Origin of the sequence: Kitasatospora sp. NPDC101157 (genome assembly GCF_044768255.1) — a bacterium.
In the GTDB taxonomy this organism is placed as follows: domain Bacteria; phylum Actinomycetota; class Actinomycetes; order Streptomycetales; family Streptomycetaceae; genus Kitasatospora.
Genome location: NZ_JBIWPL010000001.1, coordinates 315,649 through 429,912, shown reverse-complemented (window position 1 = coordinate 429,912; position 114,264 = coordinate 315,649). Strand labels below are relative to the sequence as shown.

96 protein-coding genes and 5 pseudogenes (2 of these 101 cut by a window edge) are annotated in these 114,264 nt (G+C 72.7%); 38 read left to right on the top strand and 63 right to left on the bottom strand.

Features of this window, described 5'->3' with window-relative positions; translation table 11 throughout:
- A protein-coding gene (locus ACIRVF_RS01940; protein ID WP_070043274.1) for a DUF3117 domain-containing protein crosses the window boundary here: on the bottom strand, positions 1-31 show its 5' portion. The gene continues 137 nt to the left of window position 1, outside the view; only the first 31 of its 168 coding nucleotides appear in the window; its start codon is at positions 29-31; the stop codon falls past the left edge of the window.
- Between the two features lie 296 nt (positions 32-327).
- Between ACIRVF_RS01940 and ACIRVF_RS01935 the strand changes: the two genes are divergently transcribed.
- Positions 328-1,128, top strand: a complete 801-nt coding sequence (locus tag ACIRVF_RS01935; protein WP_402812314.1) for an enoyl-CoA hydratase-related protein — start codon at positions 328-330, stop codon at positions 1,126-1,128.
- A gap of 23 nt (positions 1,129-1,151) precedes the next feature.
- On the opposite strand, the gene ACIRVF_RS01930 is transcribed toward ACIRVF_RS01935, so the two are convergent.
- A complete protein-coding gene (locus ACIRVF_RS01930; RefSeq protein ID WP_402812957.1) occupies positions 1,152-1,736 on the bottom strand; it encodes a DNA-3-methyladenine glycosylase I in 585 nt (194 codons plus the stop codon).
- A gap of 8 nt (positions 1,737-1,744) precedes the next feature.
- Positions 1,745-2,173 carry a DivIVA domain-containing protein gene (locus ACIRVF_RS01925; protein ID WP_402812311.1) on the bottom strand — a complete coding sequence of 143 codons (429 nt, stop codon included), beginning with the start codon at positions 2,171-2,173 and terminating at the stop codon, positions 1,745-1,747.
- Between the two features lie 180 nt (positions 2,174-2,353).
- Between ACIRVF_RS01925 and folP the strand changes: the two genes are divergently transcribed.
- Positions 2,354-3,166, top strand: coding sequence for a dihydropteroate synthase (gene folP, locus ACIRVF_RS01920; protein WP_402812955.1), 813 nt, complete (start codon positions 2,354-2,356; stop codon positions 3,164-3,166).
- Positions 3,167-3,209: 43 nt separating this feature from the next.
- Here folP and ACIRVF_RS01915 read toward each other — a convergent pair whose 3' ends face one another.
- Positions 3,210-4,019, bottom strand: a complete 810-nt coding sequence (locus ACIRVF_RS01915; protein WP_402812308.1) for a TIGR00730 family Rossman fold protein — start codon at positions 4,017-4,019, stop codon at positions 3,210-3,212.
- A gap of 112 nt (positions 4,020-4,131) precedes the next feature.
- Positions 4,132-5,208, bottom strand: coding sequence for a succinyl-diaminopimelate desuccinylase (gene dapE, locus ACIRVF_RS01910; RefSeq protein ID WP_402812305.1), 1,077 nt, complete (start codon positions 5,206-5,208; stop codon positions 4,132-4,134).
- A gap of 145 nt (positions 5,209-5,353) precedes the next feature.
- Between dapE and ACIRVF_RS01905 the strand changes: the two genes are divergently transcribed.
- Together ACIRVF_RS01905 and ACIRVF_RS01900 are read left to right on the top strand one after the other, a co-directional pair.
- On the top strand, positions 5,354-6,421 hold the full coding sequence (locus ACIRVF_RS01905; protein WP_402812302.1) for a hypothetical protein: 1,068 nt from the start codon (positions 5,354-5,356) through the stop codon (positions 6,419-6,421).
- Positions 6,422-6,730: 309 nt separating this feature from the next.
- Positions 6,731-7,537 (top strand): hypothetical protein, encoded by an 807-nt coding sequence (locus ACIRVF_RS01900; protein ID WP_402812299.1) that lies wholly within the window; start codon positions 6,731-6,733, stop codon positions 7,535-7,537.
- A gap of 57 nt (positions 7,538-7,594) precedes the next feature.
- Here the strand turns inward: ACIRVF_RS01900 and dapC are convergent, their stop codons facing one another.
- Together dapC and fdxA are read right to left on the bottom strand one after the other, a co-directional pair.
- The gene (dapC, locus tag ACIRVF_RS01895; protein WP_402812297.1) at positions 7,595-8,743 is read right to left on the bottom strand and encodes a succinyldiaminopimelate transaminase; all 1,149 of its coding nucleotides are present in this window, start codon (positions 8,741-8,743) and stop codon (positions 7,595-7,597) included.
- A gap of 20 nt (positions 8,744-8,763) precedes the next feature.
- Positions 8,764-9,090, bottom strand: coding sequence for a ferredoxin (gene fdxA / locus ACIRVF_RS01890; RefSeq protein ID WP_030287402.1), 327 nt, complete (start codon positions 9,088-9,090; stop codon positions 8,764-8,766).
- Positions 9,091-9,223: 133 nt separating this feature from the next.
- On the opposite strand from fdxA, the gene ACIRVF_RS01885 reads away from it, so the two are divergent.
- Positions 9,224-10,234, top strand: coding sequence for a GNAT family N-acetyltransferase (locus ACIRVF_RS01885; protein WP_402812294.1), 1,011 nt, complete (start codon positions 9,224-9,226; stop codon positions 10,232-10,234).
- A gap of 31 nt (positions 10,235-10,265) precedes the next feature.
- The gene (locus tag ACIRVF_RS01880) at positions 10,266-11,174 is read left to right on the top strand and encodes a SirB1 family protein (RefSeq protein WP_402812291.1); all 909 of its coding nucleotides are present in this window, start codon (positions 10,266-10,268) and stop codon (positions 11,172-11,174) included.
- Positions 11,175-11,238: 64 nt separating this feature from the next.
- Here ACIRVF_RS01880 and ACIRVF_RS01875 read toward each other — a convergent pair whose 3' ends face one another.
- The 5 genes from ACIRVF_RS01875 to ACIRVF_RS01855 all read right to left on the bottom strand — a co-directional run bounded on the left by ACIRVF_RS01875 (position 11,239) and on the right by ACIRVF_RS01855 (position 17,280).
- A complete protein-coding gene (locus ACIRVF_RS01875; RefSeq protein WP_380412212.1) occupies positions 11,239-11,868 on the bottom strand; it encodes a response regulator in 630 nt (209 codons plus the stop codon).
- A 121-nt stretch (positions 11,869-11,989) separates the two neighbouring features.
- Entirely contained in the window at positions 11,990-13,249 is a 1,260-nt protein-coding gene (locus ACIRVF_RS01870; RefSeq protein WP_402812288.1) for a sensor histidine kinase, read from the bottom strand.
- A gap of 8 nt (positions 13,250-13,257) precedes the next feature.
- Positions 13,258-13,980 carry an ABC transporter permease gene (locus tag ACIRVF_RS01865; protein WP_402812286.1) on the bottom strand — a complete coding sequence of 241 codons (723 nt, stop codon included), beginning with the start codon at positions 13,978-13,980 and terminating at the stop codon, positions 13,258-13,260.
- Positions 13,977-14,939 carry an ABC transporter ATP-binding protein gene (locus ACIRVF_RS01860; protein ID WP_402812283.1) on the bottom strand — a complete coding sequence of 321 codons (963 nt, stop codon included), beginning with the start codon at positions 14,937-14,939 and terminating at the stop codon, positions 13,977-13,979. The genes ACIRVF_RS01865 and ACIRVF_RS01860 overlap by 4 nt, the downstream gene beginning before the upstream one ends.
- A 187-nt stretch (positions 14,940-15,126) precedes the next feature.
- Positions 15,127-17,280: a prolyl oligopeptidase family serine peptidase gene (locus ACIRVF_RS01855; protein WP_402812281.1), complete on the bottom strand. Its 2,154-nt coding sequence runs from the start codon at positions 17,278-17,280 to the stop codon at positions 15,127-15,129.
- A gap of 311 nt (positions 17,281-17,591) precedes the next feature.
- Here ACIRVF_RS01855 and ACIRVF_RS01850 point away from each other — a divergent pair, with 311 nt between their 5' ends.
- From ACIRVF_RS01850 to ACIRVF_RS01830, 5 genes are all read left to right on the top strand, one after another.
- Positions 17,592-17,786: a DUF2304 family protein gene (locus ACIRVF_RS01850; protein ID WP_402812278.1), complete on the top strand. Its 195-nt coding sequence runs from the start codon at positions 17,592-17,594 to the stop codon at positions 17,784-17,786.
- 31 nt (positions 17,787-17,817) lie between these two features.
- A complete protein-coding gene (mshB, locus tag ACIRVF_RS01845; protein ID WP_402812275.1) occupies positions 17,818-18,729 on the top strand; it encodes an N-acetyl-1-D-myo-inositol-2-amino-2-deoxy-alpha-D-glucopyranoside deacetylase in 912 nt (303 codons plus the stop codon).
- Complete coding sequence (locus ACIRVF_RS01840; RefSeq protein WP_402812273.1) at positions 18,726-19,184, top strand: DUF6113 family protein; 459 nt, start codon at positions 18,726-18,728, stop codon at positions 19,182-19,184. Before mshB ends, ACIRVF_RS01840 begins: the two co-directional genes overlap by 4 nt.
- Positions 19,185-19,423: 239 nt before the next feature.
- A complete protein-coding gene (locus tag ACIRVF_RS01835; protein WP_402812271.1) occupies positions 19,424-21,847 on the top strand; it encodes a peptidoglycan binding domain-containing protein in 2,424 nt (807 codons plus the stop codon).
- A 135-nt stretch (positions 21,848-21,982) separates the two neighbouring features.
- Entirely contained in the window at positions 21,983-23,704 is a 1,722-nt protein-coding gene (locus tag ACIRVF_RS01830; RefSeq protein WP_402812269.1) for an ABC transporter family substrate-binding protein, read from the top strand.
- 36 nt (positions 23,705-23,740) lie between these two features.
- Here the strand turns inward: ACIRVF_RS01830 and ACIRVF_RS01825 are convergent, their stop codons facing one another.
- From ACIRVF_RS01825 to ACIRVF_RS01735, 19 genes are all read right to left on the bottom strand, one after another.
- Positions 23,741-24,790, bottom strand: a complete 1,050-nt coding sequence (locus ACIRVF_RS01825; protein WP_402812266.1) for an ABC transporter ATP-binding protein — start codon at positions 24,788-24,790, stop codon at positions 23,741-23,743.
- 153 nt (positions 24,791-24,943) lie between these two features.
- On the bottom strand, positions 24,944-26,023 hold the full coding sequence (locus tag ACIRVF_RS01820) for an ABC transporter ATP-binding protein (protein WP_402812953.1): 1,080 nt from the start codon (positions 26,021-26,023) through the stop codon (positions 24,944-24,946).
- A 13-nt stretch (positions 26,024-26,036) separates the two neighbouring features.
- Complete coding sequence (locus ACIRVF_RS01815; protein WP_402812263.1) at positions 26,037-27,089, bottom strand: ABC transporter ATP-binding protein; 1,053 nt, start codon at positions 27,087-27,089, stop codon at positions 26,037-26,039.
- 16 nt (positions 27,090-27,105) lie between these two features.
- Positions 27,106-28,020: an ABC transporter permease gene (locus tag ACIRVF_RS01810; protein ID WP_402812950.1), complete on the bottom strand. Its 915-nt coding sequence runs from the start codon at positions 28,018-28,020 to the stop codon at positions 27,106-27,108.
- A 76-nt stretch (positions 28,021-28,096) separates the two neighbouring features.
- Positions 28,097-29,023 carry an ABC transporter permease gene (locus ACIRVF_RS01805; RefSeq protein ID WP_402812262.1) on the bottom strand — a complete coding sequence of 309 codons (927 nt, stop codon included), beginning with the start codon at positions 29,021-29,023 and terminating at the stop codon, positions 28,097-28,099.
- 133 nt (positions 29,024-29,156) lie between these two features.
- Positions 29,157-30,782: an ABC transporter substrate-binding protein gene (locus ACIRVF_RS01800; RefSeq protein ID WP_402812259.1), complete on the bottom strand. Its 1,626-nt coding sequence runs from the start codon at positions 30,780-30,782 to the stop codon at positions 29,157-29,159.
- 189 nt (positions 30,783-30,971) lie between these two features.
- The gene (locus ACIRVF_RS01795; RefSeq protein WP_402812257.1) at positions 30,972-31,988 is read right to left on the bottom strand and encodes an ABC transporter ATP-binding protein; all 1,017 of its coding nucleotides are present in this window, start codon (positions 31,986-31,988) and stop codon (positions 30,972-30,974) included.
- Positions 31,981-33,033: an ABC transporter ATP-binding protein gene (locus ACIRVF_RS01790; protein WP_402812255.1), complete on the bottom strand. Its 1,053-nt coding sequence runs from the start codon at positions 33,031-33,033 to the stop codon at positions 31,981-31,983. Before ACIRVF_RS01790 ends, ACIRVF_RS01795 begins: the two co-directional genes overlap by 8 nt.
- A gap of 19 nt (positions 33,034-33,052) precedes the next feature.
- Positions 33,053-33,988: an ABC transporter permease gene (locus ACIRVF_RS01785; protein ID WP_402812253.1), complete on the bottom strand. Its 936-nt coding sequence runs from the start codon at positions 33,986-33,988 to the stop codon at positions 33,053-33,055.
- Positions 33,981-34,907, bottom strand: a complete 927-nt coding sequence (locus ACIRVF_RS01780) for an ABC transporter permease (protein ID WP_360421304.1) — start codon at positions 34,905-34,907, stop codon at positions 33,981-33,983. The genes ACIRVF_RS01785 and ACIRVF_RS01780 overlap by 8 nt, the downstream gene beginning before the upstream one ends.
- 141 nt (positions 34,908-35,048) lie before the next feature.
- Positions 35,049-36,692 (bottom strand): ABC transporter substrate-binding protein, encoded by a 1,644-nt coding sequence (locus tag ACIRVF_RS01775; protein ID WP_402812250.1) that lies wholly within the window; start codon positions 36,690-36,692, stop codon positions 35,049-35,051.
- Between the two features lie 431 nt (positions 36,693-37,123).
- On the bottom strand, positions 37,124-39,028 hold the full coding sequence (gene typA / locus ACIRVF_RS01770; RefSeq protein ID WP_402812247.1) for a translational GTPase TypA: 1,905 nt from the start codon (positions 39,026-39,028) through the stop codon (positions 37,124-37,126).
- A gap of 307 nt (positions 39,029-39,335) precedes the next feature.
- A complete protein-coding gene (locus tag ACIRVF_RS01765) occupies positions 39,336-41,162 on the bottom strand; it encodes an ABC transporter family substrate-binding protein (RefSeq protein WP_402812244.1) in 1,827 nt (608 codons plus the stop codon).
- A gap of 93 nt (positions 41,163-41,255) precedes the next feature.
- Positions 41,256-43,871 (bottom strand): SpoIIE family protein phosphatase, encoded by a 2,616-nt coding sequence (locus ACIRVF_RS01760; RefSeq protein WP_402812242.1) that lies wholly within the window; start codon positions 43,869-43,871, stop codon positions 41,256-41,258.
- 232 nt (positions 43,872-44,103) lie between these two features.
- Positions 44,104-46,845, bottom strand: a complete 2,742-nt coding sequence (locus tag ACIRVF_RS01755; protein ID WP_402812240.1) for a SpoIIE family protein phosphatase — start codon at positions 46,843-46,845, stop codon at positions 44,104-44,106.
- 138 nt (positions 46,846-46,983) lie between these two features.
- The gene (locus ACIRVF_RS01750; RefSeq protein ID WP_402812237.1) at positions 46,984-47,430 is read right to left on the bottom strand and encodes an NUDIX domain-containing protein; all 447 of its coding nucleotides are present in this window, start codon (positions 47,428-47,430) and stop codon (positions 46,984-46,986) included.
- A gap of 9 nt (positions 47,431-47,439) precedes the next feature.
- Positions 47,440-47,604: an SPOR domain-containing protein gene (locus ACIRVF_RS01745; RefSeq protein WP_402812235.1), complete on the bottom strand. Its 165-nt coding sequence runs from the start codon at positions 47,602-47,604 to the stop codon at positions 47,440-47,442.
- Between the two features lie 177 nt (positions 47,605-47,781).
- Entirely contained in the window at positions 47,782-49,233 is a 1,452-nt protein-coding gene (locus tag ACIRVF_RS01740) for a DUF4190 domain-containing protein (RefSeq protein ID WP_402812232.1), read from the bottom strand.
- 176 nt (positions 49,234-49,409) lie between these two features.
- Positions 49,410-50,228 (bottom strand): methyltransferase domain-containing protein, encoded by an 819-nt coding sequence (locus tag ACIRVF_RS01735; protein WP_402812230.1) that lies wholly within the window; start codon positions 50,226-50,228, stop codon positions 49,410-49,412.
- A gap of 189 nt (positions 50,229-50,417) precedes the next feature.
- Between ACIRVF_RS01735 and ACIRVF_RS01730 the strand changes: the two are divergent.
- Both ACIRVF_RS01730 and ACIRVF_RS01725 read left to right on the top strand, forming a co-directional pair.
- A pseudogene (locus ACIRVF_RS01730) lies at positions 50,418-51,580 on the top strand (dihydrofolate reductase family protein).
- A 76-nt stretch (positions 51,581-51,656) separates the two neighbouring features.
- A complete protein-coding gene (locus ACIRVF_RS01725) occupies positions 51,657-52,322 on the top strand; it encodes an HAD-IA family hydrolase (RefSeq protein WP_402812227.1) in 666 nt (221 codons plus the stop codon).
- Positions 52,323-52,390: 68 nt separating this feature from the next.
- On the opposite strand, the gene ychF is transcribed toward ACIRVF_RS01725, so the two are convergent.
- Entirely contained in the window at positions 52,391-53,464 is a 1,074-nt protein-coding gene (gene ychF, locus ACIRVF_RS01720; RefSeq protein ID WP_402812224.1) for a redox-regulated ATPase YchF, read from the bottom strand.
- Positions 53,465-53,548: 84 nt separating this feature from the next.
- A complete protein-coding gene (locus ACIRVF_RS01715; protein ID WP_402812221.1) occupies positions 53,549-53,962 on the bottom strand; it encodes a VOC family protein in 414 nt (137 codons plus the stop codon).
- A 139-nt stretch (positions 53,963-54,101) separates the two neighbouring features.
- Here ACIRVF_RS01715 and ACIRVF_RS01710 point away from each other — a divergent pair, with 139 nt between their 5' ends.
- Positions 54,102-54,695, top strand: a complete 594-nt coding sequence (locus ACIRVF_RS01710; RefSeq protein WP_402812219.1) for a DUF6542 domain-containing protein — start codon at positions 54,102-54,104, stop codon at positions 54,693-54,695.
- A gap of 42 nt (positions 54,696-54,737) precedes the next feature.
- Here ACIRVF_RS01710 and ppgK read toward each other — a convergent pair whose 3' ends face one another.
- On the bottom strand, positions 54,738-55,484 hold the full coding sequence (gene ppgK, locus ACIRVF_RS01705) for a polyphosphate--glucose phosphotransferase (RefSeq protein WP_402812216.1): 747 nt from the start codon (positions 55,482-55,484) through the stop codon (positions 54,738-54,740).
- A gap of 149 nt (positions 55,485-55,633) precedes the next feature.
- On the bottom strand, positions 55,634-56,608 hold the full coding sequence (locus ACIRVF_RS01700) for a 4-hydroxy-3-methylbut-2-enyl diphosphate reductase (RefSeq protein WP_402812214.1): 975 nt from the start codon (positions 56,606-56,608) through the stop codon (positions 55,634-55,636).
- Between the two features lie 109 nt (positions 56,609-56,717).
- Between ACIRVF_RS01700 and ACIRVF_RS01695 the strand changes: the two genes are divergently transcribed.
- On the top strand, positions 56,718-58,076 hold the full coding sequence (locus tag ACIRVF_RS01695) for an APC family permease (protein ID WP_402812211.1): 1,359 nt from the start codon (positions 56,718-56,720) through the stop codon (positions 58,074-58,076).
- 84 nt (positions 58,077-58,160) lie between these two features.
- A complete protein-coding gene (gene xseA / locus ACIRVF_RS01690; protein ID WP_402812208.1) occupies positions 58,161-59,372 on the top strand; it encodes an exodeoxyribonuclease VII large subunit in 1,212 nt (403 codons plus the stop codon).
- A 25-nt stretch (positions 59,373-59,397) separates the two neighbouring features.
- Here xseA and ACIRVF_RS01685 read toward each other — a convergent pair whose 3' ends face one another.
- Positions 59,398-59,886: a GNAT family N-acetyltransferase gene (locus tag ACIRVF_RS01685; protein WP_402812205.1), complete on the bottom strand. Its 489-nt coding sequence runs from the start codon at positions 59,884-59,886 to the stop codon at positions 59,398-59,400.
- Positions 59,887-59,981: 95 nt separating this feature from the next.
- Here ACIRVF_RS01685 and ACIRVF_RS01680 point away from each other — a divergent pair, with 95 nt between their 5' ends.
- Both ACIRVF_RS01680 and ACIRVF_RS01675 read left to right on the top strand, forming a co-directional pair.
- Positions 59,982-60,239, top strand: a complete 258-nt coding sequence (locus ACIRVF_RS01680) for an exodeoxyribonuclease VII small subunit (RefSeq protein ID WP_402812203.1) — start codon at positions 59,982-59,984, stop codon at positions 60,237-60,239.
- A gap of 111 nt (positions 60,240-60,350) precedes the next feature.
- Positions 60,351-60,953: a malonic semialdehyde reductase gene (locus ACIRVF_RS01675; RefSeq protein ID WP_402812200.1), complete on the top strand. Its 603-nt coding sequence runs from the start codon at positions 60,351-60,353 to the stop codon at positions 60,951-60,953.
- Positions 60,954-61,032: 79 nt separating this feature from the next.
- Here the strand turns inward: ACIRVF_RS01675 and ACIRVF_RS01670 are convergent, their stop codons facing one another.
- Complete coding sequence (locus ACIRVF_RS01670) at positions 61,033-61,569, bottom strand: DUF4245 domain-containing protein (RefSeq protein WP_402812197.1); 537 nt, start codon at positions 61,567-61,569, stop codon at positions 61,033-61,035.
- A 215-nt stretch (positions 61,570-61,784) separates the two neighbouring features.
- Here ACIRVF_RS01670 and glpX point away from each other — a divergent pair, with 215 nt between their 5' ends.
- Positions 61,785-62,825 (top strand): class II fructose-bisphosphatase, encoded by a 1,041-nt coding sequence (gene glpX / locus ACIRVF_RS01665; protein ID WP_030286673.1) that lies wholly within the window; start codon positions 61,785-61,787, stop codon positions 62,823-62,825.
- 117 nt (positions 62,826-62,942) lie between these two features.
- Here the strand turns inward: glpX and ACIRVF_RS01660 are convergent, their stop codons facing one another.
- Positions 62,943-63,320: a WhiB family transcriptional regulator gene (locus ACIRVF_RS01660; protein ID WP_402812947.1), complete on the bottom strand. Its 378-nt coding sequence runs from the start codon at positions 63,318-63,320 to the stop codon at positions 62,943-62,945.
- Between the two features lie 314 nt (positions 63,321-63,634).
- Positions 63,635-64,405, bottom strand: coding sequence for a DUF1707 domain-containing protein (locus tag ACIRVF_RS01655; protein ID WP_402812195.1), 771 nt, complete (start codon positions 64,403-64,405; stop codon positions 63,635-63,637).
- Positions 64,406-64,623: 218 nt separating this feature from the next.
- On the opposite strand from ACIRVF_RS01655, the gene ACIRVF_RS01650 reads away from it, so the two are divergent.
- The 3 genes and pseudogenes from ACIRVF_RS01650 to ACIRVF_RS01640 form a co-directional block, all read left to right on the top strand.
- Positions 64,624-66,291 carry a fumarate hydratase gene (locus ACIRVF_RS01650; RefSeq protein WP_033347644.1) on the top strand — a complete coding sequence of 556 codons (1,668 nt, stop codon included), beginning with the start codon at positions 64,624-64,626 and terminating at the stop codon, positions 66,289-66,291.
- 127 nt (positions 66,292-66,418) lie between these two features.
- Positions 66,419-66,520, top strand: a pseudogene (locus tag ACIRVF_RS01645) (type II toxin-antitoxin system prevent-host-death family antitoxin); the annotation flags it as partial.
- A pseudogene (locus tag ACIRVF_RS01640) lies at positions 66,498-66,635 on the top strand (Txe/YoeB family addiction module toxin); the annotation flags it as partial. The pseudogenes ACIRVF_RS01645 and ACIRVF_RS01640, both read left to right, overlap by 23 nt.
- 27 nt (positions 66,636-66,662) lie before the next feature.
- Here ACIRVF_RS01640 and ACIRVF_RS01635 read toward each other — a convergent pair.
- On the bottom strand, positions 66,663-67,421 hold the full coding sequence (locus ACIRVF_RS01635; protein WP_402812192.1) for a GntR family transcriptional regulator: 759 nt from the start codon (positions 67,419-67,421) through the stop codon (positions 66,663-66,665).
- 136 nt (positions 67,422-67,557) lie between these two features.
- On the opposite strand from ACIRVF_RS01635, the gene ACIRVF_RS01630 reads away from it, so the two are divergent.
- Positions 67,558-67,776, top strand: a complete 219-nt coding sequence (locus tag ACIRVF_RS01630) for a hypothetical protein (RefSeq protein ID WP_402812190.1) — start codon at positions 67,558-67,560, stop codon at positions 67,774-67,776.
- Positions 67,777-68,264: 488 nt separating this feature from the next.
- Here the strand turns inward: ACIRVF_RS01630 and ACIRVF_RS01625 are convergent, their stop codons facing one another.
- Positions 68,265-68,549, bottom strand: a complete 285-nt coding sequence (locus ACIRVF_RS01625; RefSeq protein ID WP_402812187.1) for a hypothetical protein — start codon at positions 68,547-68,549, stop codon at positions 68,265-68,267.
- 214 nt (positions 68,550-68,763) lie between these two features.
- Here ACIRVF_RS01625 and ACIRVF_RS01620 point away from each other — a divergent pair, with 214 nt between their 5' ends.
- From ACIRVF_RS01620 to ACIRVF_RS01610, 3 genes are all read left to right on the top strand, one after another.
- Positions 68,764-71,727 (top strand): AfsR/SARP family transcriptional regulator, encoded by a 2,964-nt coding sequence (locus ACIRVF_RS01620; RefSeq protein ID WP_402812185.1) that lies wholly within the window; start codon positions 68,764-68,766, stop codon positions 71,725-71,727.
- Positions 71,728-72,209: 482 nt separating this feature from the next.
- Complete coding sequence (locus ACIRVF_RS01615; RefSeq protein ID WP_402812182.1) at positions 72,210-72,974, top strand: class I SAM-dependent methyltransferase; 765 nt, start codon at positions 72,210-72,212, stop codon at positions 72,972-72,974.
- Between the two features lie 110 nt (positions 72,975-73,084).
- Entirely contained in the window at positions 73,085-74,959 is a 1,875-nt protein-coding gene (locus ACIRVF_RS01610; protein ID WP_402812179.1) for a SpoIIE family protein phosphatase, read from the top strand.
- A gap of 64 nt (positions 74,960-75,023) precedes the next feature.
- On the opposite strand, the gene ACIRVF_RS01605 is transcribed toward ACIRVF_RS01610, so the two are convergent.
- Positions 75,024-77,213, bottom strand: a complete 2,190-nt coding sequence (locus tag ACIRVF_RS01605; RefSeq protein WP_402812176.1) for an MMPL family transporter — start codon at positions 77,211-77,213, stop codon at positions 75,024-75,026.
- Between the two features lie 142 nt (positions 77,214-77,355).
- Here ACIRVF_RS01605 and ACIRVF_RS01600 point away from each other — a divergent pair, with 142 nt between their 5' ends.
- The gene (locus ACIRVF_RS01600) at positions 77,356-77,982 is read left to right on the top strand and encodes a TetR/AcrR family transcriptional regulator (protein ID WP_402812174.1); all 627 of its coding nucleotides are present in this window, start codon (positions 77,356-77,358) and stop codon (positions 77,980-77,982) included.
- 64 nt (positions 77,983-78,046) lie between these two features.
- On the opposite strand, the gene ACIRVF_RS01595 is transcribed toward ACIRVF_RS01600, so the two are convergent.
- Entirely contained in the window at positions 78,047-79,018 is a 972-nt protein-coding gene (locus ACIRVF_RS01595) for a LysR substrate-binding domain-containing protein (protein ID WP_402812172.1), read from the bottom strand.
- A 195-nt stretch (positions 79,019-79,213) separates the two neighbouring features.
- Here ACIRVF_RS01595 and ACIRVF_RS01590 point away from each other — a divergent pair, with 195 nt between their 5' ends.
- From ACIRVF_RS01590 to ACIRVF_RS01575, 4 genes are all read left to right on the top strand, one after another.
- On the top strand, positions 79,214-79,765 hold the full coding sequence (locus ACIRVF_RS01590; protein WP_402812169.1) for a peroxiredoxin: 552 nt from the start codon (positions 79,214-79,216) through the stop codon (positions 79,763-79,765).
- A 3-nt stretch (positions 79,766-79,768) separates the two neighbouring features.
- A complete protein-coding gene (locus ACIRVF_RS01585; RefSeq protein WP_402812166.1) occupies positions 79,769-80,311 on the top strand; it encodes an alkyl hydroperoxide reductase in 543 nt (180 codons plus the stop codon).
- A 139-nt stretch (positions 80,312-80,450) separates the two neighbouring features.
- Positions 80,451-80,804: a hypothetical protein gene (locus ACIRVF_RS01580; RefSeq protein WP_402812164.1), complete on the top strand. Its 354-nt coding sequence runs from the start codon at positions 80,451-80,453 to the stop codon at positions 80,802-80,804.
- Positions 80,805-80,816: 12 nt separating this feature from the next.
- Positions 80,817-82,424: an alpha/beta hydrolase gene (locus ACIRVF_RS01575; RefSeq protein WP_402812161.1), complete on the top strand. Its 1,608-nt coding sequence runs from the start codon at positions 80,817-80,819 to the stop codon at positions 82,422-82,424.
- A gap of 81 nt (positions 82,425-82,505) precedes the next feature.
- On the opposite strand, the gene ACIRVF_RS01570 is transcribed toward ACIRVF_RS01575, so the two are convergent.
- The 4 genes from ACIRVF_RS01570 to ACIRVF_RS01555 form a co-directional block, all read right to left on the bottom strand.
- Complete coding sequence (locus ACIRVF_RS01570; protein WP_402812158.1) at positions 82,506-84,050, bottom strand: AI-2E family transporter; 1,545 nt, start codon at positions 84,048-84,050, stop codon at positions 82,506-82,508.
- A 511-nt stretch (positions 84,051-84,561) separates the two neighbouring features.
- A complete protein-coding gene (locus tag ACIRVF_RS01565; RefSeq protein ID WP_402812155.1) occupies positions 84,562-85,302 on the bottom strand; it encodes a transglycosylase SLT domain-containing protein in 741 nt (246 codons plus the stop codon).
- A gap of 451 nt (positions 85,303-85,753) precedes the next feature.
- Positions 85,754-87,088 carry a PhoH family protein gene (locus ACIRVF_RS01560; protein ID WP_402812152.1) on the bottom strand — a complete coding sequence of 445 codons (1,335 nt, stop codon included), beginning with the start codon at positions 87,086-87,088 and terminating at the stop codon, positions 85,754-85,756.
- A gap of 279 nt (positions 87,089-87,367) precedes the next feature.
- On the bottom strand, positions 87,368-88,162 hold the full coding sequence (locus tag ACIRVF_RS01555; protein ID WP_402812150.1) for an isoprenyl transferase: 795 nt from the start codon (positions 88,160-88,162) through the stop codon (positions 87,368-87,370).
- 371 nt (positions 88,163-88,533) lie between these two features.
- On the opposite strand from ACIRVF_RS01555, the gene ACIRVF_RS01550 reads away from it, so the two are divergent.
- Positions 88,534-90,117 carry a chitinase gene (locus ACIRVF_RS01550; RefSeq protein ID WP_402812147.1) on the top strand — a complete coding sequence of 528 codons (1,584 nt, stop codon included), beginning with the start codon at positions 88,534-88,536 and terminating at the stop codon, positions 90,115-90,117.
- 116 nt (positions 90,118-90,233) lie between these two features.
- On the opposite strand, the gene ACIRVF_RS01545 is transcribed toward ACIRVF_RS01550, so the two are convergent.
- Positions 90,234-90,950 (bottom strand): prepilin peptidase, encoded by a 717-nt coding sequence (locus ACIRVF_RS01545; protein WP_402812145.1) that lies wholly within the window; start codon positions 90,948-90,950, stop codon positions 90,234-90,236.
- A 257-nt stretch (positions 90,951-91,207) separates the two neighbouring features.
- Between ACIRVF_RS01545 and ACIRVF_RS01540 the strand changes: the two genes are divergently transcribed.
- Positions 91,208-92,422, top strand: a complete 1,215-nt coding sequence (locus ACIRVF_RS01540) for a pyridoxal phosphate-dependent aminotransferase (RefSeq protein ID WP_402812143.1) — start codon at positions 91,208-91,210, stop codon at positions 92,420-92,422.
- A 183-nt stretch (positions 92,423-92,605) separates the two neighbouring features.
- Here the strand turns inward: ACIRVF_RS01540 and ACIRVF_RS01535 are convergent, their stop codons facing one another.
- Entirely contained in the window at positions 92,606-94,432 is a 1,827-nt protein-coding gene (locus ACIRVF_RS01535; protein WP_402812140.1) for a phosphoenolpyruvate carboxykinase (GTP), read from the bottom strand.
- Between the two features lie 285 nt (positions 94,433-94,717).
- On the opposite strand from ACIRVF_RS01535, the gene ACIRVF_RS01530 reads away from it, so the two are divergent.
- A complete protein-coding gene (locus ACIRVF_RS01530) occupies positions 94,718-95,410 on the top strand; it encodes a hemolysin III family protein (RefSeq protein ID WP_402812137.1) in 693 nt (230 codons plus the stop codon).
- Here the strand turns inward: ACIRVF_RS01530 and ACIRVF_RS01525 are convergent.
- Positions 95,381-95,962 (bottom strand): hypothetical protein, encoded by a 582-nt coding sequence (locus tag ACIRVF_RS01525; RefSeq protein WP_402812135.1) that lies wholly within the window; start codon positions 95,960-95,962, stop codon positions 95,381-95,383. The two genes, ACIRVF_RS01530 and ACIRVF_RS01525, sit on opposite strands and share 30 nt — an antisense overlap.
- A 309-nt stretch (positions 95,963-96,271) precedes the next feature.
- Here ACIRVF_RS01525 and ACIRVF_RS01520 point away from each other — a divergent pair, with 309 nt between their 5' ends.
- Together ACIRVF_RS01520 and ACIRVF_RS01515 are read left to right on the top strand one after the other, a co-directional pair.
- Positions 96,272-97,858, top strand: coding sequence for an MFS transporter (locus ACIRVF_RS01520; RefSeq protein ID WP_402812132.1), 1,587 nt, complete (start codon positions 96,272-96,274; stop codon positions 97,856-97,858).
- A gap of 8 nt (positions 97,859-97,866) precedes the next feature.
- Positions 97,867-98,538, top strand: coding sequence for a TetR family transcriptional regulator (locus ACIRVF_RS01515; protein ID WP_402812130.1), 672 nt, complete (start codon positions 97,867-97,869; stop codon positions 98,536-98,538).
- Between the two features lie 142 nt (positions 98,539-98,680).
- Here the strand turns inward: ACIRVF_RS01515 and ACIRVF_RS01510 are convergent, their stop codons facing one another.
- The gene (locus tag ACIRVF_RS01510; protein WP_402812128.1) at positions 98,681-99,646 is read right to left on the bottom strand and encodes a hypothetical protein; all 966 of its coding nucleotides are present in this window, start codon (positions 99,644-99,646) and stop codon (positions 98,681-98,683) included.
- Between the two features lie 8 nt (positions 99,647-99,654).
- On the bottom strand, positions 99,655-100,341 hold the full coding sequence (locus tag ACIRVF_RS01505) for a papain-like cysteine protease family protein (RefSeq protein WP_402812126.1): 687 nt from the start codon (positions 100,339-100,341) through the stop codon (positions 99,655-99,657).
- Positions 100,342-100,607: 266 nt separating this feature from the next.
- On the opposite strand from ACIRVF_RS01505, the gene ACIRVF_RS01500 reads away from it, so the two are divergent.
- Positions 100,608-101,534, top strand: coding sequence for a hypothetical protein (locus ACIRVF_RS01500; RefSeq protein WP_402812944.1), 927 nt, complete (start codon positions 100,608-100,610; stop codon positions 101,532-101,534).
- Positions 101,535-101,543: 9 nt separating this feature from the next.
- Here the strand turns inward: ACIRVF_RS01500 and ACIRVF_RS01495 are convergent, their stop codons facing one another.
- Entirely contained in the window at positions 101,544-102,161 is a 618-nt protein-coding gene (locus ACIRVF_RS01495) for a hypothetical protein (protein ID WP_402812124.1), read from the bottom strand.
- Entirely contained in the window at positions 102,158-103,828 is a 1,671-nt protein-coding gene (locus ACIRVF_RS01490) for an alpha/beta hydrolase (protein ID WP_402812122.1), read from the bottom strand. Before ACIRVF_RS01490 ends, ACIRVF_RS01495 begins: the two co-directional genes overlap by 4 nt.
- Before the next feature lie 124 nt (positions 103,829-103,952).
- Between ACIRVF_RS01490 and ACIRVF_RS01485 the strand changes: the two genes are divergently transcribed.
- Complete coding sequence (locus tag ACIRVF_RS01485; RefSeq protein WP_402812119.1) at positions 103,953-104,279, top strand: hypothetical protein; 327 nt, start codon at positions 103,953-103,955, stop codon at positions 104,277-104,279.
- Between the two features lie 20 nt (positions 104,280-104,299).
- On the opposite strand, the gene ACIRVF_RS01480 is transcribed toward ACIRVF_RS01485, so the two are convergent.
- The 9 genes and pseudogenes from ACIRVF_RS01480 to ACIRVF_RS01440 form a co-directional block, all read right to left on the bottom strand.
- Complete coding sequence (locus tag ACIRVF_RS01480; RefSeq protein ID WP_402812116.1) at positions 104,300-105,172, bottom strand: GNAT family N-acetyltransferase; 873 nt, start codon at positions 105,170-105,172, stop codon at positions 104,300-104,302.
- 39 nt (positions 105,173-105,211) lie between these two features.
- Positions 105,212-107,277 (bottom strand): annotated as a pseudogene (locus ACIRVF_RS01475) (thioredoxin domain-containing protein).
- A 65-nt stretch (positions 107,278-107,342) separates the two neighbouring features.
- Positions 107,343-107,636: pseudogene (locus tag ACIRVF_RS01470) on the bottom strand (response regulator transcription factor); the annotation flags it as partial.
- A gap of 304 nt (positions 107,637-107,940) precedes the next feature.
- Positions 107,941-108,741: an ABC transporter ATP-binding protein gene (locus ACIRVF_RS01465; RefSeq protein WP_402812115.1), complete on the bottom strand. Its 801-nt coding sequence runs from the start codon at positions 108,739-108,741 to the stop codon at positions 107,941-107,943.
- A 33-nt stretch (positions 108,742-108,774) separates the two neighbouring features.
- Positions 108,775-110,748, bottom strand: a complete 1,974-nt coding sequence (locus ACIRVF_RS01460; RefSeq protein WP_402812112.1) for a prolyl oligopeptidase family serine peptidase — start codon at positions 110,746-110,748, stop codon at positions 108,775-108,777.
- Positions 110,749-110,752: 4 nt separating this feature from the next.
- Positions 110,753-112,024 carry an MFS transporter gene (locus ACIRVF_RS01455; protein WP_402812942.1) on the bottom strand — a complete coding sequence of 424 codons (1,272 nt, stop codon included), beginning with the start codon at positions 112,022-112,024 and terminating at the stop codon, positions 110,753-110,755.
- Positions 112,021-113,973, bottom strand: a complete 1,953-nt coding sequence (locus ACIRVF_RS01450; RefSeq protein WP_402812109.1) for an FtsX-like permease family protein — start codon at positions 113,971-113,973, stop codon at positions 112,021-112,023. Before ACIRVF_RS01450 ends, ACIRVF_RS01455 begins: the two co-directional genes overlap by 4 nt.
- A 102-nt stretch (positions 113,974-114,075) precedes the next feature.
- Positions 114,076-114,162: a class III lanthipeptide gene (locus ACIRVF_RS01445; protein ID WP_402812940.1), complete on the bottom strand. Its 87-nt coding sequence runs from the start codon at positions 114,160-114,162 to the stop codon at positions 114,076-114,078.
- 55 nt (positions 114,163-114,217) lie between these two features.
- A protein-coding gene (locus ACIRVF_RS01440) for a class III lanthipeptide (protein ID WP_402812937.1) crosses the window boundary here: on the bottom strand, positions 114,218-114,264 show its 3' portion. Its footprint extends 40 nt past the window's final position; the window shows 47 of its 87 coding nt (coding positions 41-87); its start codon lies off the right edge, out of view; the stop codon is at positions 114,218-114,220.

Sequence of the window (114,264 nt, the reverse complement as noted above, 5' to 3'; positions counted from 1 at the left end):
CGTCACCCGTCCGCGGCTTCATGGCCGCCATGCTCGTTCCCCTTCCTGCAACCGCTCAGCTACGCACCGGCAGTCCGTCCACCGCCGGTATCGAACGCATTGATCGGAAGCCATTATCCCGCATGGCACGGCCTGATGACCAACATCACTCTCGGTGCAACCACGGCCGGACCGGCTGCAACCACCGCAATTGGCGTCATAAGTCCCGGCGTGGCGGCGGTCCCGGTACGGCCGGAAGGTGCGATACCTCACACTCCCCACGCCGCCCCGCACTCCGGCATCCTGGCACCACCACCCACGCGACGATCACCGAGGGAGCCCTCGCCCATGTCGGATTCCGTGCTGTACGAGCTGGACGGCGGCCTGGCCGTCATCACCATCAACCGACCGGAGGCGATGAACGCCCTCGACGTCGCCACCAAGGTGGCGCTGCGCGACACCGTGATCGAGGCGGCTGGGGACCCGGCGGTGCGCGCGGTGCTGCTGACCGGGGCGGGCGAGCGGGCCTTCTGCGTCGGGCAGGACCTCAACGAGCACCTGGCCCTGCTGAAGCGCTTCGAGGAGACCGGCGAGGGCGCGCTGCGCACGGTCGCCGAGCACTACAACCCGCTGACCCGCGCGCTGGCCGGGATGCGCAAGCCGACCGTCGCCGCCGTCGGCGGGGTGGCGGCCGGGGCGGGCGCCTCGCTCGCCTTCGCCTGCGACTTCCGGATCCTCTCCGACCGGGCCGGCTTCAACACCGCCTTCACCGGGATCGGCCTGACCGCCGACTCCGGCGCGTCCTGGACGCTGCCCCGGCTGGTCGGGCACGCCAAGGCCACCGAGCTGCTGATGCTGCCCCGGACGGTCAAGGCCGCCGAGGCGATGGAGCTGGGCCTGGCCACCAAGGTCGTGCCGGCCGACGAACTCGCCGCCACCGCACGGGTCTTCGCCCGCGAGCTGGCCGAGGGCCCGACGGTGGCCTACGGCGCGGTCAAGGAGTCGCTGGCGTACGGCGCTTCGCACTCGCTGGACGAACTTCTCGACAAGGAGGACGAGTTGCAGACCCTGGCCGGGGAGAGCGAGGACCACCGGATCGCGGTGCGCGCCTTCATCGCCAAGGAGAAGCCGAAGTACGTCGGGCGCTGACGCCGCCCGGCGCCCGGCGGCTCCTAGCGCTTCCCGCCGCCGGTGCGGACGTGGCAGTCCGCCAGGTGGTCGTCGACCAGGCCGCAGGCCTGCATCAGGGCGTACGCGGTGGTCGGGCCGACGAAACGGAAGCCCTCCTTCTTCAGCGCCTTCGCGAGCGCCGTCGACTCGGGGGTGACGGCCGGCACCTCGCCCAGCGTGCGGGGTGCCGGACGGCCCGGGTCGGCGGCGAACCGCCAGATCAGCGCGTCCAGTCCGCCGTCCAGGTCGCGGGCGGCCCTGGCGTTGGCGATCGCCGCCTCGATCTTGGCCCGGTTGCGGATGATGCCGGTGTCGGCGAGCAGCCGCTCCTTGTCGGCCTCGCCGAACTCGGCGACCTTGCCGATCTCGAAGCCGGCGAACGCGGCCCGGAAGCCCTCCCGGCGGCGCAGGATGGTCAGCCAGGACAGGCCGGACTGGAAGGCCTCCAGGCAGACCCGCTCGAACAGGGCGTCGTCGCCGTGCACCGGGCGGCCCCACTCGGTGTCGTGGTAGACCCGGTAGTCGTCGGTGGAGTCGCCCCAGCCGCAGCGGCGCAGGCCGTCCGCGCCGAGCACGGCGCCTCCCACGGTCCCGGTCACCGGTCCTCCACCGGCTTCGCGTCCTCGGGGGCCTGCTCCTTGCCGAGCACCACGGTCGGCTTGACCACCTCGGCGAAGGACTCCAGGCCGGGCAGCGGTTCGGCGGCCGGGTCGGGGGCGGTGGTGGCCTCGACCGCGCCGCGCAGGTGGGCGGCGGCCTCCAGCTCGGCGATCCGCGAGTCGCGGTAGGCGAGTTCGGCGCCGAGGCGGTCCAGGACGTCGTCCACCTCGTCCATCCGGTAGCCGCGCACGGCCATCGGCAGGCGCAGGTCGTCGACGTCCGCCTTGTTCAGCGGGCGGTCCTGCGGCAGCCGCGCGGCGATGCGGTCCGGCACCGCCTCCGGCATCGAGCCGCCCCCGCCGAGCGCCACCAGCGCGGCGCCGCCGACCACCACGGCCATGGCGACCACGATCACCCAGAACACGAGCTGTCCTCCCGAACTCCCGGTCGGCCTCCTCCGAGGTGCCAGGGAACCGGGCCGATCATGACAGCATGGTCCCTGGTGAGGCCGGGGGCCATCATCGCACCCGTAGGAGCTGTGGAGGAGACATCGGTGGCACTGCGCCTGGGACCGCGGGAATTCGGTGACGACGAGCTGGTGATCATGGCGATCGTGAACCGGACTCCGGACTCGTTCTTCGACAGGGGCGCGACCTTCGCCGACGAGGCCGCGTTCGCCGCCGCCGACCGCGCGATGGCCGAGGGCGCGGCGATCCTGGACATCGGCGGGGTGAAGGCCGGCCCGGGCGACGAGGTCACGGTCGAGGAGGAGCTGCGGCGCACCGTGCCCTTCGTGGCCGAGCTGCGCAAGCGCCACCCCGGGGCGGTGATCAGCGTGGACACCTGGCGGCACGAGGTCGGCGAGGCGGTCTGCGAGGTGGGCGCGGACCTGCTGAACGACGCCTGGGGCGGGGTGGACCCGAAGCTCGCCGAGGTGGCCGCCCGCCACGACGTCGGGCTGGTCTGCACCCACGCGGGCGGCGCCGAGCCGCGCACCCGGCCGCACCGGGCCGGGTACGAGGACGTGATGGCGGACATCCTGCGGGTCACCGTGGGGCTCGCCGAGCGGGCCGTGGAGCTGGGCGTCCGCCGGGACGCGGTGATCATCGACCCGGGGCACGACTTCGGCAAGAACACCCGGCACTCGTTGGAGGCCACCCGGCGGCTGCCGGAGATGACCGCGACCGGCTTCCCGGTGCTGGTCTCGCTCTCCAACAAGGACTTCGTCGGCGAGACCCTGGACCGTCCGGTGGACGAGCGGCTGCTCGGCACCCTGGCCACCACCGCGGTCTCGGCCTGGCTGGGCGCCCGGGTCTACCGGGTGCACCAGGTCGAGGAGACCCGCCAGGTGCTGGACATGGTCGCCTCGATCCGGGGCACCCGCCCGCCGGCGGTCGCCCGCCGGGGACTGGCGTAGCGCGCCTCCCGACGGCGCTCGGCCCGCCGCCGGGGCGCCCGCGCTAGATCCCGTTCACGGGCCGGCGGGCTTCGGCGAGGATCTTCAGGACCTCGTCGACCTCGTCGGTGATGTGGAACAGTTCCAGGTCCTTCGCGGCCGCTTTGCCCTGCGCGACGAGGGTGTTCTTCAGCCACTCGTAGAGGCCGCCCCAGTAGGCGCTGCCGTAGAGGATCACCGGGAAGCGGGTGACCTTCTTCGTCTGCACCAGGGTGAGCGCCTCGAACAGCTCGTCCAGCGTGCCGAGTCCGCCGGGCAGGACGACGAAGCCCTGCGCGTACTTGACGAACATCGTCTTGCGGACGAAGAAGTAACGGAAGTTCAGCCCGAGGTCGACGAACTCGTTGAGGCCCTGTTCGAAGGGCAGCTCAATGCCGAGTCCGACACTGAGGCCGCCGGCCTCCGAGGCACCCCGGTTGGCGGCCTCCATCGCGCCCGGGCCGCCGCCGGTGATCACCGCGTAGCCGGCCTCGGCGAGGGCCCGGCCGATGGCGGTCCCGGCCTCGTACTCGGGGGAGCCGGCCGGGGTCCGGGCCGAGCCGAAGACGCTGATCGCGGGCGGGAGTTCGGCGAGGGCGCCGAAGCCCTCGACGAACTCGGAGGTGATCCGCAGCACCCGCCAGGGATCGGTGTGCAGCCAGTCGGTGGGGCCCGTGGTGTCCAGCAGGCGCTGGTCCGTGGTGCTGGTTCCGACCTGGTCCCGGCGCACCAGCACCGGGCCCTTCTGCTTCTCGGGCCAGGCCTTCTTCTTCCGCGGCACGCCGACCTGCTCGGGGCCGTGTCCGTAGTGCTTGTCGTCTCCTGTGCCTGTCATGACGAAACCCTACGCCCGCCCTCCCCCGTTTTCAGGCAACGGGGGAAGGTCGGTTGGGCAACCGGAAGGTGGAGTTCGACCGTCGGTTCGACCGGCCCCGAACGCCTTCGATTCAGCTGGTCAGCCAGGCGCGCAGCCGGTCCTCGGTCTCGGCGATGGCGGTCAGCGAGCAGTGCTCGTCCCGCTTGTGGGCGAAGTTCGGGTCACCGGGGCCGTAGTTGACCGCCGGGATGCCGAGGGCGCTGAACCGGGCGACGTCGGTCCAGCCGAACTTGGCGCGGGCCCGGCCGCCGGTGGCCGCCAGGAAGGCCTTGGCGGCGGGCTGGGAGAGGCCGGGGAGGGCGCCGGGGGCGAAGTCGGTGACGGTCAGCTCGAAGCCGTCGAAGACCTCGCGGACGTGCTTCTCCGCGTCGGCCTCGCTGCGGTCGGGCGCGTAGCGGAAGTTGACGGTGATCACGCACTCGTCCGGGATCACGTTGCCGGCCACGCCGCCGTCGATCCGCACCGCGTTGAGGCCCTCGCGGTACTCCAGGCCGTCGATCTCCACCCGGCGGGGCTCGTACGCCGCGAGCCGGGTGAGCACCTCGGCGGCGCGGTGGATGGCGTTGTCGCCGAGCCAGCTGCGGGCCGCGTGGGCGCGCACGCCGGTGAGTCGGATCTGCGCCCGCAGGGTGCCCTGGCAGCCGCCCTCGACCATGGCATCGCTGGGCTCCATCAGCACCGCGAAGTCGGCGGCCAGCCACTCCGGGCGGTCCTTGGCGAGGTGGCCGAGGCCGTTGCGGTGGGCCTCGACCTCCTCGCAGTCGTAGAAGACGTAGGTCAGGTCGCGGTTGGGCTCGGTCAGGGTGGCGGCGAGCCGCAGCGCGACGGCCACGCCGGACTTCATGTCCGAGGTGCCGCAGCCGTAGAGCAGGTCACCCTCGACGTACGACGGCAGGTTGTCGGCGATCGGTACGGTGTCCAGGTGCCCGGCCAGTACGACGCGCTCGGCGCGGCCCAGGTTCGTCCGGGCCACCACGTTGTTGCCGTAGCGGTCCACGGTCAGGTGCGGGTAGCCGCGCAGGGCGGCCTCGACGGCGTCGGCGAGCGCCTGCTCGTCGCCGCTCACCGAGGGGAAGTCGACGAGGCGGGCGGTCAGCGCGCCACCGTCGAGGGTCAGGTCCAGGGGCGTCGGGTTCGGGCTGCTCATGGCGTCAGCCTAGCCGTGCGGCCGTGTGCCCTGTGTGGTCGCGCTGTGACGGGGAACGCCCCCGGTTCGGCAACCGGAGTGCGCCGTACACCCGTCCGAGTGGGTACGGTGTCGGATCAAGACGGCGGGCGCGAGAGGGGCGAGGGTGGCCAGGAGAAGGCGCGGCGAGGAGCTGGGCGAGGAGCAGGGCGACGAAGCGGCGCCCCGCCGCCGCGGTCCGGTGCGCGCGCTGCTGCTCGTACTGGTCGGACTGCTCGGCCTGGCGATGGTCGCGGGTCTGGCCGTGGTCGGGATCTGGTGGTTCGGGTTCCGGCAGGGCGCCTCGGAGGAGTGCACGGTGAAGACCGCGGCGGGCAGCGGCACGCTGGAGCTGCCGCAGGCAGCCAACGCGGCCACGATCGCCGCGGTGGCGCGCTCGCGCGGGCTGCCGGACCGGGCGACCGCGATCTCGCTGGCGACCGCGATGCAGGAGTCCAAGCTGCGCAACCTCGCGGGCGGCGACCGGGACTCGATCGGCCTGTTCCAGCAGCGGCCCTCGATGGGCTGGGGCACTCCGGAGCAGATCGCGGACCCGGTGTACGCGACCAACAAGTTCCTGGACGGCCTGCTCAAGGTCCCGGGCTACACCCGGATGCCGCTGACCGACGCGGCCCAGGCCGTGCAGAAGAGCGGCTACCCGCAGGCGTACGCCAAGCACGAGACCAAGGCGACGCTGCTCACCTCGGCGCTGGCCGGCCGTGAGCCCGCCTCGTTCAGCTGCGTGGTGCACGACTACGCCAAGCCGGACCCGGCGGACTCGCCGTCGCCGACGGCGGGCGCCTCGGCGACCCCGGTCGCGCTGCCGGACCGCACCCAGGTGCTGTCGGACCGGGTGCGCCGGGAGTTCGGCCGGACCGTCACCCCCGCCACCGGCTACACCTCGACGATCAAGGGCGCCGAGAACGCCGTCGCGCTGACCCCGGACCCGGCCACCGCCGCGCTGACCTCCTCGGCGGACTCCGGGTCCGATGCCGGGGCGAGCGCCGAGCGGACCAGCGGCTGGGAGGTGGCCCACTGGGCGGTCGCCCAGGCGCAGCAGCTGGGCATCGCGACGGTCGCCTACGACGGGAAGATCTGGCGCAAGTCCGAGTCCGAGGACGGCTGGCAGACCCAGACCTCGGGCACGTCGACCAAGCTCGTCCAGGTCACCCTGGCGCCGTCCGGGAAGGGCTGACGCACAGTCGTTCGGGTTGCCGCCGGACGGGTGATTCCGGTCAACCCCGGTGGACCGACCGCCCGTTCCGGCGAACCCGGGTGGCGAACCGTCACTCCCCTTGTGCCGGGCCGGTTCGACGGTGCCCGGCGGGGCCCGGTGAGCACCCTCGCTGCGGTCGTACGATCCGATGATCGGTCGGACGCTTTCCCGCCCAGGCCGAAACCTTCCGGCTCCTCAAGCGGTAACAACATCGTCCGCCAGGTCCCGTCCGCGCTCGGATCGTCCACCCGGCGGACGGGACGGACCCAGACCCCTTCGAGGAGCCCCATGTCTCACCCCCTCACGCGCCGGATCGCCCAGGCCGCGCTCGTCGTGGCGGCCGGAGCGACCCCGCTGGTCGCGGCCGGCTCCGCGTCCGCCCTGGGCGGGGACGCCCTGCTTCCCAAGAGCGACCTCGCGGCGCCGCTGGGCCAGCTGACCAACACCGACACCGGTTCCACCCTGCAGCACACCACCCACCAGCTCGGCCAGGCGGCCGGCACCACCGGCGCGGCGACCGTCGCCGCGGGCGTGCCGGCCTCCGCCGACGCCGCGGGCAACATCGTCGCCCACCAGCTCCCCGAGGCGAACGAGAAGGCCAGCTCGCTGACCGCGCCGGTCGACCAGACCGCCGCCACCACCGGCCAGCTCTCCGCCGTCACCCCGAAGGTCGCCTCGACCCTGGCCGGCAAGCTCGGCGAGGCCGTCACCGGGAGGGGCATGGGCACCCGCAGCGCCACCGCCGGCACCGGCCCGGTCGCCGGGCTCCCCCAGACCGGCGCCCTCACCCAGGCCCTGCCCGGCGGCGACCGGCTCTCCAGCGCCGTCCCCGGCACCAACGCCGTCACCGACGCGCTGCCGACCAGCGCGGTGCAGCGCGCCCTGCCGCTCGGCCCGGTCGAGCACACGCTGCCCGGCGGCCTGCCCGCCACCGACGTGCTGGGCCTCGCGGAGCACGGCTCGGCCAACCGGCTCGGCGGCGCCGACCTCGGCCCGAACAACCCGCTGGCCGGCCTGACCGGCGCCCTCGGCCCGGTCGGCGGCCTGCTGAACGGCGTCAACGGCGGCAACCTCGGCGGCGGCCTGCCGCTGTAACCCTCCGGGTACGTCGAAGGGGCCGGCCCCTCGGGCACCGGCCCCTTCGACGCGTCGTCAGCGCGCCGCGGTCAACCGCTCCACGGCCGCGGCGACCCGCTCGTCGGTCGCGGTGAACGCGACCCGCACGAAGCGGTCGCCGGACGGCCCGTAGAAGTCACCGGGCGCCACCAGGATGCCCAGCGAGGCCAGTTCGGCCACGGTCTCCCAGCACGGGCGGTCCTGGGTCGCCCACAGGTACAGGCTCGCCTCGGAGTGCTCGATCCGGAAGCCGTACGCCTCCAGCGCCGCCCGCAGTGCCGAGCGCCGGGCCGCGTACCGCTCCCGCTGCTCGGCCACGTGGGCGTCGTCGGTCAGCGCCGCGATCGTCGCCGCCTGGACCGGCGCCGGCACGATCATGCCGCCGTGCTTGCGCAGCCCCAGCAGCTCCGCCACCACGACCGGGTCGCCCGCCACGAAGGAGGCGCGGTAGCCGGCCAGGTTGGAGCGCTTGGAGAGCGAGTGGACGGCCAGCAGGCCCTCGTGGTCGCCCCCGCAGACGTCCGGGTGCAGCACGGAGACCGGCTCGGCCTCCCAGCCCAGCTCGAAGTAGCACTCGTCGCTGACCAGCAGCACCCGGTGCTCCCGGGCCCATGCGACGGCGCGGCGCAGCTCGTCCGCGCCGAGCACCCGGCCGGTCGGGTTGGACGGCGAGTTCACCCAGAGCAGGCGCACCCGGGAGCCGTCCAGCTCGTCCACCGAGTCGTACTCGACCGGCTCGGCGCCGCACAGCCGTGCGCCCACCTCGTAGGTCGGGTAGGCCAGCCGGGGGTAGGCGACCTGGTCGCCGGGGCCGAGGCCGAGCTGGGTGGGCAGCGAGGCCACCAGCTCCTTGGAACCGACGGTCGGCAGGACGGCCCGGGGGCCGATCTCGGCACCGCAGCGGCGGTGCAGCCAGCCGGCGATCGCCTCGCGCAGCTCCAGCGGGCCCCAGACGGTCGGGTAGCCGGGGGTGTCGGTGTGGGCGGCCAGCGCCTTCTGGATCACCTCGGGGACCGGGTCGACGGGGGTGCCGACGGAGAAGTCGCAGAGGCCACCGGGGTGGGCGACGGCGGTGGCCTTGCAGGGCTCCAGCTTGTCCCAAGGGAAGACGGGCAGCCGGTCGGAAACGCGGCGCGCCGCCCCCGGGTGACCCGGGAACGGCGCGCGCGTGCTGTTCGTGCTCACAGCTCAGTAGCCACCGATCGTCAGTGGTCGGCGTTCTGCGGCGGCAGGGCCGCGATGAACGGGTGGTCCCGCTCGATCAGGCCGAGCTTCGAGGCGCCACCGGGCGAACCCAGGTCGTCGAAGAACTCGACGTTCGCCTTGTAGTAGTCCTTCCACTCCTCCGGAGTGTCGTCCTCGTAGAAGATCGCCTCGACCGGGCAGACCGGCTCGCAAGCGCCACAGTCGACACACTCATCCGGGTGGATGTAGAGGGAACGCTGGCCCTCGTAGATGCAGTCAACCGGGCACTCTTCGATGCACGCCTTGTCCTTCACGTCGACACAAGGCTGCGCGATGACGTAGGTCACGCTGTCGTTCCTCCTCGGAAGGGCCTGGCGGCCCGTTCTGTTCTGCTCGCGTGCGCGGTGAGCGCGGCGTCGTCGATGCCCGCCCCTAGTATCGCGGGTCGGGGACCGCAAATGCACAGGAGGTGGCCGGATCATGAGCCGAGACCCGCTGGAGAGCCGTCCAGAAGTCCGGATAGATCGCTCTGACGTGGGGCTTCGCGTGTCGGTACGGCGCCTCTCCGAGTTCGTGGACGACCGGCCGGTGTTCCGCGATGTGATCGGCGTTCTCACATCGTGGGACGACGAGGGCCTGGTGGTCGAGCCGCGCTCGGGCGGGCCGGTCGCCTTCCCGGAGAAGCTGCTGGTCGCGGGCAAGGTCGTGCCGCCGTTCCCGGCCCGGCGGGCGCCGCTGCCCGCCGCCACTCCGGTCGAGTTGCAGCGGATCGCCGCGCTGGGCTGGCCGGCCGTCGAGCAGGAGCCGCTCGGCGAGTGGACGTTGCGCGCCTCGGCCGGATTCACCCGGCGGGCCAACTCCGCCCAGGCGCTCGGCGACCCGGGACTGCCGCTGCCTCAGGCCCTGGCCGCCCTGCGGGCCTGGTACGCCGCGCGCGGACTGCCCGCCTACGTCGAGGTGATCACCCCCGGCTCGCCCGCGGACCTGCGCGCCGAACTCGACCGGCTGGGCGCCGGCTACGCACCCACCCTGGTGCTGACCGCGCCGCTGGCCGCGGCCGCCCGGGCCGGCGCCGGGCACGAGCGGGTCCGGCTCTCCCGGACGGCGGACGCCGACTGGATGTCGCTGTACCGCCGGGTGGGCACCGACCCGGCCGTGGAGCAGGCCGCCCGGCAGGTCCTGCACGGCGGCCCCTCGGTCTGGTTCGCCGCCGTCCCCGGCGCCGAGGGGCAGCCCCCGCTGGCGATCGGACGCTGCGTCGTGGACGGCCCGTGGGCCTGCTTCGGCGCGATCGAGGTCCAGCCGTACGCCCGGCGGGCCGGACTGGCGACGGCGGTCATGGCGGTGCTCGCCGCCCGCGCGGCGGAGGAGGGGGCGAGCGGCGCGTACCTGCAGGTCGAGGCGGAGAACGACGCTGCGATCGCGCTCTATGACGGACTCGGCTTCACGACCAGTCACACTTACCACTACGCGCTCCTCCCCCAGGAGTAGCCGCCCGACCGTTCCGCCCTGGTATGTCCGCTTGTCCGTCCGTCGTACGAAGGCCGCCGCCGTCACCGTGACCGAGCAGAGCAGAGACCGCTTCCGGACCGCCGCCCGCGCCGAGCAGCCCGACCCGGTGCTGCTCTGCCTGCTCGCCGCCGCCGAGCACGACCCCGTTCTCGACCCGGGCGATCCGGGCGAGCCGCCCGGCGTGGACGCCCTGCTGGCCGCCTGCTCGGCCGCCTTCGACCGGCACGCGACGGCCGTCCGGGTCGCCGTCGCCGAACGCTCGCCCTCCGGGCCGGAGGAGACCGCCGCCCTGCTCGCCGCCGTGCTCGGCGGGCGGGAGCGGTTCCACGGGCGCCAGTCCGACTACCGGCGGCTGGAGTCCTCGCTGCTGCCCGACGTGCTGCGGCGTCGGCGCGGACTGCCGATCACGCTCTCGCTGGTGTGGATGGAGGTCGGGCGGCGCGCCGGACTCACCGTCCACGGCATCGCGCTGCCCGGCCACTTCGTCGTCGCGGTCGGCGGCCCGGCCGGCGGCGAGGAGTACGTCCTCGCCGACCCCTTCCACGGCGGACGGCTGCTCGACCCGGCCGACGTCGAGCACCTGGTCGCCGCCGCCGGGCAGGACTTCACCCCCGCCCTGCTCACCCCGGCCCAGCCGCTGGACATCGTGCTGCGGGTGCTCGGCAACATCCGGGTCTGGGCCGCCGACCGGCCCGAGCACGCCCGCACCCAGCTGTGGGCCACCGAACTCGCCCTGCTGCTCCCGCGCCACCCGGCCCAGCTCCGGCTGGAACGGGCCGAACTCCTGGTGCGGATGGGCGACTTCCTCCGCGGCTCGGCGGAGATGGACTCCTACGCCCAGATCCTGGACGCCTTCGACCCGGACACCGCCGCCAAGGTCCGCCAGGAGGCCCGGGCGGCCCGCCACCGGCTCAACTGAGGGCCTGGGGACCCGAGGAGCCGCCAGGACCTGTCCGGCGGATCTTGCCGGGCACGGGCAGGTCCTAGAGCCAGCCCTTCTCGCGGGCGATCCGGACCGCCTCGGTGCGGTTGCGCGCCTCGGTCTTCTGGATCGCCATCGAGAGGTAGTTGCGGACCGTCCCCTCGGACAGGTGCAGCCGCCTGGCGATGTCCGCGTTCACCGCGCCGTCCGCGGCCGCGCCCAGCACGTCCCGCTCGCGCGCGGTCAGCGGGTTGGCGCCCTCGGCCAGCGCGGCAGCCGCCAGCGCCGGGTCGATCACCCGCTCCCCGCGCAGCACCCGGCGGATCGCCTCGGCCAGTTCGGACGCGGGCGCGTCCTTCACCAGGAAGGCGTCCGCCCCGGACTCCATCGCCCGGCGCAGGTAGCCGGGGCGCCCGAAGGTCGTCGCGATGACCACCCTCGTCCCGGGGGCTTGCCGGTGCAGCTCGGCGGCCGCCTCGATGCCCGTCATGCCCGGCATCTCGATGTCCAGCACGGCGACCTGCACGTCGTTCGCCAGCACCGCCGCCACCACCTCGTCCCCGCGGCCCACCTGCGCGACGACGTCGATGTCCCCCTCCAGCCCGAGCAGCGCCGCCAGCGCCTCCCGGACCATCCCCTGGTCCTCGGCGAGCAGCACGCGGATCGAGGGGCCGTTCTCTGCGTTACCCATGGCGACGACCTTAGAGGTGAGCGGACCTGACCCTCCGCCAGGGGCAGGAGCCGCCGCTCCGCCTCGGACGGCGGTCGAGCGGTCGAGTCGAGCGGTCGAGTCGAGCGGTCGAGCGGTCGGGTCAGGAGACGACCTTGGGTGGCTCGGCGGGCACCTGAGCCGTTCGCAGCGGGACGGAGGCCCGGAGGCGGAAGCCCTTGCCGCGTTCGCCCGGGCCGGTCTCCAGGCGGCCGCCGACCAGGGCGAGGCGCTCCTCCAGGCCCGAGAGGCCGTTGCCCGGCTGGGACTTGCCCGGTCCGCGCCCGTTGTCGGTGATCTCCAGGACGGCGTAGCGCTCGCCGCTGCCCTCCCAGGTCTCGTCCGCCGTCACCGTGCAGACGGTGGCGCCCTCGCCGTGCCGGACGATGTTGGTGACGGCCTCGCGCAGCGCCCAGGCCAGCGCGCCCGCCTCCTCGTTGGCCAGCGACGGCCAGGCGTCCACCAGCTCCGGCCCGGCCTCCAGCCGGACCTGCGCGGCGGACAGGGCGGTCCGGGCGGCGGCGAGCTCGACCGGCAGGGTGGGGCGGCGGAAGCCGGTCACGGCCTCCCGCACGTCGATCAGCGACTGCCGGGCGACCTGCTCGATGTCGGCGACCTGGGCCCGCGCCGCCTCGTCCTTGCCGGCGTCCATGAACCGCCCGGCCAGCTCGCTCTTCAGGGTGATCAGCGAGAGCGAGTGCCCGAGCAGGTCGTGCAGGTCGCGGGCGAGCCGCAGCCGCTCCTCGGAGGCGGCCAGGTGGGCCACCGCGGCCCGCGCCTCGCGCAGTTCCTTCATGGTGGCCACCAGCCGCTGCAGGCCGGTCATCGCGACGCCGGAGAGGAAGGCGCTGAGCGCGAAGGTGGAGATGTTGTCGTTCCCGGCGTGGATCAGCAGCCCGGTCGCGGCGGTCAGCGCGGCCATACCGATCAGCGCGCGCAGTGCGATCTTCGGCGGGGTGATGACCGCGAGGCACACCGAGGCGTAGATGAACATGGTCAGGAACGCGGGGCCGAGCTCGAACGAGGAGGCCACGGCGAGCACGATCATCGTCCCGACGACCACCTGGCAGGCCCGCGGCCTCATCCCCGCCTGCGAGCGGAAGATCACCAGCAGGACGTACGAGACCACGAAGACCGCCAGGCAGGCCCAGCCGAGCACCTGGCCGGTCGGGCTGTGGCCGCCGTTGACCAGGTCACCCGCCGGGTAGGCCAGGTAGGTCATCCACAGCAGCATCCAGGCGACCTTGACCAGCAGCTGCCGCCGGGTCTCCACCGGACCGCCCGGGACGTTCATGAACGACGCGCGCGCCGCACCCGCCTCCGGCTGCTCGTCGGACGGGTGGGTCTGGCGCGCGTCACTCATACGGATCATCATGCCTGTCGGGTGTCGCGCCGGTACAGCGCCGCGGCGGCGGTGGCGAACACCGCGAAGAAGGCGGCCAGACCGGCGACCGCGACCAGGTCCAGGGAGTGCCCGGGCTGGGTGAAGGTGGCCAGCTTGTTGTACAGGAACACCGGGTTGAACCGGGCGAACTTCTCCAGCGACCCGCTCACCGGGAACCAGGTGCCGCCGAGCAGCGCCATCGCCATGTAGGTGATCATCACGATCGGCTGCACCGCGTCCGGCGCCGCCGCGTAGCCGAGCGCCACCCCGAGCGCGGCGAAGACGAAGCTGCCCAGCCACAGCGCGGCCGCCAGCCCGATCCACTGCGGCACGCTCAGCGAGACGCCCTGGGTGGCACCGACCACGAAGACCACCAGGATCGCCGGCAGCGTGGTCACCGCCGTCGACGCGATCTTGCCGACGGTGTACGCCCGGCCGGGCAGCGCGGTCAGCCGCAGCTGCCGCACCCAGCCGCTCTTGCGCTCCAGCGAGATCCGCTGGGCGCTGCCGGAGAGCACCGCGCCGACCGCGCCGAAGGTGGCCATCGAGACCATGAAGTACGTCTTCACGGGCAGTCCGCCGGCCTGGTTGCCGGAGCCGTAGGCGTTGATGAAGAAGACGTACATCAGCGCCGGGTAGACGACGGTGAAGAACAGGTAGCGCCGGTTGCGGAGGGTCCGCAGGATCTCCAGCTTGATCAGGGTGGTCATCGCGCGCTCTCCTCCGCCAGGTCCTGCTTGTCCAGCTCGCCGGTGATGGTCAGGAAGGCCTGCTCCAGTCCGACCCCGGTGACCTCCAGGCCGCGCGGGTAGAGGCCCGCCCGGTAGATCCCGGCCACGCCCGCGTCGGCGTCGGCGGTCCTGATCCGCACCGTCCGCACGCCCGGGACGCGGGCGGTGACGTCCAGCGACTGCACGCCGGGCAGGGCGCGCAGCACGGCCTCGTCGAACCGGGTGGCGCCCGGGGAGAGGTCGGCGTCGTGGATCTCGAAGGCGATCCGGCGGGCCCCGGCCCGCGCCTTGATCTCCGCGGAGCTGCCGTCGGCGATCAGCCGGCCCCGGTGCAGCACCAGGACGCGGTCGGCGATCGAGTCGGCCTCCTCCAGGTAGTGGGTGGCGAACAGGACCGTGCGGCCGGCGTCGGCCTGGGCGCGCATGCTCGCCCAGAACCCCTGCCGGACGCTGACGTCCATGCCGGTGGTGGGCTCGTCCAGCACGATCAGGTCGCTGTCGCCGGCGATCGCCAGGGCGAAGCGGACCCGCTGCTCCTGGCCGCCGGACAGCTTGTCCACCCGGCGTTCGGCGATCTCGGTGATCCCGGCGTCGGTCAGCACCCCCGTGACCGACCGACCGCGCGGGTGCACCTTGCAGGCGAGCTCGACCAGCTCGCGGACCTTCACGTCGGTCATCAGCCCGCCGCTCTGCAGCATCGCGCCGACCCGCCCGTCCGCGATCGCCGCCCGCGGGGTGCCGCCGAACAGCGTGACGCTGCCCCGGTCGGGCTCGCGCAGGCCGAGCAGCAGGTCCAGGCTGGTGGACTTCCCGGCGCCGTTCGGGCCGAGCAGGGCGACGGTCTCGCCCGGCCGCAGCACCAGGTCCAGGCCGTCCACGGCGCGCACCCGCCCGTAGCTCTTGCCGACGCCGCGGAAGGCGGCCACCTCGGAAGCCATCGCCCGGCTCCTCTCCTCTGACGGTTGTCGCGTGCGGTCCCGTCCGCACCACCTCAGAGTCCCGCGCGGGCCGCGGCCGGCGGCAGTGTCGGCCGTCGTGCCTTCGGTATGACGGATGTCATGCCGGCGGCCGGCACCCCCGCCCGTGGGGGGGTACCGGCCGCCGGGCGCGCCGGGCAGGAGGCTCCTACAGGCCCAGCGAGCGCTTCACGAAGTCGACCTGGAGCAGCAGCAGGTTCTCCGCGACCTCCTCCTGCGGGGTCATGTGGGTGACGCCGGACAGCGGCAGCACGGTGTGCGGGCGCCCGGCGGCCAGCAGGGCGGAGGAGAGCCGCAGCGTGTGGGCGGCCACCACGTTGTCGTCCGCGAGGCCGTGGATGATCATCAGCGGGCGCTCCAGCCCGGGCGCGTAGCCGGTCAGCGAGTTGGCCTCGTACACCTCGGGCCGCTCGGCCGGGTGGCCCAGGTAGCGCTCGGTGTAGTGGGTGTCGTACAGCTCCCACTCGGTCACCGGTGCCCCGGCCACCGCCGCGTGGAACACGTCGGGGCGGCGCAGCACGGCGAGTGCGGCGAGGTAGCCGCCGTACGACCAGCCGCGGATGGCGACCCGGTCGAGGTCCAGGGGGAACTCCTCGGCGAGCGCCCGCAGCGCCTCCACCTGGTCGTCCAGGGTGGCCCCGGCGAAGTCGAAGGCGATGGACTTCTCCCAGGCCGGCCCGCGCCCGGGGGTGCCGCGCCCGTCGGCGACGACCACCGCGAAGCCCTGGTCGGCGAACCACTGCGAGTTGAGGTGCGGGTTGTGCGCCTGGACGACGCGCTGGCCGTGCGGGCCGCCGTACGGGTCCATCAGGACGGGCAGCAGGCCGTCTCGCTCGCGGTCGTAGCCGGTGGGCAGGAAGACCGCGGAGGGGATACGGCGCTCGCCCGCGAAGCGGAAGACCGGGCGGGCGGTGATGACCGGGGTGTCGGCGTACGAGGCGATGGTGGCGACGTCGTCGACCACCACGCCCTCCGGCAGGTCGCGGGCGACCTGCACCAGGGTGCCGGGCAGGTCGGGCTCGGCGGTGGCCCGGACGGTGATGCCGCCGGCGTGCACCGCGCTGGTGACGGAGGTGAACGGACGGCCGTTGGCGGACTCCCAGGCCAGCTGCTTGCCGTCGTGGCTGATCCGGCCGACGGCGATCCAGCCGGGCTCGGGGTCGGTCTCCCCGGCGCCGCCGGAGGCACTGAAGAACACCTCCCGCTCGGTGACCGCGACGACCGAGCGCACGTGCAGGTCGGCTCCGGTGACGGCCCGGTCGCCGACCACCAGGGCGCGCACCCCTCCCTCGTCGGAGATCCGCACCAGCTTGCCGTCCGGGGTCCAGGCCGGCACGCCGGGGAAGGCCTCCAGCCAGGCCTCGTCGCGCTCCTCGAACAGCACCTCGGTGCCGCCGGTGGCCGTGTCCAGGCCGAGCACCTGCTGGGCCCGCTGGTCGCGGGACTGGACCAGCAGCAGCGGCACGCCACCCTTGGACCAGTGCACCCGGGCCAGGTACGGGAAGGCCTCGTGGTCCCAGGAGACCTCGGTGCGCCCGCCGTTCAGGTCGATCAGCCAGAGGCCGACCTCGGCGTTGGCGGTGCCGGCGGCCGGGTAGGCGACCTCGGCGGGCTCGCGGTCCGGGTTGGCCGGGTCGGCGATCCACCAGCGGCGCACCGGGCTGTCGTCGGCGCGCTCGACCAGCAGCCGCTCTCCGTCCGGGGACCACCAGAAGCCGCGGTCGCGGTCGATCTCCTCCTGGGCGATGAACTCGGCCTGCCCCCAGGTGACACCGGGGCCGTCCGGCTCGGCGAGCGCCCGGTCGTCGGTGCCGTCGGTACGGGTCAGCCGCAGTTCGCCGGCGGTGTTGGCGTAGGCGACGCGGGTGCCGTCCGGGGAGAGCCGCGGGTCCAGCAGCGGGCCCCGGGCGGGGAGTTCGCGGGCGTCGCCGGTGAGCAGGTCGGCGGTGAACAGCCGGCCGGACAGCGCGAAGGCGGCCAGCCGGCCCTCCGCGTCGAGGGCGTAGCCGACGATGCCGGCCGAGCCCTCCCGGCTGCGCTCGCGGCGGGCCCTCTCGGCCGGGGAGAGGTCCTCCTCGCCGCCGCCGAGCAGGACGGCCGGGTCGGCGGCGATCCGCTCCTCGCCGGTGGCGGTGTCGAGGGTCCAGAGCAGGTTGGCCCGGTCGCCGCCGGAGCGCGAGCGGAGGAAGACGACCCGCGAGCCGTCCGGTGCGACGGAGAAGGAGCGGGGGGCGCCGACCGTGTAGCGCAGGGTCCGCGCGTACTGCCGGGGGAAGGTGTCCGCAGGGGTGTGGGAGGTCATGGCACCAGACCCTACGACGGTGGACTCCGACTGCCGGGTGACTGACGATCACTCGTTCGGAGCATCGTCTCCAGGTACACCCCAAAGGGCCCCATACCGCCTCCGACCGGCCCGTGCGCCCCTCCGGGGCCCCGGGACCCCGGCACGCGGGGACTCACTGAATGTAATGCTCCCCTTACCCATCGGGTAAGACTGGTCGAGCGAGTGATCGTCGGCCCCGTCCCGGGCCCCGGTCACCCGACCCCGGTTCCCGTTCGCTCCCACCGCCGCTCACCCCAAGGGGCGGCGCCCGAGAAGGGGTATGAGCCGACATGGCCATGAACATCTCCGCAGCCGTGCTGATGCTCGTCATCGTGGTGGTGATGATCCGCCGCTCCGGCCTCAAGCTCTCGCACGCCATCGTCAGCGCACTGCTGGGCTTCTACCTGGCCTCCAGCTCGATCGCCCCGTCGATCAGCCAGGTCACCAGCAACCTCGCCGGGATGATCAACGGCCTGAAGCTCTGACGCCCCGGCCGCGGTCGTTAGGCTTCCTCCCATGACCGCGACTACCGGCCGCCGCCTCCTCCTGGTGCACGCCCACCCCGACGACGAGTCGATCGGCAACGGCGCCACCATGGCCCGGTACGCCGCCGAGGGTGCCCTGGTCACGCTGGTGACCTGCACCCTCGGCGAGGGCGGCGAGGTGATCCCGCCCGAGCTGGCCCACCTGACGGCCGATCGGGACGACACCCTCGGCGCGCACCGGATCGGCGAGCTGACCGAGGCGATGCGCGCCCTCGGCGTCACCGACTTCCGCTTCCTCGGCGGCCCCGGGCGCTACCGCGACTCCGGGATGATGGGCGTGCCCGACAACGACGCCCCCGGCTGCTTCTGGCGGGCCGACGTGGACGAGGCGGCGGACCACCTGGTCGCGGTGGTCCGCGAGGTGCGGCCGCAGGTGCTGGTCACGTACGACGAGAACGGCGGCTACGGGCACCCGGACCACATCCAGGCGCACCGGGTCGCGATGCGCGCGTACGAGCTGGCCGCCGACCCGGCGCACCGTCCGGAGCTGGGCGCCCCCTGGCGGATCGCCAAGGTGTACTGGAACCGGATGCCGCGTTCGGTGCTCGACGCCGGGCTGGCCGCGACCGCCGCCGCGGCGGCCTTCCCGGGCACCGCCCAACCCGCCGACGTGCCGGGGGTGGTGGCCGACGAGGTGGTCACCACCGTGGTGGACGGCACCGCCCACGCCGGGCGCAAGGCCGCCGCGATGGCCGCGCACGCCACCCAGATCACCGTGGACGGCTCCTCCTTCGCGCTGTCCAACCACCTCGGCCAGCCGCTGTTCGCCACCGAGTACTACCAGCTGGTGCACGGCCAGGCCGGACCGGAGCGCCCCGAACGCGACCTGTTCGCGGGCCTCGACACCACCGACCCGACTCCCAGCGAGGGGAACGCCCGATGACCGCGCCCGCCGCCAAGCCGAAGCGCCGTTCGATCGCGGTGACCGCCCTCGGCACCCGCGAGCAGCGCCTGGCCGAGCCCCAACCCCCGCGCGCCGCCCGGATCGCGGCGTATGTCCTGTTCTTCCTGCTGGGCATCGTGGTGTCCGTCTGCGGATCCTTTGTGCAGGCCCTGTGGCCGCCCGTGGGAGTTCTGCTGGCGCTCGCCGCCACCGCCGCGACCTTCTACGCGGGCCTGCGGGTCACCGGCACCCGGCTGGGCGCCGCGCTGCCCGCGGCCGGCTGGTTCCTGGCGATGCTGCTGCTGATGGTGCCCCGGCCGGAGGGCGACAACGTGCTGTGGTCCAACGCCACCTCGCTGGCCTGGCTGTTCCTCGGCTCGATCCTGGGGGTGATCTGCGCCACCCTGCCCACCCGCACCAGCTGGTTCCCCGGGGTGCCCAACCCCCCTCGCTGACCCCGGTGGGCAGCCGCGTACGGTAGCGCACACAACGCGCAGTCAGGACCACTCCGCCGTACTCTCATACCGGAGGAACCGGACGTATCAGGATCTGTCCGAAGCCGTTCACCGCTCAGTTCTTCCCAGTATGGTGGTCCCGCAGTACGTCGTACCCGACCGCCGTTTGCCCCAGGCCCGGCGACCACGAACCGCGGTCGCGCCGCACGGCCCGCCCGCGAACCCGGAGCAGAGCAGCATTGAGCAGCCGCGAATCTGACAACGCCAACCCGACGCCCCGGCGCACGGGTCCGGACGCCTACCCGTCGGGCACGCCGCCCTACGGCACCCCGGGCCTCCCCGGCGGCGACCGGGCCGGCGCCGACGCCGGGTCGGGCGGCGAGGACGACGGTCCGAAGACCGAGACCACCCTGACCACCCGGGTCCGGATCAACATCCCCGGCTCGCGCCCGATCCCGCCGGTCGTCGTCCGCAGCACCGTCAAGAACGAGACTGCCAGGACCGACCAGGGCCCGGCCGAGCAGGCGCCCGCCGAGCCGGGCGGCTCCCGGCACCGCTCCGCGGCCGCCTCGCCCGTCCTCGGCGTGATGGAGGGCGGCCGCTCGGCCACCCCGCCGGACCTGCCGCCGGAGTGGCAGATCCCGCCGATCCCGCCGGCCACCTCGGAGTCCGAGTCCACCGGTGCCTGGTTCCGGCCGCGGCAGAAGAAGGCCCCGGCCGCCGAGCCCGCCCCGGCCGCGGTGCCGGCCGGCGCCCCGAGCGCGCCGGAGGCCGCGGCCGTGCCCGGCAGCGCCGCCGAGGCCCGTCCGCAGGCCGCCCCGAACGGCGCCCGCCCGGCAGCGGCCGGCGGCGCGGCCCGCCCCAACGGCCGTCCGGTGCCCGCCCAGGGCAAGGCGCCCAATCCGGGCGGCGCGCCCTCCCCGGGTTCGCCGTACGGCGCCGGGAACCCGGGCGAGGAGCCCGGGGTGTACGAGGCCGCCGACCCGTTCGCACCGGCTGCGGACCCGTTCGCGCCGGCTGCCGACCCGTTCGCCTCGGCCGGCCCCGGCACCGGTGCCCGCGGTCCGCGCGGCAACCGCCCGCAGCGGCAGGCGCCGCAGCAGGGCGCGCCCCGTACCAACGGCGCCCGCCCGAACGGCGCCCGCCCGAACGGCCCGCAGCAGGGCGGGCTCCCGGCCGACTCCCAGGCCGGGTCGAACCCGGAGGACACCTCGGTGGACGGCTTCGCGCCGATCCGCGAGAACACCCCGCCGCCGGCCGCCATACCCGGCGCGCCCCGCAACGGCGCCCCCCTCGGCACCGACGACCGTCCGCAGCCGGGCCTGTTCGCCTCGGCCCCGACCGGTGCCGACCCGTTCGCCACCCAGCGCCCGGGCCCCCAGCGCCCGGCCGCCGCCGGTCAGGACCCCTTCGCCACCCCGGCGGCCCCCGGCGGGCTCTTCCCGGGCGCGCCCCAGCCCGCCCCGCAGCCGGGCCCGCAGCCCGTCGCCGGCGGGCCCCGGCAGGCCGGCCGTGACCCCGAGGCCACCGAGGTCACCCCGCTGCCGACGCCTCCCGGCCCCGGCTCCCAGCCAGCTCCCGGCGCCCCGGGTGCCCCGGGCGTCCCCGGCGGTCCCGCCGCCCAGTCCGTCCCCGGGCCCGTTCCCGCGCCCGGCCCGGCCCCCGCGAAGGCGAAGACCGAGCCCGCCGCCCCGGCCAAGGCCAAGCGCGGCGGCGCCAAGAAGCTCGTCAAGCTGGGCGTCTACGCCTTCGGCGGCGTGCTGTTCCTCGGCGCCGCCGCGTACGGCACCGGCCTGATGCTCAACCAGTCGGACGTCCCCAAGGGCACCGTGGTGCTCGGCACGGACATCGGCGGCAACAGCCGCGACCAGGCGATCCACGCCCTGGACGCGTCGGTCGGCAAGGCCGGGCAGCAGCCGCTGAAGCTGAAGATCGGTGACCAGACGGTCGACCTCGACCCGACGGTCGCCGGGCTGACCTTCGACACCACGGCCACCGTGGACGGCCTCGCCGCGCACGACTACAACCCGGTCGCCGTGATCAAGTCGATCCAGGGCGGCACCAAGGCCGTCGCCCCGGAGGTCCGGGTCGACCGCGCCAAGCTCAAGGCCGCGCTGGACTCCCTGGCGGCCGGCTCGGGCCAGGGCCTCCAGGAGGGCTACGTCAAGTTCGCCGACAACGGCGACCCGGTCGTCGTCCCCGGCAAGGCCGGCCAGGCGGTCGACTCCAACGCCGCCCTGGACGTGGTCGAGCAGGCCTACCGGGACCGCGCCGCGGGCAAGCCCGACCAGCCGATCGCGCTCGCCGTCACGGCCGCCCAGCCGAAGGTCTCCACCCAGGCCCTGCAGGCCGCCGCGGACAGCCTCGGCAAGCAGGTGACCAGCGGGAAGATCCACATCGTGGCCGGCGCCAAGTCCTGGGACTTCGGCCCGAAGACCGCCGCCAAGGCGCTCACGCTGGCCCCGGACGCCTCCGGCAAGATCGCGCCCAAGTGGGACCTCGACGTGCTGGGCTCCCAGCTGAACGGCCTGTTCGACAAGGTGAAGGTCAAGAAGAACGGCCAGGCCTCGACGATCACCACGCAGGACGTCGCGGACGCCGTCGGCTCGCTCTTCGACAAGACCGGCGACAAGGACCGCACCTACAAGTTCACCGTGGCCTGACGAACCGGGCGCGAACGAGGGGGCGGGCCCCGCACCGAACGGATGCGGCGGTCCCGCCCCCTCGACAACTCCCCCTCCCGGTCAGCAAGATGTGACGCCACACCATCCGCCACAGTCACCCCGGGAGCCACGCCGATGGGCCGCCGCCTCCAGCACCACCGGACGGCGCTGCTCGCCGGTCTCACCGTCCTGACGCTCTCCCTCGCGCTCTGCTCCTGCGCCTCCGGTCAGGACGGCGCCGCCTCGGACGCGCTGCCGAGCGCCGCCGCCGGGGTGCCCAAGCTCACCTCGGTCGACATCAACGCCCACGACCGCGGCCAGCTGCGCCAGGGCGGCACCCTGAACCTGGCGATCGCCCAGTTCTCCCACCAGTGGTCGCCGATCCACACCGACGGCACCGAGTCCTCCACCGTCGCGGTCAGCAAGCCGCTGCTGCCCACCTTCTTCCGCTCGGACGCGGCCGGCACCCAGACCGTCAACCCGGCCTACCTCCAGGAGGCCCACGCCGAGGTCAGGGACGGCCACCAGGTGGTCACCTGGACGCTCAACCCGAAGGCCCACTGGTCCGACGGCACCCCGATCACCTGGCGCGACATCGAGGCCAACTGGCGTGCCCTGAACGGCAAGGACCCGGCCTACCGGCCGTCCAGCACCTCCGGTTTCGAGCAGGTCACCTCGGTCGAGCGCGGCAAGGACGACTTCCAGGCCGTGATGACCTTCGACCGGCCGTTCTCCGAGTGGCAGTCGATGTTCAACGGCGCCGCCAACGCCCCGCTGCTGCCCGCGAGCAAGGTCTCCACCCCGGACCTGTTCAACACCGCCTACCTGGACGCGATCCCGCTCACCGCGGGCCCGTTCAAGGTCGAGCGGCTGGACCCGGCCGCGCAGACCGTCACCCTGGTCGCCGACCCGACCTGGTGGGGCGACAAGCCGATGCTGGACCGGATCGTCTTCCGCGCCATGCTGCCGGACCAGATGGGCGCCGCCTTCGCCAAGGGCCGGATCGACCTCTTCAACAACGGCCCCGACCTGGCCGGCTACCAGGTCATCAAGAGCACCAAGGGCGCGGCCGTCCGCCGGGCCGGCGGGCCGGACTTCCGGCAGCTCACCCTGAACGCCCGCAGCCCGCTGCTCAACGACGCGACCGTCCGCCAGGCCGTGTTCCAGGCGATCGACCGGGACGCCCTGATCCGCGCCGACCTCAACGGCCTGGACTGGCCCGCCGTCCCCCTCAACAACCACCTGCTGGTCGCCAACCAGAACGGCTACCGCGACAACTCCCTCGGCCTGTCCCGCTTCGACCCGGCCGAGGCCGCCCGCAAGCTGGACTCGGCCGGCTGGAAGCTCGACGGCGACGTGCGGAAGAAGGACGGCCGGGAGCTGAACCTGCGGATGGTCGTCCCAGCGGGCGTCGCCGTGGCCCAGGGCGAGACGGCCTCCGTCTCCAAGATGCTCAAGGACGTCGGCGTCAAGGTCACCCCGGTGACGGCCGCCCCCAACGAGTTCTTCGACAGGTACGTCAACCACAACGACTTCGACATCGCCGTCTACGCCCTGCTCGGCACCCCGTTCCCGGCCAGCGGCAGCCGCGCCTCGTACGCCCAGAACAGCGCCACCAACCGCGCCGGCGCGGGCAGCGCGGCGGTGGACGCCGCACTCGACCGGGCGGGCGCCGCGCCGGACGCCGGCTCCGCCTCCGAGGCGATCAACCAGGCCGACGCCGAACTCTGGAAGCTGGCCGGCGTGCTGCCGCTCTACCAGCGCCCGCAGCTGTACGGCGCGCGCGCCGACCTCGCCAACATCGGCGCCCAGGGCCTGTCCGACATCGTCTGGGAGAACGTGGGCTTCACCAAGTAGGCGCCCGGGCACGGCCGCTGGGCGGGTCCGACACGCCTAGCCGTGCAGGGTCTCCCGCCAGTAGTGGCAGGCGCTGCGGCGGCCCGGCAGTTCGGCGCCCTCCTCGTCCGCCACCGGTACCAGCGGCGGGAGTTCGGTCCGGCAGACGTCCTGCGCCCGGTCGCAGCGGGGGTTGAACGCGCACCCCCCGGGGATGCGCAGCAGGTTGGGCGGCAGGCCCTTGATGGCGTGCAGGTCCTGGCCCTTCTGGTCCAGCCGTGGGATGGAGTCCAGCAGACCGCGGGTGTACGGGTGGGCCGGGCGCGCGTAGAGCTCGTGCACCGGGGCGGTCTCGACGATCCGGCCCGCGTACATCACCGCGATCTTGTCCGCGACGTCGGCGACCACACCGAGGTCGTGGGTGATCAGGATGAGCCCCATGTTGAACTCGGCCTGGAGCTCGGCCAGCAGGTCCATCACCTGGGCCTGGACGGTCACGTCCAGCGCGGTGGTCGGCTCGTCCGCGATGATCAGGTCCGGCTCCAGGGCCAGCGCCATGGCGATCATGATGCGCTGGCGCATCCCCCCGGAGAACTGGTGCGGGAAGTCGCCGACGCGCTGCCTGGCCGCCGGGATGCGCACCCGCTCCATCAGCTCCACGGCCCGCTGCCTGGCCTCCGCCCGGGAGAGACCGTGGTGGACCCGGAACATCTCGCCGAGCTGGTAGCCCACGCTGAGCACCGGGTTGAGCGCGGACAGCGCGTCCTGGAAGATCATCGCGATCCTCCGGCCGCGGACCGTCCGCCGCAGCTTGGGGCTCATGGTCAGCAGGTCCTCGCCGCGGAACAGGATCCGTCCGGCGGTGATCTTCCCGGGCGGCGTGTCCAGGATGCCCATGACCGCCTGCGCGGTCACCGACTTCCCGGAGCCGGACTCGCCCAGCACCGCCAGCGTCTCCCCCGCCGCCACCGAGTAGCTCACTCCGTTGACGGCCTTGGCGACGCCGTCCTGGGTGTGGAACTCGATGTGCAGGTCCTCGACCTCCAGCAGCGGGGTCCCGGGCACCAGGTTCTCCCGACCGCCGCCGGTCACCTCCACCATGTCCATCCGGGCAGCCCTCCTCGGCACAGCGGCGAGCATCGACAGGCGCAGTGCAACTATCAAGGAACTGCGTGCACTTGGGGAGTGCGCGGGAGATCTCGGTTCCATCACGGCGAAGGGCGCGCCCCGCGGGGCGCGCCCTGGCCACGGCAGCGACCGCTACGACGGGCCGCCGGCGCCCTGCCCGTCACCCCGCTCGGCCGCGAAGTGACAGGCGGAGTCGTGGAACGCCGGCCCGCTCAGCCAGCTCGGCGAGGCCAGCAGGGGCACCTCCACCGCGCACCGCTCCTGCGCCTTCCAGCAGCGGGTGCGGAACCGGCACCCGGAGGGCGGGTTGGCCGGCGAGGGCACGTCCCCGGTGAGCACGATCCGGTCCCGCGACTCGCGCGCCGTCGGGTCCGGCACCGGCACCGCGGACAGCAGCGCCTGGGTGTACGGGTGGGTCGCGTGGTCGTAGATCTGCTCGTCGGAGCCGATCTCGACCACCTTGCCCAGGTACATCACCCCCACCCGGTCGGAGATGTGCCGGACGATGGAGAGGTCGTGGGCGATGAACATGTACGACAGGTTGAACTCGCCCTGCAGCTGCTCCAGCAGGTTGATCACCTGAGCCTGCACCGACACGTCCAGCGCCGAGACCGGCTCGTCGCAGATGATGATCTCCGGTTTGAGCGCCAACCCGCGGGCGATGCCGATGCGCTGGCGCTGGCCGCCGGAGAACTGGTGCGGGTACCGGTTGATGTACTCCGGGTTGAGCCCGACCACGTCCAGCAGGTCCTGGACGGCCTTGCGGCGGTCACCCCTGGGCGCCACCTCGGGGTGGATCTCGAAGGGCTCCCCGATGATGTCGCCCACCGTCATCCGCGGGTTCAGCGAGGTGTACGGGTCCTGGAACACCATCTGGATGTTGCGGCGGACGGCCTTGAGCGCGCCCCCGGACAGCCGGGAGATCTCCTCCCCCTTGTAGCGGACGGACCCCCCGGTCGCCGGTTCCAGGCTCATCAGCACCTTGGCCAGCGTGGACTTCCCGCAGCCGGACTCGCCGACGATGCCCAGCGTCTCGCCCTGCATCAGGTCGAAGCTGACCCCGTCCACCGCCTTGACCGCGCCGACCTGCTTCTTGAACAGCACGCCCCGGGTCAGCGGGAAGTGCTTGACCAGGTCCCGGACCTCCAGGATCGGCTCGCCGCGCGGCACCTCCTGGTCGAACGCGGCCTCCTCCGGTCCCGCCGCGCCCATCGCGCCGGCCCCGTCAGCGGTCATGGAGGGTCTCCTTCCAGAAGAAGCAGGCGCTGCCGCGCCCCTCCAACGGCGTGCCGTCGTCCTCGGTGACCTGGAACAGCTCCGGCACCTCGGTCCGGCAGACGTCCCGCGCCCGGGGGCAGCGCGGGTTGAAGGCGCAGCCCGGGGGGATGCGCAGCAGGTTGGGCGGCAAGCCCTTGATGGCGTAGAGCTCCTGGCCCTTCTGGTCCAGCCGCGGGATGGAGTCCAGCAGACCGCGGGTGTACGGGTGGGCCGGGCGCGCGTAGAGCTCGTGCACCGGGGCGGTCTCGACGATCCGGCCCGCGTACATCACCGCGATCTTGTCCGCGACGTCGGCGACCACACCGAGGTCGTGGGTGATCAGGATGAGCCCCATGTTGAACTCGGCCTGGAGCTCGGCCAGCAGGTCCATCACCTGGGCCTGGACGGTCACGTCCAGCGCGGTGGTCGGCTCGTCCGCGATGATCAGGTCAGGCTCCATGGCCAGCGCCATGGCGATCATGATGCGCTGGCGCATCCCCCCGGAGAACTGGTGCGGGAAGTCGTTCACCCGCTCCTTGGCCGCCGGGATGCGCACCCGCTCCATCAGCTCCACGGCCCGCTGCCTGGCCTCCGCCCGGGAGAGACCCTGGTGGACCCGGAACATCTCGCCGAGCTGGAATCCGACGCTGAGCACCGGGTTGAGCGCGGACAGCGCGTCCTGGAAGATCATCGCGATCCTCCGGCCGCGGATCCTCCGCCGCTCGTCCTTGCCCATCTTCAGCATGTCCCGGCCGCGGAAGCGGATCTCCCCCTGCGGGATCCGGGCCGGCGGCATGTCCAGGATGCCCATGACCGCCTGCGCGGTCACCGACTTGCCGGAGCCGGACTCGCCCAGCACCGCCAGGGTCTCGCCCGCTCGGACGCTGTAGTTGACCCCGTTGACGGCCCTGGCCACGCCGTCCCGGGTGACGAACTCGACGTGCAGGTCCCGTACGTCGAGCAGCGGCCCCTGGTACGGCGTCCCCGCCTCGCGCCCGGCCCTGTCCACAGCGGTGTTCACGTTGCGCTCCCCTCGCTCAGCGAAGCTTCGGGTCGAGGGCGTCGCGCACCGCGTCGCCCAGCATGATGAAGGCCAGTACGGTGACGGAGAGCGCCGCGGCCGGGAAGAACAGCACGTACGGCGCCGTCCGGATCACCTTCTGGGCCGAGGAGATGTCGATGCCCCAGGAGATGGTCGGGTCCTGCAGACCGATGCCGAGGAAGCTCAGCGTCGCCTCGGTGGCGATGTAGCCGCCGAGGGCGATGGTGGCCACGACGATCACCGGGGCGATCGCGTTCGGCAGGATGTGCCGGAACATCAGCCGTCCCGTCCCGGAGCCGAGGGCCCGGCCGGCCACCACGTAGTCGGACTGCTTGACGGTCAGCACCGCGCCGCGCATGACGCGGGCGATCTGGGTCCAGCCGAGGACGGCCAGGGCCAGCACCACGGTCCACACCGTGCGGACGGTGAAGGCGTTCAGCAGCACCAGGGCGCCGAGCAGCAGCGGGATGCCGAAGAAGATGTCCACGATCCGGGAGATCACCGCGTCGACGGCCCCGCCGTAGTACCCGGCGACCATGCCGGTCAGCCCGCCGAGCACGGTGACCGCGGCGGTCACGAAGATGCCCACGGTGATCGAGGCCCGGGCGCCGTAGACGACCCGGGCGTAGATGGACCGGCCCTGGGCGTCGTAGCCGAACCAGCCCGCGCCGAAGAAGTCCGTCCAGTCCGGCCGCTTGAGGTAGTCGTGCACCAGGTCGGCCTTGCGCGGGTTGGCATCGGTGAACGCCCAGGGGAAGACCGCCATCACCACCAGCAGCACGATCAGCACCGCCGACAGCAGGAAGATCGGCCGCCGGCGCAGGTCCCGCCAGGCGTCGCCCCAGAGACTGCGGGCCTCCTCCCGCTTCTCCACGTCGCGTTCGAGCAAGGTCTCCTGCTCGACCGCCATGCCCTGCTCCCCGGCGTAGTCCAGGCGCGAGACACCGGGCTTCGGGTGCGGTTCGTACGAGTCCTCGTCGTGGATGTCAGGCATAGCGGATCCTCGGGTCCAGGACCGCGTAGAGCAGGTCGACGAGCAGGCTGGCGACCAGGTAGATGATCACCAGGACGGTCACGATGCCGACCACGGTCGGGCCTTCCTTCTGGTTGATCGCCCGGTACAGGACGTTGCCGATGCCCTGCACGTTGAAGATGCCCTCGGTGACGATCGCCCCGCCCATCAGTGCGCCGAGGTCGGTGCCGAGGAAGGTGACCACGGGGATGAGCGAGTTGCGCAGCAGGTGACGGGAGGTGACCGTCCGCCGGGGAAGCCCCTTGGCGGTCGCGGTACGGATGTAGTCGGCCCGCAGGTTCTCGCCGATGGAGGTCCGGGTGAGCCGCGCGACGTACGCGAGTGAGAGCGAACCCAGGACGACCGCCGGAAGGATCAGCTGCGAGAGGTCGTAGCTGTCCTGCACCGTCGGCGTGACCCAGCCGAGGTTGGTGGCGAACACGGTCTGCGCGATGTAGGCCAGCACGAAGACCGGGATCGAGATCACCACCAGGGTGAGGACCAGCACCAGGGTGTCCGACATGCTGCCGCGCTTGAGTCCGGAGAGCACCCCGAGCGCCAGGCCCAGCACCATCTCGAACACGAAGGCCAGCAGCGCGAGCCGGATGGTGACCGGGAAGGCGTCGGCCATGATGTCCGAGACCGGCCGGCCGGTGAAGCTGGTGCCGAAGTCGCCCTGGAACAGGTTCCCCATGTAGTGCAGGTACTGCTTCCAGAGCGGCTGGTCCAGGAAGTACTGGTGCTTGATGCTGGCCACCACCGCGGGGTCGGCCGCCTTGTCGCCGAACAGCGCCGTCACCGGGTCGCCCGGCAGCGTGTAGACCATCACGAAGATCAGCAGCGTGGTGCCGAAGAACACCGGGATCATCTGCAGCACCCGCCGCAGCACGTAACTACCCATCCGAGCCTCCTTCCAGGGCGTGACCGACCGGGGCCGGTCGGCCGAGAGGACCGGGCCCCGCCCTCCGTGCGGGGAGGGCGGGGCCGGCGTGGGGGGCCGGGCCCCTCCTGCCCGGTGGCGGGCAGGGAGGGCGTCAGCCCTTGACCTCGACCTGCGTCCAGGCCGGGTTGCCGAAGGAGTCGAACTTCACGTTCTGCACCTTGGTCGAGTAGCCCGAGTTGGTGCGGTAGTACCAGAGCGGAATGGCCGGCATGCCGCTCGGCAGCACGGCCTCGGCCTGCTGGTAGCCGGTCACGGTGTCGGCCACGCTGGCGGCTCCGTCGGCCTTGGTGGCCGCGTCGTCGAACTGCGGGTTGCTGTAGCCGAAGTCGTTGGAGGCCGCGCCGGTGCGGTACACGTCGGACAGGAAGTTGGCGTTCAGCGGGTAGTCCTGCACCCAGCCGGTGCGGAAGGCGCCGTTGAGCTGGTGGGTGGTGATCGCCGCGCGGGCGGTCTTGAAGTCGGGCTTCGGGTCTCCCAGGCAGTCGACGCCGGTGTTCTGCCGGATCGAGTTGCACACCGCGTCGACCCACTCCTTGTGGCCGCCGTCCGCGTTGTAGGTGATCAGCAGCTTGTTGCCGGGGACACCGCCGCCGTCCTGGATCAGCTGCTTGGCCTTGGCCGGGTCGAACGTGCAGAAGTCGCCGCAGGCACCGTCCTTGTAGCCCTCGACGCCCTCGGCCACCCAGGCGGTGGCCGGCTTGCGGGAGCCCTGCAGCACGGTCTTGGTGATGATGTCGCGGTCGATCGCCATCGAGAGGCCCTGGCGCACCTTGGCCTTGTCCGGCGAGGACCAGTCGCCCTGGTAGAGCGTGAAGCCGATGTTCTGGATCGCGCCCTGCGGGGCGTCGACCGCCCGGTCACCGAGGTCGTTCTTGTAGTTCGCCAGCGCGGACGGCGGCACCTGGTCCATCACGTCCAGGTTGCTGGACTGCAGGTCCGCGTAGGCGGCCTCGGACGTGGTGTACATCTTGAAGATGACGCCGCCGTTCTTCGGCTTGTCCACGCCCTGGTAGTCCGGGAAGGTCTTGGTGACCACCTCGGTGTTGTGCGACCAGCTGACGAACTGGTACGGGCCGTTGCCCACCGGCTTCTGCCCGTACCCGGCCGGGTCCTTGAAGAAGCCGTCCGGCAGCGGCGAGAAGGCGATGTAGCCGAGCTTGTACTCGAAGTACGAGACCTTGTGGCTCAGCTTGACCGTGAAGTGCAGGTCGTCGGTGACGGTCAGTCCGGACATCTTGTCCGTGGTGGGCTTGCCGCCGGCCGGGTGGACGTCCTGGTAGCCCTCGATGTCGGAGAACCAGGAGCTGTTGATCTGGTTGTTGGCCGGGTTGGCGCCCCAGTTCCAGGCGTCCACGAAGTTCTTGGCGTGCACCGGGGTGCCGTCGTGGAACTTCCAGCCGTCCTTCAGCGTGACGTTGAAGGTCTGCGAGTCGCTGGTGTCGATCTTGTCCGCGACCTGCATGCGGATCTTGGCATTGCTGGGGTCGTAGTCCACCAGTCCCTTGAAGAGGTTCTGGATGATGCGACCGCCGCCGACCTCGTTCGCGTTGGCGGGCTGCAGCGGGTTCTGCGGCTCGCTGCTCTGGTAACTGAAGGGCTTGCCGGCGTCCGAGGAGCCACCGCCACCTCCGCCGCCGCTGCTGCTGCACCCGGTGGCCACCAGGACCACGGACGTCGCAGCGGCGAGGACCAGACGGGCGCGGGCGGCTACGGGCATGGAGGTCCCTCCTCAGGGGGTGTGTGTCGCATCACACCCCATGAGAAGCGCGCCCCGGCGACGGCGCGAGCCGGGTGCACCCGGACGGGTGCGCGGACCCGCCGCGGAGTTGACGCGGCGCCGGATCCCGGAAACGCCGGAAGGGCCCGTGGCGGGGAGCCACGGGCCCTTCCGGGTGCGTACGGGGCGTCAGGCCGCGGCCGACTCCCGGACCTCGGCGAAGTGGCAGGCCGACTCGTGCGCGGCCGGGCCCTCCAGCGTGGTCGGGATCGCCAGCAGCGGGATCTCCTCCGCGCAGCGGGCCTCCGCCTTCCAGCAGCGGGTGCGGAAGCGGCAGCCGGACGGCGGGTTGGCCGGCGAGGGGATGTCCCCGCTGAGGATGATCCGCTCGCGGGACTCGCGCGCCGTCGGGTCCGGCACCGGCACCGCGGACAGCAGCGCCTGGGTGTACGGGTGGGTGGCGTTCTCGTAGATCTGCTCGTCGGAGCCGATCTCGACCATCTTGCCCAGGTACATCACGCCGACGCGGTCGGAGATGTGCCGGACGATGGAGAGGTCGTGCGCGATGAACATGTACGACAGGCCGAACTCGCCCTGCAGCTGCTCCAGCAGGTTGATCACCTGCGCCTGGACGGACACGTCCAGGGCGGAGACCGGCTCGTCGCAGATGATGATCTCGGGCTTGAGCGCGAGGCCGCGGGCGATGCCGATGCGCTGGCGCTGGCCGCCGGAGAACTGGTGCGGGTACCGGTTGATGTACTCCGGGTTCAGACCCACGACGTCCAGCAGGTCCTGGACCGCCTTGCGGCGGTCGCCCTTGGGCGCCACCTCGGGGTGGATCTCGAAGGGCTCCCCGATGATGTCGCCGACCGTCATGCGCGGGTTCAGCGAGGTGTACGGGTCCTGGAACACCATCTGGATGTTGCGGCGGACGGCCTTGAGCGCGCCCCCGGACAGCCGGGAGATGTCCTCGCCCTTGAACAGCACCTGGCCGGAGGTGGCCCGCTCCAGGTTCATCAGCACCTTGGCCAGCGTGGACTTGCCACAGCCGGACTCGCCGACGATGCCGAGGGTCTCACCCTTCTTCAGCTCGAAGGAGATGCCGTCGACGGCCTTGACGGCGCCGACCTGCTTCTTGAACAGGACGCCCTGGGTCAGCGGGTAGTGCTTGACCAGGTCCTTGACCTCCAGGATGTTCTCAGCCATGGAGGGTCTCCTTCCAGAGGTGGCACGCGCTGCGGCGGCCGGTGAGCTCCTTGCCGTCCTTGTCCGTCACGTGGTGCAGCGCCGGGATCTCCGTGCGGCACAGGTCGGTGGCGACATCGCAGCGGGGGTTGAACGCGCAGCCGGCCGGAACCTTCAGCAGGTTCGGGGGCAGGCCCTTGATCGCGTACAGCTCCTGGCCCTTCTGGTCCAGGCGCGGGATCGAGCGCAGCAGGCCCTTGGTGTACGGGTGCGCGGGGTTCGCGTACAGCTCGTGCACCGGGGCGGTCTCGACGATCCGGCCCGCGTACATCACGGCGATCTTGTCCGCGACGTCGGCGACCACGCCGAGGTCGTGGGTGATCAGGATCAGGCCCATGTTGTACTCGGCCTGCAGCTCGGCCAGCAGGTCCATCACCTGGGCCTGGACGGTCACGTCCAGGGCGGTGGTGGGCTCGTCGGCGATGATCAGGTCGGGCTGCAGGGACAGCGCCATGGCGATCATGATGCGCTGGCGCATGCCGCCGGAGAACTGGTGCGGGTAGTCGTTGACCCGCTCCTTGGCGGCGGGGATGCGCACCCGGTCCATCAGCTCGATGGCCTTGGCCTTGGCCTCGGCCTTGGAGGCGCCCTGGTGCACCCGGAACATCTCGCCGAGCTGGTAGCCGACGCTGAGCACCGGGTTGAGGGCGGACAGCGCGTCCTGGAAGATCATCGCGATCTTCCGGCCGCGGATCTTCCGCCGCTCCTCGTTGCTCATCTTGAGCATGTCCTGGCCGCGGTACAGGATCTCGCCCTGGGTCACCTTGCCCGGGGGCATGTCCAGGATGCCCATGATGGTCTGGGCCGTCACGGACTTGCCGGAGCCGGACTCGCCGAGCACGGCGAGGGTCTCGCCGGCCGCGACGGAGTAGTTGACGCCGTTCACGGCCTTGGCGACGCCGTCCCGGGTGTGGAACTCCACGTGGAGGTCCTTGACCTCCAGGAGCGGGGTTCCGACTTCGAGACGGCCGGTCTTCTGGTTGTTGTTCTCGATCACGGTGGTCATCGGGTCGTCACCTCTTCTCTCAGCGGAGCTTCGGGTCGAGGGCGTCGCGCACCGCGTCGCCGAGCATGATGAAGGCCAGCACGGTGATGCTCAGCATGCCTGCCGGGAAGAACAGCGCGAACGGCGCCGTGCGGATCACCTTCTGGGCCGAGTTGATGTCGATGCCCCAGGAGATGGTCGGGTCCTGCAGACCGATGCCGAGGAAGCTCAGCGTCGCCTCGGTGGCGATGTAGCCGCCGAGGGCGATGGTGGCCACGACGATCACCGGGGCGATCGCGTTCGGCAGGATGTGCTTGAACATGATCCGGCCGGTGCCGGCGCCGAGCGCCTTGGCGGCGGTCACGAAGTCGGACTGCTTGACCGTGATCACCGAACCGCGCATGACACGGGTCATCTGGGTCCAGCCCAGGGCGACCAGGGCGAAGACCACGCTCCAGACGGTGCGCGAGGTGAAGGCGTTGAGGATCACCAGCGAGCCGAGCAGCAGCGGGATGCCGAAGAAGATGTCGGTGACGCGGGAGATGAGCGTGTCGACCCAGCCGCCGAAGTAACCGGCGACCATGCCGGCGATGCCGCCGAGGATGGTCACGCCGAGGGTGACGCAGATGCCGACCACGACCGAGGCGCGGGCGCCGTAGATGGTGCGGGCGTAGATGCTGCGGCCCTGGAGGTCGTAACCGAACCAGTCCGCCTCGAAGAAGTGGCTGTAGTTCGGCTTCGCCAGGTAGTGCAGGCGCAGGTCGCCGGCCCGCGGGTCCACCGAGGTGAACAGGCCGGGGGCGATCGCGATGACGATCAGCAGCACGATGAGCAGCGCGGAGATCACGAAGATCGGCTTGCGGCGCAGGTCGTGCCAGGCGTCGGAGCCGAGGCTGCGGGCCTTCTCGGGCTTGGCGGCTGCCGGGACGGCGGCCGGGGCCGGGATCTCCTCGGCCGTCTTGGTCAGGTCAGGCATAACGGATCCTCGGGTCCAGGACCGCGTAAAGCAGGTCGACGATCAGGCCGGCGGCCAGGTACACGATCACCAGGAAGGCGACGAAGCCGGAGACGGTCGCGCCCTCCTTCATGTTGATCGCGTGGTAGAGCGCGTTGCCGACGCCCTTGACGTTGAAGATGCCCTCGGTGACGATCGCGCCGCCCATCAGGGCTCCGAGGTCGGTGCCGAGGAAGGTGATCACCGGAATCATCGAGTTGCGCAGCAGGTGGGTGCCGATGACCTTCCGGTGCGGCAGGCCCTTGGCCACCGCGGTGCGGACGTAGTCGGCCTTGATGTTCTCGGCTATGGAGGTACGGGTGAGGCGCGCGACGTAGGCCAGCGACAGCGAACCGAGGACGAAGGCCGGCAGCACCAGCTGGGTGATGTCGTTGGAGTCCTGGACCGTCGGGGTGACCCACTTGAGGTTGTCCGCGAAGATCGTCTGGAAGATGAAGCCCAGAACCGGGACCGGGATCGAGATCAGCAGCAGGGTGAGGACCAGCGTGCCCTTGTCGAAGGCCTTGCCGCGACGCAGGCCGGCGAACAGGCCGATCGCGATGCCCAGCACGACCTCGATGCCGAACGCGAACAGCGCCAGCCGGACCGTGACCGGCAGCGCCTCGGTGATCTTGTCGATCACGGGCCGGCCGTCCAGCGCGGTGCCGAAGTCACCGGTGACCAGCTTCCCCATGTAGTCGAGGTACTGCTGGACCAGCGGCTTGTCGAATCCCTGCTGGTGCCTCAGGGCGGCGAGCTGCACCGGGTCCGGCGCCTTGTCGCCCCACATCGCCGCCACCGGGTCACCCGGCAGCGCGTGCACCATGAAAAAGATGAGTGCGGTCGTTCCGAGGAACACCGGGATCATCTGGAGCAGTCGCCTCGCGACAAAGCGCCCCATCGTGCCTCCATGTATGGCTCTGCCGGGCCCGTCAACCCGGCAAGAGATAAGTCGGCGTGCCAACGGCCGGTGCCAGTCCTCGCCCTCGTGGGGATGGGACGGGCACCGGCCGTTGTCACCGGGTCAGGCGGTGCCGACCGATTACTTCTTCTTGACCTCGACGTCGGTGTAGACCGGGTTGCCGAAGGAGTCGAACTTCACGTTCTGGACGTTGTTCGAGTAGCCCGAGTTGGTCTTGTAGTACCAGAGCGGAATGGCCGGCATGTCCTTGGCCAGGACGGCCTCGGCCTGCTGGTACAGGTCGGCGGTCTTCTCGACCGAGGTGGCCGCGTCGGCCGCGTGCGCCAGCTTGTCGAACTCGGGGCTGGAGTAGCCGGCGTCGTTCGCGGCGGCACCGGTGCCGTAGACGTCACGCAGGAAGTTGGCGTTCAGCGGGTAGTCCTGCACCCAGCCGGTCCGCATCATGCTGGTGACCTGCTTCTTCGTGATGATGTCACGAGAGGTCTTGAAGTCCGGCTTCGGGTCGCCGAGGCACTCGACGCCGGTGGCCTGGCGGATCGAGTTGCAGACCGCGTCCACCCACTCCTTGTGACCACCGTCGGAGTTGTAGAGGATGGTGATCTTGTTGCCCGGGACGCCGCCGCCCTCCTGGACGAGCTGCTTGGCCTTGGCCGGGTCGTACTTGCAGGCATCGCCGCAGGTGCCGGCCTTGTAGCCCATGACGCCCGGCGCCACGAACGCGTCGGCGGGCTGACGGCTGTTGTTCAGCACGGTCTTGGTGATGGTGTCGCGGTCGATCGCCATCGACAGACCCTGGCGGACCTTGGCCTTGGCCGGGTCGTTCCAGTCCGTGTTGTACATCGCGAAGGAGATGTTCTGGATGGCGCCCTGCGACTGGTCGATCGCGCGCTTGCCCAGGTCGTCCTTGTACTTCGGCAGGTCGGTCGAGTCGACCTGGTCCAGCACGTCCAGCGTGTCGGACATCAGGTCCTTGTACGCGGCCTCGGACGAGGTGTAGTTGCGGAAGACGATTCCGCCGTTCTTCGCCTTGTTGCTGCCGGCGTACTTGTCGTAGGCCTTGAGCGTGATGGCCTTGTTGTGCTCCCACGAGACGAACTGGTAGGGGCCGTTGCCGACCGGCTTCTCGCCGTAGCCCTTCGGGTCCGCGAAGAACCCGGTGGGCAGCGGGTAGAAGGCCGAGTAGCCCAGCTTGTACGTGAAGTACGAGACGGGGGCGGTCAGTTCGATCGTGAAGTGGGTGTCGTCGACGACCTTGAGGCCGGACATCTCCTTGGCGGTCGGGTCGCCCTTGTCCGGGTGGACGGCGTCGTAGCCGGCGATGTCCGAGAACCAGTCGGAGTTGATCTGGTTGTTGGCCGGGTTGGCGGACCAGTTCCAGGAGTCCACAAAGGACTTGGCGGTGACCGGGGTGCCGTCGTGGAAGGTCCAGCCGGACTTCAGCGTGACGGTGTAGTTCTTGGCGTCGGTGGTCTCGATCTTGTCGGCCACCTGGTTGCGCAGGGCACCGGTCGCGGGGTCGTAGTCGACGAGGCCCATGAAGAGCTGCTTGACGATGCGGCCGCCCTGGTTCTCCATGGCGTTGGCCGGCTGCAGCGGGCGCTGCGGCTCACCGCTCTGGAAGCTGAACGTGCCCGCCGGGTCGACCGCGGCGCTGTTCGAGCTCCCGCCGGAGGTGTCGCTGCTGCCACCACTGCTACAAGCAGTCGCGGCGAGCGCGACAGCGACAGCTGCGACAACCCACTTGGCCTGGCTCACACCACGCATCGGTGTGCCTCCTGAATTCGACGTTACGACGAGGAAGGCACCACGGAACGGTTGTCACCGGGCCCGCAATGCCGTCCGCGCTCGTGGTTTCGGCGCGCACCCCTGCGCGTTCACCCTTGACCCGAGCCTGACTGGCTCCACTATCCGTCACGCACGGACACGAAAGTGACCAGTGACGATCTCAATTAGGTCACATGAACAGTCGGTAAGTTTCGAAAACCGGACATTTGAGACATAGCCAGACAGGCACCAAACGGACAGTCGTCACGGATGACGAACTGTCACGTTCGCTCAGCGGACACCCGGGTGTGATGAGCGCTATTCCGTTAATAGCCGCTCCGACAACTTGGAGTAGTTGAAAAAGTTCGCCCCCCTCTCCATCGGAAAGGGGGGCGAAGCATTCCGGCCAAAAGCCGATCAAGCCGTCCGGATCACGCCTTCTTGGCGCGCGAGGCGGTGCGTCCGCGGTCCTTCTGGTCCAGGACGACCTTACGGATGCGAACCGTCTCCGGGGTCACCTCGATGCACTCGTCCTCGCGGCAGAACTCCAGCGACTGCTCCAGCGAGAGCTTGCGCGGCGGGACGATCGACTCGGCCACGTCGGCGGTCGAGGACCGCATGTTGGTGAGCTTCTTCTCCTTGGTGATGTTCACGTCCATGTCGTCGGAGCGCGAGTTCTCACCGACGATCATGCCCTCGTACACCTCGGTGCCGGGCTCGACGAACAGCACGCCGCGCTCCTGCAGGTTGGTCATCGCGAAGGCGGTCACCACGCCGGCCCGGTCGGCGACCAGGGAGCCGTTGTTGCGGGTGGTCAGCTGGCCGAACCACGGCTCGTGGCCCTCGTGGATCGAGTGGGCGATGCCGGTGCCGCGGGTGTTGGTCAGGAACTCCGTGCGGAAGCCGATCAGGCCGCGGGACGGGACGACGAACTCCATCCGGACCCAGCCCGAGCCGTGGTTGGACATGTTGTCCATCCGGCCCTTGCGGACGCCCATGAGCTGGGTGACGGCACCCATGTGCTCCTCCGGCACGTCCACCGTGAGGCGCTCGACCGGCTCGTGGACCTTGCCGTTGACCTCCTTGGTGACCACCTGCGGCTTGCCGACGGTCAGCTCGAAGCCCTCGCGGCGCATGGTCTCGATCAGGATGGCCAGCGCCAGCTCACCGCGGCCCTGCACCTCCCAGGCGTCCGGGCGCTCGGTGTCCAGCACGCGCAGCGACACGTTACCGATCAGCTCGCGGTCCAGGCGGTCCTTCACCTGGCGGGCGGTGACCTTGCGGTCCACCTTGGCGCCGGACTTGGCGTCCGCGCCCTTGCCGCTGCCGCCGCGGCCGACCAGCGGGGAGGTGTTGGTGCCGATGGTCATCGAGATGGCCGGCTCGTCCACCGTGATCAGCGGCAGGGCGATCGGGTTCTCCGGGTCGGCCAGGGTCTCGCCGATCATGATGTCGGAGATGCCCGCGACGGCGCAGATGTCACCGGGGCCCGCCACCTCGGCCGGCTTGCGGGTGAGCGCCTCGGTCATCAGCAGCTCGGAGATGCGGACGTTCGAGATGCTGCCGTCGCGCTTGATCCAGGCCACGGTCTGGCCCTTGCGCAGCTCGCCCTGCTCGACGCGCAGCAGCGCGATGCGGCCGAGGAAGTTGTCGGCGTCCAGGTTGGTGACGTGGGCCTGGAGCGGCGCGTCCTCCTCGTAGCTGGGGGCCGGGACGTGCTCCAGCAGGGTGGAGAAGAACGGCTCCAGGTTGGTGCTGTCCGCGGGAACGGTGCCGTTCTCCGGCTTGGTCAGCGAGGCGACGCCGTCACGGGCGCAGGCGTAGACGATCGGGAACTCGATCTGGTCCTCGTCCGCGTCCAGGTCGAGGAACAGGTCGTAGGTCTCGTTGATGACCTCGTCGATCCGGGAGTCCGGACGGTCCGTCTTGTTGATGCACAGGATGACGGGCAGCCGGGCGCTGAGCGCCTTGCGCAGCACGAAGCGGGTCTGCGGCAGCGGGCCCTCGGAGGCGTCGACCAGCAGGACGACCGCGTCCACCATCGACAGACCGCGCTCGACCTCGCCACCGAAGTCGGCGTGGCCCGGGGTGTCGATGATGTTGATCGTGATCGGCGCGCCACCGTCCTTGGGGTGGTACTTGACCGCGGTGTTCTTCGCGAGAATGGTGATGCCCTTCTCGCGCTCCAGGTCGTTCGAGTCCATCATGCGGTCGTCGAGCTGCTGGTGGGCGGCGAAGGCGCCGGCCTGCTTCAGCATGGCGTCGACCAGCGTGGTCTTGCCGTGGTCGACGTGGGCGACGATGGCGACGTTACGGATGTCGTTGCGCGTGGGCATGCCTAGCGGATTCTCCCGGAATCGTGGGTTACGGCGGGCCCGGCCGCGAGACGCGCATCCGCGGCCCTCGGCCGCCGTCACTCGTTCCGCCTGCTACTACCGGTCCACCCGCCGGGCATCTGGACATGCCTCGGCTTTTCCCTATGGTACGGGGAAGCGCCCAAGGGGGCAGAAACGAGCAGGTCGGGCGGGACCAAGATCACAGCCGGGTCACACCCCTTCGCCCTCCGGCCGCCCTCCGGCCGGCCGCCGGCCGTCACCCCGTCGTGGAGCGCACGCCGGAGCCGGCGCCCGCGCTGAGCCGCGGCTAACGCGTCCAGCCCAGGTCCTGGAAGCGCGGCCAGCCGAACCCGAACGCCCCGGCCCCGGCCACTCCGGTCCGGACGGCGACCAGCTCGGGCCGCTGGTAGAGCGGAACGGAGTGGCCGAGCTGCCAGATCCGTACGTCCGCCTCCTGGAGCAGGTCCAGCCTGGCGGCCGGGTCGAGTTCGGCGGCCGCCCGGTCGAACAGCCGGTCGATCTCCTCGGTGCCGCTGCGGCCGTAGTTGCCGTCGGAGGCGAGCGCGCCGTCGGCGTCCGGCCGGGGCTTGGCGTACGCGGCGCGCTGCTCGGCGGCCGGGCTGACGCCGGCCGGCCAGGAGAAGAGCGCCAGGTCGTAGTCCCCGACGGCGAGGTGGGCCTGGACGAAGGACTCGGCGGGTACGGTCTGCGGCTTCACCGCGATGCCGGACTCGGCGAGGTCGGCGGTGAGCGCGTCGGCGGTGCGCTGGGCCGTCGCCGAGCCGGCCGGGAGGAGCAGGGTGAGGGCGAGCTCCTTGCCGTCCTTGGTCCGGGTGCCGCCGTCCGGCCGCTTCCAGCCGGCCCGGTCCAGCAGCTGACCGGCGTCGGCCGGTCCGGCCGCGCCGCTGTCGTCGCGGTAGCCCTCCTGGTCCCCGGCGAGCAGGTGGCTGCCGAGCGGGGCGCCGGGCAGCCCGAGCGGGCCGAGCGCGGCCTCGGCGATCCGCCGCCGGTCGACCGCCCGCCCGACCGCCCGCCGGACCTCCGGGTCGGTGAGCGGGCTCCGGCCGGCGTTCAGGGTGAGCTGGGTGAGCGAGGCGGCGGCCGCCCGGTGCACGGTGATCCCGGGCAGCGACTCGGCCCGCCGCAGGGCGAGCTCGGCCGCGGCGGCGGGCGGGGCGGCGGGCCGGGCAGCGGGCTGGGCCGCGGGCTGGGCCGCGGGTGACGCGCCGCCCGCCGAGGCACTGGCCGTGGGCGCGGGCGGCACCGCCCGATCGACGACCCCGGTGAGCTCCGCGACGTCCAGCCGGTCCTGGTCCAGCGCGTCCAGCCGACGCTCGGGCGGCGTGGCCACGAAGTCGATCCGGTCGGTCTTGGGGAGGTCCCCCCACCAGATGGGGTTGCGCTCCAGGGTGACCCGGCCGCCCTCGGCGTCGTACCGGGTGAGGGAGTACGGCCCGGCGCTCAGGTGGCCGGTGCCGGTCAGCGCCCGGTTGAAGGCGGTCGCCCCGCCGGTCTCGGCGGCCGGGTAGAGCGGCCCGAACAGCGCGCGCCACTCGCCGTACGGCCGCCGGAAGGTCACCTTGACCTCGTGCGGGTCGGCGCCCTGGGCGATCGTGTCGACGGCGTCGTAGCCCGCCGCCTTGGTGCTCTGGTAGGCCGGGTCCAGCCCGGACAGGGCGGCCCGCTGGGCGGCCAGGTCGGCGGCCGACAGCGGGGTGCCGTCGCTCCAGACGGCGTGCGGGTTGAGCCGGTAGGTGACCACCTGGGGCTGCTGCCCGGGCGGGGTGGACTCCGCGTCGACCAGGTAGTCCGGGTCGGGGACGAGCCGGCCGCGCTCGTCGGGCCGGAACAGCGAGGGGTACAGCGCGTGCGCGAGCAGCTTCGAGTCGGCGTTCGCCGCGCGCTGGTAGACGTTGAGCGTGGCCGGGACGCCGTCCAGCGCCCAGCGCAGCGTGCCGCCGTCCTGGACGTCGTCCCGGTCCACCGGCCGGACGTCGCCGGTGCCGGCGGTGGGGGCGGCCGGGGCCGGGGCGGGCTCGGGCCCGCGGGCCGGGTCCGGGTCGTCGGAACAGCCGCCGAGACCGGCGGCGAGCAGCAGCGCGACGGCTGCGGCGGTGAGCTGGCGGACGCGCATGGCGGTTATCGAACGCCGCCTGCCCGGCCGGGCCCCGCCGACACGGCGGGCCGCCCGGCTAGTGCACCCGTACGGCCGAGGCCGCGAGCGCGGCTACAGGCCGAGCTCGAACCAGACGATCTTGCCCTTGGGCGTGCGCCGGCTCCCCCAGCGCTCCGCCAGCAGACTGACCAGCTGCAGGCCGCGCCCGCCCTCGTCGGTCTCCTGGGCGCGCCGCTGCCGGGGCTGGGCGTAGCCGTCGTCCCAGACCTCGCAGACCATGCTGCGCTCGCGCAGCAGCCGCAGCCGGATCTCGCCCCGCCCGTGCTTGAGCGCGTTCGTGACCAGCTCGCTGACCAGCAGCTCGGTGGTGTCGACCAGCTCCTCCAGACCCCGGGAGAGCAGCCAGCTGCAGGCCAGCTCACGGGCCTTGGCGACGGAGGTGGGCTCGGGCGGCAGGAACCAGTTGCCGACGGCGTCCTCGGGGAAGGCGTGCACCTTGGCCATCATCAGCGCGATGTCGTCCTCGCCGTGGTGCGGGTCGAGTTCGCCGAGGACGTGGTCGCAGAGGTCCTCCAGGCCCTTGCCCCGGTCGGCGAGCGCGGCCCGGAAGGCGCGCAGCCCCTCGTCCAGCTGGTGCTTGCGGCTCTCCACCAGGCCGTCCGTGTAGAGACCGAGCACGGCGCCGTCCGGGAGGGTCAGCTCGACCTCCTCGAAGGGCTCGCCGCCGACGCCGAGCGGCAGGCCGGGCGGCACGTCGAGCATCCGGGCGGGCTCGTCCGGGCTGAGCAGGACGGGCGGCAGGTGGCCGGCGTTGGCGAAGACGCAGCGGCGGGTGACGGCGTCGTAGACGGCGTAGACGCAGGTGGCGAGGTAGACCTCGCGGGCCTCCTCGTCGGCCGTCGAGGTGAGCCGGCCGTACGGGGTGGGCGGGCCGACCGGGACGGAGTCGTCACCGAGGCCGCGGGCGATCTCGTCCAGCGCGCCGAGCACCTCGGCCGGGTCCAGGTCGAGCATCGCCAGGGTCCGTACCGCGGTGCGCAGCTGGCCCATGGCGACGGCGGCGCGCAGACCGCGGCCCATCACGTCGCCGATGACCAGGGCGGTGCGGTTGCCGGGCAGCGGGATGACGTCGAACCAGTCGCCGCCGACCTCGGTGTTGTTGTTGCTGGGCAGGTAGCGGCAGGCGATCTCCAGACCGCTGGCCGCCGGGTTGCCCGGGGGCAGCAGGCTGCGCTGGAGGATCAGCGCCCGCTCGTGCTCGCGGCGGTAGAGCCGGGCGTTGTCGATGCAGACGGCGGCGCGGGCGACGAGTTCCTCGGCGATGGCCACGTCGCGGGCGTCGAAGGGCTCGCTGCCGATCGCCCGGGAGAGCTGGACCAGGCCGAGCACCTGGTCGCGGGCGACCAGCGGGACGATCAGGGTGGAGCGCAGCAGCGGGTCGCGGCCGGGCTCGGGGACGACGCTGCGGCCGGTCCGCAGCGCCCGGGCGTGCGGGGAGCGGCGGGGGTAACAGAGGGTGCCGCCGGCCTCGGCGATGGGCAGGCCGGTGACCGAGCCGAGCACCGAGGAGGCGCCGCCGATCACGCTGGAGACGGCGACCCGGCGCAGTTCCCCGCTGCCGTCGGTGAGCACGGTGTCGCCGAGCCGGCCGGCGCTGGGGACGGTCTCGCCGGAGAGCAGCGCGGTGTACAGGTCGACGGTGGCGAGGTCGCAGAACGGCGGGACGACGACGTCGAGGAGTTCCTTCGCGGTGGTCTCCAGGTCGAGGGTGGAGCCGATGTGGGCGCTGGCCTCGTTCAGCAGGGCGAGGTTGCGGCGCACGCCGTCGGCCTCGCGCTCGGCGACGTGCCGGCTGGTGACGTCGGAGACCTGCCCGGCCACGCCCATCGGCTGTCCGGCCGTGCCGCTGAGCCGGTACAGCGAGACGGCCCACAGCCGGTTGCCCTCACGGGTCGGCACGACGCCGTGGAAGCGCAGGTCGAAGACGGGTTCGCCGGTGGCGAGGACCTTGCGCAGGGCGGCGGTGAGCCGGTCGGCCTCGGAGGACGGGAAGAGGTCGTGCGGGGTGAGGCCCTCCAGGTCGGTGGGCACGAGGCCCATGCCGGAGGCGAAGGCGTCGTTGACCCGCTGGAGCCGCAGCCGGTCGTCGAAGAGCACGAAGCCGGTGGGCGTCTGGCCGAAGACGGCCTCCGAGGCCGCGAGGTCGGTCTCGATCCGGCGCAGTCGCCCCAGGTCGACGGCCAGGCAGGTGGCGCCCGCGGTGGGCAGTGCGCTGTCGGGCATCAGGTAGAGCTCGGCGAGGCCCTCGCCGCCGCCGGCGTCCCGGTAGGGGGTGGTGCCGACCCACTCCTCGCCGGCCAGGGTGCGTTCCAGCCGGGCGCGGCCGCGCTGCCAGAGCTCCCGGGGGACGAAGGTGGTGATCGGGTCGGCGCCGACGGCCTCGACGGCGGGGACGCCGAAGAACTCGGCGGCCCGCTCGCTCCACTGGCTGATCCGCCCGTCGGGGCCGATCGCGAAGGTGGCGACCCGGATGTAGTCGTAGATCGAGCCCGGGTCCCCGGCGCCCCACGGCCTGGCCCCGGCCTCGGGGTGGGCGCCGCGGACCGTCCCCGCGGGCCCGTGGCCCGGCGGGGCCGCCGCCGCGGGCAGGTCCGGGGAACCGGCCTGCCCGGGTACAGCGGCATGACCGCTGCTGCTCGGCGCGTTCCGCGCCGGAGTGCTGTTCAACGGACCGACCCCTCCAACCCGCGACCGTCCGGATGTCGAGAAGACCGAGTATTCATCATCGAGGGGTGCGTTCACACGCCCTCAACATCACAACATCAGATCGGGCGAAGGTTTTTGTCCTACCACCCGCGCAACCACAATGCCACGCCCGCGCCCCCTTCCGGAGCGCGCGCTCCCCCGGGGCACCCGATGGCATATGCAGCACGGTTCTCCTGCGGCTCTACTCGCGTCGCTACTCGCCAGCGTCATTACCCGACAGCGACAGCTCGAACCAGACGACCTTGCCGATCCCCTCGGCCCGGGCGCCCCAGTGCAGCGCCAGCCGGTGGACCAGTTCCAGGCCCCGGCCGCCCTCGTCGGCCTCGGCCGCGTGGCGCTCCCGGGGCGGGTCCGGCAGCGGGTCGGAGATCTCGGCCAGCAGCGTCTCGCCGAGCGTCAGCCGGACCCCGATCGGGGCGCTGGCGTACCGGACGGCGTTCGTGACCAGCTCGCTGACCAGCAGCTCGGCGGTGTCGGTGAGGTCCTCGACGCCCCACTCGGTGAGCGTGCCGCGGACCAGCCGACGGGCCCGGGAGACGGCGGTGGGCTCGGCCGGCAGCGTCCAGCCGGCCGTCGGGGTGCCGGCCTGGCCGTGTCCGAGCCGGGCCAGCAGCAGGGCGACGTCGTCCGGCTCGCGGCCCTGTTCCATGGTGTCGAGCACCGCCTCGCAGGCGGCCTGGATCGAGGCGTGCGGCTCCTGGAGCACGGTGATCAGCCGACCGAGGCCGACGTCGAGGTCCTTGTCCCGGGACTCCACCAGCCCGTCGGTGCACAGCGCGAGCAGGCTGCCCTCGGGGATCTTCAGTTCGACGGATTCGAACGGAACTCCGCCCACGCCGAGCGGGGCGCCGGAGGGCAGGTCGAGGATCCGGCCGGCGCCGCCGGGCAGTGGGCCTCCGGTGCGGGTCGGCTCCCCGGCCTCCTCGCCCGGCACCACCAGCACCGGCGGGATGTGCCCGGCCTTGGCCACCGTCAGCTTCGCCGTGCCCGGGTCGAAGACCGCGTAGACGCAGGTGGCGAGCAGCGCCTCGTCCGGGCCCTGGGCGAGGTCGTCGGCCAGCTCGTGGACGTGACGCAGCAGGACGTCGGGCGGCAGGTCGAGGGCGGCCAGCACCCGGACGGCGGTGCGCAGCCGGCCCATGGTGGCGGCGGCCCGCAGGCCGTGGCCCATCACGTCGCCGACCACCAGCGCGGTGCGGTCGCCGGGCAGCGGGATGACGTCGAACCAGTCGCCGCCGACCTCGGTGCCGCTGCTGCCGGGCACGTACCGGTAGGCGACCTCCACGCCGGTGGGCTGCGGGACCTGCTGCGGGAGCAGGGTGCGCTGGAGGGTGAGCGCGGCGGTGCGCTCGCGGGCGTACAGCCGGGCGTTGTCCAGCGAGCTGCCGGCCCGGTCGGCGAGCTCGACGGTGAAGGCGAGGTCGTCGCGGTCGAAGCCTTCGCGGTAGCCGGCCCGGCTGACCAGCAGCAGGCCGATCACGATGCCGCGGGCGCGCAGCGGGACGACCAGCATCGAGTGCACGCCCAGGTCGTGGGCGGCCTGCATCTTGGGGTCGCCGGGGTAGGTGACGTCCTCCAGCTGGTCGGCGCCGGAGAGCAGCTCGGGCACGCCGGTGCGCAGCACCCGGCCGCAGGCGGAGTCCTCGGCGAAGGTGATCCGGGCGCCGCGCCGGAGCATCACCTCGACCTCGGGGCCGTCCTGGACGGAGGCGGTGCCGAGCTGGAGCAGTGAGGTGCGCCGGTCGTGGCCGTGCCGGGGCAGGTCGTCGCCGTGGGCAACGGCCTGCAGCAGGATCACCGCGGAGTGGTCGGTGAGCCGGGGCACGACCGAGCTGGCGAGTTCCTGGGCGATCCGGGCGGCGTCCAGCAGGTCGCCGACCCGGGAGCCGAACTCGTTGAGCAGCGAGAGCCGGCGCCGGGCGTGCTCGACCTTGGCCACCGCCCGGTAACGTTCCGTCACGTCCATCACGGTGCCGGAGATGCCGAGCACCCGGCCGGAGCGGTCGGTCATCCGGCTGTAGGAGATCGAGCGGTAGCCGGGCCGGGTGGTGACCGGGGAGGCGAGGGTGACGTCGATGACCGGCTCGCCGGTGGCCAGCACCTGGCGCTGGATCGCGGTGATCTCGTCCGCGGCCCGCTCGGGCAGGGTCTCGCCGGTGGTGCGGCCGACGTGGTCCTCCAGGGCGACGCCGTTCATCTCGGCCAGGGTCTGGTTGACGGCGGTGTAGCGCAGGTCGCCGTCCAGGATGGCGATGCCCAGCGGGGACTGTTCGAACAGCGCGTCGCGCACCGCGAGGTCCCGCTCGACGGCCCGGACGGCGGCCGCCTCGGCCAGGTTGACCTGGAGGAACGGGGTGCCGTCGCCGTCCACCAGGAGGGAGATCCGGGCGTCCACGGCGACCGGCAGGCCGTCCCGGTCGCGCAGCTCGGCGTTCCCGGCCCAGCGGCCGTTGCGCAGGGTGTCCTGGACCGCGGCCCGGATCCGGACGACCTGCTCCTGGTCCGGGATCAGCTCGTCGATCCGGCGGCCGACCAGCAGCTCGCTCGGCCAGCCGAGCAGTTCCTCGGCGGCCGGGCTCCACAGCACCACCCGGCCCGAGGTGTCCAGGATCGCGATGGCGACCTTGAGCATGTCCAGCAAGCTGCCCCCGGGCGGCGCGGCGAGCCCGGGCCCGGCGTCGGCCGGGCCGCCGGGGAAGGGCCGGCCGGGGCGGCTGCGCAGCCCGGCCTGGACGCCGGACGCCGGGACGGCCAGGGTCGGCGCGGGCTGGACGGGCTCCGCGGACCCGGGGTCGGCGGGGCCGCCGCGCCGACGGCCGGACGCCGGCTGCGGGGCGGCCGCTGGGGCGGCGCGGCGCAGCCGGGCACGGGCGGCGGCGCCTCCCGCGGTACCTGTCCGCCGCGCTCCCCCGCCACCGTTCCCGGTAGTCGACACCGACGGGGCCTCCGGCTCTGGTCGGGATCGGCGGCGCCGGCTGGGGCGGCTCACCGATGGTGACGAATAGTGCCGAAAAGTGACATACCCAGCAGGACCCAGGCTATCCCGGTCGGCGGGTCGTCTTGTCCGATTGACCTATCCGGCGGCTTGCGCGTCGTCCGCCGGCGCGAGCAGCCCGGCGACGTGCGGCAGCACCTCGCGGTCGTGCTCGATCCAGTCCACCGAGTCCAGCTCCGCCGCGCCCAGCCAGCGCAGCTCGTCGTGGTCCGCCAGCGGGCTCGGCTCACCGGCCAGCAGTTCGGCGGCCCAGAACCGCAGCTCCAGCCCCGGGCGCACGGTCCACGCGCCGGGCAGCCGCCGCAGGGCCCGCGCCCGTACGCCGAGCTCCTCCAGCAGTTCGCGCTCCAGCGCCTGCGCCTCGGTCTCCCCCGGCTCGGCCTTGCCGCCGGGGAACTCCCAGCGGCCTGCCACCGGGGCGGGCGCGCTGCGCCGGGCGGCGAGCACCCGGCCGTCGCGGACCAGCGCGCCGCCGACGACGATCCGCGGCGGGGTGGCATCGGGGGTCCGGGCGGTCTGTTCCATGCCGCGACCCTACGGGGCGGGGTCGGCGGACTCGGACTCGACCCAGTACAGCTGTTTGTGGCCGCGCGCCTCGAACTCGGCGGCCAGGCGTCGCGCCTCGGCCTCGGCCAGGCCCTTGGCGACCAGGAAGCGGTTGCCGTTGTCGTCCTGTCGCATCACCCGGAAGGTGCCCATGCGCGGAGCGTACCGGGCGGCCCGCCGACCCCGGGCGCCCGGCCGGTGCCCCCGGCCGGCGTGGGGGTCGGGCCGGGGACACCCCGTCACCCTAGGGGCCGTACGCTACCGGCAGGTACGGTCGGTGTTAACGCTGCGTAACCGACGGAGGGGCTCGGGCCCGGGTCGAGGACGGGCTCAGGCCCGGAGGTCGGGCACCTGCTCGCCGGTGGACAGGCCGAGCGAGCGCCGGATCTCCACGCTGATCGGCACCGTCTTGGCGATCAGCGCCCGGGCCCGGCGCACGTCGCCCGACACGTCGCCGCCGGAGGCCGCCGCGTCCCAGGCGGTGGCCGCCTGGGCCTGGGTCGCGGCCAGCTTGTCGACCTTCGGCTGGATGTCGGTCGGCCACTCGGCGGTCGGCTTGCGCAGCGCGGCGGCCTCGGCCCGGGAGGCGGCGGCCATCCGCCGGGCCCACGACCGGTACTCGGCCTCGGCGACGGTCACGTCCTTCTTCGGCTCGTCCGTGTAGACCGCGCCGAAGCCCCGGACGGCGTCCAGGTAGGCCAGCTGGACAGAGGTCAGGGTGCGGCGGTCGGTGCGGACCGTCCCCAGGTGCTGGTCGTCGCGGTCCTCGAAGGCGCAGGTGACGTACCGTTCGCCGGCCGCCCAGTTGCCCGCGCTCGGGTAGAGGTAGACGTCGTCCATGCCGTCCGGGACGGCCCACTGGTCCAGCGCGTAGTCGTCGAGCACCGTGCGGCACAACGTGGTGGCGCGCTCCCGGACGACGGTGGCGCCGGGGTACGGGCCACTGCTGTCGGGGATGCCGGCGGTGCCGGCCACCTCGCCGTGGTGCGGGTCCGAACAGGCCACCCTGCGCACCCAGTAGACCGTCTCGTCGCCGTTCTCGTCCGTACTCCCGACCGGATCGGGCGAGTTGTAGCAGTCCCCGGCCTTCAGCGCGGACCAGCGGACGGATCCGGCCGGCTTCTGGGCGTACCCGCCGCGCCCGCCCCGCGCGGGGCCGAAGTTCCCGGCGCCGAGCGCGAGCGACAGCAGCAGCGTGCCCGCCACACCCAGCACCAGACCGGTCACCGCCATGCCGCGGCCGCGCTGCCCGCGGCGATTGATCTGGACCAGCGCGATGATCCCGAACACCAGGGCCACCGGTGAGAGCAGGCTCAGGCCGGTCGCCAGGGAGCCGACGGCGAAGCCGTTGGTGCGCGGCTCCGGCTGCGGGTGGTACGGGGGGAGGTGCTGGGCGTGCTGGGCGTGCTGGGCGTACGGCGGGCGCTGGGTCGGGTCCGGGTGCCGGTTCGCGTCCGGGCTCGGGGACGGGTGGCCGGGCAGGAGTCCGGACTCGCCGGAGGGCGCCACCGAGGCCCAGCCGCCGGCGGGCAGCGGCGGGGGCGGCGGCTGGGGCGGGGCCTGCGAGGAGGCCGGGGCGGCCTGCGCGGACGCGTCGGCGGGCGGGGCCCAGGGATCGGCGGGCTCCTGCGGGTCCGGGTGCTCGGCCTTCAGGCCCTCGGCCGTCGGCGCCTCGGACTCGGAGTCCCCGGCCGTCGCGCCCCCGGCGTCCGGCTCCTTGCGGAAGTCCACCCGCGGGTCCGGCCCCGGAGCGGCGGGCAGCTCGGACTGAGGCTTGGACACGTGGACTCCCCCGGCCCGCCGGGGCGGGCCTCGACTCGGTGTTTCGGCTTCGACGCCGCCGCCGGGCCGGAGGGGCCCGATGCGAACGGTCGCGCGACTTTACCCGATCTTTCCGAACGCCCGCGCCGGCGTGAGCGCCCGCGCCCGCCCCGGCGCGAGCGCCCCCGACCGCCCGCTCAGACCTGGGCCAGGATCTCGCCGTGGATCATGGAGAACCACCCGTCCTCGGCGGCGCTCCACTCCCGCCAGCCGTCCGCGATCCGCTCCAGCTCGGCCCGGTCCGCGAAGCCCCGTTCCACCGCCGTCCGGCCGAAGGCCGTGCCGGTCACCCGGTCCGCCCACATCCCGCTCCACCAGTCGCGCCGCTCGGGCGTCGCGAAGGTCCAGGTGCCCGCGCTGACGGTGACGTCGGTGAGGCCGGCCGCGCGGGCCCAGGACAGCAGCCGGCGCCCGGCGTCCGGCTCGCCGCCGTTGGCGCGGGCGGTCCGCCGGTACAGCTCCAGCCAGCGGTCCAGCGCGGGCGACTCCGGGTACCAGGTCATCGAGGCGTAGTCGACGTCCCGGGCCGCGACCACCCCGCCGGGCGCCGTCACCCGGCGCATCTCGCGCAGCGCGGCCACCGGGTCGGCCAGGTGCTGCAGCACCTGGTGGGCGTGCACCACGTCGAACTCACCGTCCCGGTGGGGCAGCCGGTGCACGTCCGCGAGCTCGAACACCACGTTGGACAGGCCGCGCCCGGCGACGTACCCGGCAGCCTGCTCCAGCACCTCCGCGGAGGTGTCCACGGCCACCACCCGGCCGCCGGGGCCGACCAGCTCGGCCAGGTCCGCGGTGATCGTGCCGGGGCCGCAGCCGACGTCCAGCAGCGCCTGCCCGGGCCGCAGCCGGCCCAGCAGGTAGGCGGCCGAGTCGGCCGCGGTACGGGAGCGGTGCGAGCGCAGCACGGCCTCCTGGTGGCCGTGGGTGTAGGCGGCGGCGGGCTGCGATCCGGACATGGGTCCCCCTGGGGCGTGGTCGGTCTTCCGTTTCCGCGACGCCTCCGACGCTACGCCGCATCCCGTATGTCGAGAAGAACCGTCTCACATGTCGACCGGCGCCCGGTCCGACCGCCCCCCGCCGCCGTACCGTGGAGGCGCCCGACCGAACCACCCCGACCCGACGGCCCCGACAGAACGGCCCCGCCCATGCCCGGCCCCGGCCAGCGCCCCTTCGTCCTGCTGAGCGCCGCCGTCTCGCTCGACGGCCACCTCGACGACGCCTCCCCCGACCGCCTGCTGCTCTCCAACGCCGCCGACTTCGACCGGGTCGACGAGGAGCGGGCGGCGGCCGACGCGGTCCTGGTCGGCGGCAACACCCTGCGCGCCGACAACCCGCGGCTGCTGGTCAACGACCCCGCGCGACGGGCCGCCCGGCTGGTGGCCGGTCGGCCCGAGTACCCGCTGAAGGTGACGCTCACCGCGAGTGGCGCGCTCGACGCCGGGCTGCGGTTCTGGCACACCGGCGGCGCGAAGCTCGCCTACACCACGGAGAAGGGGGCGACCGTGCTGCGGCCCCGGCTCGGCGGACTGGCCGAGGTGGTGGCCCTCGGCGGCTCGGTGGACCTCGGCGCGGTGCTGGACGACCTGGGGGCCCGCGGGGTGCGCCGGCTGATGGTCGAGGGCGGCGGCGGGGTGCACACCCAGTTCCTCGCGCAGGGACTGGCGGACGAGCTCCAGCTCGCCGTCGCCCCGCTGCTGGTCGGCCAGGCCGAGGCGCCGAGGTTCGTCCGCCCGGCCGGGTTCCCGGGCGGCCCGGGCCGTCGGATGCGACTGCTGGAGGCACGTACGGTGGGCGACGTCGTCCTGCTCAGGTACGCCCCGAAGGAGTCCGCGCCGTGAACCGCCCCGCGACGAACCCCCCCGCGACCGCCGACCTCGACCACCTGCGCCGGGCCGTCGAACTGTCCCGCCGCTGCCCGCCCTCCGGAACGGCCTTCTCGGTCGGGGCGGTGGTCGTCGGTGCCGACGGCGAGGTGCTGGCCGAGGGCTTCAGCCGGGAGACGGACGCGCACGACCACGCCGAGGAGGCGGCCCTGGCCAAGCTCCCGGCGGGCGACCCCCGGCTGCGCGGTGCGACCGTCTACAGCAGCCTGGAGCCCTGCGGTCAGCGCGCCTCGCGGCCGGTGCCCTGCGCCCGGCTGCTCATCGCGGCGGGCGTGCCGCGGGTGGTGGTCGCCTGGCGCGAGCCGGACCTGTTCGTCACGGACTGCCAGGGCACGGCGCTGCTGGAGGCGGCCGGGGTCGAGGTGGTGGAGCTGGCGGAGCTGGCGGAGGAGGCCCGCGCGGTCAACGCCCACCTGCTCGGATGATCTTTTGTATCATTTAGAAACAAAGGGCTCGTCTTCATCGACGTCGCCGCCATCCTCCCTCCCCAGGAGCCGCCCCGTGCCCGCCACCCCCGTCCGGTTCACCGCCCGCGCCCTCCTCCTCGACATGGACGGCACCCTGGTCAACTCCGACGCCGTGGTCGAGCGCTGCTGGAGCCGCTGGGCCGAGCGGCACGGCCTCGACCCGGTCGCGGCACTCGCCGTCGTCCACGGCCGCCAGGGGCACGCCACCATGGCCGAACTGCTCCCGGACCGCCCGGTCGAGGTCAACCTCGCGGAGAACGAGCAGATGCTCGCGGAGGAGCGTGCCGACGTCGAGGGCGTCGTCCGGGTCCCCGGCGCCGACGCCTTCCTCGCCTCGCTGGCCGGCCTGCCGCACGCCCTGGTCACCTCCGCCGACCTGCCGCTCGCCCGGATCCGGATGGACGCCGCCGGTCTCCCGATGCCGCCCGTCCTGGTCACCGCCGAGTCCGTCGGCGCCAGCAAGCCCGACCCCGAGGGCTTCCTCAAGGGCGCCGCCGCCCTCGGCTTCGCCCCCGCCGACTGCCTCGCCTTCGAGGACTCCGGCGCCGGCATCACCGCCGCCCGCGCGGCCGGCATGCGCGTCATCGGCATCGGCCCCCGCGCCGCCGCCCACCACCCCGACGCCCTTGCCCCCACCCTCGAAGCCGTCGCCGTCACCACCGCCCCCGACGGCACCCTCACCCTCACCGTCCGCGCCTGACCGGCACGCCGCAGGGGCCGGACTCCACGAGGAAGTCCGGCCCCTGCGGCTGGAGTTGGGCGGCCCGGTCAGACGTTGAAGCGGAACTCCACGACGTCGCCGTCCTGCATGACGTACTCCTTGCCCTCGATGCGGGCCTTGCCCTTGGCGCGGGCCTCGGCGGTGGAGCCGGCCTCGACCAGGTCGGCGAAGGCGATCACCTCGGCCTTGATGAAGCCCTTCTGGAAGTCGGTGTGGATGACTCCGGCGGCCTCGGGGGCGGTGGCGCCCTTCTTGATGGTCCAGGCGCGGGTTTCCTTGGGACCGGCCGTGAGGTAGGTCTGCAGGCCCAGGGTGTCGAAGCCGACGCGGGCGAGGGTGGCGAGGCCGGGCTCCTCCTGGCCCATGGACTGGAGGAGTTCGAGGGCCTCGGCGTCGTCGAGCTCGATCAGCTCGGACTCGATCTTGGCGTTGAGGAAGATCGCCTCGGCCGGGGCGACCAGCTCGCGCTGGGCGTTCTTGAACTCCTCGTCGGCCAGCTCGTCCTCGTCCACGTTGAAGACGTAGAGGAAGGGCTTGGCGGTCAGCAGGTGCAGCTCGCGGATCGGGGCGGTGTCGAAGCCCGCCTCGAAGAGGGTCTTGCCGGTCTCCAGGATCGCCTGCGCGGCCTCGGCGGCGGCCAGCACGGGGGCGGTCTCCTTCTTCAGGCGCGCCTCCTTCTGGAGCCGCGGCAGGACCTTCTCGATGGTCTGGAGGTCGGCCAGGATCAGCTCGGTGTGGATGGTCTCGATGTCGTCCTTGGGCGACACCTTGCCGTCCACGTGCACCACGTCCGGGTCGGTGAAGGCGCGCACGACCTGGCAGATCGCGTCCGACTCGCGGATGTTGGCGAGGAACTTGTTGCCCAGGCCCTCGCCCTCGCTGGCGCCCCGCACGATGCCGGCGATGTCGACGAAGTCGACCGTGGCCGGGAGGATGCGCTGCGAGCCGAAGATCTCGGCGAGCTTGGCCAGCCGCTCGTCCGGGACGCCGACGACGCCGACGTTCGGCTCGATGGTGGCGAACGGGTAGTTGGCCGCCAGCACGTCGTTCTTGGTCAGGGCGTTGAACAGGGTCGACTTGCCGACGTTCGGCAGGCCGACGATTCCGATCGTGAGCGACATGAAGCGCAGTCCCGTGGGCTTGGAGGAGTTGGGTCGGCACCGTACGGGCCGACCCCCAAGTCTACGGGCAGCTCCTCCGCTCCCTCACGCCTCGGTCGGGGCCGGCAGCGGCTCCAGGAACTCCAGCCGGTTGCCCAGCTTGTCGGCGGAGTAGAAGCGGCGGTGGCCGGGGTGGTTGTCGTCCCAGATCACCTCGTGGCCGTGCGCGGTGAGCCGCTCGGCCAGGGCGTCCAGCGAGCGCACCAGGATGCCGGGGTGCCCCTTGCGGGCCGGCCGGAAGTCCGGGGTGACGCCGAGGTGCACCTCGACGCCCCCGCCGCGGAACCAGCAGCCGCCGCGCGCCGCCAGCACCGGCGGCTTCCGGAGTTCGGTCATGCCGAGCACGCCGGACCAGAAGGCCCGGCACTCGTCCTCGGCGCCGGCCGGGATGTCGAGCTGGAAGTGGTCGAGGCGTTCGAAGGTGAAGTCGGCGGTCATGCCAGTCCCCCGTGCGGTCATCAGATGATCATTGCGTCGACTCGGCGCGCAGGTCAGCGCCTTGAGCGACGATCACAGGAGTACGCCATCCGGAGACACGGGACAAGACCTGAACGGTCCATTACACAGCGTGGCGATGATCGGACCGTACGTTGGGCGGGTGGAGCAGAGCATCCGTACCCAGCCGCCAGGGCCCAGACGCCGTCCGCCGAACCGCGCGGCCCCGGCCGCCGTCCCCGGTCCCGGCCGGGCTCCCGAGACCACCCGGGGCCCCGGCACGCCCCCCACCCGGCTGCGCCCGGTGGCCGACCGGCCCGCGGCGGCGCGCCCGTCCCCCCAGCGCCGGCTGCGGGTGTACGGGCGGCGGCGGACCGGCCGGCCGACCCGGCTGACCGCGATCGGCACCGGCGTGGTCTCGGTGCTGGCCACCCTGGCGGTGGCGGGCCTGGACCGGCTGCTCTTCGGCGACCTCGGCTGGCTGTTCGGCCTCGGTTACCTGGTGGTCTGCTTCCAGCTGGCCGTCCGGGTCCGCTACGCCGACCTGCTCGCCGCTCCGATCAGCGGGCCGATCGCCTTCGCGCTGGCCCTGCTGGTGCTCGCGCCGGTCGCTTCCCCGGGCGTCACCGCCGAGCTGGTGGGGCTGGCGACCGGGCTGGCGCTGCGGGCCGGCTGGCTGTTCTCCGGCACCGGGCTGGCGGCGCTGATCGTGCTCGCCCGCTTCGTCGCCCAGCGCCGGATCCACCGCTCCCGCTGACCTCCCGGCCTCCCGGCGCTCCCGGCCGCCGGTGCGGGGCCGTCAGCGCGCCGCCCGGGCCGCCGCCATGGCGGCCCCGACGATCCCCGCGTCGTTGCGCAGCTCCGCCGGCACCACCCTCGCCTCGCGGGCCTTCAGCAGCGGCAGGAACTTCTCGTGCTTGCGGCTCACCCCGCCGCCGATCACGACCAGCTGCGGCGAGAACAGCATCTCCACCAGGTCCAGGTACTCGTCCACCCGCCCGGCCCACTGCTCCCAGCTCAGGTCGTGCCGCTCCTTCGCGGCCGAGGAGGCGCGGCGCTCGGCGTCCTTGCCGCGCAGCTCCAGGTGGCCCAGCTCGGTGTTGGGCACCAGGGTGCCGTCCACGAACAGCGCGCTGCCGATGCCGGTGCCGAAGGTGAGCACCAGGACCACGCCCGGCTCGCCCCGCCCGGCGCCGTGCACGGTCTCGGCGAGGCCGGCCGCGTCGGCGTCGTTGAGGACGGTCGCGGGCAGGTCCAGCGCCTCGCGGAAGAGGCCCGCGGCGTCCAGGCCGATCCAGCCCTTGTCCACGTTGGCCGCCGTCCTGGTGTGCCCGCCGACCACCACCCCGGGGAAGGTCAGCCCGACCGGGCCCCGGTGGTCGAAGTGCCGGACCACCTCGCGGACGGCGGCGACCACGGCCTCGGGCTCGGACGGCTGCGGGGTGAGCACCTTGTACCGCTCCTGGGCGGGCACGCCCCGGGCGAGGTCCACCGGGGCGCCCTTGATGCCCGAACCGCCGATGTCCACGCCGAATACCGCCGTCATCGCTCCACCCTCCGCCGTCCGGCCGCGGACCGGATCGTCCACAGCCTGTGCATGAAAGCAGCCTGGGCACAAAACTACGAGAGCCCGGGCGGGCACGCACAGCAGAGGACCCGGCGCCCGCGGCGGGCGCCGGGTCCTCCGGAAACGGTCTACAGCTTGCCGGCGGCCTCGGCGCGCAGGTCGCGGCGCAGCTCCTTGGGCAGCGAGAAGGTCAGGTGCTCCTCGGCGGTCTTGACCGTCTCGACCGTGTCGTAGCCGCGGGCGGCCAGGAACTCCAGCACGCCGTCGACCAGGATCTCCGGCACCGAGGCCCCGCTGGTCAGGCCGACCGTGGTGACGCCCTCCAGCCAGGACTCCTGGATCTCCTCGGCGAAGTCGACCAGGTGGGCCGCCTTGGCGCCGTACTCCAGGCCGACCTCGACCAGGCGGACCGAGTTGGAGGAGTTCTTGGAGCCGACCACGATCAGCAGGTCGGTCTCCGGGGCCAGCTGCTTGACCGCGACCTGGCGGTTCTGGGTGGCGTAGCAGATGTCGTCGCTGGGCGGGCTGACCAGCGCGGGGAAGCGCTTCTTCAGCTCGCCGACGGTGGCCATGGTCTCGTCCACCGACAGCGTGGTCTGGGACAGCCAGACGATCTTGGACTCGTCCCGCACCCGCACGTTGGCGACGTCCTCGGCACCGTCCACCAGGTGGATCCGGTCCGGGGCCTCGCCCATGGTGCCGATGACCTCCTCGTGGCCCTCGTGGCCCACCAGCAGGATGTCGTAGCCCTCGTCGGCGAAGCGCACGGCCTCCTTGTGCACCTTGGTGACGAGCGGGCAGGTGGCGTCGACGGTGGCGAGCTTGCCGGCCCGGGCCTCGTCGTGGACGGCCGGGGCGACACCGTGCGCGGAGAACACGACGATCGAGCCCTCGGGCACCTCCTCCGTCTCGTCGACGAAGATCGCGCCCTTCTTCTCCAGGGTCTGCACCACGTACTTGTTGTGGACGATCTGCTTGCGGACGTAGATGGGCGCCCCGTACTGCTCCAGGGCCTTCTCCACGGCGATCACGGCGCGGTCGACACCCGCGCAGTAGCCCCGGGGGGCGGCGAGCAGGACACGGCGCTGCGCGGTGTTGGACATGGCTCCATCGTACGGGCGCCCGGGAGGCCCGCCTCCCCGGGCGGGGAGCCGCGCCGACGGCGGGCACTTTCCGGTCGCCATGGATCGCGAATGCTCAAATGTGGTGTCTATGAGCGCTGCGATCGATCAGCCGACCCCGAGCGGCCTGCGCCGCACCCTGGGCGTCCGCGATCTGATGGTCTACGGACTGCTGTTCATCGCCCCGATGGCCCCGGTCGGCGTGTTCGGCGTACTGGACGCCAAGAGCCACGGCGCCGTGGCCACCGTCTACCTGGCGGCGACGGTGGCGATGGGCTTCACCGCCTTCTCGTACGCGGAGATGGTGCGCGCGGTGCCGCAGACCGGCTCGGTGTTCGCCTACGCACGGGCCGGGCTGGGCGAGGGGCCCGGGTTCGTCGCCGGGTGGATGGCGATGCTGGACTACCTGCTGATCCCCGCGGTGGCCTACCTGTTCTCCGGGATCGCGCTGCACTCGCTGGTGCCGGGGGTCTCCCGCTGGCTGTGGACGGCGATCGCGGTGGTGGTGACCACGGCGCTCAACCTGGTCGGGGTGCGGACGGCGGCCGCGGTGGGCTTCGCGGTGCTCGCGCTGGAGATCGCGGCGCTGGTGGTGTTCGTGGCCGCGGCCGTGGTGGTGCTGTCGCGGGACGGCGCCCGGCGCGGCTGGGACACCCCGTTCACCGCCGTCGGGGACTTCTCGCTCACCGCCGTGCTCTCCGCGGTCTCCGTCGCGGTGCTCTCCTACCTGGGCTTCGACGCGATCGCGACCTTCGTCGAGGAGGCGGTCGGCGCCTCGGCCGCGGTGGCCCGGGCCCTGCTGTGGTGCCTGGCGCTGGCCGGGCTGCTGTTCGTCGCCCAGACCTACCTGGCGGCGGTGCTGGAGCCGACGACCCCGCAGCAGCTGGCCGCCGACCCGGCCGCCCAGGGCTCGGCCTTCTACGACACCGTGGAGAGCGGCGTCGGCCACTGGCTGCACGTGCTGGTGGCGGCCGGCAAGGCGATCGGCGCGGCCTTCGCGGCGCTGGCCGGGCAGGCGGCCGCCGGGCGGCTGCTCTTCGCGATGGGCCGGGACGGGCGGCTGCCCCGCCTGCTCGGCTCGGTCGACCCGGGCAGCGCGGTGCCGCGCCGGGCGCTGCTGACGGCCGCGGTGATCACCATGGCGGCGGCCGTCTGGGCGGCCGAGCGGGACGACGGGCTGGACCGGCTGACCTCGGTGGTGAACATGGGGGCACTGACCGCCTTCGCGCTGCTGCACGCCTCGGTGGTCGGCTGGTACACCGTGCGGCACGGCTCCCGGGACCTGCTGCGCCACCTGGTCGTCCCGGTGCTGGGCATCGCGGTGATCGGCGCGGTGGTCTACGAGGCCTCGACGACGGCGCGGCTGGTCGGGCTGGTCTGGCTGGCGGTCGGCCTGGTGGTGCTCGGCGTCCAGGGCCGTACGGCCCACGGCGCGGGCGGGCGCCGCTGAGCCGGTACGGCGTACGGCGCGGGCGGGCCTCGTCGAGCCCGTGCTGCGGCGAAGGTGTCGGCGGGCGCCGCTAGCCTCGTACGCATGGCCAACACCAGCTCCCCCGAAGCCCCGCTCCCGGTCGGCAAGGTCTCCGCGCTGATCGGCGGCTGGATCGACCGGCTCGGCGCGGTGTGGGTCGAGGGACAGATCACCCAGCTCAGCCGCCGCCCCGGGGCCGGCGTGGTGTTCCTGACCCTGCGCGACCCGCAGGCCGACGTGTCGCTCACGGTGACCTGCTTCCGCTCGGTGTTCGACCAGGTGGCGGACGTGGTGCAGGAGGGCGCGCGGGTCGTCGTGCACGCCAAGCCCGAGTGGTACGCGGCCCGCGGGCAGCTGTCGATGCGGGCCTCGGAGATCCGGCTGGTCGGCCTGGGCGAGCTGCTGGCCCGGCTGGAGCAGCTGAAGCGGCGCCTCGCCGGGGAGGGCCTGTTCGCGGCCGAGCGCAAGCGACGGCTGCCGTTCCTGCCGCAGTGCGTCGGACTGGTCACCGGGCGCGGCTCGGCGGCCGAGCGGGACGTGCTGGAGAACGCCCGGCGGCGCTGGCCGGCCGTGCGCTTCGAGGTGCGCAACGTGCCGGTGCAGGGCCTCAGCGCGGTGGAGCGGGTGAGCGCGGCCGTCCGGGAGCTGGACGAGCACCCGGAGGTGGACGTGATCATCGTGGCCCGCGGCGGCGGCAGCGTGGAGGACCTGCTGCCGTTCTCGGACGAGGGCCTGGTGCGGCTGGTCGCGGCCGCCCGTACGCCGGTGGTCAGCGCGATCGGGCACGAGCCGGACCAGCCGCTGCTGGACTTCGTCGCCGACCTGCGCGCCTCCACCCCGACCGATGCCGCCAAACGGGTGGTTCCCGACGTCGGCGAGGAGCTCGCCAAGGTCCGCCAGCTGCGCGACCGCGCGCGCCGGCACGTGCAGTCCCGGGTCGAGCGCGAGCAGCACGGGCTGGACGGGCTGCGCAGCCGTCCGGCGCTGGCCGCCCCGCACCGGATGCTGGACGGGCGCGGCCAGGAGGTCGAGGGCCTGCTGGAGCGGGCCCGGCGCACCCTGCGGCACCGGCTGGACCACGCCCAGAGCGACCTCGGGCACACCCTGGCCCGGGTGGTCGCCCTCTCCCCGGCGGCCACCCTGGAGCGCGGCTACGCGGTGCTGCAGCGGGCCGACGGCACGGTGGTGACGGACCCGGCGCAGGTCACGGCCGGGGAGGGGCTGCACGCCCGGGTGGCGGGCGGCGGCTTCGACGTGGCCGTCGCGGGCGACTGACCGGAACCGGGACGGCCGGCCGGCCTCAGTACGAGCGCTGCCGGGAGAGCGCGATCGAGTGCTCGCCGAAGCCGAGGCTGCGGTAGAGCGCCTCGCCCCCGACGCTGGCGTGCAGGTCGATCCGGCCCGCCCGGCGGCCGTCGAACCACTCCATCAACGCCTCGGTGCAGGCCCGGGCGTAGCCGCGCAGCCGGTGGTCGGGGTCGGTGCAGATGTTGAAGACGAAGCCGAACAGCCCGTCCGGGTTGCCCGGGGCGGGCAGCCGTTCCTCCAGGGTGCCGACGGCGCAGGCGGCGAGCCGGCCGGGCCGCCGCGGGTCGTCGACCACGAAGGAGGGCATGGTCAGCTCCTCGGGCGGGGCGGCCAGCCGCTCGCGCAGGATCCTCTCGGCGTTGGCCTGCCAGGGTCCTGGGCCGGCCAGGGCGGCCATGCTGGGCATCGCCTCGAACATCAGGTTGCGCAGCCGGACGAGTTCGGGCGCGTCGGCGGGGACGGCGGGTCGGACCTGGATCATGCGGCGGAGGCTAGCGCCGCCCACCGGCCGGGTGCACCCGGATTTCGGGCCGCGCGGGGCCTTCCCTGTCGGCGCCAGCCCCTACGCTGGCTCGCATGGCAGAGCAGCAGGAGCAGCAGGACGCGACGGCGCCGACCCCGGACGACGCGCTGGGCTACGAGCACGCCCGGGACGCGCTGCTGGACGTGGTCCGGCAGTTGGAGAACGGCGGCATCTCCCTTGAGGAGTCGCTGGCGCTGTGGGAGCGTGGCGAGCAGCTGGCGAAGGTCTGCCAGCGGTGGCTGGACGGCGCCAGGGCCCGGCTGGACGCCGCGCTGGCCGCCGAGGAGGACGCGGGCCCGGCCGGGGAGTGAGGCGGGTCACACCCGCTTGGGGAATCGTTGAATCTTCACCTATGTTGGAGGGACTGATCGGCCGCGCCGGTCACACCGACGAACCCCTCCTCCCGCATGAGGTGCAGAAGCATGACCACCGACGCCCTGGTACTCGACGCCGCCGCCCAGGACCTGCTGTTCCGTGAGGCCCGCACCGCGAACACCTTCACCGACGAGCCGGTCACCGAGGAGCAGGTCCAGGCCATCTACGACCTGGTCAAGTACGGCCCGACCGCCTTCAACCAGCAGCCGCTGCGCGTCGTCCTGGTCCGCTCCGCCGAGGGCCGCGAGCGCCTCGTCCAGCACATGGCGGACGGCAACAAGCCCAAGACCTCCACCGCGCCGCTGGTCGCCATCCTGGCCGCGGACAACGAGTTCCACGAGGAGCTGCCGACCCAGTTCCCGCACTTCCCGCAGGCCAAGGACGTGTTCTTCTCGGAGCGCGCCGTCCGTGAGCAGTCCGCCGCCCTGAACGGCGCCCTGCAGGCCGCCTACTTCATCATCGGCGTGCGCGCCGCCGGCCTGGCCGCCGGCCCGATGACCGGCTTCGACGCCGCGGGCATCAACAAGGAGTTCTTCGGCGACGGCGACCACTCGGTGCTGGCCGTGGTCAACATCGGCAAGCCGGGCGAGGACGCCTGGTTCCCGCGCTCCCCGCGCCTGGAGTACGACCAGGTCGTCACCACGGTCTGATCGCACCCCGCGACGGCGAAGGGCCCGCACCGGTTCGTCCGGTGCGGGCCCTTGCGCGTGCCCGTGGGAGGCCCCGCCGCTACTTGAGCGCCTGGGCCAGCTCGGCCAGTTCCTCGTAGGAGGCGGTGCCGGTGACCAGCGTGGTCGCCGAACCGTCCCGGGCGGTCAGCGCACGGGCCTTGTCGCCCTGCACCCGCTCCCAGGTGCGCCCGGCGGCGTCCGAGGTGCCGTCCGGCTGGGCGCCCGCGACCTTGTCGGCGAGCAGCTTGTCACGCGGGACGTCGGCCTGCTCGACCGCCGCGTACTGGCCGGAGGGCGTCACGAAGCCCAGGTGCCAGGTGTTGCCCTTGCCGCCGCTGAGGTCGGCCGGCGTGTAACCGACCGAGGTCGCCCGCCACTTGTCGGACAGCCCGTCCGGGGACAGCAGCGGGTACGGCGCGGCGCGCTTCGCGGAGGCCGCCGCCACCTTGTACTCGACCACGTGCACCGGGTCGCTGTTCGCGTCGTGCGGGAGGAACAGGTAACCGATCCAGACGACGAAACCGACCGCCAGCATCGACAGGACCATGTCCCGTACGGTCTGCCGACCCCTCATGCCCTTGCTCTCTGCAGCCACCCCCTCATGGTGACTCATCCACATCCCGGCACGGCCACCCGGGGTGTGCACGTACGGGTGAAGCCGGGCGAACCGGTGCTTTTCGGCACAGGGTGGCGACCCGCGCCACAGACAGTCATCTCGTGGGCAGATACGATCGCATCACCCTCACCACGGCGTTCGACCAGGCAGTAGTCGGGCGCTCACTGGCCGTCGCGTACAGAGAGGTAACGACGATGACCACGCAGTACCCGCACCACCTTCCCAGTGCCCTGGAGGTCGCGCCCGAGGCCCCGGACCGGAACCTCGCGCTCGAACTCGTCCGGGTCACCGAAGCGGCCGCGATGGCAGCCGGCCGGTGGGTCGGCCGGGGCGACAAGAACGGCGCGGACGGTGCCGCCGTCAAGGCGATGCGCACCCTCGTCTCGACCGTCTCGATGAACGGCGTGGTCGTCATCGGCGAAGGCGAGAAGGACGAGGCCCCGATGCTCTACAACGGCGAGCGGGTCGGCGACGGCACCGGCGCCGAGTGCGACGTCGCGGTCGACCCGGTGGACGGCACCACGCTGACCGCCAAGGGCATGAACAACGCGGTGGCCGTGCTGGCCGTGGCCGACCGCGGCACCATGTTCGACCCCAGTGCCGTGTTCTACATGGACAAGCTGGTGGCAGGCCCGGAGGCCGCCGAGTTCGTCGACATCACCGCCCCGGCGGCCGTCAACATCCGCCGGGTCGCCAAGGCCAAGGGCAGCGCCGTCGAGGACGTCACCGTGGTCGTGCTCGACCGGCCCCGGCACGACGGCCTGGTCCGGGAGATCCGCGAGGCGGGCGCCCGGATCAAGTTCATCTCCGACGGCGACGTGGCCGGCGCCATCATGGCCGCCCGCGAGGGCACCGGCGTCGACCTGCTGATGGGCATCGGCGGCACCCCCGAGGGCATCATCGCGGCCTGCGCGATGAAGTGCATGGGCGGCGTGATCCAGGGCCGGCTGTGGCCCAAGGACGACGCCGAGCGACAGAAGGCCCTCGACGCCGGGCACGACCTGGACCGGGTGCTCACCACCAACGACCTGGTCAGCGGCGAGAACGTGTTCTTCGTCGCCACCGGCATCACGGACGGCGAGCTGCTGCGCGGCGTGCACTACCGCTCGGAGACCGCCACCACCAGCTCGCTGGTGATGCGCTCCAAGAGCGGCACGATCCGCGAGATCAACTCCGTCCACAAGCTGTCGAAGCTGCGGGCCTACAGCGCGATCGACTTCGACCGCGCCAACTGACCCGGACGCGACCGGCTCACCACGCGGCCCCGGCGGAATCCCCCTCCGCCGGGGCCGCGAGGTCTTTGCGGCCGGTTCCTCCGGCCCGGCTCCTTCCGGCCCGGCCCCGACCCGCCGTCAACCGGCTATCCGGCGCCCCGCCGTGGCCACCCGGGCCGCCTCGCGCAGCTCCGCGTCCCGGCGGCGCCGCCGGGCCAGCACCACCCGCCGCTCGGCGGCCGTCAGCCCGCCCCAGACCCCGTACGGCTCCGGCTGGGCCAACGCGTGCTCGCGGCACTCCAGCAGCACCGGACAGCGGGCGCACACCCGCTTGGCCTGCTCCTCGCGCGACAGCCGGGCCGCCGTCGGCTCCTTCGAGGGCGCGAAGAACAGCCCCGCCTCGTCCCGCCGACAGGCCGCACCGGTGTGCCACGGATTGTCCTCACCCGCAGGCGTGCCCGCCGTGCCGCCCGGGGGCTGCGGCTGGGGGCGGACGGCCGGACGACGCTCCAGCAACTGGGCGGCGGCGACTGGCGAGGTGGTGCGGGACTCGATCGGATGCAGCACGGCCGTACTCCTGACGAGGCTCTCGGACACGGGGAACCCCGCTCCCCCGCCCGGCTGCGAGCCCCCGCTGTCCAACGCCCGGGGCGGCCACTGGGCCACCACCGGTGCACAGCCGTACGAGAAGCGATGTGCGGAAGGAACTACCCCGTCCGGCCGCGATTCATGCACACTGCACGCAATCGACTACGGAGTGCACCGGGAACAACGCCGAGCGCCCGACCGGGAGTTGGCTCCCGACCGGGCACTCGACAGGTCAATTCGGGCTATTCCGTACCGAGTTGCTTGCGCACCCACTCCCGGAGCTTCTTGCCCCGGCGCGGCTTGGCATTGCAACCGCCGAACAGGGCAACGCCCTTGACCCGCACGACCGGAGCGTACGGGTCCGCCACGGTCTGCTCGCGGACGTCGAAGCCGCCGAAGATGCCGACCCCCGAGCCGAGCAGGCTCACGTTCTCCGGCACCCGGATCTCCACGCCGCCGAAGATCGCGGTCACCGTGATCTCCACCTCGGGGGACTCGAACACGGCGTCCGTGAGGTCGATGTCCACCCCGCCGAACGCCGTGAAGGCCGTCAGGTGCGAGCCGACCCGCCAGCGGCCCTTGCGGGCCGCGCCGCCGAAGATCGCCACCACGGACGGGGCCTCGTGCCGCGCGGGCGGCAGCGGCCTGGCCGGCGCGGGGGCGGGCTCCCGGGCGTCCAGCGGCGGCTTGTCGAAGGACACCGAGCGGTGGGCGGGCAGGTCCCTGGTCAGCGGGACCAGGTCGCCGAAGGTCTTGGCGGCGTACGCGGCCTCGATCCGCTCCGCGTGCTCCTCCGCGTCCAGGCGCCCCTCGGCGTAGGCGTCCCGCAGCAGTTCCGCGATCCGCTCGCGGTCGGCGTCGGAGACCCGCATCTCCGCGTCCGCCACCGGGGCGGCCGACGGCCGCGGTGCGGCCACGGGTTCGGACTGCGGCTTGAGTTGAGGCTTGGTCAGGGGCACGGGCGCCGGCACCGGCGGCTGCCCCGGATCGTCCTGCGAAGGCGAGTTCTCCACGGGCCAAGCCTAGTCGTTCGCATTCCAGCCCGAGTGAGCCCCGTCACCTGACAACCGGCGGATGTGACAGTCCCGTGTACAAACCTCGGCCCCCCGCCTTCGACCGGGGGAGCACTCAAGCAAGGCTGACCTGTCCGCATGCCCGCCACGACCGGGTCTTACCCTGGATGGTGCTTCGCCGACGCAGCCGGACCACTGGACACCTAAGGACCGCCCCGATGGCTCCCACGCCAGACTTCGAGTACAGCGACCTGCTCCCCCTGGGCGCTGACCCGACCCCGTACCGCAAGCTCACCTCCGAGGGTGTCTCCACCTTCGAGGCCGGCGGCCGCACCTTCCTCCAGGTCGAGCCCGAGGCGCTGCGCCTGCTCACGGCCGAGGCGATGCACGACATCTCGCACTACCTGCGCCCCGCCCACCTCGCCCAGCTGCGCCGCATCCTGGACGACCCGGAGGCCAGCCCGAACGACCGCTTCGTCGCGCTCGACCTGCTGAAGAACGTCAACATCTCGGCCGGCGGCATCCTCCCGATGTGCCAGGACACCGGCACCGCGATCGTCATGGGCAAGCGCGGCCAGAACGTGCTGACCTCCGGCGCGGACGAGTCCGCCATCGCGCGCGGCGTGTACGACGCGTACACCAAGCTCAACCTGCGCTACTCCCAGATGGCCCCGGTCACCATGTGGGACGAGAAGAACACCGGCAACAACCTCCCGGCCCAGATCGAGCTGTACGCCACCGACGGCGACGCGTACAAGTTCCTGTTCATGGCCAAGGGCGGCGGCTCCGCCAACAAGTCGTACCTGTACCAGGAGACCAAGGCCATCCTGAACGAGGCGAGCATGCTCTCGTTCCTGGAGCAGAAGATCCGCTCGCTCGGCACCGCCGCCTGCCCGCCGTACCACCTGGCCATCGTGATCGGCGGCACCAGCGCCGAGTTCGCGCTCAAGACCGCCAAGTACGCCTCGGCGCACTACCTGGACAACCTGCCGACCTCCGGCAACGCCAGGACCGGCCACGGCTTCCGGGACCTGGAGCTGGAGGCCAAGGTCACCGAGCTGACCCAGAAGATCGGCATCGGCGCCCAGTTCGGCGGCAAGTACTTCTGCCACGACGTGCGCGTGGTCCGACTGCCCCGCCACGGCGCCTCGCTGCCGGTCGCGATGGCCGTGTCCTGCTCCGCCGACCGCCAGGCGCTCGGCAAGATCACCGCCGAGGGCGTCTTCCTGGAGCAGCTGGAGACCGACCCGGCGAAGTACCTGCCGGACACCACCGACGAGCACCTCGACGACGACGTGGTGCGCGTCGACCTCAACCAGCCGATGTCCGCGATCCGCGCCGAGCTGTCCAAGTACCCGGTGAAGACCCGGCTCTCACTCACCGGCACCCTCGTCGTCGCCCGCGACATCGCCCACGCCAAGATCAAGGAGCGCCTGGACGCCGGCGAGGGCATGCCCAAGTACCTCCAGGACCACCCGGTCTACTACGCCGGCCCGGCCAAGACCCCCGAGGGCTACGCCTCCGGCTCCTTCGGCCCCACCACGGCCGGCCGGATGGACTCCTACGTCGACCAGTTCCAGGCCGCCGGCGGCTCCATGGTCATGCTCGCCAAGGGCAACCGCAGCAAGCAGGTCACCGACGCCTGCGCGGCGCACGGCGGCTTCTACCTCGGCTCCATCGGCGGCCCCGCCGCGCGCCTCGCCCAGGACTGCATCAAGAAGGTCGAGGTGCTGGAGTACGCCGAGCTCGGCATGGAGGCCGTCTGGCGCATCGAGGTCGAGGACTTCCCGGCCTTCATCGTCGTCGACGACAAGGGCAACGACTTCTTCCGCGAGACCACCGAGGGCCCGCTGATCACCAACCTGCGGATCCGCTCCAAGGAGTAGCCCCTCCCGGCTTCCCCCGACCGCCTCGTCGCGCCCGCCGCGACGGGGCGGTTTTCTCGTGGCACCCGGTACCGGAACCTCGTACCACCGAGGTACCAGGATCCGGTACGCATCTGGAGGTACGTCGATGGCGATCAGCGCGAGCGAAGCACGCACCCAGCTCTTCCCGTTGATCAAGAAGGTCAACGACGACCACGCGCCGATACGGGATCGGGAAGCCGGAGCCGTTGAAGGGTGACCTGGCCGGCTACTGGTCGCGCCGGATCGACGACGAACACCGCTTGGTCTACCGGGCCGACGAGAAGGAAGCGAAGATCCTCAAGGCTCGCTACCACTACCAGTAGCACCGATCGGCCCCGCCGCCGTCCGGCTCAGGCGTCGAAGTCGTACTCCAGGACGTAGGAGGCGGCGTCGAGGATCATCTCGTTGAGCTCGACGACCTGGCCCTCGTCGGCGAAGGCGGTGCGGCAGATCAGGATGACCGGGGTGCCGGCGGAGAGTTCGAGCCGGGTGGCCTCCTCGGCGGTGGGCATCCGGGATCGGACCTCCTCGCGGAAGTGCACGGGCTTGGCGCCGATCTCGGCCAGGCGGGCGTAGGTGCCGCCGGGGCCGGTGTCCTCGCGGGTGATCGCGGTGCCGGCGACCAGGGGGGCCGGCAGGTAGGAGGTGGAGAGCAGCACCGGCTTGCCGTCCAGCACGAAGCGGCGGTGCCGCACGCACATCGGGGCACCCGGCCCCACCCCGATCACCCCGGCCACGTGGTCGGGGGCGCCCCGCTCGGTGACGGACACCTGGTCGACCACCAGGCTGCGGTTGTCGATGTCCGCCGACCATATCGACCGGCCGGAGCCCCACTGCCCGTGGGCCAGCCGCTGGATGCCGCGCCGGCGCAGCGGCCGGAAGTCCCGGACGAACACCCCGGCGCCCCTGCGGGCCTCCGCGATGCCCTCGCTCTGCAGCACGCCCAGCGCCTGGCGGGCCGTCATCCGGGCCACGCCGTACTCGTCCATGAGGTCGTTCTCTCCGGGCAGCCGGTCGCCCGCGCGGTAGCGGCCGGTGTCGATGGCCGCCTTCAGGGAATCGGCGATCCGCTGGTACTTGGGCTGCTTGTCGCCACTGCTGCCGGTCATCGCCGCTCCCTCTCCCTCGGACAATCGTAGGCGCGCCCGCGGCCGCCGGTAAGGAGATACGACCGTTGACATCTCTAGAGATATTAGCTTCTCTAGAGATGTCTGCCAGTCGCTGACGGAGCGAAGGAGCAGTGCGGTGACCATCCGACAGCGCAACGCCCCGGCCTACCGGCCCCGAGCGGGTGAACTCGTCCTCGACCGCAGGACCGGACGCACCGGCATCTACATGGACACCATCGGCGGCGAGCACTACCTGCGCCCCGAGCAAGGCGGCCGCGAATGGACCGCCGAACCCCACCACGTCTCGCCGGTCCCCGAGCCCCGCGATTCGGCTGAATGCGATCAGCCCCGGTAATTGCGGCGAAACCCACGCAAACCATGGCGTTCGGGCGCCCGTAATCCCCCCGGTGAATCCGGAATTCCGGAACGCTCCGGGGGCGCCGCCGGGCACGTTACGCATGACCCCGGCCACCACGGGCGCATCGAGGACGGGAATCGGCCACCGGTGGACCCGCACACGAATTGGCGCGCACATCACGACAGCGCCCCCGCGCCCGGACGGGGGCGCGGGGGCACTCGGCCGGAACGGCTTACGGGTGGCCCAGGATGACGTTCGCGGATGCGCCGGCAGCGGTCACCGCATAGCCGATGGTCACTACGGCGGTCGACACGGCAACCACGGCAATCCGACGAAGCTTGCTCATGGAACCCCTCCTACTATTCATCTGGCTCGCCCCCTCAGGCGAACACGAGTTCGATGTTACGCCCCGTCAGGTTGCGCACTTCAGGGCCGCAATGGCCGCTCCGCGGCCGCGCGAGGCCGACGAGGAACGACCCGACCCCTTACGGGTGTCCGGCGACGACGTTCTCGGGCTCGAACGTCTTGCCCGGCTCACCGGTGGCCGGCTGCGCGGGCTCCACCACGTGATCGGCCTCGTCGCCGAAGAGCTCGCTTTCGAGCGCGTTCTTCCGGTCGGCACTCGGCTCGGTGTACTCGGTAGGGTTCGAGGCCGCGTTGACCGCGCCCTCGACAGCCTGGCCGGCTTCCACAGCGGCGGCCGGAGCCGGAGTCTGCGCCGAGTTCTCGGGCATCGACGGCACCGGGGTCTCGCTCTGGTCATTGGCCATTGGGCGGCCGCCTTTCGGTCATCAAATGTGTTCGGCCCGACCTCCGTGGCGCGGGCGCGGGGACAGTATCGTAGGGTTGATTAAATGTCCGATAAACATCGTGCGGCTTGCGGCCGCGGCCGGCAGAGTCTGGCGTCCGCCTAAGCTGAACCGCTGCGGCGGACCGCCGAGCGCCCTTTCACGGATATCGACACACAGGCCATCGGGGGACTTCATGGAGTTTCGGGAGACGCCGCAGGCCCCTGCGCTGCGCTTCCAAGTCCTCGGTCCGGTCCAGGCCTGGCTCGACGACAAGCCCCTTTCTCTCGGATCACCCCAGCAGCAGGCAGTCCTGACCACTCTCCTGCTGCACTCCGGGCGCCCCGTCACCACGCAGGACCTCGTCGACGCGCTCTGGGGCGATCGCCCTCCGGCCCAGGCGGTGGCCGCACTCCGGACATACGTCTCCCGTCTGCGTTCGGTCATCGAACCCCAGCGGGAGGTACGTCGGCCCGCCGAACTACTGGTCTCGGTCGCCGATGGATACGCACTGCGCGTCCCCGGCGAGGCCCTCGACCTGGCGGTGTTCGAACGGCTTTCCAGCGAGGCCGCGGCCGCCCGCGCCTCGGGCGACAAGCACGGTGCACACCGGCTGCTCGTCCAAGCGCTGGACCTGTTCAGTGGCCGCCCGCTCACCGGCATCCCCGGCCCTTACGCCGACACCCAGCGACTGCGGCTAGCCGAACGCCAGGTGGCTGCGGCCGAGGAGCTGTGCGCCGCCGCGCTGGACATCGGCATGCACGCCGAGATCGTCGGCGAACTGAACAACCTGACCACCGAGCACCCGCTGCGCGAACGCCTGCGGGAACTGCTGATGCTGGCCCTGTACCGCTGCGGGCGCCAGGCCGAGGCGCTCGGTGTCTACACCGACACCCGCAAGCTGCTCATCGAGGAGCTCGGAGTCGAACCGGGCGTCGGCCTGTCCTCGATGCACAACCGCATCCTCGCGGCCGATCCAGCACTCGCCGTTCCGGTCATCCCCGCCTCGGCAGCGCACGAGGACAGCCCGGCCACACCCCCGGCACCAGCCCAACTCCCCGCTGACGTATCCGACTTCAGCGGACGATCGGAGCTCGTCGGCGACCTGTCCACAGTCCTGATGAACGCCACCGGCCAGGCCGTGGTGGTGACTTCCCTGGCGGGCATCGGTGGCGTCGGCAAGACCACCCTCGCCGTGCACGTGGCCCACCGCGTCCGCGCCGAGTTCCCGGACGGACAGCTGTACGTCGACCTGCGCGGAGCCGGCGCATCGCCCGCCGACCCGGTGGTCGTCCTGGGAGACTTCCTGCACGCGCTCGGCGTCACCGACGGCCCCGACTCGCTCGAACAGCGCGCCGCCCTCTACCGCTCGCTGCTCGCCAGCCGGCGGATGCTGATCCTGCTCGACAACGCGCGCGACGCCGAACAGATCCGACCACTCATCCCCGGCGTCTCGGGCTGTGCCGTACTCGCCACCAGCCGTTCCCGGCTGGCCGGTATACCGGGCGCCCAGCTGTTCGACGTCGAGGAGCTGACCGCGGACGAGGCCCTGGCGCTGTTCTCGGCCATCGTCGGCGAGCAGCGGGTCGCGAACGAGCCGGAAGCGGCCCTGAAGGTCGTCACCGCCTGTGGCTTCCTGCCACTGGCCGTCCGCATCGCCGCCGCCCGACTGGCCAGCCGCCCCCGCTGGAGCGTCTCCGACCTGGCCCGCCGGTTAGCGGACCAGCGCCGGCGGCTGGACGAACTCCAGCTCGGCAACCTCGCCGTGGAGACCACCATCGGGCTCGGTTACGGACAGCTGTCCACGGACGAGGCCCGCGCCTTTCGGCTGCTCGCCCTGATCGATTCCCCCGACATCCCGCTCTCCGCCGCCGCGGCGTTGCTCGGCGTGGACGAGTACACCGCCGAGGACCTCGCCGAGGCGCTGGTCGAGGCGAACATGCTGGAGTGCTTCACACCCGGCCGCTACCGCTACCACGACCTGCTCCGGCTCTACGCCCAGCGGCAGAACGAGCGGATCGGCGACGCCGACGAGCGGGTACAGGCGGTCCAGCGCCTGTTCGACCTGCTGGTCCCGACCGTACGCAACGCAGCCCGGGCCATCGAACCGGACGACACCGAGCCGGAACCGCTCACCGCGCTCACCACGCCAGGACTCCATCTGCCGACGAGCCAGGCCGCCCAGGACTGGCTCCGTGCCGAGGGCGCGCTGCTGCTCAGCGCGGTGGAAGCCGCTGCGAGCGGCCCGGGCACCTTGCAGCGAGCGGCTGTCGATCTGCTGAACTACCTGTTCAGCATCGACCCCGACCCGACCCGAGGGCCACGCGCGCTCCCGGTCCTGGAGGCGATCGGCCGCGACGCCGAGATCCGTCGCGACCCGGCCGAACTCGCCCGGGTCTACTTCGCCCTCGGCAGCCTGCAGAACGTCATCAGCGACTTCCAGGGCGCTGAGCGCTCGTTGCGCCGGAGCCTCGATCACCAGACGCCGGACGAACCGTCCGTCGTACTCCTGGCCACTGCCAACACGCTGGGTGTGATCCTGAGCCTCGGCAACCGCCCCGCCGAGGCGCTGTCGTTCCTCGAACAGGCGCGGGCCACCAGCCAGGCGGCCGGCGCGCCCAAGGCCGAGGCACGGATCGTCGGCAACATGGCCCGGGTGCAGCACCGCCTCGGCATGACCGAGACGGCGATCCGGTCCGCCACCGAGGGTGTCGCCGCCGCTCGGGCGTCCAACAACGGTCCGCTGCTCGCCCAGACCCTCTACCAGCTCGGCGTGGTGCTCTCCACCGCCGAGGCCGTCCCGCACCTGCGGGAGGCCCACCAGCTGTACCAGTCCCAGCGCAACTCACTCTGGGAGGGCTACACCCTGGCCCGCCTGGCCTCCGCCCTGCTCGTCGCCGAGCAGCCCACCGAGGCGGCCGAGGCGGCCGGTGAGTCGCTGGCGATCGCCCAGGAGCTGGACTCCGCCTACTGCCAGGGGCTGGCCAACGCCGCGCTCGGCGAGGCGCTGCTCGCCCTGGCCCAGCCGGCCCGTGGGCTGGCGTGCCTCCAGGAGGCGCACGCCATCTTCACGCGGCTCGGTGTGCCGGAGGCCTCCCCCGTGGCGGACCTCATCTCCCGACAGCACACCGAGCCCTTCTCTTCTCCCCCCGCGCCGTGAGGCCTCCGCTCCCCCGCGGAGCACCTCCCCCGATCCGCGCGTCGGCGCCCCCGCAGCCCCCCGGCTGCGGGAGCGCCCTCAACGCTTCCCCGGCGCTGGACACAACTCTGCACTCCGCCGATTGACGTTCGATAAACGTCCGATTGTCAGCTTTAGGACCGGAAAAGCCGCAGGTCAGCCCCGTGACCCCGGCGTGCCGCACGGCGTGCGGCGCCGCTCGCACCACCCCGCCCGCACCGGAGTGCTTCCGCGGACCCGACCCACTTCGGCCCAAGCATGACGAGTTGGCCGGAAAGGGACCCCACGACGCAGTGATCACGCATATTCTCAGATGCCAGTACGCACACGAGTGTCTGCCGACAACGTGTCGGGGTGCAGGCCGTCTGTGCGATGCGGGGAGCGTGACGTACCGCCACCGGCAGCGGCCCAGGAGGCTGCGGATGAGCCCACCGGAGGCCACGGGTGGAAGGGTGCCTCTCAACGTGACGACCGGACAGATATCCGACCCGTTCCCCGTCGGCGAGGACGCCGGCGACGACGGGCCCGACGTGCGACGACGCCGGGCGGCACGGGCCCTGCAGGCGGTCGCCTTCGACACCATCGGAGCCGGGTACGGCGAGGCGTTCCCCTCCAAGGACGGGCAGCTGGAGTGCGGGCGGCGGCTGCTCGCCGCGCTCGAACCCGGGGCCCGGGTGCTGGACGTCGGCTGCGGCACCGGCGAGCCGACCCTGCGCCAGCTGACGGCTGGCGGACTGCGGGTGACGGCCGTGGACCTCTCGGACGTGATGCTCGCACTGGCCCGTCGGGCCCGGACCACCGGCCCGTTTCCGGCCGACTTCCACCGGATCGACCTGTACGATCTGGCCACCGAGCGCGCCGACCGGGTCTGGGGCGCGCCCGGACTGGGGCCGGCGGGCCACGGCTCCTTCGCCGCCGTCACCGCGTTCTTCTCCCTGATCCTGCTGCCGCTGGACGAGATCCCGACCGTGCTCGGCCGCCTGCGCGCACTCCTGCGGCCCGGCGGACTGCTGGCCCTCGGCATGGTCGAGGCCGACCTGGATCACGTTCCGCTTCCGTTCCTTGGCAGAGAGCTGCGGATCAGCGGGTATCTGAGGGAGGATCTGGAGCGGGTTCTGGTTGACGCCGGTTTCGCCGTCGAGGAGTTCTCGGGGCATCCGTACGCGCCGGCCAGTACCACGCTGCCGCCGGAGGAACAGCTGTTCCTGTGCTGTCGACGCGTCGGCTGATCGACCAGCGGTCCGGACCGGAGGACCGGCCCGGCGGACCGGACCGGTCCACCGGGCGCAGCAACCCCCGACCACAGCTCCACACCACACCGAATCCAGGACAGGCAGCCGTGCGCGACCAGCTCAAGACCGAGGCGGAGCCGCCGTCCGCCGTCCCGGGCCAGCGCCGCCAGCTCCCGGCCCGGGCAGCGGCCCCGGCGAAGCCGTCGACGGCACGGCCGGACCCCGCGGGCGCGGCGGACGGGGTGGCGGACCGCCTCGCCTACCTCGACGCGGCGACCCGGCGGATCAACAGCGCCCTCGACCTGGCCGCGACCCTGCGCAACATCGGCCGGGTGCTGGTCCCGACCCTCGCCGACGCCGCCGTCGTCCACCTGCGCGACCCGCTGCCCAACGTCGAGCGCGAACCCGGCTTCCCGGAGGAGCTGCGGATCCACCACAGCACCGGCACCCGGATCGGCCGCCGCGGCCGCAAGAGCGGCGCGGACGAGCGGCACCGCTCCCGGTACGGCTCCCGGTCGACCCCCGACACCGGCCCGGCAACCCCGGTCACCCGCGGCGGCGCGCTGGCCCACATCCTGCTGAGCCGGCGCCCCGCCGAGTCGGCCGTCCTCGGCACGCCCGCCGCCGAGCGCACCGAGGCACTGCTGCGCGAGCTGTACGGCACCCGGGGGCTGGCCCGGCTGGCCCCCGGCACCTCGGTCGTCGCGCTGCCGCTGCGCGGGCGCAAGGCCGTCCTGGGTCTGCTGGTGCTGATCCGCCGGCCCCCTGAACGCACCGGCCGCCCGGCCTTCGACGCGGCCGACACCGCGACCGCCGCGCACCTGGCGACCCAGGCCGGGCTGGCGGTGGACACCGCGCTGCGCTACGCCCGCGAGTGGGAGATAGCCAACGAACTCCAGCGCAGCATGCTGCCGTTGCGCCTGCCCCAGTCGCACGGCGTCCGGCTCGCCCAGCGCTACCTGCCCGGCGAGCGCGGCGCGCAGGTCGGCGGCGACTGGTACGACGCGGTGCCGCTGCCCGGCAACCGGGTCGCCCTGATCGTCGGCGACGTGATGGGCCACTCGCTCACCTCGGCCGCCATCATGGGCCAACTGCGCACCAGCGCACAGACCTTGGCCGCGCTCGACCTGCCGCCGCACGAGGTGCTCTACCACCTGGACGAGCAGGCCCAGCGGCTCGGCCGCGAACAGCACCTGGCCACCTGCGTGTACGCGGTGTACGACCCGATCGCCAACCGGGTGGTGCTGGCCAACGCCGGGCACGTCCCGCCGGTGCTGGTCCGCCCGGACGGCACGGCCGAGTTGGTGGAGCTGGACTCCGGGGCGCCGATCGGGGTGGGCGGGGTGGACTTCAACTCCGTCGAACTGCCCGCCCCGCCCGGCTCGGCCCTGCTGCTGTTCACCGACGGCCTGGTGGAGACCCGTACCCGCCCGCTCAGCGACGGCCTGGAGGTGCTCCGCGCGCGGATCGCGGCGGCCCGCTGGCAGTCCCCCGAGCAGCTGTGCCAGGAGGCGCTGCGGATCCTGCCGCCCGGCGACCGCGGCGACGACATCGCGCTGCTGGGCGCCTGCTTCGACGGCATCCCGGCCGGTGACGTCGCCCACTGGTACCTGCAGCCGCGCAACGAGACGCCGGGCCGGGCCCGCCGGCTGGCCGCGCACACGCTGCGCCGCTGGGGGCTGGACGAGCTGAGCGAGGCGACCGAGCTGATGGTCAGCGAGCTGGTGACCAACGCCGTCCAGCACGCGACCCGGCCGGTCACCCTCAGCCTGGTGCGCACCACCCGGCTGCGCTGCGAGGTCGGCGACGACAGCCCGCTGCTGCCGCGCCCCCGCCGTACCGGTCCGGAGGACGAGCGCGGCCGCGGCCTGCAGATAGTGGCCCGGTGCGCGGACCGCTGGGGCGCGACCCGGCTGGGCACCGGCAAGGTGGTCTGGTTCGAGCAGCGACTGCCGCAGGCCGCGGTGCTGCCCGTGAAGTGACACCGGTGGGGCGGGCGCGCGCCCGGCGGGAGGTGCTCCCACCGGGCGCGCGCGTGACCGGTTCTCAGACCCCGGCGGGCTGCCTCGTCTCCGGCCGCTCCTGCGCCGGCCGGGTGATTAGCTGCTCGCCCTCCATGTCCACCTTCGGGACGACCTTCTCCAGCGCCTTCGGGAACCACCAGGCCGCCTTGCCGAACAGCGCCATCGCGGCCGGCACCAGGGCCATCCGGACCACGAAGGCGTCCACCAGCACGCCCACCGCGAGGGCGAAGCCGATCGGCTGGACGATCGGGTCGTGGCCGAGCACGAAGGCGCCGAACACCGAGATCATGATCAGCGCGGCCGCCGTGACCACCCGGGCGCCACCCTTCACCCCGCCGACGACCGCCTCGTGCGGGGCCGTGCCGTGGACGTACTGCTCCTTCATCCCGGAGACCAGGAAGAGCTCGTAGTCCATCGCCAGTCCGAACAGCACGCCGATCAGCAGGATCGGCACGAAGCTGACCACCGGGCCGACCTTGGGCACGTCGATCAGGCCGTCCAGCCAGCCCCACTGGTAGACCGCGACCACCGCGCCGAGCGAGGCCAGGATGCTGAGCAGGAAGCCCAGCACCGCCTTGAGCGGCACCAGCACCGAGCGGAAGGCCAGCGCGAGCAGCACCAGCGCGATGCCGACGATCACCGCGACGAACGGCGGCAGGGCCTGGCCGAGCTTGGTGGAGACGTCGATGTTGGCGGCGGTGGTGCCGGTGACGGCGACGGTCGCGCCGGTCGCGGACTCGATCCCGGCGCGCTGGTCGCGGATCTCGTTGACCAGCACCTTGGTGTCCTCGTCGTCCGGGCCGGTCTCCGGGATGACCGGCACCAGGGCGGTGCCGCTGGCCCGGTCGACCTTGGGCGGCAGCAGGGTCCGGACGCCCTTCAGCCCCTGCAGCCTGCCCGCCACGCCCTGCACCGCCTGCTCCGGGTGCGGGGTGCCGTGGGCGTCCACGACGACCACCAGCGGCGCGTTGAAGCCCGGGCCGAAACTGTCGCTGACCAGGTCGTACGCCGTGCGGCCGTCCGTGCCGACGGCCTGTGAGCCGCCGCCCGGCAGGCCGAGGTCCAGGCTCGCGGCGGGCACCGCCAGGGCGCCGAGCCCGGCCAGTCCGACCAGCAGGACGGGCAGCGGGCGGCGGACCACGAAGCGGGCCCAGCGCTCGCCCATGGTGACCTTGCCGTGGGTGGCCGCCGCCCGCTTCCGGACCGGCAGCCGGTCGATCGCCCGTCCGGTGAAGCCGAGCACCGCGGGCAACAGCGTGACGGCGACCAGGACGGCCACCACGACGGCGCCGGAGGCGGCCAGGCCCATCACGGTGAGGAAGGGGACGCCGGCGACGGCCAGTCCGGCGAGCGCCACCACCACGGTCAGCCCGGCGAAGACCACGGCGCTTCCGGCGGTCGCGGTGGCCCGGGCGGCGGACTCCTCCGGCTCCAGGCCCTCGTCCAGGTGGCGGCGGTAGCGGAACAGGATGAACAGCGCGTAGTCGATGCCGACCGCGAGGCCGACCATCAGCGCCAGCACCGGCGCGGTGGTGATGATCTCGAACGAGCCGGTCAGCGCCAGCAGTCCGGCCATCGCCACGGCGACGCCGACCAGCGCGGTCAGCAGCGGCAGCCCGGCGGCCACCAGGGTGCCGAGGGTGATCACCAGCACCACCGCCGCCACCACCAGGCCGATCGACTCGGAGCCGCCCTCGATCTGCGCGAACCGGTTGTACGCGTCACCGCCGAAGGCCACCTCCAGCCCGGCCGCCCGGGCCGGTTCGGCGGCGGCCCTGACGGCCTCGCGCTGCTGGTCGGTGACGTCGGCGAGCTTGCGGTCGAAGGAGACCAGCGCGATCGCGACCTTGCCGTCCTGGGAGACCGCCCCGGTGGCGTACGGGTCGGGCACCGCGGCCACGCCGGGGACGTGGGAGATCCGGCCGACGGCCTCGCCGACCGCCTCGGTCGCCCCGGGCGAGGCGATGCCGCCGGAAGCCGGGGCGGCGAAGACCACCTGCGCGGAGCCGTGGCCCTGTTCCGGGAAGGTGCCCTTGATCCGGTCCAGGGTGGCCTGCGCCTCGGTGCCCGGGACCTTGAACTCCTCGCTGGTCTTGCCCGCGAACGCGCCGGCGGCCCCGCCGATCGCGATCAGCAGCGCGATCCAGACGGCCAGTACGGCGCGCCTTCTCCGGAAGCAGTGGCGGCCCAGTCGGTACAGGTACGTGGCCAAGGTCTGACCCCTCGCGTGCGTCGGCGGACAGGCGGGTGCCTGAGCGAACCCGTCCTACGGTAGACGCAACTTTGTCGAGTGACAAAGTTGGTCGACAAAATCGCTCGACGCAGTTGTCCGACCATGGCGCTACCCTGGCTGGATGGCTCATGTCCCCGCCTCCGAACGCCGACCGCAGCTGGTCCGGGCCGCGATCGACCTGATGACCCGGGAAGGGGTCGCCGCCGCCAGCACCCGCGCGATCGCGGCCGAGCTCGGCGTGGCACAGGCGACGGTGCACTACACCTTCGGCACCAAGAAGGACCTCTACCGGGCCGTGGTCGAGGAGGTCGCCGCCCAGTTCATCGGCCAGGTGCGCGCCGCCTCCCCGGGTGACGGACCGTTCGGCGAACAGGTCCGCACCCTGGTGCACGCGCTCTGGGACGCCGCCACCGGCGAGGACGGGCGCTGCGTGCTGCTCAGCGAGTTCGAGACGCTGGCGATGCGCGACCCGGACGTACGGGAGATCATGCTCGGGCTGCAGCGCGCGATCGAGGGCACCGCCACCGAGATGATCAGCGCCCTCGCGACCGCCCACGGCCTGACCCTGGCCTCCCCCGCCGGCCGGATCGCCGTTCACTTCCTGAGCGGCTTCGACGGCCTGACCGCCCGCCACCTGATCCTGCGCCACCCGGGCGAACGGCCGGACCCGGAGACGCTGGAGGCACTGGACGTGCTGGTGGCGACCACCGTCGGGCTCTGCCTCGGCAAGGCGGCGGACCGGCCCTGACCCGCCACCTCCCGGGCCCCTGGCCTCCCCGCCCCCGGCTCTCGCCCTCCCCGGCCCCCGCCCCCTAGCCCTCGCCCTCACCCTCCCCGCCGACGATCCGCACCGGCAGCTCGACCAGCACCTCGCGCAACGCCGCCGCGAACCGCTCGTACTCGGCACTGCGGGCCGAGCCCGGGCGGGTGGCCAGCCCGATCCGGCGGCCGGGCGCCGGGGCGGCGAAGCGGACCGCCGCCAGCCGGTCGGTGCGTCCGGCCTCCACGTCCAGCGCGGTGGCGGGCAGCAACGTCACCCCGAGGCCCCCTGCGACGAGTTGGACCAGGGTCGACAGGCCGGCCGCCCGGGTGGTGGAGCCGGCCGCGTCGGCGCCGACCTCGCGGCAGATGTCGAGGGCCTGGTCGCGCAGGCAGTGGCCCTCCTCCAGCAGCAGCACGTCCAGGTCGAGCAGCACGTCGCGCGGGACGTCGATCCGCCCGGCGAGCGGGTGCCCGGGCGGGGTGACCAGGACGAAGTCCTCGTCGAACAGCGGGATGTCCCGGGTCGGCGAGGCCCCGCCGGCCGGGAGCGCCAGCAGCAGGACATCGAGGCGCCCGGCGGCCAGGCCCTCCAGCAGCGAGGGCGTGCGCTCCTCGTGGACGTGCAGCTCCAGCTCGGGGAAGCGGTCGCGGACCAGTCGCAGCACGGTGGGCAACAGGTACGGCGCGACGGTCGGGATCACCCCGAGGTGCAGCGGCCCGGTGAACGGGCGCCGGGCGGCCTCCACCTCCTCGGTGAGGGCCTGCAGCGAGGCGAGCACCCGGCGTGCGTGCTCGTGCACACGCTCCCCCAGGGGAGTGACGATCACCCTGCGCGTCGTACGCTCGACCAGCTGCGCACCCAGCGACTCCTCCAGCGCCGCGACCGCGCCGGACAATGCGGGCTGGCTGGTCCCGGTCGCGGCGGCGGCCTCCCGGAAGTGCCGGTGCTCGGCCACCGCGACGAAGGCCCTGAGCTGGGCGACCGTCGGGGTGCGCGGAATGCGGACTGTGGCGCTTCCCACAGCCGGCTCGGGTTTGGCGGCGGCGCCCCTGCGGGGGCCGGGCCGGGACGTGGGCGGTTCGGTACTGATAGCAATCTCCGATCAGACACATCAATTCTAGCTATTTCCCTGATCAGTCCACGATGTGGAATTGTTGAGCGCGTCCGGAATCCGGACAAACCTCCCCGCAGTCTCAATTTTTCTGGAGAAGCGAACGTGCTCACGATCGGTGACAAGTTCCCCGAGTTCGACCTCAAGGCCTGTGTCGACCTGGACGCCGCGAGCGCCTTCGCCGACATCGACCACAAGACCTACGAGGGCAAGTGGAAGATCGTCTTCTTTTGGCCGATGGACTTCACCTTCGTCTGCCCGACCGAGATCGCCGCGTTCGGCAAGCTGAACGACGAGTTCGCCGACCGTGACGCCCAGATCCTCGGTGTCTCCGGCGACTCCGAGTTCGTGCACCACGCCTGGCGCAAGGACCACAAGGACCTGCGCGACCTGCCCTTCCCGATGCTGGCCGACGTCAAGCACGAGCTGATGCGCGCCTGCGGCGTCGAGGGCGAGGACGGCACCGCCCAGCGCGCCGTGTTCATCGTGGACCCGAACAACGAGATCCAGTTCGTCATGGTGACCGCCGGCTCCGTCGGCCGTAACCCCAAGGAGGTCCTGCGGGTGCTGGACGCCCTGCAGACCGACGAGCTGTGCCCGTGCAACTGGAACAAGGGCGAGGACACCCTCGACGCCCAGGCCCTGCTGGCGGGCTGACCCATGGCTCTCGACGACCTGAAGGCCGCCCTGCCGGACTACGCCAAGGACCTCAAGCTCAACCTGGGCTCGGTCATCGGCAACTCCGACCTCCCCGCCCAGCAGCTCTGGGGCACCGTGCTGTCCTGCGCGATGGCCACCCGCAGCCCCGGCCTGCTGCGCGAGCTGGAGCCCGAGGCCAAGGCCAACCTCTCCCCGGAGGCGTACACCGCCGCCAAGGGCGCGGCCGCGATCATGGGGATGAACAACGTCTACTACCGGACGCTGCACCTGCTCTCCGACAAGGAGTACAGCACGATGCGGGCCGGTCTGCGGATGAACATCATCGGCACCCCGGGCGTCGAGAAGGTCGACTTCGAGCTCTGGTGCTTCGCGGTCTCCGCCATCAACGGCTGTGGCCAGTGCCTCGACTCGCACGAGTCCGTCCTGCGCAAGGCCGGCGTCGAGCGCGAGGTCATCCAGGCCTCGATGAAGATCGCCGCCGTGCTGCAGGCCGTGGCCGGCGTCCTCGACTCCGAGGCCGCCCTCGCCGCCGTCAACGCCTGACGCACCCCGTAACCCCTGACGGGCCCCCTCCGCTTGCCGGAGGGGGCCCGTCGGCGTTTCCCCCACCCTCCGGCCTGCCCGGCTCCGCTACAGTGCCAGGCGATCCGTGCACGACCGTCGGCCCGAGGAGGGAACCGGGGTGTCCGACCGTCCGGCGAACGGCGGGGGCTTCCAGATCGACACCGACCTGCTGCGGCAGGCCGCCGGGAAGGCCGGCGAGGCCGCGGCCCCCATCCCGGGCCAGACCGGGGCACTGCTCGACGCCTCCCAGCAGGCCGTCGCCGGGCTGCGGGGGCTCGACTGCGGCACCGCGCTCGACGACTGCACCGGCGCCTGGCACCTGCTCCTGAACGGCCTCCACGCCACGATGGACGGGCACGGCCGGAACCTCGAAGCGGCCGCCCGCCGCTACCGGGGCGCCGACCGGCAGAGCGGCGCGGGATTCGCCCCGACGGTGGCGCAGCGGCGGAACTTCGTCCGGCACTTCGGGTAGCGGGCCGACCGGATGGACCTCGCGACGCTGCGCGACACCGACTTCGCCCTCCTGCACAGCACCGCCGACGCGTACGACAGACTGCACGGCGACTTCGGGCGGCACCTGGAGAACTGGCGCACCGGAGTCGACCGGTGCGTCGCCGCCGCCGGCTGGACCGGCCCGGCCGCCGACGCGGCGACACCCGCCCTGCGGTCGACCACCGACGAGCTGACGGCTGCCCGCGGCGGGATCGGGCGGATCGGCAAGCTCCTGAGGACCGGCGCGGACGCCCTGGTCCTCGCCCAGTCGGCGCTGCGCAAGGCCCTGGAGGACGTGCGGACCGCGGACATGTCGGTCGACGAGCGGGGTGCCGTCGCCTGGCAGCCGGGTTCCACCGCCGAACGGCACGATCCCGAGTACCGCCTGAGCCGCGAACGCACCGCCCGCGAACTCGCCACCCGCATCGCCACCGCCCTGACCGAGGCCGGCGACGTCGACCGGGCCGTCGCCGCCCGGCTCCGGCACTACACCGCCCGCGCCCACGACGGCAGCGCTCTCGACCGGGCCGCCGCCGACCGGGACCGGACCGACCCGGCGCTGGCCCTGGGACCCGTGCTCGACGCCGCGCTGCCGAGCGCGGACGCCCCACCCACCGAGGTCACGGCCTGGTGGAACGGCCTCCCCGCCGAGGAGCGGCAGCGGCTGATCGAGGAGCATCCGGAGCTCGTGGGCAACCGCGACGGAATCCCGGCGGCCGCCCGGGACCGGGCCAACCGGATCCTCCTGCCGCGGCTCCTGGCGAGGTACGAGGGCTATCCGGCACCGCTCGACGACCGGACCAGGCTCAAGCTCGAAGGCTTCCGCAGGATCAGCGAGCGGTTGGGGTCCGAGGGGCAGGACCCTCCGGTCCTCCTGCTCGGCATCGGCGAGGAGGGCCAGGGGCGGGCCGTCCTGTCCTTCGGCGACCCCGACACCGCCCGGAACGTCACCTCCCTCGTCGGCGGCCTGGGCACCGAGTTGCAACGCATCGGCGGAGGGGACGCCGATCGCGCCAGGGCCGTGTACGACGCGGCCAGGCGCGCCGACCCGGCCGGGTCGACGGCGTCGATCGCCTGGCTGGGTTACGACGCCCCGCTGGGGGGCGACGTCCTGTCGCGCACCGACGCCGAGGCGGGGGCCGACGCGTACCGGCGGTTCCTCGCCGGCCAGCGGGCCACCCACCGTGGCGCCCCGGCCCACAGCACCGCGCAGGGACACAGCTACGGCTCGCTCGTGGTCGGCCTGGCCGCACAACGCCCCGGTGGGCTGGCGGCCGACGACGTCATCCTGGTCGGCAGCCCCGGCACCGGCGCGTTCCACGCCTCCGACCTCTCGGTCGGCGCGGATCACACCTACGTCGGGGCCGCCCAGTGGGACTACGTCTCCCGGACCGGCTGGTACACCAGGGATCCGGCGCGGGCCGACTTCGGCGGCCGGCGCTTCGCCGTGCCGGACGGGTCGCCCGACGGCTCCGCCCACTCGTCCTACTGGGACGACGGCCCCCGCGAGGACCGCACCTCGGTCGACAACATCGGGGAGATCGTCACCGGCCACGGTGACCGGATCAGCAGGCAGGCCCCGCGCGCCGGCCGGCCGTGACCCGGATCCGCCCAACGCCCGGACCGCCCGGACCTCCCGGACCGCCCGGACCGCCCCGGCCGTCGCTCGCCGGGCCGATCGTCAGTCGGCCGCCGCGGCGGGCTGGGCGGTCGTCGGCTGGGCGGTCGTCGGCTGGGCGGCGGCGGGCTGGGCTGCGGCCGGTTCGGCGGCCGCCGGCTGGGCGGCCGCGGTGCGTTCCGCGGCCTCGCGGGCGGCTTCGAGGGCGGTGAAGACCGCCTGGCCGGCCTCGTTGCGGCGGCGCAGGTGGCCGACCACGGTGTTGGTGACGGCGATCAGCGGGACGGCGACCACCGCGCCGCCGATGCCGCCGATGATGCCGCCGGCCGCGACGCCGAGGACCACGCCGAGCGGGTGGACCCGGACGGCCCGGCCGAGGATGAGCGGCTGGAGGATGTGGCTCTCCACCTGCATCACCGCGATCAGCACGACCAGCACCATCAGGGCCGTCCACGGCCCCTGGGTGACCAGGGCGATCAGGACCGCGACCGTTCCGGTGACCAGGGCGCCGACCAGCGGGACGAAGGCGCCCAGGAAGATGATCACGGCCAGCGGCAGGGCCAGCGGCACGCCCAGCAGGTCGATGCCGATGCCGATGCAGACCGCGTCGATGAAGGCCACGCACACGGTGCCGCGCACGTACGCGGTGAGCGTCGCCCAGGCCTTCGGGCCGGCGCCGGCCATCGCGAAGCGGGAGTGCCGGGGCAGCCCGCGCAGCGCCCAGTTCCAGATCCGCTCACCGTCGTAGAGGAGGAAGAAGGTGGTGAAGAAGGTCATCAGCAGCGACGTCAGCACCTCGACGGCGATCTGCGCGCCGGTGATCGAGGCCGAGGTCAGCTGATCGGTGTTGGTGGTGATGGCCTTGGTGATCTGGTCGGCGAAGTCCTTGATCTGCTGCTGGGTCAGGTGCAGCGGCCCGGTGACCATCCAGTCCCGCAGCTGGTTGACGCCGTCCTTGACCTGGGCCGTGACGTCCGGCAGGTTGGTGGACACCTGCCAGACCACGAACCAGCCGACCAGCCCGATCCCGGCCAGGCCGCTGAGGAAGACCCCGCCCGCGGCGAGCGATCGCGGCACCCCGTGCCGCCGCAGCCAGGAGACCGAGGGTTCCAGCAGCGCGCTGATCAGCAGCGATGCCAGCACCGAGAAGGCGACCAGCCGCAGCATGTCGACGACGTAGAAGAGGACGTAGAGGGCGGCGCCGAGCAGCAGCAGCCGCCAGGTCGACTCGGCGGCCACCCGCAGGCCCCACGGCACCGCCTCGGCGGGGGTGGCGGGCCGGCCGGGGTGGTACTCCCGGCCGAGTCCGGTGTGCGCGACAGGGGCGGGCGGTGCGACGGCCGCGGCCGTCGGGGCCGCCGGCGCGGGTGCCGGTTCCTGGGGCTCGGCCGCTGCCACGGCGGCGACCGCCCCGGCCGCGGGCACGGCGGCCGGCGCGGGGGCGGGATCGGCGCGCGGGACCGGGACCGGCCCGGGCGCCTCGGCCGGGAGCTCGTGCGGATCGGCCGCCATGGCGGCGCGTCGGCGCCGTTCGATCACGGCGGCCGCACTCGCCACCACGGCCATGCCCTTGGCCACGGCCCTGAAGGCCTTTCCGCCCCGCGCCATCCCCGCTACCACCGCTTCCCTGCCGGACCCGCCGGGTCCGGCGGTAACGCCGTGGGTCCCACCACGGCCGTCAGGGATGACGCTACCCGGCGGGGAGCGGGCCGGGCCGCCCGCCGGGGAGGTTCGACGCGATCGCTTCCCCTGCAGATTCAGACAAAACGCCAGGTTTCAGATGGTTTCGCCCACGTACGGCTGGGGAGGAGAGCGAACAGGACGACCTGGTCGTCCCAGCCAGCCCACTCATCCCGTTCCACCGTCGAAGAAGCCAACCGCCGGCGGACCGGCCGGTGCGGGAAGCAACCAGGACCCCTTCCCGCGCCCCGCGTCCGCACCCAGGACCGCACCGCCCGCGGGCGCACTGGTCAGCGCAGCCCGGGCGGCGCGGCCCGCCCTCGCCGACCCTCCGGAAGCACCACGGCCCGGAAGCACCACGGCCCCCGGCCGCTCGTCGAACGGGACGAGCGGCCGGGGGCCGTGCGGAGTGCGCCGCCGCGCGGGGCGGCGGGCCCTCCTAGTACCAGCTGTGGGCCTGCCAGAACGACCAGGCACCGCAGGGGCTGCCGTAGCGGCTGTTCATGTAGCTGAGGCCCCACTTGATCTGGGTGGCCGGGTTGGTGCGCCAGTCGGCGCCGGCCGAGGCCATCTTGGAGCCGGGCAGTGCCTGGACCAGACCGTAGGCGCCGGAGCTGCTGTTGGTCGCGGTGTAGTCCCAGCCGCTCTCGCGCTTCACGATCTGGCTGAAGCACTGGAACTGGGCGTCGTTGCCGACGATCTGCCGGGCCATGTCCTGGACGGAGCCGGGGCTGACCGAGACGGCCGGAGCGCTGTCGTCCACCGCGGCCATCGCCGAACGCGACTTGGAGCGGTTGGCGGCGGCGGCATCGGCGGCGCGCTGGTCGGCGGCGGCCTTGGCAGCCTTGTCCGCGTCGGCCTTGGCCTGGGCGTCGGCCTTCGCCTGGGCGTCCGCGGCGGCCTTCTGGCGCGCGGCCTCCTCAGCGGCCTTCTGCTCGGCGGCGGCCTTGGCCGCGGCGTCGGCGGAGGCCTGCTGGGCGGATGCCTGCTGGCCGATGTTGTCACTGACGGTCTGCGCCTGGGCGCCAGAGGGGACTTCGGCAAGCAGGGTCGCGCCGGCGACGTCGACCGTCTGCGTCGTCTTGCCCTCGCTGCCCGAGGCCATGCCCACGACGGCACCGACAGCGGTGACGGCGGTGGCGGAGGCCACAGCAACTCCCCGGACCGAGATCCGAGTCACATGCATTCCTTCCAGCATCGCCCACGCGTGACCGTGCGGACGCAACATGCCCCTTGGCACGGACCTCCGCACGGTGCTCTGGTCACGGGAGGTGCTGGCCCGGCGTCCGGCCGAGGTGAGTCGACCGGGCGTTGGAATCGGGCGGCGTACGGCTCAACGGTCTTCAATTGTGCGTCCACCGACCGGAGTTGGTGGACTTTCCGGGGCCTGACTTCCGGGCTCCGGAAGCCCTGCCGCGCCGTACGCGGGGCCTGACAGAACCCTCACCATGCCGCACCGGGCACCGCCGACGCAATTCCCTCCTGCGTGGCGCATGTCACATTCACCGCGCGGGAGTTCTCCGGACAGAAAGCACTCGATGTGATGAAAGGGGCGGGGCCCGCTCCGTCAGGAACGGGCCCCGCGCCATGAGTTGACCGGATTGTCCGACTATGCCCCGATCAGAGGCGGTTCACGGGTGGATGTCCTCCAGCATCTCCGTGACCAGCGCCGCGATCGGCGAACGCTCCGAGCGGGTGAGCGTGATGTGGGCGAAGAGCGGGTGCCCCTTCAACTTCTCCACCACCGCCACCACTCCGTCGTAGCGGCCGACCCGGAGGTTGTCCCGCTGCGCCACGTCGTGGGTGAGCACCACCCGCGAGCCCTGGCCGATCCGGGACAGCACCGTCAGCAGGACGTTGCGCTCCAGGGACTGGGCCTCGTCCACGATCACGAAGGCGTCGTGCAGCGAGCGCCCCCGGATGTGGGTGAGCGGCAGCACCTCCAGCATCCCGCGGGAGATGACCTCCTCGATCACGTCCGGGGTGGTGACCGCCGAGAGGGTGTCGAAGACCGCCTGCGCCCAGGGGCCCATCTTCTCCGCCTCGGAGCCCGGCAGATAGCCGAGTTCCTGGCCGCCGACGGCGTACAGCGGCCGGAAGACCATCACCTTGCGGTGCTGCCTCCGCTCCAGCACCGCCTCCAGCCCCGCGCACAGCGCCAGCGCCGACTTCCCGGTGCCCGCCCGGCCGCCCATCGACACGATGCCGATGTCCGGGTCGAGCAACAGGTCCAGCGCCACCCGCTGTTCGGCGCTGCGCCCGCGCAGTCCGAACGCCTCGCGCTCGCCGCGCACCAGCCGCACCCGCCCGTCGCCGGTCACCCGGCCGAGCGCCCGGCCCCGCTCCGAGGTGAGCACCAGTCCGGTGTGCACCGGCAGCTCGTCCGCCCCGTCGACGTCCACCGCGGCGTCGTGGCCGGCCGCGAACAGCGCGTCCACCTGGTCGGCGGCGACGTGCAGTTCGGACATGCCCGTCCAGCCGGAGGTGATCGCCAGCTCGGCCCGGTACTCCTCGGCGAGCAGGCCCACCGAACTGGCCTTGATCCGCAGCGGGAGGTCCTTGGAGACGACGGTGACGTCGTAGCCCTCGGCCTGCAGGTTGCGGGCGACCGCCAGGATCCGGGTGTCCGCCTCACCGCCGCCGGCCCGGTAGCCGACCGGCAGTATCGAGACGTCCGAGTGGTTGAGCTCGACCCGGATGGTCCCGCCCAGCTCGCCGACCGGGATCGGCTCGTCGAGCCGGCCGTGGCGGATGCGGTAGTCGTCGAGCAGGCGCAGCGCCTGGCGGGCGAAGTAGCCCAGCTCCGGGTGGTGCCGCTTGGCCTCCAGCTCGGTGACGACCACCACCGGAAGGACGACCTCGTGCTCCTCGAAGCGGGTCATGGCGAACGGGTCCGCCAGGAGCACGCTGGTGTCGAGAACGTACGTGCGCCGGTCTGGTGTCCGGCGGCTCTTGGAACTGACCACTAGGCCTCCAGAGCGGATGACCCTGCGTCATCCGCGGCAAGCCGGCCCCCGCTGCCCCGGTGGCCTCGGGGCCGGACTGCCTGGAGTATTCCCAGGCGGGGAGCGGTGCATTCGCGCCCCCGGCGAACTGACGGATCATTGCCGGTGAACGTTTGGCCTCGCGCGCGGCCCGGGTAGGCCAGGCCTACGGCGGTCATTCCACCCGGATCCACCCCGGATGCACCCCGGACGCAGCCCGGGCCCGCCCCGGAGCCGTCCCGGGCGGCTCCCGATCAGGGGTCAGAGACCCATCCGCCGGTGCCGCTGCTCGAAGGCGCGCAGCGCGCGCAGGAAGTCGACCTTGCGGAAGGCCGGCCAGTACGCCTCGCAGAAGTAGAACTCGCTGTGGGCGCTCTGCCAGAGCAGGAATCCGGACAGCCGCTGCTCGCCCGAGGTGCGGATGATCAGGTCCGGGTCGGGCTGGTTGGCGGTGTAGAGGTGCTCGGAGATGTGCTCGACGGTCAGGATCTCGGCGAGTTCCTCGATCGGGGTGCCGCGCCCGGCGTGCTCCTGGAGCAGCGAGCGCACGGCGTCGGCGATCTCGTGCCGGCCGCCGTAGCCGACCGCGACGTTGACGGTGATCCCGTCGATCCCGGCGGTCTCCTCGGCGGCGCGCTTGAGCACGTCGGCGGTGTGCTGCGGGAGCAGGTCCAGCGCGCCGACCGGGTTGATCTTCCAGCGGCGGGCGGCGGCCAGGCCGGTGACGGCGTCCTCGATGATGCCGAGCAGCGGGACCAGCTCGTCGGCCGGGCGGTCCAGGTTGTCGGTGGAGAGCATCCACAGGGTGACGACCTTGACGTGGGTCTCGTCGCACCAGCCGAGGAACTCGCTGATCTTGTCGGCGCCGCGCTGGTGGCCGTACGCGGTGGAGCCGCCGGTGGCCTTGGCCCAGCGGCGGTTGCCGTCGAGGATCACGCCGATGTGGTGCGGGGTGCGCGCGAGGTGGACCTCGACCCGGCGGCCGTAGAGTCCGTACATCCCGCCCAGCAGGGTGCGCAGCCCCGGCGTCCGTTCGGCGACATCGCGCAGACCCATGGTTTCCCGGCCCCTCCGTACTCGTTCAGGCTGGTGCGTCACCGCCCCGGCGCAGCCTACTCCGGCGCGCAGGCGCACGGTAAAGCCCCAGGTAGCGGTCTGGTCACGGTCCTGTACGAAGTCTGTCGCGACGGGCGTGTCGCGGCCTGCCGGGCGGGCCTCCGGGCGGGGACACGGAACGGTCTCCGAATCCTTAAGGGAGCCGTAAGCCGGTCTTCCGATGCTTGACGACCGGTAATGGTCTAGTCCAGCTTTTGACCCGGGGCGGAACGGAACCGGCCGCCCCGTCGAGTCACCTGCGGACCCCTCCCCCACACGCGGCCGCCGCGCCCCCCACCGCGGCGGCCGCTCCTTCCCCAGGAGCGTCACCCATGGACCGTACGCCGAACGCGCCCGCGCACAAGCGCCGGCGCAGCCCCCTCCCGGCCCTCGCGGCCGGTGCCACCGCCCTCGCCCTGGCCGGCGGCGGCCTCGCCCTCTTCGCCGGCGGCGCCAGTGCGGCGGTCGGCAACCTGGTCACCAACGGCGGCTTCGAGAGCGGGCTGGGCGGCTGGTCCTGCACCGGCGGCGCGACCGCGGTCTCCTCGCCGGTCCACTCCGGCAGCGGAGCGCTGCAGGCCGCCCCGGGTGCGGGCGACACCGCCGAGTGCTCCCAGACGATCAGCGTGCTGCCCAACACCGCCTACACACTGAGCGCCTGGGTGCAGGGCCCGTACGTCTACCTCGGCGCGCGCGGCACCGGCGGCACCGACCCGTCCACCTGGTCGAACCAGGCCGGCTGGAACCAGCTGTCCACCGGCTTCACCACCGGGGCGAACACCACCAGCGTCACCGTCTACCTTCACGGCTGGTACGGGCAGGGCGCCTACCTCGCCGACGACGTGGCGCTGATCGGCCCGGGCGGCACCTCCACCCCCTCGCCGACGGCCACCCCCACCCGGACGCCGACCCCGACGCCGACGGCCACCGCCACCGCGACGCCCACCCAGACCGCGACGCCGACGCCCACCCCGACGGCCACGCCGACCTCGACCCCGACCACCCCGCCGGCCACCGGCCTGCCCGCGCACGTGGTCACCGGCTACTGGCAGAACTTCGACAACGGCTCGACCCCGCAGCGCCTGAGCGACGTGCAGAACGCGTACGACATCATCGCGGTCTCCTTCGCCGACGCCGTGCCGACCCAGACCGGCGCGATCAGCTTCACCCTGGACCCGGGCCTGTCCAAGGCCCTCGGCGGCTACACCGACGCCCAGTTCCGCGCCGACATCAAGGCCAAGCAGGCGGCCGGCAAGAAGGTCGTCCTCTCCATCGGCGGCCAGAACGGCGCGATCAGCGTCGGCGACGCCACCGCCGGGGCGAACTTCGCCAACAGCGCCTACGCGATCCTCAAGGACTACGGCTTCGACGGCATCGACGTCGACCTGGAGAACGGCGTCCAGCCCGGCCCGCTCGGCAACGCGCTGCACGCCCTCCAGGCCAAGGCCGGCCCCGGCTTCGTGCTGACCATGGCCCCCGAGACCATCGGGATGTACAGCACCTCCGGCGCCTACTTCCAGCTGGCCCTGAACACCAAGGACATCCTGACCGTCGTCAACACCCAGTTCTACAACTCGGGCGGCATGAACGGCTGCGACGGCAAGGTCTACAACCAGGGCACGATCGACTTCATCACCTCGCAGGTCTGCACCCACATCCAGGGCGGCCTGCGGCCCGACCAGGTCGGCATCGGCGTCCCCGCCTCCAGCCGGGCGGCCGGCGGCGGCTACGTCGACCCGTCGGTGGTGAACAACGCGCTCAACTGCCTGGCCACCGGCAACAACTGCGGGAGCTTCGTGCCGCCGGCCAAGTGGCCCACCATCCGGGGCGCGATGACCTGGTCCACCAACTGGGACGCCAACAACGGCAACGCGTTCTCGAACGCGGTCGGCCCGTTCGTCCACAAGATGCCGTGAGCGTCTCCCGGGTGTGACCCCCTTCGGCGCGCCGCCCCTTGAGGGTGGGGCCCGGCGCGCCGACGAAGGGGCCCGCCGTACCGGTGCCGGTACGGCGGGCCCCTTCCGTCATCCGCTCACCGGGCGAGCACCGCGGCGAGCGCGCCGAGCAGCAGGAACGGGCCGACCGGGACTTCGACCCCGCGCCACGGGCGCCGGCGGACCAGCAGGGCGGCGGCCCGCAGGGTGCCCCAGAGCCCGGCGAGCACCACCGCGGCGAACAGGCCGCCGATCGCGACCCACCAGCCGTACCAGCCGAGCAGCCCGCCCAGAGCGAGCCCGAGCGGGGAGTCGCCGGGGCCCAACGCGCCGATCTGGACGGCGACTTCGAGCAGCGCCCCGACGGTCAGCGCGACCAGCAGGCAGCGCAGCAGCACCCCCGGGCGCCCCTCGGCCAGGGCCGCCACCGCCAGCAGGGCGGCCACCCCGGCCAGCAGCGGCACGCTCAGCCGGTACGGCAGCCGGCGCACCCGCCCGTCCGTGAAGCCGAGCGCCACGCCGAGCGCGCCCGCCCAGGCGAGCGCCGCGGTCTGCGGCCCGTCCGCCGCGCACGCCACCGCGACCGCCACCGCCGCCGCGACCGCCTCCACCGCCCCGGCACCGGCGCCGAGGCGGCCCCGGCAGCCCGGGCAGCGGCCGGTCGGCGGCAGCAGCCGCCCGACCGTCCGGCCGCACAACGGGCAGGCCTCGCACCAGGGTTCGCCCTCGGGCACGGCGAAGCGGGCGATCAGCCCGCGCAGCAGCGGAGCCAGCAGGAGCCCGACCAGCACCGCCCCGGACACGACCACCACCACCGGCCCACCCCCTCGTCGTCGACGCACCGGGGCCCATCTTCCCGTCCGCGGCGGCCCAGTGGTGTGCCCTCCGTCTCGTTCCGGACGGGAAACCGGTCGCGTTCCTCGCACAGGCGAGCATTCCGGGCACCGGGCCACCGGTTCGGAAGGCCGATCGATCTTGGCGCCTGCCGATCCAAGGAGGGCCTTCGGGGTACCACGGGCCGTCTCCCGGATGCGCGACGCGGAGCCCCGGCGTGCCCCTAAAGTAGGCAGGCATGCAGGTCATCCAGTCCAGCAAGCTCGCCAATGTCTGCTACGACATCCGCGGCCCGGTTCTCGACGAGGCGATGCGGCTGGAGGAACAGGGCCACCGCATCCTCAAGCTCAACACCGGCAACCCGGCCACCTTCGGTTTCGAGGCGCCCCCGGAGATCCTCCAGGACATCCTGCGCAACCTCGCGAACGCGCACGGCTACGGCGACTCCAAGGGCCTGCTCGCGGCCCGCCGCGCGGTGGTCATGCACTACGAGGAGCGCGGGCTGCACGGACTCTCCGTCGACGACGTCTTCCTCGGCAACGGCGTCTCCGAGCTGATCCAGCTGGCCATGACCGCGCTGCTGGACGACGGCGACGAGGTGCTCGTCCCGGCGCCGGACTATCCGCTGTGGACCGCCTCGGTCTCGCTGGCCGGCGGCACCGCGGTGCACTACCGCTGCGACGAGCAGGCCGAGTGGTACCCGGACCTCGCCGACATCGAGGCCAAGGTGACCGACCGGACCAGGGCCATCGTGGTGATCAACCCGAACAACCCGACCGGCGCGGTCTACCCCCGTGAGGTGCTGGAGGGCATCGTCGAGATCGCCCGCCGGAACAAGCTGGTGGTCTACGCGGACGAGATCTACGACAAGATCCTCTACGACGGCGCCGAGCACGTCCCGCTGGCCACCCTGGCCCCGGACCTCTTCTGCGTCACCTTCAACGGACTGTCCAAGTCGTACCGGGTCGCGGGCTTCCGCTCCGGCTGGATGGTGCTCTCCGGCGACCGCCAGCGCGCCCACAGCTACATCGAGGGCCTGACCGTGCTCGCCTCGATGCGACTGTGCGCCAACATGCCCGCCCAGCACGCGGTGGCCGCCGCGCTCGGCGGACGGCAGTCGATCAAGGACCTGGTACTGCCCGGCGGCCGGCTGCTCGCCTCGCGCGACGCCGCGTACGAGCTGCTGAACCAGATCCCGGGGGTGAGCTGCGTCAAGCCGAAGGGTGCGCTCTACGCCTTCCCCCGGCTGGACCCGAAGGTCTACAAGATCAAGGACGACGCCCAGATGGTGCTGGACCTGCTGCGCTCCCAGCGCATCCTGCTGGTCCAGGGCACCGGCTTCAACTGGCCCGAACCGGACCACTTCCGGCTGGTCACGCTGCCCCGGCCGGAGGAGATCACCGAAGCGGTGACCCGGATCGGCGACTTCCTCAGCGGCTACTCCCAGCCCTGACCCCGGCGGCTACTCCCAGCCCTGACCCCCGCCGCGGAGGGGGAAACACTACGGCCGGAGTCCCGGCCCGGGTGGTCTCCTTGGTCGGGGAAAGACCACCCGGCGGAACTCCGGCCGTCCCGTCACTCGGCCGGCGCGCGGTTCGTGCCGCGCGCCGACCTCTCGCTCGGCTGAGGCTCAGGCTCAGCCGAGTCGCGCGACCAGGCTCCGGTACTCGTCCCACAGCTCCTTCGGGGTGTGGTCGCCGAACAGCTCCAGGTGGGCCGGCACGAGCGCGGCCTCCTGGCGCCAGATGTCGGCGTCCACGGTGAAGAGCAGGGCGAGGTCCTCCTCGGACAGCTTCAGGTCACCCAGGTCGAAGCCCTCGACCTTCGGCAGCACGCCGATCGGGGTCTCGACACCCTCGGCGGTGCCCTCCAGGCGCTCGACGATCCACTTGAGCACGCGGCTGTTCTCGCCGTAGCCGGGCCAGACGAACTTGCCCTCGGCGTTCTTGCGGAACCAGTTGACGTAGTAGATCTTCGGCAGCTTGGCGGCGTCCGCCTCGGCGCCGATCTTCAGCCAGTGGGCGAAGTAGTCGCCCATGTTGTAGCCGCAGAACGGCAGCATCGCGAACGGGTCGCGGCGCAGTTCGCCGACGGTGCCCTCGGCGGCGGCGGTCTTCTCGGAGGCGATGTTGGCACCCAGGAAGACGCCGTGCTGCCAGTCGAAGGACTCGGTCACCAGCGGGACGGCGGTGGCGCGGCGGCCACCGAACAGGATCGCCGAGATCGGCACGCCCGCCGGGTCCTCCCACTCCGGGGCGATGGTCGGGCACTGCGCGGCCGGGACGGCGAAGCGGGCGTTCGGGTGGGCGGCCGGGGTGCCGGACTCGGGGGTCCAGTCGTTGCCGCGCCAGTCGGTGAGGTGCGCCGGGGGCTCCTCGGTGAGGCCCTCCCACCACACGTCGCCGTCGTCGGTGAGGGCGACGTTGGTGAAGACGGTGTTGCCCCAGAGGGTGTCGATGGCGTTGGCGTTGGTGTCCACGCCGGTGCCGGGGGCGACGCCGAAGAAGCCGGCCTCGGGGTTGATGGCGTACAGGCGGCCGTCCGCGCCGAAGCGCATCCAGGCGATGTCGTCGCCGATGGTCTCGACCTTCCAGCCCGGGATGGTCGGCTGGAGCATGGCCAGGTTGGTCTTGCCGCAGGCCGACGGGAAGGCGGCCGCGACGTACTTGACCTCGCCGGACGGCGGGGTGAGCTTCAGGATCAGCATGTGCTCGGCCAGCCAGCCCTCGTCGCGGGCCATGGTCGAGGCGATGCGCAGCGCGTAGCACTTCTTGCCCAGCAGGGCGTTGCCGCCGTAGCCGGAACCGAAGGACCAGATCTCCTTGGTCTCCGGGAAGTGCGAGATGTACTTGGTGCTGTTGCACGGCCACGGCACGTCCGCCTGGCCCTCGGCCAGCGGGGCGCCGAGGGTGTGCACGGCCTTGACGAACTCCCCGTCCTCGCCGAGCTGGTCGAGCACGGCCCGGCCCATGCGGGTCATCACGCGCATCGACACGGCGACGTAGGCGGAGTCGGTGATCTCGACGCCGTACGCGGCCAGCGGGGAGCCGACCGGCCCCATCGAGAAGGGCACGACGTACATCGTGCGGCCCTTCATCGCGCCGCGGAACAGGCCCTGCTCGCCCTGGAAGAGCTCCCGCATCTCGGCGGGGGCCTTCCAGTTGTTGGTCGGGCCGGCGTCCTTCTCCTGCTCGGAACAGATGAACGTGCGGTCCTCGACGCGCGCCACGTCCGAAGGGTCCGAGGCGGCGTAGTAGGAGTTGGGGCGCTTCTCCTCGTTCAGCTTCCTGAAGGTGCCCTGAGCCACCAGCAGGTCCGCGAGGCGCTGGTACTCCTCGTCGGACCCGTCGCACCACTCGATGCGGTCCGGCTGGGTGAGCTCGGCGATCTCGCTCACCCAAGCGAGCAGCTGCTTGTGGCGGGTGGGCGCGGATGCGCTGAGAGCAGAGATCTCGTACGACACGATCGCTCCGTTTCACGCCGTCTCGTCGAGGAGACGGCGTTGCGGGGGTCTGAGGGTGCTTGCAGCGTAGCTCCGGCCCCGGGGCCCGAACGCGGCACCGAGGCGAAATTGACGCATCTTTTACTACGGAAAGTACGATTACTAGCCAGTAACAGGTCGATCACGTCCGAGCCGGAGTGCGCGGCGCCACACTTCAAATGCTCCAAAACGTCCAAGAGTGATGATCGCCACTTCCGTACGCGCCAGTAACCTACGGTTCCGTAGGTAGCCGGTAGCATGCTGCCCATGACTGCTGCTGTGCTCGCGGAGAGCATTGGGGAGGACCCGGTCCAGGACCGGGAGGGCAAGCCGAAGTGGCGCGGCTGGCTGCACGCCGGGATGTTCCCCGCCACCGTCGCCGCCGGCATCGTGCTGATCTGCCTGGCCGACTCCACGCCGGCCAAGGTCGCCTGCGCGATCTACTCGGTCAGCGCCTGGCTGCTGTTCGGGGTCAGCGCCGTGTACCACCGCTTCGACTGGGGCCCGCGCGGGGACGCCGTACTGCGGCGGCTGGACCACGCCAACATCTTCCTGATCATCGCGGGCACCTACACGCCGTTCACGATCCTGCTGCTCAAGGGCGCCGACCAGCAGCTGCTGCTCTGGGTCGCCTGGGGCGGGGCGCTGGCCGGAATAGCGTTCCGGGTGTTCTGGGTCGGCGCGCCGCGCTGGCTGTACACGCCCGTGTACATCGCGCTGGGCTGGGCCGCCGCGTTCTTCCTGCCGGACTTCCTGCGCACCGGCGGGGTCGCCGTGCTGGTGCTGATGATCGTCGGCGGAGTGCTCTACAGCATCGGCGGCGTGGTGTACGGGCTCAAGCGGCCCAACCCCTCACCGCGCTGGTTCGGCTTCCACGAGGTGTTCCACGCCTTCACCCTCGGCGCCTTCATCGTCCAGTACGTCGGCGTCTCACTGGTGGCGTACAGCGCGGCCGGCTGAACCCGGCGCACCCCGACGGGCGGTCGACCGGTCCACGGACCGGGCGGCCGCCCGTTCGGCCGTCCAGGGCCGCTCGTACGGGGCCCGGCCCTGCGGGCGGCGGGGGTACGACGGGTGGTCGGCGGCGGCGGGCTCCGACCGGGGGGAGCTCGCGGCGTCGGCGGCCCCCGCCGCGTCCGCGGTTCCGGCCGCCTCCGCGCCCGCCGGCTCCGACGGAGTCGGCACCCCCGGCAGCTCCGCGGCGGTCTCCGAACGCACGGCGCGCGCCTGGCGGGCGTCCAGCGCCTCCCGGGCCCGGCGGCAGCGCTCGCAGTGGGCGGCATCCGGGATGCCGCGCCGCGGCCGGTGCCCGGCCGGGGACGCCTGCCGGTGCAGCGCGCGCCACCGGCGGCCGACGTACACCATGACCAGCAGCGTCTCGATCCCGGCGACCACCAGGACCAGCGGGGCACCGTTGATCAGATAGGCCGCGACCACGGCCAGCGCGGAACCCACCACCACGGCCGCGCCCCACACCTGGGCACTCGCCCGCCTGTCGTCACTGTCGGCCACTTCGGCTCCCCTTTCCCGGCGCCGGGCTCGTGGTCGGCTCCTGCCGCCCCACCCCTTCTCCGCTCTCGGCACGCGTCCGGCCAGCACTGACCGATTGCCACATGGTATCGACCGACAGTCACCCGGCACCGCCCCGAGGCGGCGAACGACAGATCAACGTTGCGTCAATTCCTCGTGCGGAAGCAGCACTTCCAGGACACATCACCCACGGTCATCACATCGACACACGAACCCGCATTGACGGCCGCTCGCTTTTGATAGTTACTGTCATTTGACAGAGACTTTCGAATCCGGGCCCTGGAGGCCGCCATGTCCGCCGCTCCGCCCACGCCCCCCGCTCCCGACCTCACCGGCGCGCCCGCCGACCCGCGTCGCCGGCTCGCCCTGGTCGCCGTCGCCCTGAGCGTCCTGGTGATCAGCTTCGACATGACGATCCTCAACGTCGCGCTGCCCACCCTGGCCGCACAGCTGCAGGCCACCACCGGGCAGCAGCAGTGGATCGTCGACGCCTACACGCTGGTCTTCGCCGCCGTCATGCTCCCGGCCGGCCTGCTCGGCGACCGCTACGGCCGCCGCCGCACCCTCACCGCCGGCCTCGCCCTGTTCGGGCTCGCCTCCGGCGTCGGGATGCTCACCGACTCCCCCGGCACCCTGGTCGCCGCCCGCGCAGCGATGGGCCTGGCCGGGGCGCTCGTCATGCCGATGTCGCTCGCGGTGATCCCCGCGATCTTCCCGGCCGGCGAACGGCGCCGGGCCACCGCGATCCTCACCGCCGCCATCGCCGGCGGCGCTCCGCTCGGACCACTGATCGGCGGCCTGCTGCTCCAGCACTTCTGGTGGGGCTCGGTCTTCGCCGTCAACGTCCCGCTGACCGTGATCGGCGTCGTCGCCTGCGTCCTGCTGCTGCCCGAGAGCCGCAACCCCGCCGCGCCCCGGATGGACCTGCCCGGCACCGCGCTCGCCGCCACCGGGCTCGGCGCGCTCACCTACGGCATCATCGAGGGCGCCGACCGCGGCTGGACCGACCCACTGGTGCTCGCCACCCTGATCGGCTCGGTCCTCCTGCTCACCGCACTGGTGCTGCGCAGCCGCCGCCGACGCGACCCGATGCTCGACCTCACCCTGCTCGCCGACCCGACCTTCCGCTGGTCCTCGGTCGCCGCCACGCTGATCTCGCTCGTCCTGTTCGGCGCCTTCTTCGTCCTGCCGCTCTACTTCCAGAGCGTGCTCGGCACCGACGCCCTCGGCTCCGGGCTGCGGCTGATGCCGATGATGCTCGGGCTGATGGCCGCCGCCAGGTTCACCGAGCCGCTGGTGACCCGGATCGGCGCCCGCGCGGTGATCACCCTCGGCCTGGCCCTGCTCGGCGCCGCGCTGCTGTTCGGCAGCCGTACCGACGGCTCCGACGGGTACGGGCGGGCCGCGATCTGGCTCACCGTCCTCGGCGTGGGCATGGGCCTGTCGCTGATCACCGCCCAGTCCTCCGCCCTGATCACCCTGCCGCCCGCCCGGGCGGGTGTCGGCTCAGGACTGCTCCAGACCCTGCGACAGGTCGGCGGCGCCATCGGGATCGCCGCCTTCGGCAGCCTGCTCGCCGGGGCCTACCAGGGCGCACTCGACACCGGCGACCTGCCGACCGAGGCGGCCCACCGGGCCGCGAAGTCGGTGGTCGCCGCCGACGCCGTCGCCCGGGAGACCGGACGGCCGGCGCTCGGCGCCGCCGCGCACGCGGCGTACGTGCACGGCATGGCGGTAGTGCTGCTGGTCGCCGGGCTGGTCGCGGTCGGCTCGGCGGTGCTGGTCGCCGCCCGGATGCCCGCCGCCGAGCCCGCGAGCGGGGAGACGGCGGAGGCCGGACCGGCCGCCCGGCCCACCACCGCCGGAGATCGCCGATAATCGGGGACATGAAGATCGGGGACACCAAGACCGAGCAGCCGACCGCGGCCCTCCCGGACGCCCCGACCAACCCGGTCCAGGCGCTGCTGGAGGGGCCGCTGTCGCTGCGCGAGCGCAAGAAGCTCAAGACCCGGCAGACCGTGCGCCGCGAGGCGTACCGGCTGTTCGTCGACCAGGGCTACGAGAACACCACCGTGGAGCAGATCGCGGCCGCCGCCGAGGTCTCCCCCTCCACCTTCTTCCGGTACTTCGCCACCAAGGAGGACCTCGTCCTCACCGACGAGTACGACCCGGCGATGATCGCCGCCCTGATGGCCCGCCCGGCCGACGAACCGTTCCTGCGGTCCTGTCGGGAGGCCCTCATCGGCCTGATCCGCACCCTGCTCCAGCACGAACGCCAGGAACTGCTGACCCGGATGAGGCTGGTCACCCAGGTCCCGGCGCTGCGCGCCGGGCTGTTCCGGACCGGCAACAGCCCGCACGAGCTCTACCTCGACGTCCTCACCCGGCGGTCCGGTCTCGACGAGCCCACGTACGCCATGCGGGTCACCGCCGCCGCCATCGGCGCCGCCACCACCGAGGCCGTGCTCCAGTGGGCCGCGGGCGACGGCCGGGAGGACATCGCCGACCTGGTCGACCGCACCTTCGCGCTGCTGGAGAGCGGGTTCGCCGGGGTGTGAGCGGTTTCGCCGGGGTGCGAGCGGGTTCGCCGGGGTGCGAGCGGGTTCGCCGGGGTGTGAGCGGGTTCGCGGGGTCCGCCCCGGCGCGGCGGCGGTTCGGGGCCCGGCTCGGTGAGCCGGGCCCCGACGGGTCTCCGCCCGGTCAGCGGATCGCCCGCCTGCGCCGCAGCGCCGCGCCCACGCCCGCGGCCGCCAGCGCGGTGGCGCCCAGCGCCGCGGCCGCCGTCACGGCCGGGATCGCCGGGTCGTCGGCCGCCGCGGCCCGCGGTGCGGCTCCGGGTGCGGCGTCCGCCGCGGCGCCCAGTTGGTAGCCGCCGCCCTTGCCCTCCCGGTCGTACGCCGATCCGGGCAGCTTGTCCCCGTACCGCTGGTGCACCAGCTCCTGGTACGCGGCCAGCGACACCCCGCCCACGCCCACCGAGCGCCGGGCCTCGTCGTCCAGCGGCAGCACCCGGCCGTCGCGCAGCACGTACCAGGCGTTGACCTGCGGTTCCCGGAAGGCCGTACCGCCGCCGTCCGCCGCCTTCGCCGCGTAGTCGCTCTCGTCGCCGCCGGAGGCGATGTTGACGACCCGCCAGGCGTCACCCTGGCGGACCGTCCAGACCGAGGCGGTCTGCCCGTCCGCCGCGACCACCTTGCTCGCCGTGAACTCGGCCTTCGCCACCGGAGCGCCCGGGTCGCCGGCCACGAAACCGGCGTCCAGGGTGAAGACCGGCACGGTGTCCCCGGCCAGGCGGGGCGCCGCGTCCCGCGCCGCCTTCGCCTCCTCGGCGGCGCCGATGGTCAGCTGCTGGGTCGGCGGCACGCCCTTGCGGGCGAAGAAGTGGCCCACCTTGTCGAGCACCGCCGGGTCCTGGACGGCGCTGTGGGCCCGGGCCAGGTCGTCGGCCGGCACCGGTGCGGGGGCGCCCTGGACGGCGCTGTGGGCCCGGGCCAGGTCGTCGGCCGGCACCGGTGCGGGGGCGCCCTGGGAGGCGGCGCCCCGGGCCGCGGGGTCGGCGTGCGCTGCGGGGTCGGCGTGCGCGGCCTGGGCGGTCACCAGCGCGAGGCCGGCGGCGAGCAGGGCGGCGGTGACGGCCGCCCGACGGGCCTTGCTGAGCTCGGTCATGGTCGTCCTCACGCGCCGATCCGGTACAGGGAGTGGGTCCACGAGAACGTGTCGTTGTTCACGTAGTACCAGTAGTCCGCCCAGTTGTAGCGGTAGTTGGACGGCCACGGGTCGCCCCAGTAGACCCAGTTGTTACCGGTGTCGTAGCCGTACAGGACGTGCATGTGCCCGCCGCCCGAGCTCCACTGGATGCGCGTCTCGACCGGCCGGTTGGCGTCCACCTCGGACTGCACGGTGCTGTAGCGCAGGTACCCGGTGACGTAGGAGCCCGGGTTGATGCCGACCCAGTCCAGCGCGTTCTGCACGTCCGCCAGCGACGCCTGGCTGTTGGGGCAGCTGGAGTCGGTCGAGCGGCCGAACGCGGCGTTGCAGAACTGGTTCTGGCTGTAGTTGTAGCCGAACCAGGTGGCGATGGTGTTGCCGCTCGCCGCCCAGCACCAGTTGGTCTGCTGTTGCTGCTGCATGGTGATGTTGAGCTTCTTGTACGTGCCGGCGAGGTCGGCCGTACTGCCGGGCGCCGCCGCCGGGTGGACCTGGTGCGCGGCCCGGTCCCGGGCGATGGCGGGGGCGGTGGCGGGAGCGGTGGCGGTGGTGGCGGCCGCGGGAGTGGTCGCCGCTGCGGTGAGCGCCGGACCCAGCACACCCAGGGCGAGCACGGCGACCGCACGACGCAGCCGTATCCGTGGAACTGGCATAGGGGGGATGCCTCCTTGCACATGGAGCGTGGTGCTGTGTGGGGGTGCGGTCCGGATCGCGCCCCGAGCATCGCGCCGTTGTCAGTGGCTGGTCAACGGCCCTGGACGGGGCCCGATCGCGGTGTGAACGCAGCGGCCCGGATGTGAACGGCACCCGGGAAACCGCAGCGCGAGACGCCCGGGCCGGTGACAAACCGGCGCGCGGATGTGAATATTCACGGTCAAAAGCAGGTCCGCACCCGCTCGGTACCAGCCAGGAGGCCGCCATCCAACGAAGCGAACCGGCCGACCTCGCCGCCGCCCTGCGCACCGGCCCCTTCCACCTCGCCCTGCGCACCGCCATCACCGCCCGCGGCCTCGCCCTGCACCGCATCCGCCGCCACCTCGCGCTGCGCGGCGTCAACGTCGGTCTCACCAGCCTCAGTTACTGGCAACAGGGCCGACGCCGCCCCGAACGCCCCGAGTCACTGCGCGCCGTCGCCGCCCTCGAAGACGTCCTCGACCTGCCCGAACACTCCCTCACCCGGCTCCTCGGCCCCCGCCGCGCCACCGCCCCCGTCGGACCGCCGGTACGCCCGTACCGCGACCTGATCTCCCCGGCCACCGCCGTCGACCACCTGCTCACCAGCCTGGCCAGCCCCCGCGACACCGGCCTGCACACCATCACCCACATCGAACGCGTCCGGATCGGCCCCGACCGCCAGGTCGCCCGGCGCGACTCCCAGCACGCCCTGCGCGCCCACCGCGACGGCATCGACCGCTACCTCGCCCTGTACCAGGGCGACCCGGGCAGCGACATCACCCGGGTCGGCGTCCGCGCCGAGGAGAACTGCCGCCCCGGCCGCATCCGCCGCGACCGCACCCACCACCTCCTCGCCGCCGAACTCCTCCTCGACCGCCGCCTCCGCGCCGGCGACACCCACCTCCTCGGCTACGGCTTCGACGACGCCCCCTCCCCCGCCCCCAGCTGCGAGTACGTCCGCGGCTTCAACTCCGGCGCCGGCCAGTACGTCCTCCAGATCACCTTCCACCCCGCCGCCCTCCCCGTCCGCTGCCACCGCTTCGCCCTCCACTCCCCGGGCGAAACCCCCTACGAGACCGAGGAGTTGACCCTCGACGGCCACCACTGCGTCCACCTGGTGGCAACGGCGTTACGCCCGTGCATCCTGGGGATCCGGTGGGACTGGGAGTGAGGGGTGCCGTCAGTGCGACCAGTACGGGTCGTCGACGTCGGGGGCGAGCTGCTGCCCGGTCGACCGTTCGCCGATCGGAGGGGCACCGTAGTCCTTCTCGGGCTGGTAGCGGACCTCGAACGCCTCCGCGCTCATCACCACCTGCACGGTCGAGTCGGCCGAGGAACCGATCACCGACAGTGTGAACAGGGCGTCACCGCGTCCGGAGCAGTGCATCTCGGGGTATTGCGTCGCCAGGTTGTCGGAGCCACCGGGCCGGCGGCAGTCGCCGCCCCAAAACTGCGTCATCCGGTCCAGCAGTACCGGCACCTTCGCGGGGGCCACCTTCGTCCGCACCAGGACCGCTTCCCTGACCCCGGACAACAGGCTCGGCTCGCCGTCGGCGTGCTCCGGCGCGCGGTCCACGGCGTAGAACCCGCCGGTGTAGGCCAGCGGCGGAACGACCGCCCCCATGGCCGCCTGCAGGGTGTCGTCCAGCTCCGCCTTCGCCTCACCGGGACTCAGCCGGGCGTTGTCCCGGTCTTTCAGCGCCATCGGCCCGTACCCGTTGTAGAACAGACCCAGCCCGGTGGCCAGCACGACCGCCACCACCGCGGAGCAGCCCAGCGCGCGTCGCGGCCGCTTCACCCGCGTTGCCCCTGCAGCTTGACGCCCCCGCTGCCCGTGACCACGGCCGCGATGTTGTCCAGCGAGGGCCCGCCGCGCCCGTTCAGGTACTTGGTGTGCGCGTCGATGGGGTTGCCGCGGCTCCAGTCGTCGACGGTGAAGCGGTTCGCGCCGAAGTGCTTGCTCGACGGGTCCCGTCCGTACCAACGCTCGTCCGGGTCGAGGCTGAACTTCGACGGGGCGTGCGTCACCACGTCGTTGTCGGCGGCACCGACCCAGACGTGGCCCGGGGGCAACTTGAGGTCAGCGGCCTTATCCACGCCGACGCCCGGGCTGCCGATGAAGACCACGTCGTCCGGGGGCACGTAGTGCGACCCCGGCTGGGTGGCGAGCTTGGTGGCCTGGCCGACCAGGTACGAACCGTAGCTGTGCCCGACCGCCGTGACGTGCGGCGGCTGAGCGCCCTCGTGGCTCGCCCGCACCCCGCTCATGAACCGGGCGTACGCCGGGGCGCCGTCCTTGCCGGCCTTCGTCGACGCGGCCCCGAAGTCCATCCCCGGCGAGTCGTACCCCAACCAGACGACGGAGGCGACGGAGTGGCCGGCCGGAGCCTTACCGTTCGCGGCGCGGTAGAGGTTCAGCGCGTTCTCCGCCTCGTTGGTGCCGTCGTTGTCCCCCGGCCCGAGGCTGCCCATGGTGGTGGTGATCCCCGGCACGTAGGCGGAGATGTCGGTCGCGGTGTCCGGGTTCCCGAACGAGAGGACCGCCCGGCCCTGGCCCTCACTGCCGAGGCCCAACAGGTAAATCGGCGGGTCGCCCTTGCTGCCGCTGAGGCGGGCGTCGATCGGCCCGTAGCGCGCAAGCAGGTCCTTCTCGTATGCGTCCAGCTCCTGCGGCTTCTTGCCCCTGATGGGCTTCATCAGGTCCTCCAGGTGCTTGCGGTTCACCTGGTCCCGGACCTCCGCCGGGATGCCGTCAAGGTTGCCGATCGCCTCCGGGTGGTGGCTGATGTACCACTGCTGACCCTGGGGGCCGAGCCCCTTCCACCAGGAGTTGACCTCGGTGGGCGGCGCGTCCTTGAGGGGCATGCTCCACCGCCACGCCGGGTTGGACGCATCGCCGAACTGGTCCATGTACGCGTCGGCACCGGCCGTCTTCTCGTCCAGACCCGACTTGTCCTTGGCGTGCCCCGCGAACTTGTTGAGCGTGTCGGTCAGGGCTCCGTCGGCCTCGGCCGCGTCGGACAGCGCCTTGGCGATCTGCTTGCCGATCTCGTCGGCAGCCGTCTTCTGCTTGGTCTCCCAGTCCGGGGCCTGGTACGGGTTGGTCGACGCCGGCCAGCTCACGGCGCCGTTGTCGCTGACCGTGAAGCCCTTCGCCCGGGCCTCGGACAGCGCATTGGTGAGCCTGCCCTGGGCCAGCGTCATGGCGTCGGCGCAGTCGCGCATCTCCTTGCCGATGAGGCCGAGCTCCGTCGTCGCCGCCCTCATCTTGCCGGTCAGGCCGTCCAGCACCGGGAGCGCGGCATCGGCCGTGGGCCCCGTCCACTGGGACCCGTGGACCCGGTCCGCGGTCCCGCTCTTCCAGTCCGCGGCATGCTGCGACATCGCCTTGGCCAGCGTGTCGTACGCCCCCGCCGCCGTGTAGAGGTCCGCCAACTTCGCGTCGCGCAGGCTTGCGATGTCCATCTCCGAGCCCCCTGTGTCCTGTGTCCCCCACGACACTCACGGCTACCATAGCGTCCGCAGCCGACACGGAGGCCAGGGGGAACCGATGGGTCAGAATCCGGGATTCACTGTCAGGCCAGGCGAGTTGACCACTGCCGGCAACAACGCGCTGACCGTCGCCGGGAAGGTCCCCGACGAGACCGCGAAGCTGGCGGAGCCCAGCAGCACGGCCGCCGCCGGCCTCGCCGGGTGGCAGAGCGGAGCGGCGTTGACGGGGTGCAGCAGTGCGTGGAAGACCCTGCTCGACGGGCTCTCGACCGACATGAAGACGGCCGGGGGCCACCTGATCACCTGTGCGCAGGGCTACCGGAACGCCGACCACCTGCCGCCGCCCGGCGCGCCGCCGGTCTCCGACCCCTTCGAGACGAAGGTGGTCGGCGTGACCGGCGGCCATCTCACCAAGGACGCTTAACCGCCTGACCACCTGACCACCTAACCCCCCTGCCGCGCCTGGAAGTCCAGCACCAGGCAGTCCTCCACCGGCCGGTAGCCGATCTGCTGGTAGATGGAGTTGCTGGTCGGGTTGCCGAGGTCGGTGTAGAGCAGCACCTCCTGGGCGCCCAGTCCGAGGACGTGGGCGGAGGCGGCGGCCGTCACGGCGCTGGCGTAGCCGCGGCCGCGGAGGTCGGCGGGGGTGTAGACGGGGCCGATGCGGGACATCCCGGCGAGCACCGGGCTGCTGCCGGCCAGGGCGACGGGGGTGCCGGCGTCCTCCCAGAGGTGGAGGCCGCCGGACGCGATCCTGTCGTCCACCGCCCGGGCCACGTCGTGGGCTTGGACCTTGACTTCGAGCAGGAACTCCTGCCACCACCGGATCGCCAGTGCCCGGTCGGCCGGGCCGGCGAGCCGGTGGCGGCCGGCCGGCGGGCGTGGCGGTTCGGTCAACTCGCCGAGCCGGTAGAGCCGTTCCTCGACGCGGACGGACTGACCGGCGCCGGTGGCGGCCGTCCAGGCCTCGGCGAAGGCCCGGGCCTGTTCCGCTCCCCCGCCGACCCCGGTGACCTCGGTGAACCCGGGTCCGGCTTCGGCCAGCCGGAGCGCCAGTTCGGCGGCCGCGGCCTGCGGCATGGTGGAGAGCCTCGGGGCGAACGGCGGCGTCCGGAGGAAGGCGCCCCCGACCGGGCCGTCCGGCTCGGCCTGCCACCAGCCGAAGACCGGCGGCCGTTCCCCGAACGCGTCGAGCCCGGCCTCGGCGAGCCGGTGGGCGATGGTGATCAGGACGGTGTTCTCGGCCGGGCGGGCGGCCAGGAAGGCGTCCGCCCGGCTGCGGAAGTCGTCGAGCGAGGTGCTGAGGGTCCAGGTCATGGCCCATCCTCGACCCGCTCGACGGCCTTCCGCCAACGGTTATTCGAGTACGACCCCGAGCCGCGCACCGAGCACGGCGGGATCGGTGGTCGGCGCCTCGCAGGTGAAGTGCCGGCAGACGTAGGCGGCGGGTGCGCCGCCGACCAGCGGCCGGTCCGCCAGCAGCGGCACCTCGGCGGCGGCCTCCCCCGGTGCGCCGACCGCGACCACCGCCCCGGGCGCCGTGCCCAGCAGCGCGGCTCGGCGCAGCGCGGCGGTGGCCGGGTCGTCGGCGGGGCCGACGACGGCGACCTCGCGCGGCCCGTCCTGCAGCGCCTCGGCGACGGCCAGGCCCCAGCCGATGAACCGCGGGGCCCGTCCGGCCAGTGCGCCGACGATGCCGAGGGCGCGTTCGGCGGCCGTGCGGTGTCGGTCGGAGCCGGTGTACGCGGCGTAGCCGAGCAGGGCTCCGGCGGCGGCGGTCCAGCCCGAGGGGGTGGCGTTGTCGGTCGGGTCCTGGGGGCGGCGGATGAGTTCCTCAGCGTCGTCGGCGGTGTCGTACAGGGCGCCGGAGGCCTCGTCGGTGAAGTGCTTGAGCACGGTGTCGAGCAGTCCGCCCGCCAGTTGGAGCCACTCCGCCTCACCGGTGACGGCGTACAGCGCGAGGAAGCCCTCGGCGGTGTCCGCGTAGTCCTCCAGGACGCCGGCGTTGGTGCCGGGCCGGCCGTCCCGGGAGGTGCGCAGCAGCCGCCCGTCGGGGGTGAGGTGGACGGCGAGCAGCAGGTCGGCGGCGCGTTCGGCGGCCTCGACGAGGTCGGGGCGGTCGAGCAGGGCGCCGGTCTCGGCGAGCGCGGCGATGGCGAGGCCGTTCCAGGCGGCGACCACCTTGTCGTCCCGGGCGGGCGCGGGCCGGGCCGCCCGCGCCTCGAACATCCGCTGCCGGATCTCCTCGTACTCGGCGAAGTCCTCCGGGTCGGCGAGGAGTTGGAGCACGGAGGCGCCGTGCTCGAAGGTGCCGTCGGCGGTGACGGTGAACAGCCGGGCAGCGGTGGCCGCGTCGGCGGGGCCGAGCAGGTCGACCAACTGGCCAGGCTCCCAGACGTAGTAGGCGCCCTCGGTGGAGGAGCCGGTCTCCTCGTCCAGGCTGTCGGCGTCCAGGGCGGAGGCGAACGCGCCCTCGGGCGTGCGGAGTTCGCGGAGCAGGAAGTCGGCCGTGGACAGCGCGACCCGGCGGGCGAGGTCGGAGCCGGTGGCCCGCCACAGGTGCAGGTAGACCCGCAGCAGCAGGGCGTTGTCGTACAGCATCTTCTCGAAGTGCGGCACCACCCAGCCGGCGTCCACCGCGTACCGGGCGAAGCCGCCGCCGAGCTGGTCGTGGATGCCGCCGCGGGCCATCGCCTCGCCGGTGCGGACGGCCATCTCCAGCGCCGCCTCCGAACCGGTCCGGGCGTGGTGGCGCAGCAGGAACTCGACCACCATGGCCGGCGGGAACTTGGGCGCCCCGCCGAAGCCGCCGCGGGTCTGGTCGAACTCCCGGCTGAGCGCGACCAGCGCCTGGTGCAGGTCGGCGTCGCCCGGCGGGTGGTGGGCACCGGCCGAGTAGACGGCGGCCCGCTCGACCAGGTCGGCCCGGATCCGCCCGGCGACCTCCCCGACCTCCTGCCGCCGGTCCCGCCAGGCCGCGTCCACGCCCTCCAGCACCTGCCGGAAGGACGGCATCCCGTGCCGGGGCTGCGGCGGGAAGTAGGTGCCGAAGTAGAACGGCTCCTTCTCCGGCGTGAGGAAGACCGTCATCGGCCAGCCGCCCTGCCCGGTCGCCGCCTGTACGGCCTCCATGTACACCGCGTCGACGTCCGGCCGCTCCTCCCGGTCCACCTTGACCGCGACGAACCGTTCGTTCAGGTACCCGGCGAGCCCGGCGTCCTCGAAGCTTTCGTGGGCCATCACATGACACCAGTGAATCAGCAGAAGCCTAAGTGGCAGGACGCATAGCCCACACTCAAGAGAATGGGCACGTCCCGCCGCTTGGCTTCATTGATCGCCTCCTCTCCCCATGGCCACCAATCCACCGGGTTGGAAGCGTGCTGGAGGAGGTACGGCGACGTCGCGTTGGCGAGTCGGTTCATACCGGCATCGTCGCACGATCCGGGCCGTCGACCTACGCCATCCTCAACTCCGCCGACCGGGTCCGTCAGTGCCGATGGGAATCCGGCGAGGCTGTCCGGCTCGGCCGGGGCGCGGTTGGCGTCGGCAGCGTGAGTCCGGCCTCGAAGGCGATGATCGCCAGGTGGACGCGGTCCCGGGCTTCGAGCTTGGCGAACAGACGCGCGACATGCGTCTTCGCCGTCGCCGCGCTGATCACCAGCCGCTCGGCTATCTCACCGTTCGACAGTCCCTGTCCGACCAGCGCCAGCACCTCACGCTCCCGGTCGGTGATCCCCGCGAGGGGACTCGGGTCCGCGGTGGGACGCGGGTCCGGGGCGGGCTCGGTGTCCGGTGCGGGGGCCGCGGGGGTGGCGGAGGTTCCGGCGAAGTCGGCAGGCGGTGGCCGGCACCACGGCCCTTGCCGTCAACCAGGTCACACGCTTCGACGTCGAGAGACGCTGGAGTACCGCTTCCATGCGGAGATCGTATTCAGTGGCCTCGGCCCGGCGCGTCGCCCCGGGGATGTACGCGGGGTACGTCCCCGGGCCAACGGCGTCGACCGGATTCTCGGCATGCTGCAGCAGGTACGGCAATGTCGCGTCCCCGAGACGGCTCGGCATGCCCTCGTCCTCACGCATCCGGGGCTACGGCCCGGACCAGTGGCTGATTCCCAGGTTGGTGTCGAACGTGTGCATCCGCTGGAGCACCTGGTCGGGAGTGGGTGGGGCGAGTTCGTCGACGATCCGGCCGTCGGCGAGGAAGACCACCCGGTCCGCGTAGCCGGCCGCGATGGGGTCGTGGGTGACCATCACGATGGTCTGACCGAGCTCACGGACACAACGACGCAGCAGGTGGAGGATCTCGGCGGCTGAGCGGGAGTCCAGGTTGCCGGTCGGCTCGTCGGCGAAGACGACCCGCGGTCGGCCGGCCAATGCCCGAGCGCAGGCGACTCGCTGCTGCTGGCCCCCGGAGAGTTGGGCCGGGCGGTGCGCCAGGCGCGGGCCGAGGCCGGCGGCGTCGATCACGGTGCTCAGCCATTGCCGGTCGGGGGTGCGGCCGGCCAGGACGAGCGGCAGGGTGATGTTCTCCAACACCGTCAGGGTGGGGATCAGGTGGAACGACTGGAAGACGAAGCCCAGGTGGTCACGGCGGAGCTTGGTGAGCCGACGGTCGGTGAGCCGGGTGAGGTCGGCGTCGCCGATCCGGACCGTACCCGAGGTGCATGACTCCAGGCCGGCCAGGCAATGCAGCAGGGTGGACTTGCCGGAGCCGGACGGGCCCATGATCGCCGCGAACTCACCGGTCCGGAAAGCCACCGAGACCCGTTCCAGTGCCGCTACCCGGGCATCTCCGGTCCCGTGCACTTTGGTCAGGTCGACGGCCACCGCGGCAGGGGTGGCGGCAGTCCGGGGGCTGCCTCCGGGGCGGGAGGGGGTTTCGGTCATGGCGGTGCTCTCCTCGGCTGGGCACGGGCGACTTCAGGGCTGCTGTCCGGTCGGGCCGGTCGGTGCTCTCAGGCCGGTGGCGGCGCCCAGCAGCGCGAGCGAGCGGGCCGCCAGTTCCCGTCCGGCGGCCGCCGGACGGCCCTGATGTCCGCCGCCGTCGTGATGGTCGAGCAGGATGGGCGACTCGCCGGAGTTGGCCCGGCCGAGGGCGGCACACAGTTTCCAGGCATGCCAGGGCGGCACTCGCGCGTCGCCCGCTCCCGTGGCGAACAGCACGGCCGGATAATCCGTGCCGACCACGACCTGGTGGTACGGCGAGTAGTCGAGTAGTTCCCGCAGCGCACGCGGATCAGTCGGATCGCCGTACTCCGCGGTCCAGAGCCGACCGAGGCCACCGACCTGATAGCGGGCCAGATCGGTGAGCGGAGCCACACAGACGGCGGCGGCGAGCAGCCCGGGCTCCCGGGTGATCGTGGCAGCGATCACCAGCGCACCATTGCTCGCGGCGATCGCGCCGATCTGCCCGGCCGAGGCCTCGCCTCGCTCGACCAGCATCGCGGCGGCGGCACGGAAGTCGTCGACGGTGGCGTTCTTGCCCGCGCCGCGCCCGGCGGCCGCCCAGGCGGGGCCGAATTCACCACCACCCCGCGCGTGAACCCAGGCGATCCGGCCACCGGCGCGCAGCCAGGCCTCCAGGGCCGGGTCCCAGCTGGGTTCCAATGCGATGCCGAAACCGCCGTAGACGGTGAGCAGGGTGGGCACGGGTCGGTTCCAGTGCTGTGGCTGGGGATCACAGACCGTCACGGGGACCGGTGTACCGTCCAGGCCGGCTGCGGTGAGCGTCCGCAGCTTCGCCCGCCGCTCGGGCAACACGATCGGGCCGGCTCCGTCGAGACGCCTGGTCCAGGTGCCGTACCGGGGGTCGTCGGCGAGCAGCCAGACGGCTCCGCCGACCCGTCCGTGCGAGTCGAACGGGCCTGCGCCGAGGCGCAATCGGGCCGGCCAGTGCAGAGCAGTGGCGTCGTCCGGCGCCTCGCCAGGTCGGTGCAGGTCGAGCCGGTGGGCCGTGCCCACACGGCGGAGCACCGCCAGCCGAGGTATCGGGCCGGGGCCGAGCACCCGCAGAGCCGTGATCTGGCCGGGGCCTCGGTCGACAGCGCTACTCCCCGCGGCCGTAGGTCGGTCTGCCGAGCCCCGGGCCACCTCGGCCAGGTCGAGCACAAGCAGTCGGTCGGCGGCAAGGAAACAGACGGTCTCGTTCACGTCCAGGGCGGTGACCCGCCACTGGGACAGGTCCAGCAGCTGCCAGTCGAGCACCGTTCGGCCGGTCCACCGGGTGGCCCACCAGCGTACGGGCCCCGACGGCTGAGGGCGGGTGCGTAGCAGCAGGAAGCCACCGGGACCACCGTGCAAGGTGAGCCGGACCGGACCGGACACCGGCAGCGTGAGTCTGCGGGTGGTGCCGTCAGCCAGGTCACGGGCCGCCAGGCTGTGCTCGGTCCGGGTACCGGCGGTGTACACCAGGGCATCCCCGGTGAATGCGAGGGTCGCGTACGGCGCCGCGTCGGGCACGTCGCCGGGCCTCCCGTCGGGACCGGTGGGCAGCAAGCGCAGACCACCGTTCTCCCCGCCGTCACGGTGCAGTTGGGCGACGACGAATCGGCCGCCCGGCTCGGGGAGCCAGTCCGCGATCCGATCTCCGTGCCGGTCGGCAGCCTCGATCAGCGAGTGTCGGGTGCCATCAAGGTGTCGGACGGTCAGGCGGTCGCCGTCGGGACCACGCTCGTGCCGGAAGAGCGAACCGCCGGCCTCGGCGGGCGGGGTGGGCATACGGGCCGGCGCCTCTCGTTCGACCTGGTCGAGTAGGGCCGCCCAGGCCGGTTCGTCCCCCCGATGCGGGCGGCCCTCCAGCAGGCGTCGTTGGGCGGCGAGCCAGGCCCTGACCCGTGGGGCATCCGCATCCTCCAGCCAGCGGTACGGGTCCGCCGGTTCCGGGACTTGCGTCACGTCGTCATGTTCGGCCACGAACGGCTTCCTCCGCAGCGTCGTCGTTCCGTCGTTCCCGAAGGGGATCGGCCGAGCAGGACCGCCCACTCGTGCCACCTGCCGTGATGACCAGACCGACCATGGCCAGGACCATCACGACCGCCGTCGCACCGGCCACCGTGCCGGTGAGCCCGATCGTGTGGGCGCTCAGGCCCGCGAGGACCGGCCCTGCGGGCGCGACCAGCTGCGCGAGGAAACCGATTCCGCTGTGCACCCGGCCCTGCAAGCGCGGTGGAGTGATGTCCATCTGGGCCACCCCGATCAGTACGGTGACCACAGGCCCGGCCGCCGCCGCGATACCGAGCGGCAGGACGGCCACCCAGTGCCCCCGGGTCACCGCGAAGCCGGGCAGCACGAGCGCAACCACAGCCGTGCCCAGAGCGATGCCGCGGGCTGGTGGCAGCCAACGGGCCAGTGCGGGCGCGAGCACCGATCCGGCCAGCCCGCCAGTGCCGAGTGCGGCAGTCAGCACTCCGACGCCCAGCACATCCCCTCCTGCGGCAACCACCACGATCAGCAGGCCGTTGAACACCAGGTTGAGGACGGCCGCGTTGACCGCCGCGTACCGCAGGAAGGGCACCTGCCAGACGAACCGAACGCCTTCGGCCAGCGTGGCCCACAGCCCCGGCCTGGCCGAGCCGGCCTCGGAACGGTCACCCACGCCCCGCGGCAGCAGTGCCGTGCAACAGGCTGCCGCCAGGTAGCTGCCGGCGTCGCCGGCGAACACCCAGGCCGGGTGGACGGCCAACAATGCGCCGCCGACCAACGGGCCGGCAATGGTCGCGATGGCAGCCCTGGTCTGCAACAGTGCGAGCGCTCGGGGCAGCTGTTCGGGCCGGACGAAGGAACGCACGACCACGTTCTCGGCGGGCGCCAGGGCGCTGCCAACCGCGCCGAGCAGCAACCCGGCGGTCAGGACTGCCCACAGCGTGACCGCACCACCGGAGGCCAGCAGCGCCAGGGCAGCCAGCACCGCTGCCCCGGACAGGTCACAGATCAGCAGGAAGGTCCGGCGCTCGCACCGGTCCGCGACGGCCCCGGCCGGCAGCCGAGCGAGCAGCACGCCGACCGAGAGCGCCGTCCCGGCCAGCCCGGCCAGCCGAATGTCACCACTGGTCCGCAGGGCTACCACGGGCAGGGCGACGACCGAGGCGGCAGTGCCCAGAGCCGATGCCGACTCACCGCCGTACAGCAGCCAGAACGACCGGCCCAGGGCCCGGCCGCTCTCCCCGCTCACGTTGAGCCTGCCGCGAACTGCCGGCGGATGCCCCGTAGCGGACGTGCCGCGAGCGTCGCCGGGCCGACCGTGGCAACCAGAACTGCGAGCAGCACGCCCGCCGTCCACGGCACGTCCAGGGCGGGCAGCGGACCCTGGCCGACCGCCCGAGCCAGCGGCAGCAGGCAGATCCCCGCCGTGGCGACCGCCAGCACCACCCCCACCAACGCCGCGGCCAGCACCTCGTACGCCACGCACCGCAGCAGCTGCCGCCTGCCGAGGCCGAGCGCCCTCAGGTGCGCTCGCTGAGCCCGGCGGTCACGCTGAGCCAGGGCACACGTATTGGCGAGGGCGAGCAGCGCGTAGCCCGCCACGACCGCGACGATCAGCCGGGACGCCATGTCGTCCTGAACGCTACGCGGCCGCAGGTGGGCCAGGTAGTCGTCCCGGTCGGCGATCCGCTGACCGGGTTGGAGCGGCCAGGCCCCCGGATCGCCGTGCAGCAGGACCCGGTCGGCATACGGGGCCGGGGTGTGCGCCAGGGCCAGGGCACTGGGCAGGACGAAGGAGGGAAAGGCCAGGTCGCGGCGGTAGACGGCGACCAACCGCAGCTGCGCCGGATGTCCGTCGGCGAGCGTGAGGGTGACGCTCTGGCCGACCTTCCAGTCGTGCGAGGCTGCTTGGGTGGCTCCGACAGCAAAGGTCCCGTCCGCCAACCCCGCCAGTCCGCCCTGTTGTTCGTCCAGGTCCAGGACCGTCTGCAGGGCCGCGCCGTCGGCGCCCCAGGCACGGACGGGCCGGGGCTTGTTGTCGTAGAAACCGGGTGGCGCGGTCACCTCGGTGGCGACCGGAGCGACCGCGCTACCGGGCAGTCCGGCTGGCTGCGCAGGCAGCCGGTGGCCCGGTTCCGCGGTCACCACTGCGTCGGCACGAAGCGCCTGTTCGGTCTGTTGCTGCACGGCGGCGCCCATGGTGGCCCCGGAACCGAGCAGGCAGACCACGGTCCCGACGGCCAGCAGGACGGGCACCGCGATCGCGGCCGTTCGGGCGGGTGCGGCCCGCAGCCCCGCAGCGGCGATCCGCCCGGCCTTGCGGTCCACCAGCCGCAGCACGACGCAGCACGGGCCGGTGAGAAGCGGCACGAACCAGGGCGCCAGCACCGCGAGGGTGGGGATGACGGTCAACGCGAGCGCCGACACCAGGGCGGCGCGGTACACCCCGGGCATGTCCCCGACGACCGCCAGGGCGATGATCGGCCCGCAGAGCAGGAGCGCCATGGCAACGCCCGCCGCCAGTCGGGCCCGGTTCCGACGCGGCGGAGCGAGGGCCAGGGACTGGTCCTTGAGCAAGTCGATCGGCTGGACCCGCCCGGCCGCGAGCACGCTGGCCAGCGCGGCCAGGACCGCCACCCCGCAGGTGCCCAGGCACGCGCCGAGTGCAATCGCCAGGGTCAGCCCTGCGGACGGCAGCTCGACCTCGGCGGGGAACAACTCGCGGTCGATCAGCAGCCGCCGCCCGAGCCCGGCTGCCGGTGCCATCCCGGCTGCAGCGGCCACAGCGGACGGACCGAGCGCAACCAGCGCGACGTCCATGGCAACCAGCGTCCGCAGCCGACCCGCCGTCACCCCGAGGGCCCGAAGCACGGCGAACTGCCCAAGCCGCTGGTTGGTCCAGAGCGCGACAGTGGAGCCGGTCACCAGCACCGCCGACATCAACAGCATCGAGAGCAGTAGGCCCAGCAGGTTCTGCGCATCGCGGGCCGCCACGGCGGCCGCGGAACCTTCGGGGTAGGACGGGCTGCTCACAGCCGCAAGCAGCACCAAGCAGGCGCCCACCCCGGTCGCGGTCAGCGCGCAGGCGACCGCAACGCCGATGACCCGCCCGGGGTACGCCCGCACTTCGGCGACGCTGAGGCGCAGCCCGCCGAGCTGGCCGCTCCGGCGAGAAATGGACTCCGATGTCACGATCACGGTTATCTCACCCCAAAACGGTTAATAGGATGAAGAGTTGGGGAAGGCCGCATGCACCGCGGCCTTCCCCTCCCTTCACCCGGTACTGCCGGACCACACAGGTCAGCAGTTGAACAGGCTGTACGAGCTGAGCGGGGCGTCGACGACGATCTCCTCGTCGAGCTCCTGCAGCGCGAGAACCTCGGCCATTTCCAGTCACCCCCTCTCGGACTCGTCACGCCGGTCACCTACCGGGCAACCGGCGTCAGCAGCTCCAGTAGCTCAGCGAACTGAACGGGGCGTCGACGACGA

Bases quoted from the DNA above. Each gene is read 5' to 3' on its own strand.
- ACIRVF_RS01935 (WP_402812314.1), top strand. From the start codon at position 328: ATGTCGGATTCCGTGCTGTACGAGCTGGACGGCGGCCTGGCCGTCATC.
- folP (WP_402812955.1), top strand. From the start codon at position 2,354: ATGGCGATCGTGAACCGGACTCCGGACTCGTTCTTCGACAGGGGCGCG.
- ACIRVF_RS01915 (WP_402812308.1), bottom strand. From the start codon at position 4,019: ATGACAGGCACAGGAGACGACAAGCACTACGGACACGGCCCCGAGCAG.
- dapE (WP_402812305.1), bottom strand. From the start codon at position 5,208: ATGAGCAGCCCGAACCCGACGCCCCTGGACCTGACCCTCGACGGTGGC.
- ACIRVF_RS01900 (WP_402812299.1), top strand. From the start codon at position 6,731: ATGTCTCACCCCCTCACGCGCCGGATCGCCCAGGCCGCGCTCGTCGTG.
- ACIRVF_RS01885 (WP_402812294.1), top strand. From the start codon at position 9,224: ATGAGCCGAGACCCGCTGGAGAGCCGTCCAGAAGTCCGGATAGATCGC.
- ACIRVF_RS01875 (WP_380412212.1), bottom strand. From the start codon at position 11,868: ATGGGTAACGCAGAGAACGGCCCCTCGATCCGCGTGCTGCTCGCCGAG.
- ACIRVF_RS01870 (WP_402812288.1), bottom strand. From the start codon at position 13,249: ATGAGTGACGCGCGCCAGACCCACCCGTCCGACGAGCAGCCGGAGGCG.
- ACIRVF_RS01865 (WP_402812286.1), bottom strand. From the start codon at position 13,980: ATGACCACCCTGATCAAGCTGGAGATCCTGCGGACCCTCCGCAACCGG.
- ACIRVF_RS01860 (WP_402812283.1), bottom strand. From the start codon at position 14,939: ATGGCTTCCGAGGTGGCCGCCTTCCGCGGCGTCGGCAAGAGCTACGGG.
- ACIRVF_RS01855 (WP_402812281.1), bottom strand. From the start codon at position 17,280: ATGACCTCCCACACCCCTGCGGACACCTTCCCCCGGCAGTACGCGCGG.
- ACIRVF_RS01850 (WP_402812278.1), top strand. From the start codon at position 17,592: ATGGCCATGAACATCTCCGCAGCCGTGCTGATGCTCGTCATCGTGGTG.
- mshB (WP_402812275.1), top strand. From the start codon at position 17,818: ATGACCGCGACTACCGGCCGCCGCCTCCTCCTGGTGCACGCCCACCCC.
- ACIRVF_RS01840 (WP_402812273.1), top strand. From the start codon at position 18,726: ATGACCGCGCCCGCCGCCAAGCCGAAGCGCCGTTCGATCGCGGTGACC.
- ACIRVF_RS01830 (WP_402812269.1), top strand. From the start codon at position 21,983: ATGGGCCGCCGCCTCCAGCACCACCGGACGGCGCTGCTCGCCGGTCTC.
- ACIRVF_RS01825 (WP_402812266.1), bottom strand. From the start codon at position 24,790: ATGGACATGGTGGAGGTGACCGGCGGCGGTCGGGAGAACCTGGTGCCC.
- ACIRVF_RS01820 (WP_402812953.1), bottom strand. From the start codon at position 26,023: ATGGGCGCGGCGGGACCGGAGGAGGCCGCGTTCGACCAGGAGGTGCCG.
- ACIRVF_RS01810 (WP_402812950.1), bottom strand. From the start codon at position 28,020: ATGGCGGTCGAGCAGGAGACCTTGCTCGAACGCGACGTGGAGAAGCGG.
- ACIRVF_RS01805 (WP_402812262.1), bottom strand. From the start codon at position 29,023: ATGGGTAGTTACGTGCTGCGGCGGGTGCTGCAGATGATCCCGGTGTTC.
- ACIRVF_RS01800 (WP_402812259.1), bottom strand. From the start codon at position 30,782: ATGCCCGTAGCCGCCCGCGCCCGTCTGGTCCTCGCCGCTGCGACGTCC.
- ACIRVF_RS01795 (WP_402812257.1), bottom strand. From the start codon at position 31,988: ATGGCTGAGAACATCCTGGAGGTCAAGGACCTGGTCAAGCACTACCCG.
- ACIRVF_RS01790 (WP_402812255.1), bottom strand. From the start codon at position 33,033: ATGACCACCGTGATCGAGAACAACAACCAGAAGACCGGCCGTCTCGAA.
- ACIRVF_RS01785 (WP_402812253.1), bottom strand. From the start codon at position 33,988: ATGCCTGACCTGACCAAGACGGCCGAGGAGATCCCGGCCCCGGCCGCC.
- ACIRVF_RS01780 (WP_360421304.1), bottom strand. From the start codon at position 34,907: ATGGGGCGCTTTGTCGCGAGGCGACTGCTCCAGATGATCCCGGTGTTC.
- ACIRVF_RS01775 (WP_402812250.1), bottom strand. From the start codon at position 36,692: ATGCGTGGTGTGAGCCAGGCCAAGTGGGTTGTCGCAGCTGTCGCTGTC.
- typA (WP_402812247.1), bottom strand. From the start codon at position 39,028: ATGCCCACGCGCAACGACATCCGTAACGTCGCCATCGTCGCCCACGTC.
- ACIRVF_RS01765 (WP_402812244.1), bottom strand. From the start codon at position 41,162: ATGCGCGTCCGCCAGCTCACCGCCGCAGCCGTCGCGCTGCTGCTCGCC.
- ACIRVF_RS01750 (WP_402812237.1), bottom strand. From the start codon at position 47,430: ATGGAACAGACCGCCCGGACCCCCGATGCCACCCCGCCGCGGATCGTC.
- ACIRVF_RS01745 (WP_402812235.1), bottom strand. From the start codon at position 47,604: ATGGGCACCTTCCGGGTGATGCGACAGGACGACAACGGCAACCGCTTC.
- ACIRVF_RS01735 (WP_402812230.1), bottom strand. From the start codon at position 50,228: ATGTCCGGATCGCAGCCCGCCGCCGCCTACACCCACGGCCACCAGGAG.
- ychF (WP_402812224.1), bottom strand. From the start codon at position 53,464: ATGTCGCTCACGATCGGAATCGTCGGCCTGCCGAACGTCGGCAAGTCG.
- ACIRVF_RS01715 (WP_402812221.1), bottom strand. From the start codon at position 53,962: ATGACCGCACGGGGGACTGGCATGACCGCCGACTTCACCTTCGAACGC.
- ppgK (WP_402812216.1), bottom strand. From the start codon at position 55,484: ATGACGGCGGTATTCGGCGTGGACATCGGCGGTTCGGGCATCAAGGGC.
- ACIRVF_RS01700 (WP_402812214.1), bottom strand. From the start codon at position 56,608: ATGTCCAACACCGCGCAGCGCCGTGTCCTGCTCGCCGCCCCCCGGGGC.
- ACIRVF_RS01695 (WP_402812211.1), top strand. From the start codon at position 56,718: ATGAGCGCTGCGATCGATCAGCCGACCCCGAGCGGCCTGCGCCGCACC.
- xseA (WP_402812208.1), top strand. From the start codon at position 58,161: ATGGCCAACACCAGCTCCCCCGAAGCCCCGCTCCCGGTCGGCAAGGTC.
- ACIRVF_RS01685 (WP_402812205.1), bottom strand. From the start codon at position 59,886: ATGATCCAGGTCCGACCCGCCGTCCCCGCCGACGCGCCCGAACTCGTC.
- ACIRVF_RS01680 (WP_402812203.1), top strand. From the start codon at position 59,982: ATGGCAGAGCAGCAGGAGCAGCAGGACGCGACGGCGCCGACCCCGGAC.
- ACIRVF_RS01675 (WP_402812200.1), top strand. From the start codon at position 60,351: ATGACCACCGACGCCCTGGTACTCGACGCCGCCGCCCAGGACCTGCTG.
- glpX (WP_030286673.1), top strand. From the start codon at position 61,785: ATGACCACGCAGTACCCGCACCACCTTCCCAGTGCCCTGGAGGTCGCG.
- ACIRVF_RS01650 (WP_033347644.1), top strand. From the start codon at position 64,624: ATGGCTCCCACGCCAGACTTCGAGTACAGCGACCTGCTCCCCCTGGGC.
- ACIRVF_RS01635 (WP_402812192.1), bottom strand. From the start codon at position 67,421: ATGACCGGCAGCAGTGGCGACAAGCAGCCCAAGTACCAGCGGATCGCC.
- ACIRVF_RS01625 (WP_402812187.1), bottom strand. From the start codon at position 68,549: ATGGCCAATGACCAGAGCGAGACCCCGGTGCCGTCGATGCCCGAGAAC.
- ACIRVF_RS01620 (WP_402812185.1), top strand. From the start codon at position 68,764: ATGGAGTTTCGGGAGACGCCGCAGGCCCCTGCGCTGCGCTTCCAAGTC.
- ACIRVF_RS01600 (WP_402812174.1), top strand. From the start codon at position 77,356: ATGGCTCATGTCCCCGCCTCCGAACGCCGACCGCAGCTGGTCCGGGCC.
- ACIRVF_RS01585 (WP_402812166.1), top strand. From the start codon at position 79,769: ATGGCTCTCGACGACCTGAAGGCCGCCCTGCCGGACTACGCCAAGGAC.
- ACIRVF_RS01575 (WP_402812161.1), top strand. From the start codon at position 80,817: ATGGACCTCGCGACGCTGCGCGACACCGACTTCGCCCTCCTGCACAGC.
- ACIRVF_RS01570 (WP_402812158.1), bottom strand. From the start codon at position 84,050: ATGGCGCGGGGCGGAAAGGCCTTCAGGGCCGTGGCCAAGGGCATGGCC.
- ACIRVF_RS01555 (WP_402812150.1), bottom strand. From the start codon at position 88,162: ATGGGTCTGCGCGATGTCGCCGAACGGACGCCGGGGCTGCGCACCCTG.
- ACIRVF_RS01550 (WP_402812147.1), top strand. From the start codon at position 88,534: ATGGACCGTACGCCGAACGCGCCCGCGCACAAGCGCCGGCGCAGCCCC.
- ACIRVF_RS01540 (WP_402812143.1), top strand. From the start codon at position 91,208: ATGCAGGTCATCCAGTCCAGCAAGCTCGCCAATGTCTGCTACGACATC.
- ACIRVF_RS01530 (WP_402812137.1), top strand. From the start codon at position 94,718: ATGACTGCTGCTGTGCTCGCGGAGAGCATTGGGGAGGACCCGGTCCAG.
- ACIRVF_RS01520 (WP_402812132.1), top strand. From the start codon at position 96,272: ATGTCCGCCGCTCCGCCCACGCCCCCCGCTCCCGACCTCACCGGCGCG.
- ACIRVF_RS01515 (WP_402812130.1), top strand. From the start codon at position 97,867: ATGAAGATCGGGGACACCAAGACCGAGCAGCCGACCGCGGCCCTCCCG.
- ACIRVF_RS01510 (WP_402812128.1), bottom strand. From the start codon at position 99,646: ATGACCGAGCTCAGCAAGGCCCGTCGGGCGGCCGTCACCGCCGCCCTG.
- ACIRVF_RS01505 (WP_402812126.1), bottom strand. From the start codon at position 100,341: ATGCCAGTTCCACGGATACGGCTGCGTCGTGCGGTCGCCGTGCTCGCC.
- ACIRVF_RS01490 (WP_402812122.1), bottom strand. From the start codon at position 103,828: ATGGACATCGCAAGCCTGCGCGACGCGAAGTTGGCGGACCTCTACACG.
- ACIRVF_RS01480 (WP_402812116.1), bottom strand. From the start codon at position 105,172: ATGACCTGGACCCTCAGCACCTCGCTCGACGACTTCCGCAGCCGGGCG.
- ACIRVF_RS01465 (WP_402812115.1), bottom strand. From the start codon at position 108,741: ATGACCGAAACCCCCTCCCGCCCCGGAGGCAGCCCCCGGACTGCCGCC.
- ACIRVF_RS01445 (WP_402812940.1), bottom strand. From the start codon at position 114,162: ATGGCCGAGGTTCTCGCGCTGCAGGAGCTCGACGAGGAGATCGTCGTC.